The sequence below is a fragment of the Microbacterium sp. oral taxon 186 str. F0373 genome, from assembly GCF_000411455.1.
Classification (GTDB): domain Bacteria; phylum Actinomycetota; class Actinomycetes; order Actinomycetales; family Microbacteriaceae; genus Microbacterium.
In genome coordinates this window covers 1,975,052-2,087,444 of sequence record NZ_KE150457.1, presented here as the reverse complement: position 1 = coordinate 2,087,444, position 112,393 = coordinate 1,975,052, and the positions used below count along the sequence as shown (strand labels likewise).

The 112,393-nt window shown below is 70.3% G+C and carries 107 protein-coding genes and 2 tRNA genes (2 of these 109 cut by a window edge); 35 read left to right on the top strand and 74 right to left on the bottom strand.

Annotation, left to right across the window (positions count from 1 at the left end):
- A protein-coding gene (locus HMPREF1529_RS09755; protein WP_051120855.1) for a 4-hydroxy-3-methylbut-2-enyl diphosphate reductase crosses the window boundary here: on the bottom strand, window positions 1–1,007 show its 5' portion. It extends 19 nt beyond the left edge of the window; the window shows 1,007 of its 1,026 coding nt (coding positions 1–1,007); it begins with the start codon at window positions 1,005–1,007; the stop codon falls past the left edge of the window.
- 97 nt (window positions 1,008–1,104) lie between these two features.
- Here HMPREF1529_RS09755 and xseA point away from each other — a divergent pair, with 97 nt between their 5' ends.
- Genes xseA through HMPREF1529_RS09720 form a run of 7 tightly spaced genes read left to right on the top strand, consistent with a single transcriptional unit; the run spans window position 1,105 to window position 7,031 of the window.
- Complete coding sequence (xseA, locus tag HMPREF1529_RS09750; RefSeq protein ID WP_016464685.1) at window positions 1,105–2,388, top strand: exodeoxyribonuclease VII large subunit; 1,284 nt, start codon at window positions 1,105–1,107, stop codon at window positions 2,386–2,388.
- A 1-nt stretch (window position 2,389) separates the two neighbouring features.
- On the top strand, window positions 2,390–2,620 hold the full coding sequence (locus tag HMPREF1529_RS09745) for an exodeoxyribonuclease VII small subunit (RefSeq protein ID WP_005052590.1): 231 nt from the start codon (window positions 2,390–2,392) through the stop codon (window positions 2,618–2,620).
- On the top strand, window positions 2,620–3,246 hold the full coding sequence (locus tag HMPREF1529_RS09740; protein ID WP_005052588.1) for a DUF4245 family protein: 627 nt from the start codon (window positions 2,620–2,622) through the stop codon (window positions 3,244–3,246). Before HMPREF1529_RS09745 ends, HMPREF1529_RS09740 begins: the two co-directional genes overlap by 1 nt.
- Window positions 3,243–3,893, top strand: a complete 651-nt coding sequence (locus HMPREF1529_RS09735) for a carbonic anhydrase (RefSeq protein WP_005052586.1) — start codon at window positions 3,243–3,245, stop codon at window positions 3,891–3,893. The genes HMPREF1529_RS09740 and HMPREF1529_RS09735 overlap by 4 nt, the downstream gene beginning before the upstream one ends.
- Before the next feature lie 58 nt (window positions 3,894–3,951).
- Window positions 3,952–5,349, top strand: a complete 1,398-nt coding sequence (locus HMPREF1529_RS09730) for a class II fumarate hydratase (protein ID WP_005052583.1) — start codon at window positions 3,952–3,954, stop codon at window positions 5,347–5,349.
- A gap of 36 nt (window positions 5,350–5,385) precedes the next feature.
- Entirely contained in the window at window positions 5,386–6,378 is a 993-nt protein-coding gene (locus HMPREF1529_RS09725) for a sensor histidine kinase (protein WP_232212093.1), read from the top strand.
- Window positions 6,375–7,031, top strand: a complete 657-nt coding sequence (locus tag HMPREF1529_RS09720) for a response regulator transcription factor (protein ID WP_016464684.1) — start codon at window positions 6,375–6,377, stop codon at window positions 7,029–7,031. The genes HMPREF1529_RS09725 and HMPREF1529_RS09720 overlap by 4 nt, the downstream gene beginning before the upstream one ends.
- 37 nt (window positions 7,032–7,068) lie before the next feature.
- On the opposite strand, the gene HMPREF1529_RS09715 is transcribed toward HMPREF1529_RS09720, so the two are convergent.
- The 3 genes from HMPREF1529_RS09715 to HMPREF1529_RS09705 all read right to left on the bottom strand — a co-directional run bounded on the left by HMPREF1529_RS09715 (window position 7,069) and on the right by HMPREF1529_RS09705 (window position 10,667).
- Window positions 7,069–8,421 (bottom strand): PhoH family protein, encoded by a 1,353-nt coding sequence (locus tag HMPREF1529_RS09715; protein ID WP_016464683.1) that lies wholly within the window; start codon window positions 8,419–8,421, stop codon window positions 7,069–7,071.
- A gap of 164 nt (window positions 8,422–8,585) precedes the next feature.
- A complete protein-coding gene (locus HMPREF1529_RS09710; protein ID WP_016464682.1) occupies window positions 8,586–9,839 on the bottom strand; it encodes an aminotransferase class V-fold PLP-dependent enzyme in 1,254 nt (417 codons plus the stop codon).
- Between the two features lie 42 nt (window positions 9,840–9,881).
- Window positions 9,882–10,667: an isoprenyl transferase gene (locus HMPREF1529_RS09705; RefSeq protein ID WP_005052573.1), complete on the bottom strand. Its 786-nt coding sequence runs from the start codon at window positions 10,665–10,667 to the stop codon at window positions 9,882–9,884.
- Window positions 10,668–10,788: 121 nt separating this feature from the next.
- Between HMPREF1529_RS09705 and trhA the strand changes: the two genes are divergently transcribed.
- On the top strand, window positions 10,789–11,493 hold the full coding sequence (trhA, locus tag HMPREF1529_RS09700; RefSeq protein ID WP_005052570.1) for a PAQR family membrane homeostasis protein TrhA: 705 nt from the start codon (window positions 10,789–10,791) through the stop codon (window positions 11,491–11,493).
- 36 nt (window positions 11,494–11,529) lie between these two features.
- Here the strand turns inward: trhA and HMPREF1529_RS09695 are convergent, their stop codons facing one another.
- Window positions 11,530–11,844: a hypothetical protein gene (locus HMPREF1529_RS09695; protein WP_005052569.1), complete on the bottom strand. Its 315-nt coding sequence runs from the start codon at window positions 11,842–11,844 to the stop codon at window positions 11,530–11,532.
- A gap of 63 nt (window positions 11,845–11,907) precedes the next feature.
- Between HMPREF1529_RS09695 and HMPREF1529_RS09690 the strand changes: the two genes are divergently transcribed.
- A complete protein-coding gene (locus HMPREF1529_RS09690; protein WP_016464681.1) occupies window positions 11,908–12,315 on the top strand; it encodes a DUF4307 domain-containing protein in 408 nt (135 codons plus the stop codon).
- 105 nt (window positions 12,316–12,420) lie between these two features.
- Complete coding sequence (gene greA, locus HMPREF1529_RS09685; protein WP_005052563.1) at window positions 12,421–12,909, top strand: transcription elongation factor GreA; 489 nt, start codon at window positions 12,421–12,423, stop codon at window positions 12,907–12,909.
- Between the two features lie 14 nt (window positions 12,910–12,923).
- Here the strand turns inward: greA and ilvA are convergent, their stop codons facing one another.
- From ilvA to HMPREF1529_RS09655, 6 genes are all read right to left on the bottom strand, one after another.
- The gene (gene ilvA, locus HMPREF1529_RS09680) at window positions 12,924–14,150 is read right to left on the bottom strand and encodes a threonine ammonia-lyase (RefSeq protein WP_005052561.1); all 1,227 of its coding nucleotides are present in this window, start codon (window positions 14,148–14,150) and stop codon (window positions 12,924–12,926) included.
- Complete coding sequence (locus HMPREF1529_RS09675; protein ID WP_016464680.1) at window positions 14,147–15,346, bottom strand: AI-2E family transporter; 1,200 nt, start codon at window positions 15,344–15,346, stop codon at window positions 14,147–14,149. The genes ilvA and HMPREF1529_RS09675 overlap by 4 nt, the downstream gene beginning before the upstream one ends.
- A gap of 16 nt (window positions 15,347–15,362) precedes the next feature.
- On the bottom strand, window positions 15,363–16,250 hold the full coding sequence (locus tag HMPREF1529_RS09670) for a M48 family metalloprotease (RefSeq protein WP_005052557.1): 888 nt from the start codon (window positions 16,248–16,250) through the stop codon (window positions 15,363–15,365).
- A 13-nt stretch (window positions 16,251–16,263) separates the two neighbouring features.
- Window positions 16,264–16,830: a LemA family protein gene (locus tag HMPREF1529_RS09665; RefSeq protein ID WP_005052555.1), complete on the bottom strand. Its 567-nt coding sequence runs from the start codon at window positions 16,828–16,830 to the stop codon at window positions 16,264–16,266.
- Window positions 16,831–16,937: 107 nt separating this feature from the next.
- Window positions 16,938–18,251 (bottom strand): D-arabinono-1,4-lactone oxidase, encoded by a 1,314-nt coding sequence (locus tag HMPREF1529_RS09660; RefSeq protein ID WP_016464679.1) that lies wholly within the window; start codon window positions 18,249–18,251, stop codon window positions 16,938–16,940.
- Window positions 18,248–18,943, bottom strand: a complete 696-nt coding sequence (locus HMPREF1529_RS09655; RefSeq protein WP_442852576.1) for a hypothetical protein — start codon at window positions 18,941–18,943, stop codon at window positions 18,248–18,250. The genes HMPREF1529_RS09660 and HMPREF1529_RS09655 overlap by 4 nt, the downstream gene beginning before the upstream one ends.
- An 18-nt stretch (window positions 18,944–18,961) precedes the next feature.
- Between HMPREF1529_RS09655 and HMPREF1529_RS09650 the strand changes: the two genes are divergently transcribed.
- Complete coding sequence (locus HMPREF1529_RS09650) at window positions 18,962–20,209, top strand: IS256 family transposase (protein WP_016463647.1); 1,248 nt, start codon at window positions 18,962–18,964, stop codon at window positions 20,207–20,209.
- Window positions 20,210–20,240: 31 nt separating this feature from the next.
- Here the strand turns inward: HMPREF1529_RS09650 and HMPREF1529_RS09645 are convergent, their stop codons facing one another.
- The 12 genes from HMPREF1529_RS09645 to HMPREF1529_RS09590 all read right to left on the bottom strand — a co-directional run bounded on the left by HMPREF1529_RS09645 (window position 20,241) and on the right by HMPREF1529_RS09590 (window position 31,070).
- The gene (locus HMPREF1529_RS09645) at window positions 20,241–20,912 is read right to left on the bottom strand and encodes an alanine racemase (protein ID WP_016464677.1); all 672 of its coding nucleotides are present in this window, start codon (window positions 20,910–20,912) and stop codon (window positions 20,241–20,243) included.
- Window positions 20,913–21,019: 107 nt separating this feature from the next.
- A tRNA-Leu gene (locus HMPREF1529_RS09640) sits at window positions 21,020–21,092 on the bottom strand.
- A gap of 83 nt (window positions 21,093–21,175) precedes the next feature.
- Window positions 21,176–22,645 carry an NAD(P)/FAD-dependent oxidoreductase gene (locus HMPREF1529_RS09635; protein WP_016464676.1) on the bottom strand — a complete coding sequence of 490 codons (1,470 nt, stop codon included), beginning with the start codon at window positions 22,643–22,645 and terminating at the stop codon, window positions 21,176–21,178.
- A 20-nt stretch (window positions 22,646–22,665) separates the two neighbouring features.
- Window positions 22,666–24,078, bottom strand: coding sequence for a S8 family serine peptidase (locus HMPREF1529_RS09630; protein ID WP_051120832.1), 1,413 nt, complete (start codon window positions 24,076–24,078; stop codon window positions 22,666–22,668).
- Window positions 24,030–24,500: a DUF501 domain-containing protein gene (locus HMPREF1529_RS09625; RefSeq protein ID WP_016464674.1), complete on the bottom strand. Its 471-nt coding sequence runs from the start codon at window positions 24,498–24,500 to the stop codon at window positions 24,030–24,032. Before HMPREF1529_RS09625 ends, HMPREF1529_RS09630 begins: the two co-directional genes overlap by 49 nt.
- A gap of 86 nt (window positions 24,501–24,586) precedes the next feature.
- Entirely contained in the window at window positions 24,587–25,114 is a 528-nt protein-coding gene (locus HMPREF1529_RS09620; protein WP_005052540.1) for an FtsB family cell division protein, read from the bottom strand.
- Between the two features lie 72 nt (window positions 25,115–25,186).
- Window positions 25,187–26,467, bottom strand: coding sequence for a phosphopyruvate hydratase (gene eno, locus HMPREF1529_RS09615; protein ID WP_005052537.1), 1,281 nt, complete (start codon window positions 26,465–26,467; stop codon window positions 25,187–25,189).
- A 109-nt stretch (window positions 26,468–26,576) separates the two neighbouring features.
- Window positions 26,577–27,245 (bottom strand): O-methyltransferase, encoded by a 669-nt coding sequence (locus HMPREF1529_RS09610; RefSeq protein ID WP_016464673.1) that lies wholly within the window; start codon window positions 27,243–27,245, stop codon window positions 26,577–26,579.
- 31 nt (window positions 27,246–27,276) lie between these two features.
- Window positions 27,277–28,281 carry a DUF1648 domain-containing protein gene (locus HMPREF1529_RS09605; protein ID WP_016464672.1) on the bottom strand — a complete coding sequence of 335 codons (1,005 nt, stop codon included), beginning with the start codon at window positions 28,279–28,281 and terminating at the stop codon, window positions 27,277–27,279.
- A complete protein-coding gene (locus HMPREF1529_RS09600) occupies window positions 28,278–28,643 on the bottom strand; it encodes a GntR family transcriptional regulator (RefSeq protein ID WP_005052531.1) in 366 nt (121 codons plus the stop codon). Before HMPREF1529_RS09600 ends, HMPREF1529_RS09605 begins: the two co-directional genes overlap by 4 nt.
- A 71-nt stretch (window positions 28,644–28,714) precedes the next feature.
- Complete coding sequence (locus tag HMPREF1529_RS09595) at window positions 28,715–29,497, bottom strand: SGNH/GDSL hydrolase family protein (protein WP_005052529.1); 783 nt, start codon at window positions 29,495–29,497, stop codon at window positions 28,715–28,717.
- 130 nt (window positions 29,498–29,627) lie between these two features.
- Complete coding sequence (locus HMPREF1529_RS09590; protein WP_016464671.1) at window positions 29,628–31,070, bottom strand: MFS transporter; 1,443 nt, start codon at window positions 31,068–31,070, stop codon at window positions 29,628–29,630.
- Between the two features lie 113 nt (window positions 31,071–31,183).
- On the opposite strand from HMPREF1529_RS09590, the gene HMPREF1529_RS09585 reads away from it, so the two are divergent.
- Window positions 31,184–32,083, top strand: a complete 900-nt coding sequence (locus tag HMPREF1529_RS09585) for a helix-turn-helix transcriptional regulator (RefSeq protein ID WP_005052523.1) — start codon at window positions 31,184–31,186, stop codon at window positions 32,081–32,083.
- Here the strand turns inward: HMPREF1529_RS09585 and HMPREF1529_RS09580 are convergent.
- The 3 genes from HMPREF1529_RS09580 to HMPREF1529_RS09570 are packed head-to-tail and all read right to left on the bottom strand — an operon-like array spanning window position 32,044 to window position 35,205.
- Window positions 32,044–33,315, bottom strand: coding sequence for a histidine--tRNA ligase (locus HMPREF1529_RS09580; protein WP_016464670.1), 1,272 nt, complete (start codon window positions 33,313–33,315; stop codon window positions 32,044–32,046). The two genes, HMPREF1529_RS09585 and HMPREF1529_RS09580, sit on opposite strands and share 40 nt — an antisense overlap.
- A gap of 31 nt (window positions 33,316–33,346) precedes the next feature.
- Window positions 33,347–34,087, bottom strand: a complete 741-nt coding sequence (locus HMPREF1529_RS09575; RefSeq protein WP_016464669.1) for a MazG family protein — start codon at window positions 34,085–34,087, stop codon at window positions 33,347–33,349.
- Window positions 34,051–35,205 (bottom strand): Na+/H+ antiporter NhaA, encoded by a 1,155-nt coding sequence (locus HMPREF1529_RS09570; protein WP_016464668.1) that lies wholly within the window; start codon window positions 35,203–35,205, stop codon window positions 34,051–34,053. Before HMPREF1529_RS09570 ends, HMPREF1529_RS09575 begins: the two co-directional genes overlap by 37 nt.
- Before the next feature lie 180 nt (window positions 35,206–35,385).
- Here HMPREF1529_RS09570 and HMPREF1529_RS09565 point away from each other — a divergent pair, with 180 nt between their 5' ends.
- Window positions 35,386–38,058, top strand: a complete 2,673-nt coding sequence (locus tag HMPREF1529_RS09565) for a phosphoenolpyruvate carboxylase (RefSeq protein WP_016464667.1) — start codon at window positions 35,386–35,388, stop codon at window positions 38,056–38,058.
- A 30-nt stretch (window positions 38,059–38,088) separates the two neighbouring features.
- Here the strand turns inward: HMPREF1529_RS09565 and HMPREF1529_RS09560 are convergent, their stop codons facing one another.
- The gene (locus tag HMPREF1529_RS09560; RefSeq protein ID WP_005052510.1) at window positions 38,089–38,688 is read right to left on the bottom strand and encodes a gamma carbonic anhydrase family protein; all 600 of its coding nucleotides are present in this window, start codon (window positions 38,686–38,688) and stop codon (window positions 38,089–38,091) included.
- 115 nt (window positions 38,689–38,803) lie between these two features.
- Here HMPREF1529_RS09560 and HMPREF1529_RS09555 point away from each other — a divergent pair, with 115 nt between their 5' ends.
- Window positions 38,804–40,243, top strand: coding sequence for a basic amino acid/polyamine antiporter (locus tag HMPREF1529_RS09555; protein ID WP_016464666.1), 1,440 nt, complete (start codon window positions 38,804–38,806; stop codon window positions 40,241–40,243).
- A 34-nt stretch (window positions 40,244–40,277) separates the two neighbouring features.
- Here the strand turns inward: HMPREF1529_RS09555 and mfd are convergent, their stop codons facing one another.
- A complete protein-coding gene (mfd, locus tag HMPREF1529_RS09550; protein WP_036282865.1) occupies window positions 40,278–43,904 on the bottom strand; it encodes a transcription-repair coupling factor in 3,627 nt (1,208 codons plus the stop codon).
- A gap of 111 nt (window positions 43,905–44,015) precedes the next feature.
- Here mfd and HMPREF1529_RS09545 point away from each other — a divergent pair, with 111 nt between their 5' ends.
- The gene (locus HMPREF1529_RS09545) at window positions 44,016–44,570 is read left to right on the top strand and encodes a hypothetical protein (RefSeq protein ID WP_016464664.1); all 555 of its coding nucleotides are present in this window, start codon (window positions 44,016–44,018) and stop codon (window positions 44,568–44,570) included.
- Between the two features lie 39 nt (window positions 44,571–44,609).
- Here HMPREF1529_RS09545 and pth read toward each other — a convergent pair whose 3' ends face one another.
- The 7 genes from pth to HMPREF1529_RS09510 all read right to left on the bottom strand — a co-directional run bounded on the left by pth (window position 44,610) and on the right by HMPREF1529_RS09510 (window position 50,535).
- Entirely contained in the window at window positions 44,610–45,194 is a 585-nt protein-coding gene (gene pth / locus HMPREF1529_RS09540; protein ID WP_016464663.1) for an aminoacyl-tRNA hydrolase, read from the bottom strand.
- 82 nt (window positions 45,195–45,276) lie between these two features.
- Window positions 45,277–45,894, bottom strand: a complete 618-nt coding sequence (locus tag HMPREF1529_RS09535) for a 50S ribosomal protein L25/general stress protein Ctc (RefSeq protein WP_016464662.1) — start codon at window positions 45,892–45,894, stop codon at window positions 45,277–45,279.
- A 440-nt stretch (window positions 45,895–46,334) separates the two neighbouring features.
- Complete coding sequence (locus HMPREF1529_RS09530) at window positions 46,335–46,751, bottom strand: hypothetical protein (protein WP_016464661.1); 417 nt, start codon at window positions 46,749–46,751, stop codon at window positions 46,335–46,337.
- Between the two features lie 84 nt (window positions 46,752–46,835).
- Window positions 46,836–47,342, bottom strand: coding sequence for a gluconokinase (locus tag HMPREF1529_RS09525; RefSeq protein ID WP_005052493.1), 507 nt, complete (start codon window positions 47,340–47,342; stop codon window positions 46,836–46,838).
- Between the two features lie 2 nt (window positions 47,343–47,344).
- The gene (locus HMPREF1529_RS09520; protein ID WP_005052491.1) at window positions 47,345–48,373 is read right to left on the bottom strand and encodes a zinc-binding dehydrogenase; all 1,029 of its coding nucleotides are present in this window, start codon (window positions 48,371–48,373) and stop codon (window positions 47,345–47,347) included.
- Between the two features lie 16 nt (window positions 48,374–48,389).
- Window positions 48,390–49,157, bottom strand: a complete 768-nt coding sequence (locus tag HMPREF1529_RS09515) for an SDR family oxidoreductase (RefSeq protein ID WP_005052490.1) — start codon at window positions 49,155–49,157, stop codon at window positions 48,390–48,392.
- Window positions 49,150–50,535 carry a GntP family permease gene (locus HMPREF1529_RS09510; protein WP_016464660.1) on the bottom strand — a complete coding sequence of 462 codons (1,386 nt, stop codon included), beginning with the start codon at window positions 50,533–50,535 and terminating at the stop codon, window positions 49,150–49,152. Before HMPREF1529_RS09510 ends, HMPREF1529_RS09515 begins: the two co-directional genes overlap by 8 nt.
- 166 nt (window positions 50,536–50,701) lie before the next feature.
- Between HMPREF1529_RS09510 and HMPREF1529_RS09505 the strand changes: the two genes are divergently transcribed.
- The gene (locus tag HMPREF1529_RS09505) at window positions 50,702–51,406 is read left to right on the top strand and encodes a FadR/GntR family transcriptional regulator (protein ID WP_016464659.1); all 705 of its coding nucleotides are present in this window, start codon (window positions 50,702–50,704) and stop codon (window positions 51,404–51,406) included.
- Window positions 51,407–51,422: 16 nt separating this feature from the next.
- Here HMPREF1529_RS09505 and HMPREF1529_RS09500 read toward each other — a convergent pair whose 3' ends face one another.
- The 4 genes from HMPREF1529_RS09500 to HMPREF1529_RS09485 all read right to left on the bottom strand — a co-directional run bounded on the left by HMPREF1529_RS09500 (window position 51,423) and on the right by HMPREF1529_RS09485 (window position 55,633).
- The gene (locus tag HMPREF1529_RS09500; RefSeq protein ID WP_016464658.1) at window positions 51,423–52,157 is read right to left on the bottom strand and encodes a fumarylacetoacetate hydrolase family protein; all 735 of its coding nucleotides are present in this window, start codon (window positions 52,155–52,157) and stop codon (window positions 51,423–51,425) included.
- Between the two features lie 28 nt (window positions 52,158–52,185).
- Window positions 52,186–53,604, bottom strand: coding sequence for an MFS transporter (locus tag HMPREF1529_RS09495; protein WP_051120831.1), 1,419 nt, complete (start codon window positions 53,602–53,604; stop codon window positions 52,186–52,188).
- A gap of 132 nt (window positions 53,605–53,736) precedes the next feature.
- On the bottom strand, window positions 53,737–54,534 hold the full coding sequence (locus HMPREF1529_RS09490) for an IclR family transcriptional regulator (RefSeq protein WP_016464656.1): 798 nt from the start codon (window positions 54,532–54,534) through the stop codon (window positions 53,737–53,739).
- A gap of 37 nt (window positions 54,535–54,571) precedes the next feature.
- Complete coding sequence (locus HMPREF1529_RS09485; protein WP_016464655.1) at window positions 54,572–55,633, bottom strand: D-2-hydroxyacid dehydrogenase; 1,062 nt, start codon at window positions 55,631–55,633, stop codon at window positions 54,572–54,574.
- 101 nt (window positions 55,634–55,734) lie between these two features.
- Here HMPREF1529_RS09485 and HMPREF1529_RS09480 point away from each other — a divergent pair, with 101 nt between their 5' ends.
- Together HMPREF1529_RS09480 and gndA are read left to right on the top strand one after the other, a co-directional pair.
- Entirely contained in the window at window positions 55,735–56,664 is a 930-nt protein-coding gene (locus HMPREF1529_RS09480; protein ID WP_016464654.1) for an NAD(P)-dependent oxidoreductase, read from the top strand.
- A gap of 29 nt (window positions 56,665–56,693) precedes the next feature.
- Window positions 56,694–58,187, top strand: coding sequence for an NADP-dependent phosphogluconate dehydrogenase (gndA, locus tag HMPREF1529_RS09475; RefSeq protein WP_016464653.1), 1,494 nt, complete (start codon window positions 56,694–56,696; stop codon window positions 58,185–58,187).
- 64 nt (window positions 58,188–58,251) lie between these two features.
- On the opposite strand, the gene HMPREF1529_RS09470 is transcribed toward gndA, so the two are convergent.
- The 4 genes from HMPREF1529_RS09470 to HMPREF1529_RS16455 are packed head-to-tail and all read right to left on the bottom strand — an operon-like array spanning window position 58,252 to window position 61,378.
- Window positions 58,252–59,265, bottom strand: coding sequence for a magnesium and cobalt transport protein CorA (locus HMPREF1529_RS09470; RefSeq protein WP_016464652.1), 1,014 nt, complete (start codon window positions 59,263–59,265; stop codon window positions 58,252–58,254).
- A gap of 45 nt (window positions 59,266–59,310) precedes the next feature.
- Window positions 59,311–60,036: an ABC transporter ATP-binding protein gene (locus HMPREF1529_RS09465; protein WP_051120852.1), complete on the bottom strand. Its 726-nt coding sequence runs from the start codon at window positions 60,034–60,036 to the stop codon at window positions 59,311–59,313.
- A 50-nt stretch (window positions 60,037–60,086) separates the two neighbouring features.
- Window positions 60,087–61,034 carry an ABC transporter permease gene (locus HMPREF1529_RS09460; RefSeq protein WP_332248112.1) on the bottom strand — a complete coding sequence of 316 codons (948 nt, stop codon included), beginning with the start codon at window positions 61,032–61,034 and terminating at the stop codon, window positions 60,087–60,089.
- A complete protein-coding gene (locus HMPREF1529_RS16455) occupies window positions 60,977–61,378 on the bottom strand; it encodes a hypothetical protein (protein WP_016464649.1) in 402 nt (133 codons plus the stop codon). The genes HMPREF1529_RS09460 and HMPREF1529_RS16455 overlap by 58 nt, the downstream gene beginning before the upstream one ends.
- A 192-nt stretch (window positions 61,379–61,570) precedes the next feature.
- Between HMPREF1529_RS16455 and HMPREF1529_RS09455 the strand changes: the two genes are divergently transcribed.
- On the top strand, window positions 61,571–62,305 hold the full coding sequence (locus tag HMPREF1529_RS09455; RefSeq protein WP_016464648.1) for a response regulator transcription factor: 735 nt from the start codon (window positions 61,571–61,573) through the stop codon (window positions 62,303–62,305).
- Window positions 62,302–63,846, top strand: a complete 1,545-nt coding sequence (locus HMPREF1529_RS09450) for a sensor histidine kinase (RefSeq protein ID WP_036282863.1) — start codon at window positions 62,302–62,304, stop codon at window positions 63,844–63,846. Before HMPREF1529_RS09455 ends, HMPREF1529_RS09450 begins: the two co-directional genes overlap by 4 nt.
- Window positions 63,847–63,926: 80 nt before the next feature.
- On the opposite strand, the gene HMPREF1529_RS09445 is transcribed toward HMPREF1529_RS09450, so the two are convergent.
- The 10 genes from HMPREF1529_RS09445 to HMPREF1529_RS09410 form a co-directional block, all read right to left on the bottom strand.
- Window positions 63,927–65,477, bottom strand: a complete 1,551-nt coding sequence (locus HMPREF1529_RS09445; protein WP_016464646.1) for an FAD-dependent oxidoreductase — start codon at window positions 65,475–65,477, stop codon at window positions 63,927–63,929.
- Complete coding sequence (locus HMPREF1529_RS09440) at window positions 65,477–66,379, bottom strand: FAD:protein FMN transferase (RefSeq protein ID WP_016464645.1); 903 nt, start codon at window positions 66,377–66,379, stop codon at window positions 65,477–65,479. The genes HMPREF1529_RS09445 and HMPREF1529_RS09440 overlap by 1 nt, the downstream gene beginning before the upstream one ends.
- Window positions 66,376–66,876 (bottom strand): FMN-binding protein, encoded by a 501-nt coding sequence (locus HMPREF1529_RS09435; RefSeq protein WP_016464644.1) that lies wholly within the window; start codon window positions 66,874–66,876, stop codon window positions 66,376–66,378. Before HMPREF1529_RS09435 ends, HMPREF1529_RS09440 begins: the two co-directional genes overlap by 4 nt.
- A gap of 72 nt (window positions 66,877–66,948) precedes the next feature.
- Complete coding sequence (locus HMPREF1529_RS16490) at window positions 66,949–67,221, bottom strand: cation-transporting P-type ATPase (protein WP_084675234.1); 273 nt, start codon at window positions 67,219–67,221, stop codon at window positions 66,949–66,951.
- Window positions 67,222–67,316: 95 nt separating this feature from the next.
- The gene (locus HMPREF1529_RS09430) at window positions 67,317–68,351 is read right to left on the bottom strand and encodes a ribose-phosphate diphosphokinase (RefSeq protein ID WP_016464643.1); all 1,035 of its coding nucleotides are present in this window, start codon (window positions 68,349–68,351) and stop codon (window positions 67,317–67,319) included.
- Window positions 68,326–69,798, bottom strand: coding sequence for a bifunctional UDP-N-acetylglucosamine diphosphorylase/glucosamine-1-phosphate N-acetyltransferase GlmU (gene glmU / locus HMPREF1529_RS09425; protein ID WP_016464642.1), 1,473 nt, complete (start codon window positions 69,796–69,798; stop codon window positions 68,326–68,328). Before glmU ends, HMPREF1529_RS09430 begins: the two co-directional genes overlap by 26 nt.
- 1 nt (window position 69,799) lies before the next feature.
- A tRNA-Gln gene (locus tag HMPREF1529_RS09420) sits at window positions 69,800–69,871 on the bottom strand.
- A 73-nt stretch (window positions 69,872–69,944) separates the two neighbouring features.
- The gene (locus HMPREF1529_RS09415) at window positions 69,945–70,250 is read right to left on the bottom strand and encodes a metal-sensitive transcriptional regulator (protein ID WP_016464641.1); all 306 of its coding nucleotides are present in this window, start codon (window positions 70,248–70,250) and stop codon (window positions 69,945–69,947) included.
- Window positions 70,247–70,408 (bottom strand): hypothetical protein, encoded by a 162-nt coding sequence (locus HMPREF1529_RS16105; RefSeq protein ID WP_005052456.1) that lies wholly within the window; start codon window positions 70,406–70,408, stop codon window positions 70,247–70,249. The genes HMPREF1529_RS09415 and HMPREF1529_RS16105 overlap by 4 nt, the downstream gene beginning before the upstream one ends.
- Window positions 70,409–70,467: 59 nt before the next feature.
- Window positions 70,468–72,153, bottom strand: coding sequence for an FAD-dependent oxidoreductase (locus HMPREF1529_RS09410; RefSeq protein WP_016464640.1), 1,686 nt, complete (start codon window positions 72,151–72,153; stop codon window positions 70,468–70,470).
- Between the two features lie 88 nt (window positions 72,154–72,241).
- Between HMPREF1529_RS09410 and HMPREF1529_RS09405 the strand changes: the two genes are divergently transcribed.
- Window positions 72,242–72,739 (top strand): MarR family winged helix-turn-helix transcriptional regulator, encoded by a 498-nt coding sequence (locus HMPREF1529_RS09405; RefSeq protein WP_016464639.1) that lies wholly within the window; start codon window positions 72,242–72,244, stop codon window positions 72,737–72,739.
- An 8-nt stretch (window positions 72,740–72,747) separates the two neighbouring features.
- Here the strand turns inward: HMPREF1529_RS09405 and HMPREF1529_RS09400 are convergent, their stop codons facing one another.
- The 4 genes from HMPREF1529_RS09400 to HMPREF1529_RS09385 form a co-directional block, all read right to left on the bottom strand.
- On the bottom strand, window positions 72,748–74,544 hold the full coding sequence (locus HMPREF1529_RS09400) for an ABC-F family ATP-binding cassette domain-containing protein (protein ID WP_016464638.1): 1,797 nt from the start codon (window positions 74,542–74,544) through the stop codon (window positions 72,748–72,750).
- Between the two features lie 33 nt (window positions 74,545–74,577).
- Window positions 74,578–75,843, bottom strand: coding sequence for a GNAT family N-acetyltransferase (locus HMPREF1529_RS09395; protein WP_016464637.1), 1,266 nt, complete (start codon window positions 75,841–75,843; stop codon window positions 74,578–74,580).
- 109 nt (window positions 75,844–75,952) lie between these two features.
- Window positions 75,953–76,894: a 4-(cytidine 5'-diphospho)-2-C-methyl-D-erythritol kinase gene (locus tag HMPREF1529_RS09390; RefSeq protein ID WP_005052428.1), complete on the bottom strand. Its 942-nt coding sequence runs from the start codon at window positions 76,892–76,894 to the stop codon at window positions 75,953–75,955.
- Complete coding sequence (locus HMPREF1529_RS09385; protein ID WP_005052424.1) at window positions 76,891–77,955, bottom strand: aldo/keto reductase; 1,065 nt, start codon at window positions 77,953–77,955, stop codon at window positions 76,891–76,893. Before HMPREF1529_RS09385 ends, HMPREF1529_RS09390 begins: the two co-directional genes overlap by 4 nt.
- Before the next feature lie 111 nt (window positions 77,956–78,066).
- On the opposite strand from HMPREF1529_RS09385, the gene HMPREF1529_RS09380 reads away from it, so the two are divergent.
- A complete protein-coding gene (locus HMPREF1529_RS09380; protein ID WP_016464636.1) occupies window positions 78,067–79,665 on the top strand; it encodes a stealth conserved region 3 domain-containing protein in 1,599 nt (532 codons plus the stop codon).
- On the opposite strand, the gene HMPREF1529_RS09375 is transcribed toward HMPREF1529_RS09380, so the two are convergent.
- The 11 genes from HMPREF1529_RS09375 to hemE all read right to left on the bottom strand — a co-directional run bounded on the left by HMPREF1529_RS09375 (window position 79,601) and on the right by hemE (window position 90,692).
- A complete protein-coding gene (locus HMPREF1529_RS09375; RefSeq protein ID WP_005052418.1) occupies window positions 79,601–80,524 on the bottom strand; it encodes a phosphodiesterase in 924 nt (307 codons plus the stop codon). The genes HMPREF1529_RS09380 and HMPREF1529_RS09375 overlap by 65 nt on opposite strands.
- Before the next feature lie 111 nt (window positions 80,525–80,635).
- On the bottom strand, window positions 80,636–81,481 hold the full coding sequence (rsmA, locus tag HMPREF1529_RS09370; RefSeq protein WP_016464635.1) for a 16S rRNA (adenine(1518)-N(6)/adenine(1519)-N(6))-dimethyltransferase RsmA: 846 nt from the start codon (window positions 81,479–81,481) through the stop codon (window positions 80,636–80,638).
- 54 nt (window positions 81,482–81,535) lie between these two features.
- Entirely contained in the window at window positions 81,536–82,114 is a 579-nt protein-coding gene (locus HMPREF1529_RS09365; RefSeq protein WP_016464634.1) for a hypothetical protein, read from the bottom strand.
- Between the two features lie 67 nt (window positions 82,115–82,181).
- The gene (gene hemL, locus HMPREF1529_RS09360) at window positions 82,182–83,492 is read right to left on the bottom strand and encodes a glutamate-1-semialdehyde 2,1-aminomutase (RefSeq protein WP_016464633.1); all 1,311 of its coding nucleotides are present in this window, start codon (window positions 83,490–83,492) and stop codon (window positions 82,182–82,184) included.
- Entirely contained in the window at window positions 83,489–84,484 is a 996-nt protein-coding gene (hemB, locus tag HMPREF1529_RS09355; RefSeq protein ID WP_016464632.1) for a porphobilinogen synthase, read from the bottom strand. Before hemB ends, hemL begins: the two co-directional genes overlap by 4 nt.
- Window positions 84,481–85,263: a uroporphyrinogen-III synthase gene (locus HMPREF1529_RS09350; RefSeq protein ID WP_005052409.1), complete on the bottom strand. Its 783-nt coding sequence runs from the start codon at window positions 85,261–85,263 to the stop codon at window positions 84,481–84,483. The genes hemB and HMPREF1529_RS09350 overlap by 4 nt, the downstream gene beginning before the upstream one ends.
- On the bottom strand, window positions 85,260–86,231 hold the full coding sequence (hemC, locus tag HMPREF1529_RS09345) for a hydroxymethylbilane synthase (protein ID WP_016464631.1): 972 nt from the start codon (window positions 86,229–86,231) through the stop codon (window positions 85,260–85,262). Before hemC ends, HMPREF1529_RS09350 begins: the two co-directional genes overlap by 4 nt.
- Entirely contained in the window at window positions 86,228–87,472 is a 1,245-nt protein-coding gene (locus tag HMPREF1529_RS09340; RefSeq protein ID WP_005052405.1) for a ferrochelatase, read from the bottom strand. The genes hemC and HMPREF1529_RS09340 overlap by 4 nt, the downstream gene beginning before the upstream one ends.
- On the bottom strand, window positions 87,472–88,158 hold the full coding sequence (gene hemQ / locus HMPREF1529_RS09335; RefSeq protein ID WP_016464630.1) for a hydrogen peroxide-dependent heme synthase: 687 nt from the start codon (window positions 88,156–88,158) through the stop codon (window positions 87,472–87,474). The genes HMPREF1529_RS09340 and hemQ overlap by 1 nt, the downstream gene beginning before the upstream one ends.
- Before the next feature lie 9 nt (window positions 88,159–88,167).
- Entirely contained in the window at window positions 88,168–89,646 is a 1,479-nt protein-coding gene (locus HMPREF1529_RS09330; protein ID WP_232212092.1) for a protoporphyrinogen/coproporphyrinogen oxidase, read from the bottom strand.
- Window positions 89,616–90,692, bottom strand: coding sequence for a uroporphyrinogen decarboxylase (gene hemE, locus HMPREF1529_RS09325; protein ID WP_084675233.1), 1,077 nt, complete (start codon window positions 90,690–90,692; stop codon window positions 89,616–89,618). Before hemE ends, HMPREF1529_RS09330 begins: the two co-directional genes overlap by 31 nt.
- Before the next feature lie 148 nt (window positions 90,693–90,840).
- Here hemE and HMPREF1529_RS09320 point away from each other — a divergent pair, with 148 nt between their 5' ends.
- From HMPREF1529_RS09320 to HMPREF1529_RS09310, 3 genes are all read left to right on the top strand, one after another.
- Window positions 90,841–92,139 (top strand): glutamyl-tRNA reductase, encoded by a 1,299-nt coding sequence (locus HMPREF1529_RS09320; RefSeq protein WP_036282858.1) that lies wholly within the window; start codon window positions 90,841–90,843, stop codon window positions 92,137–92,139.
- Window positions 92,136–93,092, top strand: a complete 957-nt coding sequence (locus HMPREF1529_RS09315) for a LacI family DNA-binding transcriptional regulator (protein ID WP_005052394.1) — start codon at window positions 92,136–92,138, stop codon at window positions 93,090–93,092. The genes HMPREF1529_RS09320 and HMPREF1529_RS09315 overlap by 4 nt, the downstream gene beginning before the upstream one ends.
- 159 nt (window positions 93,093–93,251) lie before the next feature.
- Complete coding sequence (locus HMPREF1529_RS09310) at window positions 93,252–94,538, top strand: MFS transporter (protein ID WP_016464626.1); 1,287 nt, start codon at window positions 93,252–93,254, stop codon at window positions 94,536–94,538.
- A 29-nt stretch (window positions 94,539–94,567) separates the two neighbouring features.
- Here HMPREF1529_RS09310 and HMPREF1529_RS09305 read toward each other — a convergent pair whose 3' ends face one another.
- The 4 genes from HMPREF1529_RS09305 to HMPREF1529_RS09290 all read right to left on the bottom strand — a co-directional run bounded on the left by HMPREF1529_RS09305 (window position 94,568) and on the right by HMPREF1529_RS09290 (window position 98,903).
- Entirely contained in the window at window positions 94,568–95,266 is a 699-nt protein-coding gene (locus HMPREF1529_RS09305; RefSeq protein ID WP_016464625.1) for a hypothetical protein, read from the bottom strand.
- A gap of 60 nt (window positions 95,267–95,326) precedes the next feature.
- On the bottom strand, window positions 95,327–96,205 hold the full coding sequence (locus HMPREF1529_RS09300) for a TatD family hydrolase (protein WP_016464624.1): 879 nt from the start codon (window positions 96,203–96,205) through the stop codon (window positions 95,327–95,329).
- Window positions 96,206–96,252: 47 nt separating this feature from the next.
- Complete coding sequence (gene metG, locus HMPREF1529_RS09295) at window positions 96,253–97,815, bottom strand: methionine--tRNA ligase (protein ID WP_016464623.1); 1,563 nt, start codon at window positions 97,813–97,815, stop codon at window positions 96,253–96,255.
- A gap of 74 nt (window positions 97,816–97,889) precedes the next feature.
- Window positions 97,890–98,903: a LacI family DNA-binding transcriptional regulator gene (locus tag HMPREF1529_RS09290; protein WP_016464622.1), complete on the bottom strand. Its 1,014-nt coding sequence runs from the start codon at window positions 98,901–98,903 to the stop codon at window positions 97,890–97,892.
- 232 nt (window positions 98,904–99,135) lie between these two features.
- Here HMPREF1529_RS09290 and HMPREF1529_RS09285 point away from each other — a divergent pair, with 232 nt between their 5' ends.
- The 4 genes from HMPREF1529_RS09285 (at window position 99,136) to HMPREF1529_RS09270 (ending at window position 105,091) form a co-directional block, all read left to right on the top strand.
- Window positions 99,136–100,389 carry a sugar ABC transporter substrate-binding protein gene (locus HMPREF1529_RS09285; protein ID WP_016464621.1) on the top strand — a complete coding sequence of 418 codons (1,254 nt, stop codon included), beginning with the start codon at window positions 99,136–99,138 and terminating at the stop codon, window positions 100,387–100,389.
- Between the two features lie 73 nt (window positions 100,390–100,462).
- The gene (locus HMPREF1529_RS09280) at window positions 100,463–102,091 is read left to right on the top strand and encodes an ABC transporter permease subunit (RefSeq protein ID WP_016464620.1); all 1,629 of its coding nucleotides are present in this window, start codon (window positions 100,463–100,465) and stop codon (window positions 102,089–102,091) included.
- A 1-nt stretch (window position 102,092) separates the two neighbouring features.
- Window positions 102,093–103,025 (top strand): sugar ABC transporter permease, encoded by a 933-nt coding sequence (locus tag HMPREF1529_RS09275; RefSeq protein WP_005052373.1) that lies wholly within the window; start codon window positions 102,093–102,095, stop codon window positions 103,023–103,025.
- 113 nt (window positions 103,026–103,138) lie between these two features.
- On the top strand, window positions 103,139–105,091 hold the full coding sequence (locus HMPREF1529_RS09270; RefSeq protein WP_005052371.1) for a glycoside hydrolase family 13 protein: 1,953 nt from the start codon (window positions 103,139–103,141) through the stop codon (window positions 105,089–105,091).
- A gap of 7 nt (window positions 105,092–105,098) precedes the next feature.
- Here HMPREF1529_RS09270 and rsmI read toward each other — a convergent pair whose 3' ends face one another.
- On the bottom strand, window positions 105,099–105,914 hold the full coding sequence (gene rsmI / locus HMPREF1529_RS09265; protein ID WP_016464619.1) for a 16S rRNA (cytidine(1402)-2'-O)-methyltransferase: 816 nt from the start codon (window positions 105,912–105,914) through the stop codon (window positions 105,099–105,101).
- A gap of 23 nt (window positions 105,915–105,937) precedes the next feature.
- On the opposite strand from rsmI, the gene HMPREF1529_RS09260 reads away from it, so the two are divergent.
- Together HMPREF1529_RS09260 and HMPREF1529_RS09255 are read left to right on the top strand one after the other, a co-directional pair.
- A complete protein-coding gene (locus HMPREF1529_RS09260; protein ID WP_016464618.1) occupies window positions 105,938–107,536 on the top strand; it encodes a dolichyl-phosphate-mannose--protein mannosyltransferase in 1,599 nt (532 codons plus the stop codon).
- 46 nt (window positions 107,537–107,582) lie between these two features.
- A complete protein-coding gene (locus tag HMPREF1529_RS09255) occupies window positions 107,583–108,638 on the top strand; it encodes a CobW family GTP-binding protein (protein ID WP_016464617.1) in 1,056 nt (351 codons plus the stop codon).
- A 24-nt stretch (window positions 108,639–108,662) separates the two neighbouring features.
- On the opposite strand, the gene HMPREF1529_RS09250 is transcribed toward HMPREF1529_RS09255, so the two are convergent.
- A complete protein-coding gene (locus tag HMPREF1529_RS09250) occupies window positions 108,663–109,490 on the bottom strand; it encodes an aldo/keto reductase (RefSeq protein ID WP_198013033.1) in 828 nt (275 codons plus the stop codon).
- A 126-nt stretch (window positions 109,491–109,616) separates the two neighbouring features.
- Between HMPREF1529_RS09250 and HMPREF1529_RS09245 the strand changes: the two genes are divergently transcribed.
- The 4 genes from HMPREF1529_RS09245 to HMPREF1529_RS09230 form a co-directional block, all read left to right on the top strand.
- Window positions 109,617–110,045 carry a hypothetical protein gene (locus HMPREF1529_RS09245; protein ID WP_016464615.1) on the top strand — a complete coding sequence of 143 codons (429 nt, stop codon included), beginning with the start codon at window positions 109,617–109,619 and terminating at the stop codon, window positions 110,043–110,045.
- Window positions 110,045–111,658, top strand: coding sequence for an EI24 domain-containing protein (locus HMPREF1529_RS09240; protein WP_016464614.1), 1,614 nt, complete (start codon window positions 110,045–110,047; stop codon window positions 111,656–111,658). Before HMPREF1529_RS09245 ends, HMPREF1529_RS09240 begins: the two co-directional genes overlap by 1 nt.
- A gap of 122 nt (window positions 111,659–111,780) precedes the next feature.
- Window positions 111,781–112,122: a hypothetical protein gene (locus HMPREF1529_RS09235; RefSeq protein WP_231477220.1), complete on the top strand. Its 342-nt coding sequence runs from the start codon at window positions 111,781–111,783 to the stop codon at window positions 112,120–112,122.
- A protein-coding gene (locus HMPREF1529_RS09230) for a hypothetical protein (RefSeq protein WP_016464613.1) crosses the window boundary here: on the top strand, window positions 112,119–112,393 show its start. It continues 388 nt past the right edge of the window; only the first 275 of its 663 coding nucleotides appear in the window; its start codon is at window positions 112,119–112,121; its stop codon lies beyond the right edge, outside the window. The genes HMPREF1529_RS09235 and HMPREF1529_RS09230 overlap by 4 nt, the downstream gene beginning before the upstream one ends.

The following is a 112,393-nucleotide window of genomic DNA, read 5'->3' as shown; positions in this document are numbered from 1 at the left end:
CCCAGTGCACGGTCGTCCCGACGTCCACTCGCATCCTGGCGGAGCTCCTTGGGAAGGGAGAACATCAGATCCTCCTCCGCCGTGCGCACCTGCTCGACGTCGGCATAGCCGGCGCCCGCGAGGTCGGCCAGCACCTCTTGCACGAGCACCTCGGGCACCGAGGCGCCGCTGGTGACTCCCACCGTCTCGACGCCGTCGAGCCACTCCTGCTGGATCTCGTGGGCGTAGTCCACGCGGTAGGCCGCCTTCGCTCCGTACTCCAGCGCCACCTCGACGAGTCGGACCGAGTTGGAGGAGTTCGCCGAACCGACGACGATGACGAGGTCGGCATCCTTGGCGACCTTCTTGATGGCGACCTGGCGGTTCTGCGTGGCGTAGCAGATGTCGTCCGACGGCGGATCCTGCAGTTCGGGGAAGCGCTCGCGCAGGCGGCGGACCGTCTCCATGGTCTCGTCGACCGACAGCGTCGTCTGCGACAGCCAGACGACCTTCGCCGGATCCTTGACGACGACGCGGTCGGCTTCCTCGGGCGAGTTGACGACGGTGACGTGCTCGGGGGCCTCTCCTGCCGTTCCCTCGACCTCTTCATGGCCGTCGTGGCCGATGAGCAGGATCTCGAAGTCGTCGCGGGCGAAGCGCACCGCCTCGCGGTGCACCTTCGTCACGAGGGGACAGGTGGCGTCGATGGCCTGAAGGCCCCGATCGGATGCCGCGTTCACGACAGCCGGCGAGACGCCGTGCGCGCTGAAGACGACGTGGGCGCCTTCGGGCACTTCGTCGACCTCCTCGACGAAGACGGCCCCCTTCGCCTCGAGCTCGGTGACGACGTGGATGTTGTGCACGATCTGCTTGCGCACGTAGACGGGCGCGCCGTAGCGCTCCAGCGCCTTCTCGACCGCGATCACGGCGCGGTCGACGCCGGCGCAGTACCCTCGCGGCGAGGCGAGGAGGACCCGCTTGTGTCCGGGGACTGGGTTATCCTGAAGCCGTCCGCGCGGGCCTGGAATGTGGGGCGTCGGAAGACGGATGGCTGTGCTGCTCACCCCTTGATTCTAGGGAGAGCGGGCTGAGTGAGGGCCGCATGCGCGCGGCGGAAAGGCATCGATGGCATCGTTCGCGTCCGCTCCCGGGCACGTCCCTCCCCCCGATGCGGTCGCACCGCGAGAGTCGCGCGCGGACGCACCGACGTCGGTCTCGCGTCTGAACGAGACCATCCGCGGGTTCGTCTCGACGTGGGGATCCGTCTGGGTCGAGGGTGAGATCACCGCATGGAACCTTCGCGGCGGGCACGTCTTCGGGCGTTTGAAGGACGCGAACGGCGACGCGATGCTCTCGTTCCGTCTGTGGTCATCGACCCTGCAGCGCCTGCCCGACGACCTCAAGGTCGGCGACCTCGTGGTGGCGTGCGTGAAGAGCGACTTCTTCGTGAAGACCGGGGACTTCACCTTCACCGTCTCCGCGATGCGCCACACGGGCCTCGGCGATCAGCTCGAGCGGCTCGAGAAGCTCCGCGGGCAGCTCCGGGCGGAGGGGCTGTTCGACCCCGCCCGCAAGAAGCGCCTCCCCTTTCTCCCGCAGCTCGTCGGCCTCATCACCGGTGAGCGCAGCGACGCCGAGAAGGATGTTCACCGCAACGCCGAACTGCGCTGGCCGGGCGTCCGCTTCCGCACGATCCATGCCGCCGTCCAGGGCGAGCGCTGCGTTCCCGAAACGATCGCGGCGCTCACGGCGCTCGACGCCGACCCGGAGGTCGACGTGATCATCATCGCCCGCGGCGGCGGCGATCCGCAGACCCTGCTCGGCTTCAGCGATGAACGTCTCGTACGTGCGGTAGCGGCGGCATCCACCCCGGTCGTCTCCGCGATCGGCCACGAGAACGACCATCCCCTGCTCGACGACGTCGCGGACGTGCGGGCGTCGACACCGACGGATGCCGCCAAGCGGGTCGTTCCCGACGTCGCGGAGCAGCGCGCGCTCGTCAACCAGCTGCGCTCGCGCGCGCGCACCCGTCTGACGCAGCGGGTCGGGCACGATATCGCCCAGCTCGAACAGCTGCGCTCGCGTCCCGTGCTGCGCGCGCCCGAGTCGCTGCTCACACCGCGTGCGCACGAGCTCTGGACACTGGTCTCACGCGGCCGCGACCTCGTGAACCGGCGGATGGATGCCGCTGAACGCACCACCGCACAGCTGCGCGCGTCCCTGCGCGCCCTCTCCCCCGGTGCGACGCTCGAGCGTGGCTACGCCATCGCGCATCTGGAGGCCGGCGTCATCGTCCGCGACGCTCGTCAGGTACCGGCCGGCACCGCGGTGACAGTGACCGTCGCGGAGGGCTCATTCACCGCCCGCTCGGAGGGCCCGCTCGCAGAAGACGTCGGCGGGTCGGCCTAGAATGGACGCCATGACCAGCGACACGGCCACCGACGTCGCCGATCTGTCCTTCGAGCAGGCCCGGGACGAACTCGTCCGTGTCGTCGCCGAACTCGAGCAGGGCGCCCCGACCCTCGAGCAGTCGCTCGCCCTGTGGACCAGGGGCGAGGCTCTCGCCGCGCGGTGCGAGGAGTGGCTGCTCGGCGCGAAGCGACTTCTCGATGCCGCCCGCCCCGCGGACGCGGACTCGTGATGGCATCGGCTCCTCGCATCGTCGCGGAACTCGGCCGTCCCGAGACGCCCGCCGAGACCGCCGACCGCAAGGCGGCCGCGTCGCGGGCCTACCGCCAGAGCAAGACCTTCCGCAACCTGGTGGCTGCCCTCCTCGTCACGATGGCCGTCGTCGCCGTGGTCTACTTCGGCGTGCCCCGCGGTTCGCTTCCCGACCCCGAGGAAGCGGACGTGGCCGCAGCCGCGCAGAGTGCGTCGGCATCCATCGGCCATCCCCTCCTGGTTCCTGTCGTTCCCGAGAACTGGCGCGCCAACTCGGCGCGGCTGGAGGGCTCGATGTGGCGAGTCGTGTACGCGCCGCCAAGCGGATACGTGCGCGTGGCGCAGGGCGTCGGCGTCGACGCCGGATGGGCGACGAAGGTGCTGGGCGGTTTCGCCCCCTCCGGCACCGTCACCATCGACGGCATCACCTGGGACGAGTACACGATCCCCTCCGCCGCCCGCACCGACACGGTCTCGTACGCCATCTCGACGACGGCAGGCTCAGACACGGTGCTGATCTACGGAGCGACCGACGCGTCGACCGCCGCCGTCGCGGCGGCCGGGGTCACCGATCAGATTCTCACGATGCGCGAGGAGAAGAGATGAGCGCAACCGTCCGCCCCAGTCCCTCCCTGGTGTGGGAGGAGATGCTCGAGGGCAACGCCCGCTTCGTCGCGGGCGCGCCGCGGCATCCGCGACAGGACGTCGAACGGCGCAACGAGCTCGCCGCTGCCCAGACACCGCGCGCCGCGCTGTTCGGCTGCGCGGACTCCCGCCTGGCGGCGGAGATCATCTTCGACCAGGGACTCGGCGATCTGTTCGTCGTCCGCAACGCCGGCCAGGTCGCCTCCGACTCCGCCGTGGCCAGCCTGGAGTATGCGGTGGCGGCGCTGGATGTCTCGCTCATCATCGTGCTCGCGCACGACGCGTGCGGCGCCGTGCGCGCCGCGATCGACTCCACCGCGCTCGGCGCCCCCGAACTCCCCCCGCACATCTGGCGCCTGATCGCGCGGATCGTACCGGCGGCACGCACCGTGCTCCGGGGCGCCGGCGGCGAGGTCGACCCGCGGGAGCTGGACGCCGAAGACGTCGGACGGGAGCACCTCAAGAACACGGTCGACGACCTGCTCTCCTCGTCGCGGCTCATCGCCGACGCCGTCGCCGAGGGTCGACTGGGCATCGTCGGCGCGAACTACCGACTGAGCGAGGGCACGGCAGTGCCGCATGTCGCCGTAGGCCTCGACCGGGCCTGAGCCGGCTCCACCCCATCATCACAACCGCAAGCGCACAGGAAACGAGGACGTGACCGCAATGACCGAGACCACCGAGTACCGCATCGAACACGACACGATGGGCGAGGTGCGCGTGCCGAAGGACGCTCTCTACGCGGCGCAGACCCAGCGCGCCGTGGAGAACTTCCCGATCTCGGGCACCGGGCTGGAGTCGACGCAGATCGCTGCGCTCGCGCGCATCAAGAAGGCCGCAGCGCTGGCCAACAAACACCTCGGCACGCTCGACGGCGCGATCGCCGATGCGATCGCAGCGGCGGCCGACGACGTCATCACCGGTCGTTACGATGCCCACTTCCCCGTGGACACGTACCAGACGGGGTCAGGGACCTCGTCGAACATGAACATGAACGAGGTGCTCGCCTCGCTCGCGACGCAGAAGCTCGGCGCGCCGGTGCACCCGAACGACCACGTCAACGCGTCACAGTCGTCCAACGACGTCTTCCCGACCTCCGTCCACATCGCCGTCACGCAGGCGCTCATCGACGACCTCATCCCCGCGCTCGACCATCTCGCCGTCGCCCTCGAGGCGAAGGCGCTGCTGTGGAAGGACGCCGTCAAGTCGGGCCGCACGCACCTCATGGATGCGACCCCCGTCACGCTCGGGCAGGAGTTCGGCGGGTATGCACGTCAGATCCGCCTCGGCATCGAGCGGGTGCGTGCCGTGCTCCCCCGCGTAGGCGAGGTGCCGCTGGGCGGTACCGCTGTCGGAACCGGCATCAACACGCCGCTCGGCTTCCCTCAGAAGGTCATCGCACTGCTGGCCGAGGAGACCGAACTTCCGATCACCGAGGCGCAGGACCACTTCGAGGCGCAGGCGAACCGCGACGGGCTGGTCGAAGCATCCGGCGCCCTCCGCACGATCGCGGTCTCGCTGACCAAGATCAACAACGACCTGCGGTGGATGGGCTCGGGCCCCAACACGGGTCTCGGCGAGCTGCACATCCCCGACCTGCAGCCCGGATCGTCGATCATGCCCGGCAAAGTGAACCCCGTCGTCCCCGAGGCGACCCTGATGGTCTGCGCGCGCGTGATCGGCAACGACGCGACCGTGGCGTGGGCGGGTGCATCCGGCTCGTTCGAGCTCAACGTCGCCATCCCGGTGATGGGCACGGCCCTTCTCGAGTCGATCCGCCTGTTGTCGAACGCCATGCGTGTGCTGGCCGACAAGACGGTGGACGGCCTGGAGGCGAACCTCGAGCGCGCCGCCGCCTTCGCCGGCATGTCCCCGTCGATCGTCACCCCGCTCAACAAGCTCATCGGTTACGAGGCGGCCGCCAAGATCGCCAAGCACGCCGTCGCCAAGGGCATCACGGTACGCGAGGCCGTGATCGACCTCGGCTACCTCGAGAGGGGTGAGCTGACCGAGGAGCAACTCGACACGAAGCTCGACCTCCTGTCGATGACGCACCCCGGCTGATCGCCTGCGCCCGCTTGTCGGGTTCATAATCAGAGGGTGAATCGCGCCGTCCGCCCTGCCCGCGTGGGTCGGCGCGCACGCGGGCTCGGAGTCGTTCTCTCCGTGGTCGCGGCGGGCTTCGGGCTGACGGCGCTCGCGTTGCTCGCGGTGCACGCTGCGAGCGGTGCTGCGACCACCTGGGTGTCGGTGGTCGTGTTCGCCGCGGCCTCGGCGCTGACCCTTGCAGTGACGGCTCTGGTCGGCTGGCTGCTCCTTGATGAGCGACGCCATACGCCGGAGCTTCCGGACGGCGTGGAGAGCCCGGACGCTCTCTTCGACGCTCAGCGGCGGCTCCTGGACGATGTGCGACACGAGCTGAAGACCCCGATCACCATCGTGCGGGGACACTTGGAGCTCATGGATGCCGCCGACCCCTCCGACGTCGCCGCGACGCGTGCCCTCGGCATCGCCGAACTCGACCGGATGACGCGTCTGATCGGCGACATCGACCTGCTTGCCGCGGTCGAGAGCGACAGTTTCACGATGGGCGATGTCGATCTGGACATGCTGACCCGACGCGTCGCGGAGCTGGTCGCCGTCATCGCCGACCACGCCTGGGGGGTCGAACAGAGCGCGGCAGGGATCATCCACGGCGACCGTGATCGCCTCCTGCAGGCGTGGCTGCAACTGGCCGACAACGCGGCGAAGTACACCCCCGCCGGCTCGGCGATCGAGATCGGCAGCGCCGTGCATCCCTCCGGAGCTCAGCTGTGGGTGCGCGATCATGGCCCGGGAATCGCGCCCGCCGTGCGCCACCGCATCTTCCGTCGCTTCGACCGCGGTACGGGCAAGCGGTCGGTCGGCGGATCGGGCCTCGGCCTCGCCATCGTCGACGCGATCGCGAAGGCCCACGGCGGTCACTGCACCGTGGCCGACACGCCGGGTGGCGGTGCCACCTTCACCATCGAGATCCCCATCGGCACGCAGGCGACACTGCCCACACCGGTGCGTGCGGGGGATGTCGTCCAACAACGGGAGGCCTCCGGATGACTCGCATCCTCATCGTCGACGACGAGCCGCATATCGTGTCGATGGTCACGCGCGCGCTGTCGGCCGAAGGGTATGAGACGACCGCCTGCGAGGACGGCGCCGCCGGACTCGAACGCGCGTCGCGAGGCGACATTGACCTCGTGATCCTCGACGTCGGGCTGCCGGGCATGGACGGATTCGAGGTTCTCCGGCGCCTGCGCGGCGACGGGCAGTCCCTCCCGGTCATCATGCTGACGGCTCGCAGTTCGGCCCGCGACGCGGTGGACGGTCTGGATGCCGGGGCCAGCGACTACGTTCCGAAGCCGTTCTCCCTCGCTGAGCTGATGGCGCGCGTGCGCTCGCGTCTTCGGGAGCGCACGGGTGCCATCACGATGGTCCTCTCCCGCGGGGATGTGACGCTCGACCTGCTGGCGCGTCGCTGCACGGTGGCCGGTCACGACGTCGACCTCTCCGCGCGCGAGTTCGCACTTGCTGAGCAGTTCCTGCGGCACGCCGGTGAGGTTCTCACGCGTGAGACGCTGCTCAGCCGCATTTGGGGCCTCGACTTCGATCCGGGCTCGAACGTCGTGGACGTCTACGTGCGGTATCTGCGGGCAAAGCTCGGCGCCGTCCACATCGCGACTGTCCGCGGCGAGGGCTACCGCTGGGAGTAGACCTCGCCGCGGACGACGCGGGTACGGGCGGGCCGCGTCAGCTCAGCTCGCCCTGCTCCAGCAGATCGGTGACGAGCGCGGCGATGGCGGAACGCTCGGATCTCACGAGTGTCACGTGACCGAAGAGGCTGTGCCCCTTCAGCGTCTCGATCACGGAGGCGATGCCGTCGTGGCGGCCGACGCGGAGGTTGTCACGCTGGCCGACATCGTGGGTCAGCACGACGCGCGAGTTCTGTCCGATCCGACTGAGCACCGTGAGCAGCACGTTGCGTTCGAGCGACTGCGCCTCATCGACGATCACGAAAGCGTCGTGCAGAGAACGTCCGCGGATGTGCGTCAGCGGCAGCACCTCGAGCATCCCCCGCGCGACGACTTCCTCGAGGACGTTTCCGGAGACCACCGAGCCGAGGGTGTCGAAGACCGCCTGCCCCCACGGGTTCATCTTCTCGGACTGGTCGCCCGGCAGGTAGCCGAGCTCCTGGCCGCCGACGGCGAAGAGCGGGCGGAAGACGATGATCTTCTGCTGCTGGCGCTCGAGGACGGCGTCCAAGCCCGCGCAGAGCGCGAGGGCCGACTTCCCCGTTCCCGCGCGTCCGCCGAGAGAGACGATTCCGACTTCGGGATCCATGAGCAGGTCGATCGCGATGCGCTGCTCGGCGCTGCGGCCGTGCAGCCCGAACACGTCCCGGTCGCCGCGGACGAGACGGAATGCGCCGTCTCCGGTGACCCGGCCGAGAGCCGACCCCCGCTCGGAGTGGATCACGAGTCCCGTGTTCACCGGGAAGCCGTGCACCTCGTCGCTGGTCGCGACCTCCGCCTCGTAGAGGTCACTCATGTCGTCGCCGGAGATCGCGATGTCGGCGATGCCCGTCCACCCGCTGTCGACGGCCTGCTCCGCGAGATACTCCTCGGCGTGGATGCCGAGGGAGGCGGCCTTGACGCGCATCGGGAGGTCCTTGGAGACGACCGTGACCTGCTGACCGTCGGCAGCGAGGTGCATGGCGACGGAGAGGATCCGCGTGTCGTTGTCGCCGAGGCGCATGCCGGCGGGCAGAACGGAGGAGTCGGTGTTGGTCAGCTCGACACGCAGCGTTCCCCCCTCCCCGACCGGGACGGCGAAGTCCAGTCGACCGTGCTCGACACGCAGCTCGTCGAGGTGGCGCAGAGCCTGCCGGGCGAAGTAGCCGATCTCCGGGTCGTGCCGCTTGCCTTCGAGCTCCGTGATCACCACCACGGGGACGACGACGGAATGCTCCGCGAACCGGAAGAACGCGCGCGGATCGCTCAGGAGCACGGAGGTGTCGAGGACGTAGGTCCGCAGATCGGTGTCCGCGGCCCCCTCGACGCTCTCATCGATCCGGCGTTGCTGCAGTGAAGCCCGTGTGGTCACAACTCACTCCCGCCCCGGGTGGAGCACCCGGCAGTTTCGAGTCGACCGTGGCCACGAGTCGTGTGGAGGCCGACCCGACCGGGCGCCTTGCCCGATGTGATGACCGTACGGCCGGCGATGCTGGCGCGCCAGCCGCGACACGCCGCCGGTCGATGACGGGGACGTTAACGTGTGATGTCGTCGGCGGACGCAGCTTCGACGGCCTCCGCGGGGGGTGCGACGACCTCGAGCGAGATCGCCGCGTCATCCGCAGAACCGGGCTCGGACAGCGCGAGCGACGCGGGAGCGGGGTCGATGATGACGCGGCTGGCGGCGACCTCGGCCAGCGCGTCGCCGAGCAGGACGAAGCTGTCGGCGCCCGTTCCCACGTGCGGCGCGACCCGGATCGTGGTGCCGCGGGCGGTGACGGTGACGCCCTGATTGGCGAGGGCTGCGGCCAGCGGCGCCGCCTCGTGAGGTGCAGGCTGCAGCGTCACAATGCCCGCGTGCCGGTCGCGCGGGGTGAGGACGGGGACCCCGTAGCGATCGGCGAGCTCCATCACGGCCCGTGCGCGTGCGCGCAGCTCGGCGGCGATGGCGGGAATGCCCGCGTCGACCACTTCGCGCAACGCCGCCGCGAGGCGACCGGCAGCGAGGTGGTCGGCCGGGGCGACCTGGTATGCGGCCGCTGTCGGCAGCGGCGCCGGCACACCCACGCTGGTCGCGTCGCCCTGCATGCCGGAAATCCCTGACAGCACCGGCTCGATCCGTTCGCGCGCCCGATCGGAGAACCTCGCGAAGCCGGTGCCCCGACCGGCCCGAAGCCACTTGTATCCGTTGCCGCAGACGACATCGGCCGCATCCCAGTCGGCGTCGACGACGCCGAAGCCCTGAACGGCATCGACGATCAGCAGGCGGTCGCCGATCCGCTCACGAATCTCCCGCACGTCGGCGACAGCGCCCGTGCGGAAATCGACCAGGCTGACGGCGACGGCCGTGACATCGTCATCGAGCGCCTCCGCCACGGCATCCGCCGTGACGATCCCGGCGACGGGCTCGATCTCGCGAACCGAGAGCACACCGCGAGCGTCCTGCGCGCGGCGTGCCGTCACCCGCAGGGCGGGAAACTCCTGAGCCGAGACGATGACCGTGCCACGAAGCCCCTGCATCGCGTGCTGCAGTCCGTGGGTCGTCGACGGCTGCAACACGACCTCGTCGACGGCACATCCGAGCACCTGTGCGAGCAGCCCGCGCGCCTCGTCGGATCTCTCCGACACCAGATCGATGCCTGAACGGCGCCCGCTGCCGAGCATCTCCGCGTCGGCTAGGGTATCGGCTCGAACCGCCGGCGAGAGCGGTCCGAACGCCGCCCAGTCCAGATACCCCGCTGCGCTGTCGAAGGTATCGAGGTAGGACTGCAGGTCGTTCACGTCGCCCATTGTCCCACGCCGAGTCGTTCGGGGCGGATCGCGTGGCCCCCGTCAGCTGCCGTAGCGGCGATCGCGCGTAGCGTAGTCGCGGATCGCGCGGAGGAAGTCGACCTCGCGCAGGTCCGGCCCGAGCGCTTCGACGAAGTAGAACTCGGAATGCGCCGACTGCCAGAGCAGGAAGTCGCTGAGGCGCTGCTCGCCGGAGGTACGGATCACCAGATCGGGATCGGCCTGCCCTCCGGTGTACAGATGCTCTCCGATCTGCTCCGGAGTGAGGCTGGCCGCAAGCTCCTCGAGTGAACCGCCGCGCTCGTCATGCTGCGCGATGATGCTGCGAACGGCATCGACGATCTCGCTGCGCCCGCCGTAGCCGACCGCGAGGTTGACGTGCAGACCCGTGTTGCCGGCCGTCCGCTCCTCCGCCGTCCGCAGAACACGGGCGAGATCCGGCGGCAGCATCTCCGCCCGACCCACGTGCTGCACCCGCCAGCCGGGCTCGAGCGACAGCTCGTCGGCGAGCTCCGCGATGATCTCGATGAGATCGGCGAGCTCCTGCGAGTCGCGCTTGGTGAGGTTGTCGGTGGAGAGCAGGTAGAGAGAGACGACCCGGATGCCGAGATCGTCGCACCACCGCAGGAACTCGTGCATCTTCGCCGCCCCGGCACGGTGTCCGTGAGCGACGGTGGTGAAGCCCGCTTGACGGGCCCAGCGGCGGTTGCCGTCGATCATCATCGCGACGTGATGGGGAACCGTGTCGGGGGTCAACTCGCGACGCAGGCGCGAACTGTAGAGGCGATAGAGGAATCCACGCCCCTCGCCCGAACCGGTGGGTGTCACGTTCCTACGCTACCGCGCGGGCCGTACCCCACACCGCACACGCCGTATGTACAAAAGTCGGCATGAGGGTACGCGTAGGCTCAGTGCCGTGACCCGACACGCATCCGCCGAGGGCGCCGACATGCCCCAGCTCCCGCTCCTCGAAGCAGGCTCCGTCAGCGCGCAGGTCGAGCTGAAGCCCACGTGGCGCGGCTGGATCCATGCCGGAACGTTCCCCGTGGCCGTGGCCGCCGGGGTGCTGCTCATCGTCTTCGCCCACGGCGCTGCCGCGAAGTGGGCCGCGGCCGTGTTCATGCTGACCTCGCTCCTGCTGTTCGGCAACTCCGCGCTGTATCACCGGTTCACCTGGGGGCCGACGACCAAGGCGGTGCTCAAGCGCATCGACCATGCCAACATCCTGCTGCTGATCGCCGGCACCTACACGCCGATCGCCGTGCTGGCGCTGACGCCCGACAAAGGCGCGCTCCTGCTCGTGCTCGTCTGGTCGGGCGCGATCCTCGGCATCCTTTTCCGCGTCTTCTGGATCAACGCACCGCGCTGGCTCTACGTGGCGCTGTACCTGCTGCTCGGCTGGGCGGCGGTGATGTACCTCGGCGACCTCCTGCACGCGAACGTCGCGATGATGATCCTCGTCATCGTGGGCGGCCTGCTCTACACCGGCGGCGCCGTCGTCTACGCGCTGAAGAAGCCCAACCCCTGGCCGGGCCACTTCGGCTTCCACGAGATCTTCCACGTGTGCACCGTGCTGGCGTTTCTCTGCCACTGGACGGCGTGCCTGCTGATCGCGCTGCACCCGCTGACCCCGTCGCTCGGATCGGCAGGCTGAGCGCGGAGGAGGACGCCCCGGGCGCCCGCCGCAGCGTCAGCGCGAGGCGGGATCGATGTCCTGGTCGTCGGTCTCGCTCGCCTCGACGGCGGCGGCAGCCTGCTCGTGGGCGCGCGCCTCGGCATCCGCCTGCGTCGTCGCGTCGAGTTCTTCAGCGATCTCCGCACGGTAGCCGGCGCGACGGATGCGTCGCAGCATGTCGATGAGGAGGAAGATCACGGCGATGGCGACCACCGCGATGCCGACGAAGCCCACGAACCCCGGAGTGACCGCGTCAGGGTTGACGGTCATGGTGGGAGTCGGAATCGCCGGGTCGGCGATCCCCGACAGCGCGATCGTCAGTGCGTGCATCGTTCCTCTGTTCCGCGCGGAGCGCCTAGCCTGGAAGTCCAGCCTAGAACCTCGGGAAGTGTCATGACCGCGATGCGCACACAGCAGGAGCTCGACGACCGCTACGGCCGAGCACGCAGCGCGGGGCGCCGTCGCTGGACCTGGATCCTCGGGGGCGCGGTCGTTCTCGCCCTCATCGGCTACTTCGGATGGAACACCTACACACAGGCGGCGCAGTCCGTGGACATCGACGTCACCGGATTCGATCTCAGCGATGCTCCGCACAGCGTGACGGTCGATTTCCAGCTCACGCTGTCGCGCGGCAGCGCCGTCAGCTGCGTGGTCGAGGCCCAGGACGAGGAGCACGGCATCGTCGGATGGAAGGTCGTCTCCTACCCAGCCGACGACGCTCACAGCCGCACCTTCAGCGAGCGGGTGGCGACCACCGCGGCTGCGACGACCGGTTTGGTCCCCTCGTGCTGGATCCCGTAGGCTGATTCGACACATGCGCCCTGGCAGCTGCCGGGGCGTTTGGCATAGTGTCGGCGGCCGGTGCCGCGCACGCGCATCGACCGCCCCCATCGACAAGGAGACGACGTGGCTGAGAACACGGAGACCTTCCTCACGCAGGACGCCTACGACCGGCTCGCCGCCGAACTCGAGCACCTGTCGACGACGGGTCGCGAAGAGATCGCCAAGCGCATCGAGGCCGCCCGCGAAGAAGGCGACCTCAAGGAGAACGGCGGCTACCACGCCGCCAAGGACGAACAGGGTAAGCAGGAAGCACGGATCCGCACCCTGCAGGCGCTGCTGAAGGACGCCGTGGTCGGCGAGGCCCCGGAGTCCGACGGCACCGTGAAGGGCGGCACCGTCGTGACGGCGATCGTCGCCGGCGGCGAAGAGGTGTTCCTGCTCGGCAGCCGCGAGATCGCGGCGGGCTCCGAGCTCGACGTCTACAGCGAGGCCTCCCCGCTGGGCGCTGCGATCCTGGGTCTGGCGGAGGGCGAGAAGACCTCGTACACCGCGCCGAACGGTCGCGAGATCTCGGTGGAGATCGTCAAGGTCGAAACCTACAACGGCCAGTAGCGGCGCGCCCCGCGTCAGTCCTGTGCGACGCGGGGGCGGAAGCCTGCCTCCTCCAGAACGCTGATGACGTGGGCGCGGTGTTCTTCACCGCGGGTCTCGACACTGAGCTGCAGGATGACCTCGCTGATCTGCAGGCCCTGGCCGTGGCGCGTGTGGAGCGCCTCGATCACGTTCGCTCCGGCAATGGCGAGCAGTTCCGACACGCGCGCGAGCTGGCCCGGCCGGTCCGGCAGCGGGATCTGCAGCGTCATGTAGCGTCCGGATGCCGCCAGTCCATGCGCCACGACGCGTTGCAGCAGCAGCGGGTCGATGTTGCCTCCGGAGAGGATGACGGCCGTCGGGCCGCTCGCCGTGATCTTGCCGGCGAGGATCGCGGCCACCCCCACGGCGCCGGCGGGCTCGACGACCTGCTTCGCGCGCTCCAGCAGCACCAGCAGCGCCCGGGCGATATCGTCGTCGCTCACGGTGACGACCTCGTCGACGAGTTCGCTGATCACCGCGAACGGCGCATCACCGGGACGCGCGACGGCGATGCCGTCGGCGATGGTCGGCGTCGTGGCAACCGTCAGCGGCACGCCGGCAGCGAGGGAGGACGGGTACGCGGCGGAGTTCTCCGCCTGCACGCCGATGATCCGAACGCGTCTGCCCTCGAGGGCTGCCCGCGCCTTCACCGCGGCGGCGACCCCGGCGATCAGTCCGCCGCCGCCGATCCCGACGACGACGGTCTCCAGCTCGGGCACGCCGTCCCACAGTTCCAGACCCATCGTCCCCTGGCCGACGATGATGTCGCGGTGATCGTAGGGGTGGATCATCACGGCACCGGTGCGTTCGGCGAACTCCGCTGCGAGCCGCAGCGGCGTCTCGACGGTCGCCCCTTCCAGCACGACCTCGGCGCCATAGCCGCGGGTCGCGAGGAGCTTGGGGACCGGCACGCCCAGCGGCATGAAGATCGTGGCGGGGATGCCGAGCTTCTGCGCGGCCGAGGCGACGCCCTGGGCGTGGTTGCCGGCAGAGGCGGCCACCACGCCGCGTGCACGCTCTTGTGCGCTCAGACGCGACAGTCGGTAGGTCGCCCCTCGGATCTTGAACGAGCCCGTGCGCTGCAGGTTCTCGAGCTTCAGGTAGACGGGTGCACCGAGGACCTCGGTGAGGTGGTCGGAGACGTCGAAAGGCGTCTTCACGATGACGTCGCGCAGGACGGCGGCGGCGTCCTCGAACTCCGCCAGGGTCGGGAGGGTCACGCGGGCTTCTTCCTACTGCGGGGAACGGTGCTCCAGATGAGGTCGGCCCGATCGGGTGAGGCCGTGGAATCGTTCGAGCGACGTCCCAGATAGACGGCGACGACGTTGATGAAAGCCGCCAGCGGCACGGCGAAGAGCGCGCCGGGGATACCGGCGATCATCGCACCGCCGGCGACGACCAGAACGACCGCGAGCGGATGGACTTTGACGGCGGAGCCCATCAGCAGAGGCTGCAGCACGTGCCCCTCGAGCTGCTGGACGCCGAGGACGACCACCAGCATCCACAGCGCGATCCACGGCCCGTTGTAGACGAGGGCGAGGAACACCGCCAGCGCCCCGGTGACGACGGCACCGACGAACGGGACGAAGGCGCCTAGGAAGACGAGCACCCCGATCGGGATGGCCAGGGGAACGCCGAGCAGGAAGGCGCCGAGAGCGATGCCCGTCGCGTCGATCGTCGCCACGAGCAACTGCGTGCGCGCGTAGGTGACCACGGTGCGCCAGCCGGCGCGGCCGGCGCCGTCGACCTCGCTGCGCGCGCGCCGCGGGAACAGGCGCACGACCCAGCTCCAGATGCCGCCGCCGTCGGCGAGGGTGCACAGCAGGATGAACAGCGCGAGCACCGCGCCGGTGGCGACGTGCCCGACGGTGGATCCGACGGCCAGCGCGCCCGACCAGAGCACTTCCGCCTGCTGCTGCAGGTAGCCGCCGGCCTGGACGAGGAGATCGTCGATCTGCTGCGCCGTGAGGTGGAGCGGCCCGTCGATGAGGTATTGACGCAACTGGCCGATCGCTTCGGTGGTGCGAACCTGCACGCTCGACCACTCTCGAGTGATCTGCCAGATGGCCAGCCACAGCAACCCTGCGACCACCGCAACCGTGCCGAGCACCGACAGGACGATCGCCAGCCACCGCGGTACCCCACGCTCCAGCATCCAGGTGAAGGCCGGCCACAGCAGCGCGGTGACGAGAATCGCCACCATCAGCGGGATCACGAGGAGCTTCAGCTGGATGACGAGCCAGATCAGGATGCCCGCCGCGACGGCGATGACAACGAATCGCCAGGCATACGCCGTCGCGACCCTGAGTCCTCGAGGAAGCCCGCGGTCGATGTCGGAGGCGACCGTGCGCTCACGCAGAGTGTCGAGGAACGACCCGCGCGGCGCGGCGCCGGGTCTGTCGTCGGTGCCGCTCATCCCGCCAGTCTAGAACTCAGAACCGGCCACCCATCTCCTGGAGGCGGGCGATCCGATCCGGGATCGGCGGATGCGTCGCGAACATGCGCTCCACGGCACCGCGGCGCAGCGGGTCGCTGATCCAAAGGTGAGCCATCGAGGTGTTCGCCTTGGCGAGCGGCCGGCCGTACTCCCCCAGTTTGGCGAGGGCGGATGCCAGGCCGTCGGGGTCGCGCGTGGTGAGTGCACTGGTCGCGTCGGCGAGGTACTCGCGCTGGCGCGAGATGGCTGCCTGGACGACCGCTGCCAGCAGCGGCGCCACGATGGCGGCCACCAGGCCGAAGAGGAGGAAGAAGATCTGGGACTGGCTGTTTCCGCCGCGCCGGCCGCCCCCGAAGAAGGCCACGCGCAGCAGGATGTCCGCCACCAGCCCCACGGCGACCACGAGGCCGAACACGACGAGCGTGACGCGGATGTCGTAGTTGCGGATGTGCCCCAGTTCGTGACCGAGCACGCCCTCCAGTTCACGATCCGTCATGATTTCGAACAGGCCTGTCGTCACCGTGATCGCGGCACGCTCGGGCGTGCGTCCGGTCGCGAACGCGTTGGGCGCGGCATCCTCGACGACGTAGAGCCGCGGCATCGGGGTCCCCGTCGTCAGACACAGGTTCTCGACGATCCGGTAGTAGCGCGGAGCGTCCTCGCGCGTCACCTCCTGCGCGCCCGACAGCGCGAGGGCTTCGCGGTCGGCGACGAAGTACTGCACGGTCGCGTAGCCCGTGGCCCCGAGGAGCACGAACGCCGAGATCCACCAGTTGTTGCCCGCGAGCCATCCCGCCGCCAGGCCGATCAGTCCGAGGACGATGATGAAGCCGGCCAGGATCAGCCAGGTGTTGCGCTTGTTGCGGGCGATCGCGGAGTACATGCCGCGCGCCCGATCAGAACTGGATGCGCGGCGGCTCGGCGATGGCGGCGCCGTCGACGACCTCGAAGAACTCCCGCTCGTGGAAGCCGAGGTTGCGCGCGAACATGTTGTTCGGGAACACCTTGATCTTCGTGTTCAGCTCGCGCACGCCGCCGTTGTAGAAGCGACGGGACGCCTGGATCTTGTCTTCGGTGTCGACGATCGACTGCTGCAGCTGGAGGAAGTTCTGACTCGCCTGCAGCTGCGGATACGCCTCGGCGACCGCGAACAGCGACTTCAGCGCCTGCTGCATGTGGCCTTCGGCCACCCCGGCTTCGGCGGGTGAGCCGGCGGTGAGCGTCTCCGCGCGGGCGCGGGTGACGTTCTCGAAGACCGCCTTCTCGTGCGCCGCATACCCCTTGACCGTCTCGATGAGGTTGGGCAGCAGATCCGCGCGCCTCTTCAGCTGGACGGTGATGTCGCTCCACGCCTCGTCGACGCGCACACCGAGCGCGACCAACGAGTTGTACGTCGCCCAGAGATAGATTCCGGCGATCACCACCAGAGCGACGACGATCAGGACCGGGATCAGCCATTCCATACGACTCCCATCGACTGAGGATCATCCTATCGGCGGGAGGGGCTGCGTCATCCGCCGCGGCCAGCACTCCCAGCGGTTCCCCATCTGGGCAGGTGCGCGACAGATCCTCACCCGCCGAGGACGCGGTCGAGATAGGCGTTGCGGAACATGCGCGTGGGGTCGAGGCGGTCGCGCAGCGTCAGGAAGTCGTCGAAGCGCGGATAACGCTCGCGCAGAGCCGCCGCATCGAGCGTGTGCAGCTTTCCCCAGTGCGGTCGGCCGGCGTGGGCGCGCAGGATCTCCTCGACGGCGGCGAAGTAGGCACGGTGGTCGGCGCGCCAGTACCGGTGCACGGCGATGTACCCGCTGTCGCGCGCGTACGCCGTCGAGAGCCACCGGTCGTCGGCGGGCGCCACCCGCACCTCGATCGGAAACTCGATGCGCCAGCCCGACGCGTCCACGAGCTCGCGCACCTCACGAAACGCCGATGCCAGCTCTTCCAGCGGCACGGCATACTCCATCTCGCGGAAGCGCACGCTGCGCTGCGTGGTGAACACGCGATGCGACGCGTCGGAGAACCGCCGATCCCCCCACACCCGGGCGGACAGCCGATTGATCGCCGGCACGAGCGGCGGGGCGACCCGACCGGCGCTGCACACCAGTTGGTGCACACCGTTGCCCACGATCCGCTCATCGAGCATTCGCGACAGGGGCGACAGGGGGGAGGTCGGCGCTTCTGCCGGCATCCGGGTGTTCGTCTTCGTCAGGGCGACAGCGGTGTGCGGAAACCAGTAGAACTCGAAGTGGTCGACGCCGCGGACGCGCGCATCGAGGTCGTCCACGACGACGTCGAGAGGTTCGGGCTGTTCCTGTGCGCCGAGCGCGAACGCCGGCACGCATTGGAGCGTCACGTCGACGAGGATGCCGAGGGCGCCCAGACCGAGCGCGACGGCAGGAAGCAGGTCGGGCTCGTTCTCGTCGTCGACGGTGAGCAGCCCTCCATCCGCCGTGACGAGCGTGGCACCCACGACCTGGGTCGCCAGTCCCCCGTGACCGAGACCGGTGCCGTGGGTGCCGGTCGAGAGCGCTCCGGCGATGGATTGACGATCGATGTCGCCCAGGTTCGCCATCGCGAGGCCGTGAGGCGCGAGCAGCGCCGGAATGCGGTGCAGTCGCGTGCCGGCCAACAGGCGCACACGCCCGCGCTCGCGATCGACGGCGATCACGCCGCTCAGCTCGCTCAGATCCAGCAGGGTTCCCGGCGCCGCCGCGATCCCGGTGAAGCTGTGTCCGGCGCCGACCGCCTTGAGTGCGCGTCCGCGTGCGCCGGCGGAGCGCACGGAACGGCGCACTGCTTCGATCGTCGTGGGGTACTCCACCAGCTGCGGGCGCACGCTCTCGGTGCGCGCCCAGTTCTGCCATGTGCCGCCGGGTCGTGTCACAGGAAGCTCTTCCCTTCGCCGCGGTAGGTGGCGGCCTCGCCGACGAGGCTCTCGCCGAGGGTGAGGTGGTAGCGGTCGACCCGCTCGGACAGCTCGCCGCTCTTCGCGTGGCGGAACCAGACCCTGTCGCCCACGCGCAGGCGGCGCGCCGACTCACCCTGCAGGGGCGTCTGCACCTCCCCCGCGCCCTCCCGCCCGAGGGTCTTGAGCCCGGGCGGCCACACCGGACGGGGCTGGCGAGAAGCCACGGGGGGCCCGGAGGCGATCCATCCGCCACCTAGCACGACGGCGATGTCGTCGAGCGGCTTGCGGACGACCTCGAGCGCGAAGGCCGCAGCGGGCGCGGGCGTGAAAGCGCGGTAGCCGTCGAACAGGTGACCGGCCAGCAGCCCGCTGCCGGCCGTCGTCTCGGTGACGGCCGGGTCCGCTGCCGTGTACTCCAGCGAGCCGGTGCCGCCGCCGTTGACGAACTCCAGGTGCGTGATCTCACGCAGCCCCGCCACGATCGCTCCCCGCCGGGCGAGGAGCTCGTCCTGTGATTGGTGCTGCATCCAGCGGATGACACCGTCGCCCGAACCGGTGTGGTCGGGAGTAGTGCCCCTTAAGGTGGTGTAGCCCACGGTGGCCGGCTCGTCGTTCACGACGTAGGCGCGGTCACCGTGTGATCCTTCGAGGAAACTCTCACATCCCACTCGAAAGGCATCATCACGATGACCGCACTTCATATTGTCGACCCTGCGAGCGTGCTCGCTGAAGCCTTGACCGACGCGTCGCCGGATCTGATGCGCAGCCTGCTGCAGACCACGATCAACGCGCTCCTCTCCGCTGACGCGGATGCCGTCGTGGGCGCGGAATGGGGAAAGCCCAGTCCCGACCGGACCGCGCAACGCAACGGTTACCGGCACCGCGACCTCGACACCCGTGTCGGGACGATCGACGTAGCGATCCCGAAGCTCCGCCAGGGCACGTACTTCCCGGAATGGCTGCTTGAGCGCCGCAAGCGGGCCGAGACCGCGCTGATCACCGTCGTCGCGGATTGCTATCTCGCCGGCGTCTCGACCCGCCGGATGGACAAGCTCGTGAAGACCCTCGGGATCCATAGCTTGTCGAAGTCTCAGGTCTCACGGATGGCCGCAGACCTCGACGAGCACGTCGACCAGTTCCGGCACCGCCCCCTGGGTGACGCGGGGCCGTTCACGTTCGTCGCCGCCGACGCCCTCACGATGAAGGTCCGTGAGGGCGGGCGGGTGATCAACGCGGTCGTGCTCGTCGCGACCGGCGTCAACGGCGACGGGCACCGGGAAGTCCTCGGCCTCCGGGTCGCGACCAGCGAGACGGGGGCCGCCTGGAACTCGTTCTTCGCTGACCTGGTCGCCCGCGGTCTCGGCGGGGTCCGCCTCGTCACCAGCGACGCCCATGCCGGGCTCGTGGACGCGATCGCGGCGAACCTGCCCGGCGCGGTCTGGCAACGCTGCAGAACCCACTACGCAGCGAACCTGATGAGTGTCTGCCCGAAGAGCATGTGGCCGGCCGTTAAGGCGATGCTGCACTCCGTCTACGACCAACCCGACGCCGACGCCGTCAACGCGCAGTTCGACAGGCTCCTGGACTACGTCGAGGAGAAGCTCCCCGACGCGTTCGAGCACCTCGACAACGCCCGCGCGGACATCCTCGCGTTCACGGGGTTCCCCGACGGGCTCTGGCAGCAGATCTGGTCCAATAACCCCAACGAGCGGTTGAACAGGGAGATCCGCCGCCGCACCGACTCCGTGGGCATCTTCCCCAACCGCGACGCGATCATCCGCCTCGTCGGCGCCGTCCTCGCCGAGCAAACCGACGAATGGGTCGAAGGCCGCCGCTACCTTGGCCTCGAGATCCTCACCAAGAGCCGCCTCGCCCTCGTCCCCGACACCGGAAGCGAGGTGAACACCGACACCGTCCTCGAACTCAGCGCCTAACCGAAAACAACAGCAGAAGGATCACCGACCGCTACACCACGTACTGGGGCTTGACCTGGTCGGGTTGTCCCGCGATCTGCGCCTCATACATCATCAGACCGACGAGCTCGAAGCCGGGACGGGTGACGATGGAGCGCGCAAGCCGCACGACTTCCGCCGGTTCATGCACGGGCGAGCGTCGCACGCCGACGTGGCCCAGGACGGGTGCCCGCCACGAGGCATCCGCGTCGATCGCCACGCGGACGCGCGCGCGAGCAGACGGGGCGGCGACGGCATCCACCACGTCCAGCTGCGCAGGGTCGTCGATCATCAGGGTGACCCGACGCGCGAGGTCGTCGTCGCGCACGAGCCGCTCCAGCGCCGCCCGGTCGACGCTGGGATATCCGAGCACGATGTCGTCATGCTCGCGCGCGAGCCAGAGCGCCTCGGGAAGCGTGAAGGCGAGGATGCCGCGGTAGCCCCCGATCGCGAGGGTGGCGTCAAGGACCTCACGGACGCGGATCGACTTGCTGGCCACGCGGATCGGCACACCCGCGGAGCGGACCACGAGATCCATCGCGTTGAACCGGAGCGCATCGAGGTCGATGGCGGCGACGGGTCCGGACACTGCCGAGACCGCCGCCGATCTCGCCGCCCAGAACGCCGCAGGATCATTCCAGCCCGGGCCGGTGGCAGGGGGAAGGCTCAGGAGGTCCAGGCTCATCGGTTCGGGCTCCTTCGCTCGTGAGGGCACCAGCCTAGATGACACGGGGTGTCATCCGCAGTGGAACTCGGGGGATATTTCGGCCGGCTGACGCGCACCGGCGGGAGTACCCCCGGACGGACTCGAACCGACACTGAAGCGATTTTAAGTCGCCTGCCTCTGCCATTGGGCTACGGGGGCCCGCTACCAGGGTAGCGACGCCGCACGCACGAAACCCCCACACCGCCGGGGCGGGTGGGGGTTCATGACGTGCGAACCGCGGCTCAGCTGGCGGCGGTGGCCTTCTCCTCGACCTTGGGCTCGGCCGCACCGGTCTTCTCGGCGGCGACGGACTTCGGGTCGATCGCCGGTGCTGCCGGTGCTGCCGCCGGAGCCGCGGGGCGCGGACGGGAGGCGAACTCCTCGAACACGTAGCGCGGGTTCTGGACGGTCTGCAGCGACACGTTGTCGCGGCGGAGCCAGAAGTTGTGCCACCAGTCGCCGATCACGCGCCACTTGCGCTCCCACGAGGGCATGGCCAGACCGTGGTAGCCGCGGTGCGCGCACCACGCGATGAAGCCCTTGAGCGCGATGTTGCGCGACTGGAAGACGCCGTTGTACAGGCCGAGGCCCGCGACGGCGCCGAGGTTGTGGTGGATGTACTCGCGCGGCAGCTCGTCGCGCAGGACGGCGACGAGGTTCTTCGCGAGCAGCTTCGCCTGACGGACGGCGTGCTGCGCGTTGGGCACGCAGTAGCCGCCGACGCCCTTGCCGGTGAGGTCGGGGACGGCCGACACGTCGCCGGCAGCCCACGCGCCCTCGACGACCTCGTCCGCCGTTCCGACACGCAGGTCGGCACGGGTGCGGATGCGGCCGCGCTCCTCCACCGGCAGGTCGCTGCCCCGCACGACGGTGGGGTTGGCCATGACGCCGGCGGTCCAGATGATCAGATCGGTCGGGATGACCTCACCGGTGGAGAGCTCGACGTTGCCGTCGACCGCGCCGGTGACCTGGGTGTCGAGGTGCACGTTCGCACCCCGCTTCGCGAGGTCCTTGAGCACCCACTCGCTCGTCTTCAGCGACACTTCGGGCATGATGCGCCCCATCGCCTCGACGAGGTGGAAGTGCGTGTCCTCGAAGCGCAGCTGCGGGTATTCCTTGAGGAGCGAGGAAGCCAGAGCGCGCGTCTCGGCGAACACCTCGATGCCCGCGAACCCGCCACCGACGACCACGACGGTCAGAAGGCGGTCGCGCTCGGGACCGGCGGGCAGGTTGGCCGCACGGTCGAAGTTGGTGAGGATGCGGTCACGGACGGCGACGGCCTCCTCGATCGTCTTCAGGCCGATCGCGTTCTCGGCGATGCCGGGGATCGGGAAGGTGCGCGAGACGGCACCGGCGGTGACCACGATCTGGTCGTAGTTCTCCTGCCACGGCTCGCCTTCGGCCGGAGTGATCGTCGCGGTGCGCGTCGCGTGGTCGATTCCGGTCACCTTGGCGGTGACCACGCGCGTCTTCTTCAGGTGGCGGCGCAGGCCCACGATGACGTGACGAGCTTCGATCTCACCGGCCGCCACCTCGGGCAGGAAGGGCTGATACGTCATGTACGGCAGCGGGTCGACGATCGTGACCTCGGCCTCGCCCTTGCGCAGGTGCTTCTCGAGCTTCCATGCGGTGTAGAAGCCGGCGTAACCGCCGCCGACGATGAGGATCTTGGGCACGGCACGCGCGGCCGTACTGGTCTCTGTGTGAGTCACAGGTGGAAGCACTCCTTGAATCAACGGCTCGGAGTACGAGGTGCGCGCTCCGATCTGATGCGCCGGGCAGCAGCAGTGACACCGAGCGCGACCAGTATAGCCGTCAGGGTCACCCCCACGAGCGGCACGGTGCCGTAGAGGAGGGTATCGATGCTGGGCAGCAGCGGGGACCTTCGCTCGAGGGTCTCGGCCGCCGGCAGCTGGTCGATCGTGACCGGAGAGGACGTCGGTGTGGGCTGGGGGCCGGCGTCGGCGCGCCGATACAGCCGGATCCAGTCGGAGAGGCTTCCCATCGGGTTGCTGTCGACGCTCCCGACGGACGCGCTTACCGCGGCGTTGGCATCGATGAGACCGTAGCCGTACTTCTCGTCAGGAACTTTCGTGGCCGCTGCGGCCGGCCGCGCCGTCTTGATGATGCGGTTGATGACGTTGTCGGCATCCAGTTCTGGATGGGCCGAACGCACGAGCGCGGCGATGCCGGCCACGATCGGCGCGGCCCCGCTCGTGCCGTCCCAGACCACGAGCTGTCCATCGGCAGAGACGCCGAGAAGCTGCTCACTCGGTGCGGAGATACCGATCGTGATGCCCTGCGTCGAGGCCTGCTCGCTGGCGGTGCCCGCACGGTTGACGCCGCCGACCGTCAGCACCCCGGGGATGGTCGCGGGCGCACCCACCTCCTCGGTGCCGCTGCCCTTGTTTCCGGCTGCCACCACGACCACCACGTCGTGGTCGAACGCGTATTGGAAGGCGTCGTCCCAGGACGGATCCCAGGTGAGGGTGTTCGTCGTGAACGACAGGTTGATGATGTCGGCGCCGTGATCGACCGCCCACTTCATCGCATCGGCGACCTGCTGTACGAAGGGTACCGAGGATGCCGCGCCGAACCCGATCGACAGCGAGAGGAGATTCGCCTCCGGGGCGACGCCGATCATGCCGGTGTCGGCGCCCGTTCCGCGCGCGGCGGCAAGCGAGGCGACCCAGCTGCCGTGGTTCGCGTCGACGGCTCCCACCGGGGTGCGCCCGTCGGACGACCCGGCTCCGGAGAAGTCCGCTCCCCCGACGACGGCGCCGGAGAACTCGACCGGAGAACGGCCGATGCCCGTATCGATGACCGCGATCGTCACCCCCTTGCCACGGGTCGTCTGCCAGGCCTGACGAACGCCGTACGCGTCGAGCCAGTACTCCGCCGCGCGGGCGGGATCGCCCGTGCCCGGCGGAGGTGCCGTCGTCAGTGGCGCCGCTGCCGCCGTGAGAGCCGCCGGAGCGGGATCGCCCGCGCCCGCAGCGACGACAGGATGAGTACTCGCCGCGCCCGCCGCCAGCTGCCCGCCCAGCGCGATCAGCACGGCCGCGACGACGGCGACGACACGCCGCCGCCGAGCGCTCACACCGCGCTCCGCGGGTGGGCGCACGTGCAGCGCTCGGGCGACCATTCGGCGCGCGCGAGCGCGAGGTCGCCGATGGGGTTCACGCCGGCCCCGGCGGCCAACGCGTGCCCCGCCAGGGCATGCAGACACTTCACCCGCGTCGGCATCCCGCCCGCGGAGATGCCGGCGATCTCCGGCACGTCGCCGTAGACCGCTCGATCGGACAGGTACGCCTCGTGCGCCGCCAGATACGCGGCGGCGACGTCCTCATCGTCGGCAAGCAGGGCGGCCAGCTCGGGCATCACCTGGTTCGCCTCCAATGCCGACATCGCGGCCGTCGCCCCGGGATGCGTCAGGTAGTAGAACGTGGGAAACGGTGTGCCGTCGGGAAGCCGCGGTTCTGTGGCGACAACCGTCGGGTTGCCGCAGACGCACCGCGCGGCGATGCCGACGACGCCACGCATCGGACGCCCCAACTGGGACCGCATGGCCTCCAGGTCGGCGGCGGAAGCGGGGCTGAGAGGAGGATGCGGCACCCGTCAAGGGTACCGGGGCGCGCTGACCGACCGCTGGATCAGCCGGCGGGCGCGGCCGGGGGCACCGCCGCCGTCTGGGCCAGACCCGCCCCGGCGACCGAGCGCACCAGCTGCGCCATCCAGTCGGTGCGGGTCTCCTGCACCTGAGCGCTCACGGCGGCCTGCGTCGGGGGCATCGCGGTGGCGGGCAGATCGTTGTCGACGAGATAGACGACCTCGCCGGGTCGCACGTAATACAGTCGCTCCCGCGCCTGGGAGGTCACGTACGCGGGGTCGTTCCAACGGTCCTTCTGCTGCTGCAGGGTCGCCACATCCGCTTCGCTCACCTGAACCGAGTGCGCCAGCGCCGCGATCTGCTGACGCTGGCCGAGATACGTGCCGACCGTGGGCACCAGCGTGAAGACGGCCAGCACGACTAGGCCCAGCATGATCGCGGTGAAGGCCGAGAAGCGGATGCCGCCGGCCCAGGCGCGCACGTCCACACGGCCCGACCCCCGGCGTCCGCCCGACGTGCGGGACGCGGAAGAGGGAGCCGGCGCAGTGCGCACGGCTCCCTCTCTCGTCATGGGACCAGCCTACGTGGCACGCGGACGTGCGACGGAAGGCGCCCCGAATCGCTCAGCGAATCTCCAGCGGCCTCAGGCCTTGAAGCGCGGGAACGCGCCGCGACCGGCGAAGACCGCGGCGTCGCCGAGCTCCTCCTCGATGCGCAGCAGCTGGTTGTACTTCGCGACGCGCTCGCTGCGGGCGGGCGCGCCGGTCTTGATCTGACCCGCGTTGACCGCGACGGCCAGGTCGGCGATGGTCGTGTCCTCGGTCTCACCGGAGCGGTGCGACAGCATCGAGCGGTAGCCGTTCTGGGTGGCGAGCGAGATCGCGTCGAGCGTCTCGGACAGCGTGCCGATCTGGTTGACCTTCACGAGCAGAGCGTTCGCGACACCGAGGTCGATGCCCTTCTGCAGGCGCACCGGGTTGGTCACGAACAGGTCGTCACCGACGAGCTGGACCTTCGAGCCGATGGCATCGGTGAGGTGCTTCCAGGCCTCCCAGTCGTCCTCGGCGAGGGCGTCCTCGATCGTGACGACCGGGTAGTTGGCGACGAGGTCGGCGAAGTAGTCGGTCAGCTTCTCGGCCGACCAGGCCTTGCCCTCGACCGTGTACACGCCGTCCTTGTAGAACTCGGTCGCGGCGACATCCAGACCGACGGCGACGTCCTTGCCGGGCGTGAAGCCGGCCTTCTCGATCGCCTTGATGAGGAAGTCGAGGCCCTCGCGGTTGCTGGGCAGGTCGGGCGCGAAGCCGCCCTCGTCGCCGAGGCCGGTGTTGTAGCCGGCGGCCTTCAGCTCGCCCTTGAGGACGTGGTAGACCTCGGTGCCCCAGCGGAGGGACTCGCCGTAGGTCTCCGCACCGATGGGCGCGAGGAAGTACTCCTGGAAGTCGATGCCGTTGTCCGCGTGCTCGCCGCCGTTGATGACGTTGAACAGCGGCACGGGCAGGACGTGCGCGTTGGGTCCGCCGAGGTAGCGGAACAGCGGGAGGTCGGCGCTGTCGGCGGCGGCCTTCGCGACGGCCAGGGACACGCCCAGGATGGCGTTGGCGCCGCAGCGCGACTTGTTCTCCGTGCCGTCGGTGGCGATGAGGATCTCGTCGATGACGCGCTGCTCGCTCGCCTCGACGCCCTCGATGGCCGGGCCGAGCTCATCGATGACGGCGGTGACCGCCTTCAGGACGCCCTTCCCGCCGTACCGGCTCTTGTCGCCGTCGCGCAGCTCGTACGCCTCGAAGGCGCCGGTGGACGCGCCGGAGGGGACGGCCGCGCGCTGGACGATGCCATCGTCGAGCAGCACCTCCACTTCGACGGTCGGGTTGCCACGCGAATCCAGGATCTCGCGTGCGCCTACAGCCTCGATCAGTGCCACAGGGGACTCCTTGCTTGTGGAGGATGAATCTCGGAGCGTCACGGGTGTGTCTCGGCTCCGTCCACGAGTCTAGTGACCTGGATACCACCGCCACAGGCCTGGCACCGGATCAAACGACCAGGGCGAGCGCGATCCCGTCCCAGCCTTTGGCGTCCAGCGTCTGCAGCGCCGTCGCTGTGAACCGCGGATCGTCGCGCAGCATCTCCAACCCCGCGCGCACGCCGCGCACCTGCGGGCTCGGGTCCTCGGCATCCGCGACCCGGCCGTCCCGGACGACGTTGTCGACGACGACGAGAGTGCCGGGCCGCCCCAGACGCGCCGCCCAGTCCAGGTAGACGGTGTTCGACTCCTTGTCGGCATCGATGAAGACGAGGTCGAAAGGCTCGCCGCCGGCCAGCGACGGCAGCACATCCGCGCCGCGCCCGACGCGGATGTCGACGCGCTCGCCCACCCCGGCGCGGTCGATGCTCGCGCGAGCGACCTCGGCGTGGCGGGGCTCGGCCTCGATCGTCACGACCCGACCGTCGTCCGGGATGCCGCGAGCCAGCCAGATCGTCGAGTATCCCCCGAGCGTGCCGATCTCGAGCACGCGCCGCGCACCGCTGAGGCGTGCGAGCAGCCACAGCAGCTTGCCGCCCGTGGGCGCCACCTCGATCGCGGGCATGTCCGCGGCGCGCTGGGCGGCGACGGCCGCCTCGAGTGCGTCGTCGCGGCCGACGAGCGTGTCCACGAGATACCGGTCGACCTCATGGGCGGCGGACAGGGAGAGCGCGGTCATGACGACAGCCAACCGGGTTGGGCTCGCCGGGTCAACGACCTCGTGCGCGCTCGGTCTCGGCCGTGAGCAGCGCCGCCCCCGTCTCGGCGTCGTCGACAGTCACCGTGAACACGCTGCCGTTCGTCCGCCGCACGCGGATGGCGGGGCCCTTCTGCATCACGACCCCGAATCCGCCGCCGGGCGCCCACCGCAGTCCCCACCCGCCGAACTCCCCCATCGGCGACACCTCGACGACCTCGACATCCGCGATCTGCGCGACCGGGATGCGCACGCGCGGGAAGCCCATGACGGAGGTGACGGAGAGCCCCGTCGCGTCGACGCGCACGTGGAACATGCTGGAGGCCGCGATCGTCGCGGCCAGCAGCACGATGAGGACGACGAGGAGTGTCGAGGCCGTACCGCTGCCGCTGGCGGTCATGGTGATGGCCGCCACGACCACCAGGAGCAGGAGTGCGGCGGCGAGCACGATGACGCCGCCCCGGCTGAGGCGCACGCGGCGCAGCCACACCGCCCTCTCCCCCGCCGCCAGCGGCGGATCGATCGCCGCGGTCGCCCTGTCCGGCTCCGACCGTTCGTCGGGCTGGACGAGCCACGCCGCGATGCCCACGATGACGGCGAGGACTCCGGCCACGAGCAGCCACGGGAAGATGGACGGACCGTCGGCGGCATCGGTCAGACCGCTCTGGATCAGCACGGATGCCGTCGTGAGCGCGCTCAGGAAGACCGACATCGCGGGGGCCAGCGCTCCCATCAGACGGTAGGCCGGGCCGCGGTCGCCACGGCGCAGGCCGGCGAGCCCCAACCCTCCGATGATCAGCGGCATCCCCAGACCGACCACAACGGTCAGCAGCAGCGTCACCCACGCCGGGCCGAACCCGTCGGGCATCCCCGTCGCGCCCCAGTGGATGGCGATCGGATCCGGGAGCGCGGCGGCCGCAGCGAGCTGCAGCAGCACGCCGACGGCAGCAGCGACGACGGGTGTCGCCACCGCGACGAGGACGAAGCGGGAGACGGCGCGCGGTCGTGGCGTGGTCATGGTGACTCCTCGGGCTCGGACGTGTGGTGGATCAGGGCGGCGAGTGCCTGCCGGGACAGCCCGCGCTCGCGGGCGCGGGCGACGATGTCGGCGATGTCGGGCTGCAGCTCAGCCAGACGGTCCGCCGCCGCCGTCACGACGGCGCCGCGACCACGGTGCATCGAGACGAGCCCCTCGTCCCGCAGCTGCTGATAGGCGTGGAGCACCGTGTGCAGGTTGATGCCGAGGGCCGACGCCACCTCGCGGGCCGAGGGCAGGCGATCACCGGGGCGGAGGCGACGTGCGACGGCATCCGCCCGGACGGATGCCGCGATCTGTGCGAACAGCGGCACGTCGCTCGTCGCGTCGGTGCGGATCAGCATGTCGGCCTCCCGACAACAATTCTATGACAAATAGAACAGTTTGCGTAGGGAAGAGTCTCGACGGCCCCCGACTACCCCCGAGTGCGCACGCCCTGGGCGAGCGCCGCGACGATCTCCGGGAGCAGCGCATCCGCCGTGCGCCGGTAGCCGAGTGCGCTGGGGTGGAAGCGATCGACGCTGAACATGTCGTCGGGGTTCTCGATGAACATCGCACCGACAGCCCGGCGAAGTGAGACGACGCGGGCTCCGGCGCGGCGGGCCGCAGCGGCCTGCGCGTGGGCGAGCTGTCGCGAGGCCTGAGCCCCCAGCGCCCGCAGGGGCTGGGGCACGGGTCGCAACGCGCCCAGGTCTGGACAGGTGCCGACGACGACCGACGCACCCGTGTCGCCCAGGCGCCGCACGGCCGCCTCGAGGTCACCCGCCGCCTGCGAGACCGGGGTACGGTGCGTGACGTCGTTGCCTCCGACGATGATGACCGCGGCATCCGCCCGATAGTCCGGGGGAAGGCGATCGAGCTGGTCCGCGAGATCCTTCGACTCGGCACCCACCACCGCGACGGTGCGAAGGCGCACGGGTCGATGCAGGAAGTCGGCGAGGCCCTTGGACAGTCGCGCCCCCAGGACGTCTTTGGATCGCTGTGCGCCGAGGCCGGCCGCGATCGAGTCACCCAGAACGAGCAGTTCGAGCGGCGCGCCGGCGAGCTTCGGCCGCCACACGCGGTCGGCCTCCAACGCGCTCTCGCCGAGCGGCTTGCCGATGCGCAGCCGCGCAAGGGCGGCCTGACGCGTCAGCACGCTCCGCGCGGCGAACGCACCGGCCACGACCGCGCCGGCGAGCGCCGCGCTCGTCGCCACGCGCGGGCGGAGAGCACGCCGACGGTGCGAACGCGATGCCACGGACAGATCACACTCCCCCCGGGTGAACGACACGCTCCCGTCGGGTGGACGGAAGGTGACGGGCCGTGCCCTGCCACGGACGCCGGGCTCAGCGATGCCCGCGCCCGGCCGCTGCCGTGAGGACGAGCGCGACCGCGAGAACGCCGCAGGCGAGGACGGCGTCCAGCACGAAGCCCGCCACCACCTCCTCGCGCCCGCTCCACCCGGTCGCCGTCGTGACGGCCCCGATTGCGATGACGCCGAGCGAGAGCGCGAGCTGCTGGACGGTGCTGAACATGCCGCCCGACAGACCCGCCGCCTCGACGGGGACCTCCCGAACCACCGCCTGGGTCAGCGGCGAGAACACGAGCGCCTGCCCCGCGCCGAGCAGCACGAGCGCAGGCTGGGCCCACCAGATCAGCGACGGCCCCCACGCGATGAACGAAACGAGGAGGAACCCGACGAGGGCGACGAGTTGCAGCGCCACGCCCCAGACGAGAGTGCGCACGCCGAGCCGGCGTTGGATCGGCACGAGCGAGAGAGATACGACCGCGAACACGACCGCGAACGGCAGCAGGAGCAGCCCCGCCGTCAGGGAGTCGTACCCGAGGCCGGCCTCGACCGCGCGCGGGATGACGTAGAGCACCGCACCGTAGCCGGTGAAGAAGAGAGCGGCCGCGACCAGTCCGAGCTGCAGGGCGCGCAGTCGCAGGATGCTCGGCGGCAGCAGGGGAACGCGACCGGAGCGTTCGATGCGATCCTGGTGGACCCAGAGCGCGACGAGCGCCGCCGCCCCGGCAGCGAGGGCGACGAACGTCGGCCACGCCCATCCCGCCGACGGCCCGAAGGTGAGCGCGGAGGCGATCAGCAGAACGCCGGCACCGAGCTCCACCGTTCCGGCGACATCGATCGTCACCGCTTCGTGAGCGCGCGATCGCGGCGCGAGCGGGGCGAAGGCGATCGCCGCGAGGGCGGCAAGCGCGACGAGGACGTAGATCACCCGCCAGCCGGCGATACCCGCCACCGTCGTGCCCGCCAATGCACCGCCGAGCACCTGGCCGGCGGCGGCGCCGATGCCTCCGCTGGCGCCGAAGGCCGCGATGGCCCGCACGCGCGCTCCCCCGGTGGAGGTGGCTTGGATCGTCGCGAGGACCTGCGGGGTGCACAGGGAAGCTCCGACACCCTGCAGGACGCGTGCGGCGATGAGGACCTCGATCGTCGGGCTGGCCGCGCAGGCCACGGCTGACAGCAGGAACAGCCCCATTCCGAGGGCGAAGAGCAGGTGGCGTCCGAAGCGGTCGCCGAGGCGCCCGCCGAGGATGAGGAGCACCGCGAAGGGAATGCCATACCCCGCAACGACGAGCTCGAGCTCAACCTCTGACGCGGCGAACGCCTGGTGGAGCTGGGGCATCGTCACGGTGACCGCGTTGAAGGCGAAGGAACCCGCACCCGGACCGATGAGAAACCCGACGTAGCGCCACGTGGGCACCGCCGTCGGAAGGGTGTGCACGTGCCCTGCCGGCACGGTGGGAAGGGAGGCCGTCGTCGTCATAGCGCTCATCCTGCGGGCGGTGTCATCCTGGTACCAGGAGTGCGTTCATCCTGGTATCGACGCCACCCTGCTCCGCGCGCTCCCCGGCTGCGACGCGCAGTACGCTGGCGGACATGCGCACGGATCGCCGGGACGAGTTCGCCGCGTTCCTGCGCACCCGCCGAGAACGGCTGAGCCCGGCCGACGTCGGCCTTCCCGCGGGCACCCGGCGGCGCGTCGCCGGTCTTCGCCGCGAGGAGGTCGCCACCCTCGCCGGGGTGGGGCTCACCTGGTACACCTGGCTCGAGCAGGGCCGACCGATCGCCGCATCGGACCAGGTGCTCGGCGCGATCGCCCGGGCGCTGCGCATGACGGAGGACGAGCGGGACCATCTGTTCGCCTTGGCCGGCGCGACTCCTCCCGAACGGGACGAGCACGCCTGCGTGAGCGCGGCGCACCTCGATCTGCTGTCCAAGCTCATGCCGTATCCCGCCGCCGTGCAGACAGCTCGCTTCGACATCCGTGCGTACAACCGGTCGTACCGGTTTCTCTTCGCCGACCTGGACACGATCGCTCCCGAAGGCCGCAACTGCGCGGTCCGCATCTTCACCGATCCGGCCTGGCAACACGCGCACACCGACCTCGACAACGCCCAGCAGCGGATCGTGGCGCGCCTGCGCGCCGCCTACGGGCGCCACCACGATGAGCCGGGCTGGCAGCGCTTCATCGCCCAGCTCGAGGAGCAGTCCCCACCTTTCGCCGAGCTGTGGCGCCGCGGCGACGTGGCCACCGAGCACAACGCGGTGAAGCGCCTCGAGCATCCGCGCTGGGGAACACTCCAGCTGGCCATGACGAGTCTCTGGACGGGCGAGGCCGGCGGACAGCGGGTGGTCTGGTTCCGCCCGCAGGATGCGGCGACGGCGCGCCGCCTCGACGTGCTCGCCCGCTACGCCGCCGAAGAGCCGGTACTGTCCGGATCGACCCCCGCGCCGTCTCAGCCGAGCGGCTTGATCTCCAGCGCGTCCGGCGCCTGACCCGCCGCCACCGTGGCGAAGGACGTGTACCCGTCGGCGGCCGCGCGCTCCAGCAGCGCCTTCAGGTTCTTCGTGCGCTGCTCCACACGCACCCGCGCCCCCTCGGCGACGAGTGCGGCCTTGAGCGCGAGGAGCTCCCCCACCGGCACGTCGCGCTCGTGCACGAGGACGATGGCCGACATGCCCGCGTCGTCGGCATCCTCCAGGAGGTCGACGATGCGCTCGAAGCCGAGGGAGAACCCGACCGCCGGCACCTGCTGGCCCAGGAAGCGTCCGATCATCCCGTCGTAGCGACCGCCCCCGCCGAGCGAGTACGTGACGCTCGGGTGGGCGAGCTCGAAGATGGTGCCGGTGTAGTACCCCATCCCACGCACGAGGAACGGATCGAAAACGAGCGGCGCGCCCTGCGCGTCGTCCGCAGAGACCCCGCGGGCCGCCGACACCGCCGCGCCGATCGCCACGAGGTCGGCCACGATGTCTGCGGGCGCCCCCTCGGGCAGCGCCTTCAGGATCTGCCCCTCCCCGTACGGACGGTACTCACGCGTCTGCGGTCGACGCAGGAACGCGTCGAAGGCGTCGACGGCGTTCGGCGTGGCGCCCCGCTCACGCAGCTCGGCGGCGACGCCCTCGGCACCGATCTTGTCCAGCTTGTCGATGGTGATGAGCACGCCGGCACGCTCCTCCTCGGCGAAACCGAAGCTGCCGAGCATCCAGTCGAGCACGCGGCGGTCGTTGATGCGGATGCTGCCGCCGACCAGACCGAGCGCATCGAGCGCGTCGAGGCTCGCAACCAGAAGCTCCGCCTCGGCGCGGCCGGTGGCGTCACCGATGATGTCGATGTCGCACTGCACGAACTGGCGGTAGCGCCCCTTCTGCGGCCGCTCAGCTCGCCACACCGGCGCCATCTGAATGGAGCGGAAGACCGTCGGCAGCTCGGCGCGGTGCGTCGCGTAGAAGCGCGCCAGGGGCACGGTGAGGTCGTAACGCAGGCCCAGGTCGCTGAGCGCGGCCGCGTCATCGGCTGCGGCGCGAATCGCGTCCGCATCCAGTCCACGCTTGAGGACGTTGAAAGCGAGCTTCTCATTGTCGCCGCCGATGCCCGCGTGGAGCCGGTCGTAGTCCTCCATCACCGGGGTCTCGATCTCATCGAACCCGTGCGCGCGGTAGCGCTCACGGATGACGGCGAGCACGCGCTCGCGACGGGTCTTGTCGGCGGGGAGGAAGTCGCGCATTCCGCGCGGCGGGTTCACGGATGCCACGCGATCATTCTTCCAGGTCGTCGGATGCCGACGAGGCCTCGACGGCCCTCACCTCGTCCTCCAGGCCTCGGATCCTGACCCGAAGCGCCCGCTCGGCATCCCACCCACGCTCCTGCGCGAGCGACACGAGCCCGAGCAGCGCCTCCCCCAGCTCCTCCTCGCTCTGGGCGCCCACGGGCCCCCGGTCCTGCCCACCGGGCGTGCGAGACGACGACAACGGGAGCGCGGCGGCGCGGCCCAGCAGCTTCTGCGCCAGCGCGAGGGAGGGCATGTGGGCCGAGACCCCGTCGAGCACGGATCGCCGGTCGCGCTTTTCGGCGGACTTCGCGGCATTCCAGTGGACGAGCACCTCTTCGGGAGTGGTGGCGACGGCATCCCCGAACACGTGCGGATGCCGCCGGATCATCTTGTCGGCAAGCGCGTCGGCGACGTCGTCGATGTCGAACGGATCCTCCGTCGCGTCCGCGGCCACCGCGGCGTGGAACAGCACTTGCCAGAGCAGATCGCCGAGCTCTTCGCGAAGGTCCGCGCGCGTTCCCGCCTCGACCGCGTCGATCAGTTCGGCCGACTCTTCCACGAGGTACGGCACGAGATCCTCATGCGTGATGCGCGCCGACCAGACACATCGCTCCCGTACCGCCGCCATGACGTCGGCGGCGCGTCGGAGGGCGTCGGTGCGGGGGGCGATCGGCGCAGGATCGATCGGACTCAGACGGTCGCCGTGTTCCGGCGTCGATGATGCCATGCCCGCCACGATACGAGGATCCCGGCGATCACGAGCGAGATCGCCGATCCGGCGAGCACGCCGAGAGTGGCCTGATCGCGGATGTCGGGAGCCCCGGAGAACGCCAGCTCGCTGAGCAGCAGCGACACGGTGAAGCCGATACCGCCGAGGGCGCCCGCCGCGACGAGGTCGCCGCCGGCGAGCCGGTCGGTCTTCGGAACCCGCAGGAGGTGCTGCGCCAGGGCACCCGCCACGGCGATGCCGATGATCTTGCCGACGGGCAGGGCGACCAGAACGCCCCAGAAGGCCGGCGAGAGCTCTCCGGCAGACACAGCGGGAATCGCGACGAGGGCTGCGCACAGCGCGAACAGCGGCAGCACGATCGCGTTGACCCACGGTTCGATGGCGTGACGAGCCCGCAAGGCGGGCTGCTGGGCCATCGTCAGCCCGAGGACGACCCCGGCGATGGTCGCATGCACGCCCGACTCGTGCACCGCGTACCAGGTGCCGATCGCGCTCACGATGAGCCCGACGATGGCGACCGGCCGGGCACGGGTGTCGAGGAGCCGACTGCAGGTGGCGAACACGACGACGAACACCAGCGCGAGCAGCATCATGGCGAAGTCGACATCCGCCGTGAACAGCACCGCGATGAAGACGATGCCCACGATGTCATCGAGGATGGCCAGCGCGAGGAGGAAGATGCGGACACCGGAGGGCAGACCGCGGCCGAAGACGGCGAGCACCCCCAGCGCGAAGGCGATGTCGGTGGCTGTGGGAATCGGCCATCCGGCACCGGTCGCCTGTCCGCCCGCGATGAGCAGATACAGCGCCACGGGTACGAGCACGCCACCGGCTGCCGCGATCGCAGGCAGGACCGCGCGTCGCGGGGACGCCAGCTGACCGCTCGTCAGCTCGAACTGCAGTTCGACCGCGGCGACGAAGAAGAAGACGGCGAGCAGGCCGTCGGAGATCCAGTGGCGCACGGACAGATCGATGACACCCGGAATGCCGATGTGCACGTCGTCGGCGACGGCGAAGGCGATCGGCGCGGCCGCACTATTGGCCAGCACCAGGCCGATCGAGGCGGCGACGAGAAGCAGAACGGCGGGAAAGCGGGCAGATCGCAACAAGGACACGGTCACTCCGGAGGGTCGACGAACGGGACTTGCCGACCAGGCTTCCCGGCACACCGTCCGACGACGCGCAGAGCATACGGAGCCGTCGCGTCGCAGTCGGGGTGTCATAAAACGTCGTCACCCCGCCCTGTCAGCCTACCCCGTGACAAATGTGAAACACCGTGCCATTACCGTGGTCTCATGCGCGAACTCACCCGAACCGAAGCGATCGACCTCGTCGGCCGCGATGAGGCCGAGAACGAACTGCCGGAGCGCCTGCGCGCCGACGTGCGGATGCTCGGGGCTCTGCTCGGTCGTGTCCTGCGCGAAAGCGGCTCCCCCGGGCTCTACGAGGACGTCGAGCGACTGCGCCTGGCCACCATCGCCGCATACAGCGATGAGTCAGCGGAGGCCTTCGAGCGGGCGGCGCAGATCGCCGAGTCCTTCTCCGTGGAGCGCGCCGACGAGGTCGCCCGTGCGTTCACGGTCTACTTCCATCTCGTCAACCTCGCCGAAGAACACCAGCGTGTGCGTGTCCTGCGCGAGCGCGACGGGCGCCCTGAGCGAGAGGACGCGGCCGACTCGGTGGCCGCGGCCTTCGTGCGCCTGGCGGCGGAGGTCGGCGACGACACCGCCCTCGCCCGTCTGCAGGCGATGCGCTTTCACCCCGTGTTCACGGCTCATCCCACCGAGGCGCGCCGTCGCGCGGTGTCCACCAGCATCCGACGTCTGGTGACTCTGCTCACCGAGCGCGATGCCTCGCTCGACGGCGGCGCGGACGAGCGGCGTGCGGAGCGGCGCATGCTGGAGGAGATCGACACGCTCTGGCGCACGGCGCCGCTGCGGGCGGAGAAGCCGACGCCGGTCGACGAGGTGCGTGCCATCATGGCAGTCTTCGACGAGACTCTCTACACGGCCGTCCCTCACGTCTACCGGCGCGTCGACGATGCGCTGCAGGGACCCGCTGCCGGCGGCCGGGCACCCGTCATCCGTCCCTTCGTCCGCCTCGGCACGTGGGTGGGCGGCGACCGCGACGGCAACCCGTTCGTGACCGCCGCCGTCACGAAGAAGGCCGCGTCGATCGGTGCGGAGCACATCCTGCTGGGCCTGGAGCGCTCCGCCGTGCGGATCGCCAAGACGCTCACGCTGTCCGAGGACACGACCCCGCCCACCGCGGAGCTGCTCGGCCTGCTGCAGCGTCTGGCGGACGCCGACGAGGACGGTGCGGCGGATGCCGCCAAGCGCGCCAAGGTCGAGCCGCACAAGCGCACGATGCTGCTGATCGCCCGTCGGATCACCGCCACACGCAAGCGCGACGCCGATCTCGCGTATCGCGACCCCGACGCGCTGCTGGCCGATCTGCGCACCGTGCAGCAGTCCCTCGTCGATGCGGGTGCCCCACGCCAGGCGTACGGACACCTCCAGCAGCTGCTGTGGCAGGTGGAGACGTTCGGCTTCCACCTCGCCGAGCTCGAGGTGCGTCAGCACTCCGCCGTCCACGCCAAGGTGCTCGCCGAAGCTGCCAGCGGTGAGCCGCTGAGCACGCAGGCGGAGGAGGTCCTCGAGGTCTTCCGCACGATCGCGCAGATCCAGAACCGCTACGGACCGCGCGCCGCCGGCCGCTACATCGTCTCGTTCACGCAGTCCGCCGCCGACCTCGCCGCCGTGCACGAGCTCGCGCGCCTGGCGGTCGGGCCCGGGGGCACCGTTCCGGTCCTGGACGTGATTCCGCTGTTCGAGACCTTCGCCGATCTGCAGGCCGCGCCCGGCATCATGGCCGAGATCGTCGATCACCCGCAGTTCGCCGCACGACTGGAAGCCACCGACCGGCGCCTCGAGGTCATGCTCGGATACTCGGATTCCTCGAAGGACGTCGGCCCCGTCGCCGCCAACCTCGCGCTCTACGAGGCACAGGCGAAGATCGCCGCGTGGGCCAAGGAGTCCGGCATCCACCTCACCCTCTTCCACGGACGCGGCGGCGCGCTCGGTCGCGGCGGCGGACCGGCCAATTCGGCCATCCTGGCGCAGCCTCCGCACTCGGTCGACGGACGGTTCAAGCTCACCGAGCAGGGCGAGGTGATCTTCGCGCGCTACGGCGACCCCAACATCGCGATGCGTCACATCGACCAGGTCGCCGCCGCCGTCCTGCTCGCTTCGGCTCCGTCGATCGAAAAGCGCAATAGCGCCGCGGCCGAGCGCTACGCCGAGGTCGCGGCGACGATGGATGCCGCTTCGCGTACGCGGTTCTTCTCGCTGGTCAAGGCCGACGGATTCGCGTCGTGGTTCGCGACCGTGACGCCGATGGAGGAGATCGGTCTGCTGGCGCTGGGCTCACGTCCCGCTCGACGCGGCCTGTCGGTCGAGTCCCTCGAAGACCTTCGCGCCATTCCCTGGGTCTTCGCATGGTCGCAGGCCCGCATCAACCTGGCCGGTTGGTTCGGTCTGGGCTCCGCGCTGGAGGCCGTCGGAGATGTCGACCTGCTGCGTCGGGCGTACGCCGAGTGGCCGCTGTTTCGCACCGTCATCGACAACGTCGGCATGAGCCTCGCGAAGGCCGACGGTCGCATCGCGCGCCGCTACCTCGACCTCGGTGACCGCGCGGATCTGGCCGACCTCGTCGTGGAGGAGCTGCAGCTCACCGGCGACTGGGTCGTCCGCATCGTCGGGGGTGACGAGCTCCTGTCGAACAAGCCCGTCCTGCAGCGCGCCGTCAAGATGCGCAGCCCGTACGTCGATGCGCTCTCGCTGCTCCAGCTGCGTGCCCTGCGGACGCTCCGCACGGGCGAGCACGACGAGGCCGACCTCCCGCAGTGGCAACGCCTGCTGCTGCTGAGCGTCTCCGGCGTTTCGGCCGGACTGCAGAACACGGGGTGATCGCACCCCGATGACGACCGCCGCGGGGGCTCAGTCCACGCGGCGGTCTTCGGCGTGGCGCGCGAGCGCCGCGCCATAGCGCTCGGTGAGCTGGACCATGAGATCGGGCGTCTCGCGATCCAGACCGAACACGAACCCGGGGAAGTCCAGATCCTTCTGCAGCGCCCAGATCTCCTCGTGACGATCGGGCGAGAGCATCTGAGCGGGATCGCCCACGGCGACCCATCCGATCGGCACCACGGCATCGGGCGGCACGACCGTGCGCAGGTGCACGATCGCACCGATGCGCACCTCGGCGCGATCGCCGATGCGGGCGCCGTTGAAGACGCGGACCCCGGTGGCGAGGAAGACCTCGTCGCCCACCGTCGCACCCGAGATGCTCGCGGTGGGCCCGACGAGGACGTGCGAGCCGACGTGCACGGGATGCGCGGCGCTCGCCCGGAGAAGGGCGTTCTCCATCACGATGACGTGCGCCCCGAGCGTGATCGGCCCACCCTCGGCCGTCAGCACCGCGCCGTGCAGGATCTGGCATCCGGCGCCGATCTCGACGTCCCCCGAGATCACCGCGGTCGGCGCGATCACCGCGTCGGGATGGATGCGGGGGCGCACCCCGAGGTGTTCGAACTGCATGATCGTCCTCCCGCCCTCACCCTAGGACGCCCGAGGGGCGACGTCGAGGCCCGACGCACCGCCGTTAGGGTGTTACAGGCCGCACCGACCGTGTCCGCGGCCGGAGAGTTCCGCTGTGTCAGATTCCGTCGTCGCCCGGTCCGCGCCCGCACCCGCGACCGTCTCGACCCTCACCCTGTCGACGTTCGTCGTCGGCTCGATGGTGGGCGCGGGTGTCTTCTCGCTTCCCGGCACGTTCTCGGCGCAGACCGGCGTCGTCGGCTCCCTCGTCGCGTGGGCCGTGGCGGGCACGGGGATGTTCATGCTGGCGCTCGTCTTCCAGCGCCTCGCCGCCCGGCGCCCTGAGCTGGATGCCGGGGTCTACTCCTACGCGCGCGCCGGTTTCGGGCGCTATCTGGGGTTCCTCTCCGCGTTCGGCTACTGGGCGAGCGCGTGCGCGGGCAATGTCTTCTACTGGGTGTTCATCATGTCGACGGTGGGCGCGGTCGTCCCCGCCGTCGCCGGGGGCGACACGCCCGTGGCCGTCGCGGTCTCGTCGGCCGGCCTCTGGGTGTTCTTCCTCCTCGTGCGCCGCGGCACGCGCGAGGCCGCCGCCGTGAACCGCATCGTGAGCGTCGCCAAGGTGCTGCCGATCGTCGCGTTCGTCTTCCTCTGCCTGTTCGCGTTCGACCCCGCCGTCTTCGCAGCGAACATCTCCGGCCCCTCCGACCTGCCGCTGTACGACCAGGTGCGCGGGACCCTCCTCGTGACGGTGTTCGCCTTCATCGGGGTGGAGGGCGCCAGCGCCTACTCCCGGCATGCCCGCCGTCGGCGCGATGTGGGACGGGCGACGGTGCTGGGATTCGTCAGCGTCCTGGCGATCTTCCTGTCGGTCACGATCGTGTCGTTCGGCATCCTGCCGCGCGAGCGCATCGCGGCGCTTGCGCAGCCCTCCATGGCCGGGGTGCTGGCCGAGGTCGTCGGGCCGTGGGGAGCCGGGTTCGTCGGTGTCTCCCTGATCGTCGCGGTGCTCGGGGCGTACCTCTCCTGGACGCTGATGGCGGCGGAGGTCCTGCTCGTCGCCGCACGCGACGGCGACCTGCCCCCGGTGTTCGCCCGCACCAACGACCGAGACGTCCCCGTCGGCGCGCTCACGATGTCCACGCTGCTCGTGCAGGTGCTCCTGATCGTGGTGCTCTTCTCGACGAACGCGTTCGACGTCGCCCTCAGCCTGACGAGCGCGTTCGCGCTCATCCCCTACGTGCTGACGGCGGGCTACGGCCTGTGCGTCGCGCTCGCCGATGTCCGGTCGGCGCCGTCACTGCGCGTCGCCGGCGCGGTTGTGGTCGCCGTCTGCGCCACGGGGTACACGATCTTCCTCCTGTCAGCGGCGGGCGGCCAGTACCTGCTGCTCGCGACGCTCGTGCTCGTCCCCGGGACCCTGCTGTTCGCCCTCGCCCGACGTCGGAACGGCGAGCGCGTGTTCACCCCGTGGGAGGTGGTCGTCTTCGCCGTCGCGGGCGCGGCGGCGATCGCCACGGCCGTGTTGCTGGCGCTCGGGACGATCACCGTCTGAGCGCGGGCCACCGGCGGATGGCCGGAGAGCGCGCTCAGGCTTCGACGGCCTCCGCGACCGGGAGCGGGTAGAGCTGGTCGATGAGCTGAGCGACCCAGGCGATGAGATCGCCGTCTCCGAGCGGCTCCCCCGCCGCGGTCGGCAGCGGAACGACCATCGCCTCGCCCCCCGCGAGCACCTTCGACTTCGGATAGAGCCGCTGCAGCCGCACGCGCAGAGAATCGGATGCCGGTGCCGGCACGACCCGCAGGTTCGGCCCCATCGCGACGACGTCGCTGAGGCCCGCGACAGCGGCGCGGCGGCGCAGGCGCGCGATGGCGACGAGCCCGTCGACTTCGCGCGGCGGCGTGCCGTAGCGGTCTGTGAGCTCCTCGATCACGAGGTCGATCGGGTCGGTGGAGGACCCGGCATCCCCGCCGCGCGTGCGCGCATCGGGCGAGGCCGCTGCGGAGAGCTTCTGGTAGGCCTCCAGACGCAGCCGCTCACTGTCGATGTAGCTCTCGGGCAGGCGCGCGTCGATCGGCAGCTCCAGGCGCAGCTCGGTCGGCCCGTCCACCTCGTCGCCGCGGAACGTCGCGACCGCTTCGCCGATCATGCGCAGGTAGAGGTCGAAGCCGACGCCGGCGATGTGGCCGGCCTGCTCGGCGCCCAGGAGATTTCCGGCACCGCGCAGCTCGAGGTCCTTCAGGGCGACCTGCATACCGCTGCCGAGGTCGTTGTTGACGGCGATGGTCTCCAGGCGATCGGCGGCGGTTTCCGACAGCGGCTTCATCTCGTCGTAGAGGAAGTAGGCGTAGGCGCGCTCCCGCCCGCGACCGACACGCCCGCGCAGCTGGTGGAGCTGGCTGAGGCCGTACTTGTCGGCACGGTCGATGATGATCGTGTTGGCGTTGGAGATGTCCAGGCCGGTCTCGATGATGGTCGTCGACACCAGCACGTCGAAGCGCCGTTCCCAGAAGCCGTCCACGACCTCCTCGAGCGCATGCTCGCCCATCTGACCGTGGGCGACGGCGACCCGCGCCTCGGGCACCAGCTCGGCAAGCTGGGCGGCGACGCGTTGAATCGACTGCACGCGGTTGTGGACGTAGAAGATCTGACCCTCGCGCAGGAGCTCCCGACGGATCGCCGCGGCGATCTGCTTGTCGCTGCGCGGACCGACGTAGGAGAGGATCGGATGCCGGTCCTCGGGCGGCGTCTGCAGCGTCGACATCTCGCGGATGCCGGTGACGGCCATCTCGAGTGTTCGCGGGATCGGGGTCGCGCTCATCGCGAGGATGTCGACATTCGTCTTGAGCTTCTTCAGCGCATCCTTGTGCTCGACGCCGAACCGCTGCTCCTCGTCGATGATCATGAGTCCGAGATCTTTGAAGGCGACCTTCTCGGTGAGGATGCGGTGGGTCCCGATGACCATGTCGACGCTGCCCTCCAGAAGGCCCGCGACGATCTCGCGCGCTTCCTTGTCGGACTGGAACCGCGAAAGCGGACGCACCTTCACGGGAAAGCCTGCGAACCGCTCGGTGAACGTGTCGAGGTGCTGTTTGACCAGAAGCGTCGTGGGCACGAGCATGGCGACCTGCTTGCCGTCCTGAATCGCCTTGAAGGCGGCACGCACCGCGACCTCGGTCTTGCCGAAGCCGACATCGCCCGAGAGCAGGCGGTCCATCGGGATCGGCCGCTCCATGTCGGCCTTGATCTCCTCGATGGTCTGCAGCTGGTCGGGAGTCTCGGCGAAGGGGAACGCCTCTTCCAGCTCACGCTGCCACGGCGTGTCCGGACCGAACGCGTAGCCCTTGGCGGCCATGCGCGCGGAGTAGAGCTTGACGAGTTCGACGGCGATGTCGCGGACGGCCTTTCGTGCCTTGCCCTTGGCCGCGGCCCAGTCGCTGCCGCCCATCTTCGACAGTGTGGGCGCTTCGCCGCCGACGTACTTGCTCAGCAGATCGAGCTGGTCGGTGGGGACGAAGAGCTTGTCGCCGGGGTGCCCGCGCTTGGAGGGGGCGTACTCGAGCACGAGGTACTCGCGTGTGGTCTTGACCGCGTTGCGGCCGCCGCTGGAGACCTCGCGCTGCACGAGCTCGACGAAGCGGCCGATGCCGTGGGTGGCGTGCACGACGATGTCGCCCGCCTTCAGCTGCAGCGGGTCGACGACGTTGCGGCGACGGGAGGCGAGCTTCTTCACGACCCGGCTGTCGGCGCCGATCGTGCGGCCGTAGAACTCCGCCTCGGTGAGCACGGCCAGTCGCGCCTCGGGCTGCTCGAAGCCGCTCTCCAACGCTCCGACGACCGTGACGGCGACGCCCGGTTCCGGAGCATCGTGGAGCTCGTCGACGCTGCGTGCGGCGATGCCCCGCTCGGCGAGCACGTCGCGGGCGCGATCGACCAGTCCGACACCCGAGGCGGCGACCACGACACGCCACCCCTCGGCGAGCAGCTGTGCGACGTGCGCGGTCGCGCCGTCGACGTTGCCCTGGAATGACGGCACCGCCGATCCGGGCACGCGGACGACATCGCTGCGCGGCGCGGAGGCCAGGCCGGCGAGGTCGGCCGCGGCATCCGCCTCACCCGAGTCGAAGCCGCTGAGGGTCCACCACACGCCGGAGCGGGCCGATGCCGCCGCTTGCAGCTCGGGCAGGGTGAGGAAGTCTCCGGAGCCCAGGTCGATCGGGGTGTCGGCGCCGGCGACGGCGGCGCTCCACGCCGCCTCGAGGAACTCGCGGTTGGTCTCGCCCAGGGTCATGGCGCGGCCGACGGCACGCTCCGGATCGACGAGTGCGACCGCCGCACCGGACGGCAGGTAGTCGGTGAGTGGCACCACCGCGTCGGCGAGCACGGGCAGGAGGGATTCCATCCCCTCCACGGGGATCCCCTCGCTCATCTTCTCCAGCATGCTTCGCAGACCGGGGAAGCGCTCGCGCAGCGCCGCCGCGCGCTCGCGGACCGCGGGCGTCAACAGCAGCTCGCGGCTGGGCAGGAGAGTGATGTCTGTCATCTCTCCGGGCAGAGAGCGCTGGTCGGCGACGGAGAACGCGCGGATCTGATCGATCTCGTCGCCGAAGAACTCGACCCGATACGGGTGGTCGGCCGCCGGCGGGAAGACGTCGAGGATGCCGCCGCGAACGGCGAACTCGCCGCGGCGGGAGACCATGTCGACCCGGTGGTAGGCAAGATCCACGAGACGGTGCGTGACGCCATCGAGGTCGTATCCGCGTCCGCCCACCGACAGCGCGATGACACCCGCATCGGTCAGTCCGGCCGCGAGGGGCTGAAGGGCGCTGCGCACGGAGGCGGTCACGACAAGCGGGCGTCGTCCGTCCCAGCTCGCGACGGCGCGCAGCAGAGCCAGACGGCGTCCGACCGTCTCGGGCGAGGGGCTCAGCCGCTCGTGCGGAAGCGTCTCCCAGGCGGGAAAGTGCAGCACCTCGGCATCCGGGATGACGTCGGACAACGCCGCCCCGAGCGCCTCCGCCCGGCGGCCTGTGGGAGCCACGGCCAACAGCACGCCCGGCAGACCCGCGGCGCGCCGACGATCCAGCAGCGCGGCCAGCAGCGGTGCGTCCAGCCCCGGAATCATCGAGAAATCGGCGTCTGACAGCGCGGACTCGACGGATTCGCGGACCACGTCCGCCTGAAGGAGGGCGCGAACGATCCCGGAAACTGTCACCGAACGAGTCTACGGCGCCCCACCGACACGCGCTTCGCCCGCCGGCCCCGCGTGAGGGGTGCGCGACGATGAGGCTCCTGCTCTCACCGGGGTTGTCCCTAGGATGAGCTGGTGAGCGAGAACCCGCAGCACGCCCCCGTACCGCCCGCCGTGGCGGGAGCGCCGGGACCGGGCGCCTGGCACGCCGGCGGCTACGTCCAGTCCGTGCCAGGTGCTCCTCCGGTCTATCTGCCGCCGTCCGCGACGACGCCCCCGCCCGCCCCCTCGAAGGCTCTGGGCACGATCGCGTTGATCGCCGCCGTCTGCGCCGTCGCTGTGGCGTCGGCGCTCAGCGCGACCACGAGCTTCGCCGCCGCGACGGGCGCCGTCGCCCGCGCTGACCTGACATCCACCCGGTCCCTCGAACATCTCTCGGACGATCAGACCCTCGCCCTGCTGAGTCCCGTGCGCGGTCTCGTGCTGTGGGCCGAGATCGGGTTCTGGGCGGGAACCGCCCTCGGTGTCTGGGCCCTGATACAGGGAATCGTCGCGATCGCGAGCCGTCGGGGACGGGGGCAGGGCGTCGGCGCCGTCATCGTCGCGGCGACGGGGCCGATCGTCTACGCCGTCGCGGTCACGCTCGCCGTTCTCGCCGGCGTGGTCGCGGCAATCCCGACGTACTCCTGACCCCTCCGCACGCGTCGGCAGGCGGAACCGTCCGCGACCTCAGGCGCGCGGCGCGTGATGCTTCTGCTGCGCCGCGAGCAACCCCTCCCCGACGAGCAGCTCGACCGCATCGGCAGCGTCCGAGATCAGCAGCGCCAGCGAGGTCCGCTCGGTCGATGAGAACGGATCGAGAACCCAGTCCGCAGGATCCTGCCGTCCCGGGGGGCGGCCGATACCCACCCGCACGCGCGGGAAGTCCGGGGTGCCGAGGGCCTTGGCGACATCGCGGATGCCGTTGTGGCCGCCGTGGCCGCCGCCGGTCTTGAGCTTGATGGTGTCGAACGGGATGTCGAGCTCGTCGTGGACGAGCACGATGCGTTCGGCGGGCACGTCGTAGAAACGCGCGAGCTGCGACACGGGCCCGCCCGACACGTTCATGTAGGAGTTGGGGGTCGCCAGCACGAGCTTCGCACCCCCCGGACGCAACCAGCTCTCCGCGACACGCGCGTTCGCCTTGTGCGCACGCAACGTCTCCCCCCGCCGTGACGCGAGCTCGCCGATCACCATCTGCCCCACGTTGTGACGCGTGTTCTCGTAACGGACACCGGGGTTGCCCAGGCCCACCACCAGCCACGTTTCGGCCATGCTCACATCCTCACCGGTCGATCCACGACGAAGCCCGCCCCACCAGTATCGGCGGCGACGGGCTTCGTTCATGATGCGTCGATTACTCGGCAGCTTCTTCCGACTGCTCCTCGGCGACGGCCTCGTCGGCCGCCTCGATCTCAGCGGCCTCGGCCGTGGCCGGCGCGGAGATCGCGACGATGAGGGTCTCGCGGTCGGTGACCAGCACCGCACCGCGCGGCAGCTTCAGGTCGGCGGCCGTGATGTGCGTGCCCTCCTCGAGTCCGTCGACGTCGACCTCGACGTTCTCGGGGATGTGCGTGGCCTCGACCTCGAGCGACACGGTCGTGTTGTCGAGGTTGACGATCGTGCCGGCGAAGGGCTCGCCGACGACGACGACGGGAACGTCGACCTGAACCTTCTCGCCCTTCTTCACGACGAGCAGGTCGATGTGCTCGATGATCTGCTGCACGGGGTCCTTCTGCACGTCCTTGACCAGCGTGAGCTGCTGTGCGCCGGCGATCTCCAGCTCGAGCACGACGTTGGCGCGACGCACGAGCAGCGCGACCTGGTGGCCGGGCAGCGCGACGTGCACCGGGTCGGTGCCGTGGCCGTAGATGACGGCGGGGATCTTGCCCGCGGCGCGCAGGCGGCGGGCGAAGCCCTTGCCGAAGTTCTCGCGAAGCTCGGCGATGACCTTGGTGTCGGTCTCGGTCGACATGATGGATTCTCCTTGCGGGCATCTCGCCCTGGTCTGGGTCTGGGTCTCGACTCGAACGTGGTCACGTGAGGAGAGCCCGCCCGGACTGTGCGTCCGAACCGCGTGGGCCCGCATCACCGCGTCGATCACGGATGCCGATGCGCGAACGCGCGGCATCCCTCGCCGAGGGAGGAGATCAGTCTACCAGCGACGCCGCTACGATGGAGACGGTGCCCGAACGGGCGCGCTCGCGCGGCCGAGGCCCCGCTCACTCGTCTCTCACTCCGGAGGAACCCATGGACTACGGCTGGATGTCGCACGCACTCCTGTGGATCATCGGCCTGATGTCGGTGGGATCGGCCGTCGCCGTCGTCGGAGCACTCTTCACGCTCGGCCGCTCCGGCTACCGCAAGGACTGATCCGCTCCCGCCGCGGCCGGCATCCGCGACGCGGCGTCGAGATCACCGCGCCGTGAGCAGATCGGCGATCCGATCCACGACGACCTGCAGATCGGCCCCCGTGGCAACGCGGAAGCCTGCCTCGTCCTCAGTCAAAGGCTCGCCGACACTGTCTCGGCCGACGAGTTCGACGAACACGACGTCGCGCACACGCGCGCGAACGGCGTCTCTGGCCACGCGCGTGAGGGGACCGGTCGTCACGACGACGGCGGCCGCCTCCACGAGCACGAGACGAAGCGCGTCCAGCCAGATCTCGGCGTCCGACGGAATCGGCATCGACTCACCGCGCCGGCGCCGGCGCCGCGGGGGCGGTCGCAACTCGTCGCCGTCGATGTAGCGGGCGCGCAGTCGGGCGGCGAGCGCTGCTCCGGTGAGCTCGACCGCGGCATCCGACGAACCCATCAGCACGACCCGCGCCATCTTCACCTCCGCTGCCCCGTCGGGACCGACCGCTCGAACCCGCGATGCGAGCGTACCTCGCCTGCGCGTCGCCGCCCGCGTCCGCTATCGCCGGTCGGCCCGGTCGAGAGCGGTGCGCGCGCGAGCGGCGACCTCGATGATGCCCCCGATGTTCTCGACGGCGACCCCGTCCTCGTCCGCACCGAGGTGCTCGAGCGTCGCCAGCTGGGACTCCAGGAGGGCCACCGGCATGAAGTGCTGCCGCGAGCGCATCCGGCGGTCGAGCTCTTCGCGCGACACGACGAGCTCGACGAAGCGGGCATCGGGCGCGGCCGTGCGGATGCGATCGCGATAGCGACGCGCGAGAGCGGAACAGGCCATGACCAGTCCGGGCGACGAGGCCAGGCGCTGCCCGACGACGTCGAGCCAGGGACGGCGGTCGTCGTCATCGAGCGGCACGCCCGACTCCATTTTGGCGACGTTCTGCGCGGGGTGCAGGTCGTCGGCATCCACGAAGTCGACGCCGAAGTCGACGGCCAGCGCGGCCCCGACGGCGGTCTTGCCCGAGCCGCTCGGACCCATCACGACGATGCGCGGTGCACGGGAGGCCATGCTCACTGCCCTGCCTCTCGCGCGGACGCCATGGCTACGATCACCTTGGCGCTGGATGCCGAGTCGCGAGCGGTCTCGAACGCCGCCTCGGCATTCGAGGGCGCGAACTCGTGCGTGATGACGCTCTCTACGCCGGGCTGCGCATCCAGCAGAGCGATCGCCTCTTCCATCTCGTCGAGAAAACGGAAGGCACCGGTGAGCGTCACCTCCTTGGCGACCACGGGGGCAAGGTTGATCGGACGGGGCTCGTTCGGCAGCATCCCGATCTGCACGACGACGCCGCGCCGACGCACAGCGCAGACGGCAGTGTTGACCGCGGCCGCCGCGCCCGAGCACTCGAGCACCACATCGTAGGCCTCCACGGGAACATCGTCGCTGCCGGCACGCCAGGTGCGATCGGCCCCCAGTGCGGCGGCGCGATCGAGCGCTTCGGGCAGCAGGTCGCTGACGTCGACGACGGCCGCGCCACGCGCACGGGCAGCGACCACGGCGAGCAGTCCGATCGGCCCGGCCCCGCACACCAGCACGCGGGCCCCCTGGAGATCACCGGCGCGACCGACGCCGTGCAGCGCCACCGCGAGCGGCTCCGCCAGCGTCGCACGCCGCACCGGGAGGGTGTCCGGCAGGACGCGCACCATCGCCGCGTCGACCACGAGGTCGTCGACCATCGCCCCCTGCGTGTGCGGGGTGGTCGAGGCGCTGCCGAGGTATGAGCCGCCGGGCCACAGGTGCGGCGCCTGTGCGATGCCGGGCAGGGACGTTCCGAAACGTGCCGGGTGCACCGTGACGGGCGTGCCGGGCGGCCAGGTTCCCGAGGGATCGTGCTCGACCCAGCCGGCGAGTTCGTGGCCGGGAACCAGAGGTTCGGTCACCACGAACGCTCCGTTCGCCCCGTCGAAGTAGTAGTGCAGGTCAGAGCCGCAGATGCCGACGTAACCGACCCGCAGGCGCACCTGTCCGGGAGCGCACGGCGGCACGCGGACTTCCTCGACCGTCACGTCCTGGCGTCCTCTGATCACGACCGCATCCATGGGTTGCTCCTCTCGATCACACGACCGCGGTCATGCCGCCGTCGACGAACAGATTCTGTCCGCTCACGAAGTCGCTCGCCGCCGAGGCGAGGAAGGTCAAGGGTCCGCGCAGTTCCTCGACACGGCCCCAGCGGCCCGCCGGGGTGCGCTGGGCGACCCAGGCGGTGAAGTCCTCGTCGGCGACCAGCGCCGCATTCATCTCCGTGGCGAAGTAGCCCGGCGACAGGGTGTTCACCTGGATGCCGTGGCGTGCCAGATCGGCGGCCATTCCTCGCGACAGCTGCGCGATGCCGCCCTTGCTCGCGGAGTACGGCGCGATCGTCTGTCGCGCCAGGGCCGACTGCACCGACGCGATGTTGATGATCTTTCCCGAGCCGCGCGCGATCATCCCCGGCGCGATGAAGCGGGACACGTAGAACGCGCTGGAGAGGTTCGTGGCGATGACGTCGTCCCAGTCGGTGACGGAGAACTCGGCGAACGGCGCCCGACGCTGGATACCGGCGTTGTTGACGAGGATGTCGGGAACACCGACGCGCGCGATGAGCTCTGTGATCGCGGCGTCGACGGCCGCGGCATCCGTCACGTCGAAGACGACCGTCTCGGGAAGGCTTCCCGTCTGCGCGGCCAGCAGGGCGGCGCTTTCCGCCACGCCCTCGCTGCTGCGGCCGTGGACGATCACGCGCGCTCCGGCCTCGGCGAGCCCCGTCGCAAGGCTCTGTCCGAGCCCGCGCGAGGATCCCGTGACGAGGGCTGTGCGTCCGCTGAGGTCGAACAGATCAGACAAGGGACACCGCCCCGAAGATGACGAGCACGAAGGCGAAGCCCACGACCGACTCGAGTGCCTGCTGCACCGTCCACGTCTTCAGCGTGGTCTTCACGTCCATGCCCATGAGCCGACCGACGAGCCAGAAGCCCGAGTCGTTGACATGACCGGCGAACACGGAGCCTGCGGCGGTGGCCAGAACGACGCATGCCACCTGCAGGGGGCTGAAGTCGGCGGCGAGGACCGCGGGCGAGACCAGGCCCGCCGCCGTGACCAGCGCGACCGTTGCCGATCCCTGGGCCACGCGCAGCACGACGGCGATGAGGTAGGCGGCGAAGATCACGGGGATGCCGAGGGAGGAGAGCGAGTCCGAAAGCGCCGAGCCGATGCCCGAGGCCCGCAGCACGCCGCCGAACATGCCGCCCGCGCCCGTGATGAGCACGACCGAGCAGATCGGCCCGAGGGCGGAGTCGACGATCTTCTCGAGTGCGGTCCCGTGCACGCCGCGGCGGGTGCCGAGCACGAACAGCGCGATGAGCACGGAGATGAGCAGAGCGATCTGGCTCGTGCCGATCAGACGCAGCGCCTGCACCCAGACGAGCGAGCCCTCGACGACGCCGGCTGACACCAGTGCCGAGATCCCGGTATTGAGCAGGATCAGCACGAGCGGGATGGCGAGCACGCCGATGACCGTGCCGGCCTTGGGCGGGTTGACCGGGTCGACGTCGCGGCCGCCGAAGAGGTCGACGATCGCCAGAGGAATGCGCTTGTCCGTGAACTTCGCCCACAGGTAGCCCGTGAGGTACCAGGTGGGCAGCGCCACGACGAGTCCGATGACGAGCACGAGACCGAGGTTCGCCCCGTACGTCTCGCTCGCGGTGATAGGCCCGGGGTGCGGCGGCACGAAGACGTGCATCACCGAGAATGCGGCGGCGGCACTGATGCCGTACAGGAGCATGTGCTTGCCGCCGATGCGCCGTCCGACGGCGAAGATCACCGGGAGCATCACGATCAGACCGGCGTCGAAGAACATCGGGAAGCCCATGATGAGCGACGCAACGCCGAGCGCGAAGGCTGCCCGCTTCTCACCGAAGACGGACACCATCTTCTCGGCCAGCACACGAGCGCCGCCCGAGGTTTCCACGAGCGCCCCCAGCATCGCCCCGAGCCCGACCAGCAGGGCGACGGCGCCGACGGTGCCGCTGAAGCTGTCGATGAGGACCTTGCCGACACCGTCGATCGGGATGCCGGTCGCCAGCGCCGTCAGCAGAGAGACGAGCACGAGCACGAGGAAGGCGTGCATCCGCGCCCAGATGATGAGGATCAGGATGAGCGCGATGGCGCCGGCTGCGATGAGCAGCAGAGGGACGGCGCCGAGCGTCTGCGTCCAATCTTGCATGGGAGCTTCTCCGATGAATCGTCCATGTGCCGGGGTCGTTCCCGGCCGCGGGACCACCGTTTCACAAAAGTAGTACTTATCGCAAGCGAATAGTCGTACTTTTCTCGCGCGTACCCGGCGGGAGGCGCCGCCTCCCGGTAGCGTGTCCCGTGACAGAAGGACGCCGATGCCCACCACCGCCCCGACCGCGTCGCACGCGCACATCGTCGAGACCCTCGGCCTCCGGATCGCCGGCGGCACGCTCGCACCCGGGGCCGGAATGACGGTCGCCGCACTCGAGCAGGAGTTCTCCGCCTCTCGCACCGTCGTGCGCGAAGCGGTGCGCGTGCTCGAAGCCCACGGCCTGCTCCGGTCTCGACGCCGGGTGGGACTCGTCGTGCGCCCGCGCGAAGAGTGGGACAGCCTCGACGCCACCGTCATCGAGTGGAGCCTGGACGGTCCGCGTCGCCACGACGTGCTCCGAGAGCTGACCGAGCTGCGCGCCGCCGTGGAACCCGTCGCGGCGCGCCTGGCGGCCGAGCGGGCCGACGACACCGCACGCGAGCTCCTGCTGACGTGGGCCACGCGGCTGAACGAGCTCGGCGCACAGGGGCTCGGCGACTCCGAGGAGTACCTCGAGGCGGATATCGCCTACCACTCGCTTCTGCTGCGCGCCGGCGGCAATCCCCTCTTCGGCAAGCTGAGCGAGCCGATCGCCGAGATCCTCCGCGGTCGGGCGGTGCGCGGCCTCACGCCGAGCCTGCCGCGCGTGGGCACACTGGAAGCGCACGTCGCGACCGCGCAGGCGATCGTCGAGCGCGACGGCGCGGGCGCCGAGGCCTCGGCACGCGAGCACCTGACGCTCGTGTCCGGCGAAGTCGCCCACCTCTGAGGCGCGGGCAGCATCATCAGGATGTGGGCGTGGTCAGCCTCACATCACCGACGATCACCTCGACGCGCTGACCCGGCTCGATCGGAGCGGCGCTGAACGGCGCTCCGGTCATGACGACGTCGCCCGGGCCGAGCGTCGTCCACGACGCGACGTAGGCCAGACACTCGCGAATGGAGACGGGCAGGGCCCCGGCATCCGTCTGCGCCACGACCGCACCGTCGATCTCGAGGCGCAGGGCGACGTGGTCGATGTCGGCCCGCGTATCGATCCACGGCCCGAGCGGCGTGTAGCCGACCCCCGACTTCGATTCGAAGTTGCGGACGTCGATCGCCGCTCGATCGGGACTGGAGAGATCGTTGACCGCGGTCACGCCGCGCACGAACCGGTCGGCCGTCGCCGCCGTCAGAGCCGTGCAGTCGCGACCGATCACGACGGCGATCTCCCCCTCGGCCACGCTCCGGCCGGCATCGCGGCGCAACCGCACGCAGCGCCCCGACGGGACGATCGTGCGCGGACTCTTCAACCACGCCTGCACCGGAGCGGGATGACCGGGCCCGTTCTGCGCGATCCCGACGAGCACCAGAGGAGCCGCCGGGGCGATCATCTCGGCATCGGGGCGGGGCGCTGCGACGTCACGCGGATGCGCTCCGATAGCGTCGCGGTCATCGGGGAACGAGATCGGCACGGGCCCCTCGGGACTCCACCGCACATCCACGCTCTTGCCGTCGATCAGCGCCCTCCCGATCAGCACGACGGCGCTCCTGCTCCGATGCGGCGCATCACCAGCGCACGGTCCGGATGGTCACCGTCGTCGACGCCACGCCCTCGCCGGCCTCGTCGCGCGACACCTTCACCGCGTCATCGGTGCGCGTGAGGTCTCGCCGGAGGGTCTCCGGCACAAGGAAGGTGGCCGCCGTCGTGATCAGCGCGAGCGTGGCCATGTAGATGCCGAGCAGCACCCAGTTGCCGCCGCTCACGGCGATGAGGTAGGCCCCGAGCACACCAGCCAGCCCACCCGCCAGCACCGCCGACAGCTCGCGTGCCATGGCCACCCCGAGGTAGCGATGGCGGTTGCCGAACATCTCGGGGAGCATCGCGCACTGCGGTCCGAGCATCACGTTCACCCCGAACCCGATGCCGATCGCGATCACCGCGATGGCGATCGCGTAGTCGCCGAGCGTCAACAGCCACCACGCCGGGAAGGAGTACAGCAGCAGGAACAGCGCGCCCATCCGGTAGACCGTGCGGCGACCCCAGCGGTCCGACAGGGCCCCCGACAGCGGCACCGTGAAGATGCCCAGCAGGGAGCCGAGCGTGACGCCCCACGTGAGCAGGCTCTTGTCGGCGCCCGAGCCCGCGACGGCGACGAAGAAGGTCAGCGCGAGCGTGTTCAGCATGTAGGAGCCGCCGTTCTCGGCCATGCGCAGACCGATGCCGACGATGACGCCCGGCAGTCCGTGACCGAAGATCTCGCGAATCGGACGGTCGCTGACCTGCTCGTGCTTTTCGAGCTCGACGAACGTCGGGGTCTCGCGCAGGCGCATGCGGATGAACAGCGCGACCAGGATGAGCGCGAAGGAGCAGAGGAACGGAACGCGCCATCCCCACGAGAGCAGCTGATCCTCCGGCAGGAGCGTGATCAGGCTGAAGACCACGGCGGCGAGGAGCGTGCCCGCCTGGATGCCGATGAACGGCAGTGCGGAGAAGAAGCCGCGTCGGCGCACGGGGGCGTACTCCGCCATCAGCACCGTGGCGCCCGCCTGCTCGGCTCCGGCGCCGAAGCCCTGCAGCAGGCGCATGAGCACCAGCAGCGCGGGTGCCCAGAGCCCGATCTGGGCGTAGGTAGGCAGCAGCCCGATCGCGGTGGACGCGCCACCCATGAGGAGGATCGTGATGACGAGCACCCACTTGCGGCCGAGACGGTCGCCGAGCACCCCGAAGAACAATCCGCCGAACGGGCGAGCCACGAAGCCCACGCCGAACGTGGCGAAGGCCGCGACGGTCGCCATCGCCGGATCGTCCTGCGAGAAGAACAGCACATTGAAGATGAGCGCCGTCGACAGCCCATACAGCGCGAAGTCGAAGTACTCCAGAGCGCTGCCGATGCTGGAGGCCAGAGTGGCCCGTCGCAGGTTCGCCGCGTATCCGGGGTCGTCCGAGGTGGTGTCCACCGGGGTTCGAAGGTCTGTCACTGCCATCTCCTTTGATCGGCACGGCACGGCCGCGTGTGCGATCAGAGTATCAACCCAGTGAACGATGTTCAATATGTTGGATTCAGGTGTTCCGAACCCGCTGCGACACCTCACGCCGGCGGCGATCGGTCGCGACACTCACCTCCGACGGGCGGCCGCGCTGAACGGATTCGTGAGCTGGCGCGCAGCGTCGTTGAGCGCGGCCGCCACCTCCGCGATCCGGCGCTCGTCCGCCTCACCCGCAGGCAGTCCCACGCCGATGGCGAGCTGCGGGTCGCCCGGCGCCCACCCTTCCAGCGGCACGGCCACCCCGACGATGCCGGGCCACGATTCCTCGGCATCCAGCGCCCAGCCGCGCTCGCGCACGTCCGCGAGGCGCCGCAGCAGCCCGCTGAGCTCACGACCGACCGGGTCAGCGGCGGACGACGAGGCGGCATCGGCACCCACGAGCGCGGTGACCTCGGCATCCGAGAGCGTGGACAGCATGGCCCGCCCGGTCGCGCTCAGCGCCGCCGGAAGGCGGGAGCCGAGCGGCGTGCCGATCCGCACCGCGCGCGAGCCCTCGTGCCGGGCGATGTAGAGCGCGTCGGCCCCGTCGAGGATCGCCACCTGCACGAGCTCGGCCACGAGGACCGGTGACGCGTCACAGACACCGTAGAACTCGCGCACCTGATTGAACTGCGCGGCGAAGGCTCCGCCGAGCTCGGCGGTTCGCAGGCCCAGGCGATAGCCCTGCGCACCCCGCTCGATCATGCGCGCCGCCTCCAGCGCCAGGCACAGGTTCGCGGTCGAGGACTTGGCCAGGCCCAGTCCTCCCGCGATCTCGGTCAGCGTGAGCGGGCGCCCCGCGTCCGCGAGGAGTTCGAGCAGGCGGATGCCGCGGGTGACGGCGGGAGCGGGGTCGCGTGCCGCGCGGTCGTCGAGGTCGTCGGTCATGGTCCTCCTTCACGACGCACACCGCCGCGCGTCGATGTCAGTAGAACTCGACCGTATCGACAACGGCGTGCAACGCGGCACCATCGAGCAGACGCGTCGCGTCGGCGGCGAACCGACGCGCGATCCGCTCCTCCTCCCGACTGTCGAGGGCCGCCGTATGCGGGCTCACCAGGACGCGGGGGTGCGACCACAACGGCGAGTCCTGCGCGAGCGGCTCCGCCTCGAAGACGTCGAGGGCGGCGAAAGAGACCGTGCCGTCCTCCAGCGCCTCCAGCAGCGCCGCCTCATCGATGACGCTGCCGCGTCCGACGCTGGCCAGGATCAGACCCGGACGCGCCGCCGACAGGAGGGCGGCGTCGATGAGATGGTGGGTCTGCGTCGTGCCCGGCAGCGTCACCACGACGGCATCCACCTGAGAGATCGCCGACGCGAGCTCCTCCAGCGGAACGAGGCGGTCCACGCCCTCCACCGACTCCCCCGAACGGGTCGTGCCCCACACCGTCGCGCCGAGGGCGGCGAAGCGCCGCGCACAGGCCGACCCGATGCCGCCGAGCCCGACGATCAGCACCGTCATCTCATCGATCTGGCGCATCTGCCATCGCAGTGGCCACGTGTGGGAGTCCTGGTCGGCGCGCAGACGCGGCAGGTCCTTCGCACCGGCGAGCACGCCGAACACCGCGAACTCGGCGAGCGCTCCCCCGTGGACGCCGGCGGTGGTCGAGAAGACGATGCGCCGCAGCGCCTCGGGCGCAAGCGCCGCTTCCCGCACCTGCGCGCCGCCACCGGCCGCCGTGGTCATGACCCACCGCAGCCGCGGATTGGCCGCGACCGTGCGTGCGAGCGCCGCCGGATCGACATCCGGGATGCCGAACAAGGCGTCGGCCGAGTCGACCAGGTCGTCGAAGCGGCGCTGCTGGGCGGGCGTGCGCCGGAACGCGGGGTCGCCGGACCAGTCGGCGGCGCCGCGCATGGGCGGAAGCAGCTCGGGCTCCCGAACCATGTGGACGCGCGGCTCCAGCTGCTCGATCAGTCGGCACAGGTCCTCCCGCAGCGGTACGGCGGCGACGGCGCGCAGTGTGCGGACGGCGTGATCCGACATTCGTTTCCCTTCATCGGGTGGACGTGGTCGGCGGCCACTCTATCGCAGGTTCATTTTACTGAACACTGTCCATCCTGTTGGACTTTGTCTACAGTGTCGTCATGACATCGTCTCTCACAGCGGAGGACGTCCGCCTCGGAATGATCGGCACCGGCGCCATGGGCACGCCGATGGCACATCGTCTCATCCGCGCCCGCGGGCGGCTGGCGATCTGGTCGCGCGCACCGCGGCCCGATCTCGTCGACGTCGGCGCGCGCGCCGCGGGCACGCCCCGCGAGCTCGCCGCGCAGAGCGACGCCGTTCTCGTCATGCTGCCCGACCTCCCCGACCTCGAGAAACTCCTCGACGGCGACGACGGCCTGCTCGCCGGCGCCGGAGACCTGCTCCTGCTGATCGGTTCGACCTCTTCGCCGACCGGCGTGCGCGCGATCGCCGAACGACTCCACCGGCAGAGCGGGGGCCGTGTGCGGGTCGTGGACTGCCCGGTCTCGGGAGGCGTCGACGGCGCGAGCGCCGGCACACTGTCGATCATGCTCGGCGGGACGGATGCCGACGCCGCCCTGGCCGCACAGATCCTCTCCCCCTGTGGCACGCCCGTCCACCTCGGCCCCCTGGGCGCCGGCGAGGTCGCGAAGGCCTGTAACCAGCTCGTCGTCGCCGCGACCATCGTCGCTCTCGGAGAGGCGACAGAACTCGCCGCGCGATCGGGGCTCGATCTCGACGCGCTGTGGTCGCTGCTGGCGGGCGGCTACGCGGGGTCGAACCTGTTGGCAAGCCGCAAGGACCGCCTTGTCGCCGGTGACGACAGCCCCTCGGGAGCCGCCGCCTACATGGTGAAGGATCTGGGCTTCGCCGCCGACGTCGCGGCATCCACACACACCGCGACCGCCCTGCTGCCCGCCTTGCGCGCTCTCTTCGACGAGCTCGTGGACGCGGGCCTCGGCGACCGCGACATCTCGGTCACGCGTCGCCTGACCGCGCGTCGTCATCCGACGCCTGTCGCACCCGGGGCGGACTACGCTGAGACGTGAATCCCCGACCGACCCCTGAGGAGTTCGACGTGCCCGAACAGACCGCTGCCGAGACCACCACGCCCGTGTCGCCCACGGCCAACATCGGAGTCGTCGGACTCGCGGTCATGGGCTCGAACCTCGCCCGCAACCTGGCGTCGCGTGAGGGCAACACCGTCGCGGTGTACAACCGTTCGCACTCCAAGACCGACGAGCTCGTGGCCGAGCACCCCGAGGCCGGCTTCGTCCCCGCTTTCTCCTACGAGGAGTTTGCCGCCAGCCTGCAGAAGCCGCGCACGGCACTCATCATGGTCAAGGCCGGCGGCCCCACCGATGCCGTCATCGACGAGCTCATGAACGTCTTCGAGCCCGGCGACATCATCATCGACGGCGGCAACGCACTGTTCACCGACACGATCCGTCGCGAGAAGGCCGTGCGCGAGCGCGGGTTCAACTTCGTGGGAATGGGTGTCTCCGGCGGCGAGGAGGGCGCGCTCCTCGGCCCGTCGCTCATGCCCGGCGGACCCGACGAGGCGTGGGTCACCCTCGGTCCGATCCTGCGCTCGATCGCGGCGGTCGCCGAAGGCGAGCCCTGCGTGACCCACATCGGCCACGACGGGGCCGGCCACTTCGTGAAGATGGTGCACAACGGCATCGAGTACGCCGACATGCAGCTCATCGCGGAGGCCTACGACCTCATCCGCCGCGCCACGGGCACGTCGCCCGCCGAGATCGCCGACGTCTTCGCCGAGTGGAACACGGGCGAGCTGGAGAGCTACCTGATCGAGATCACCGCCGAGGTGCTCCGCCAGGTCGACGCCGAGACCGGCGCCCCGCTGGTGGACGTCATCCTCGACCAGGCCGGCGCGAAGGGCACCGGCGGCTGGACCGTGCAGACCGCGATCGACCTGGGAGTTCCCGTCTCGGGCATCGCCGAGGCGGTGTTCGCGCGATCGCTGTCGAGCCACCCCGAGCAGCGTTCCATCTCCGGCGCACTGCCGGGTCCCGACGACTCGACCGGCGAGCACCTCACCGGCGCCGACGCGGACGCCTTCATCGAGCAGGTGCGGCTGGCCCTCTACGCGTCGAAGATCGTCGCGTACTCGCAGGGATTCGACGAGATCCGCGCCGGCGCCGCGCACTACGACTGGTCGATCGACCTCGGCGCGGTCAGCAAGATCTGGCGCGCCGGCTGCATCATCCGCGCCCAGTTCCTCAACCGGATCGCCGACGCGTACGAAGCCGAGCCGGACCTTGCCGTTCTGCTCACCGCGCCGTACTTCGTCGACGCGCTGACGCGCGCGCAGGACGCGTGGCGCAACATCGTCGCGCTGGCTGCCGCCGCCGGCATCCCCGCTCCCGCCTTCTCGTCGTCGCTGGCCTACTACGACGGGCTGCGCGCCCGCCGCCTTCCCGCCGCCCTCATTCAGGGCCAGCGCGACTTCTTCGGTGCGCACACCTACAAGCGCATCGACAAGGACGGCACCTTCCACACGCTGTGGTCGGGTGACCGCACCGAGGTGGAGGCCGAAGACACCCACTGACCGCCCGCGGCGCGGCTGAGCGGGGGCGTTTCGACCCGCCCTGCTCAGCCGCGAGTCGAAAGGCCTAGATCCAGTCCTTCTTCTTGAAGACCAGATACAGCCCCGTGCTGACGGCCGCCATGAGCGCGATGGCGAAGGGATACCCCCACGGCCATGACAGTTCGGGCATGTCGTGGAAGTTCATACCGTAGATGCCGGCGACGAGCGTCGGCGCGAAGCCGATGGCGGCCCAGGACGAGATCTTCTTGACCTGATCGTTCTGCTCGATGCTCGTGCGCGTCATCTCGCTCATCTGGTCGTTGCGTCGCTGGTCGACGATCGTCGCGTGGATCGTCAGCGCATTGTCGAGGGTTTCGCGAAACGCCGCCACTCGCGCGTCGATGTAGCGGGCACGATCGGCGATCTCCCGATATCCGGGGGCCTCACCACTCGGCATCCGTGTACTCACGTAGTGCTCCAGGCGGTCCATCATCGCCGGCAGCGGCGCCGTCGCGTGCCGCAGGTCGATGACCTCGCGCTGCAGGGCGAAGATCCGCCGGGAGACGCCCTCGTCCTCCCCGAACAGTTCCTCCTCGATCTCGTCGATGTCGTGCTCGATCTCGTCCATGACGGACCGGTACCCGCGCGTGACGTACTCGAACGTTCCCCAGAGCACGCCCAGGGGCCCTCGAGCCGCGATGTCGGGATGCTCGTCGAGCAGCGCCCGGATCCGATCGATGTCGACCGCGCCGTCGCCGGAGATGACGACGAAGAAGTCGGGGCCGACGAAGAGGTCGACTTCGCGGCACTGCACCGTCTCGGTCGGCTCGTCGTACTGGGAGGGCTGGACGACGACGAACAGGTGATCGCCGAAGCGCTCGAGCTTCGACCGCTGATGAGTGCGCAGCGCCGTCGCGACGCCGAGCCGTTCCAGCTGCAGCACGTCGGCGAGCGCACTCACCTCGTCAGCACTCGGGGCACTCAGGCCGACCCAGAGCATCCCGCCCCGGCGGCGCGCCTCGGCGAGCGCATCGGCCGGAGCGGCGTCGGTGGGGTGAGCGATGCCGCCGTCGTAGACGACGCATTGGGGCTGAGCCATGAGAGCAACCCTAGGCCCGCCGGGCGGCCCCGCTCCTCACCGCTCTCATGCCGTGATGTCGGTGACGGCGCCCTTGTCGAGCCGCAGCCGGCGACGGGCGCGGCGCGCGACGGCCGAGTCATGGGTGACGACGACGAGGGTCAGCCCCTCGGCGGAGAGACGTTCGAGCACCACGAGGATCTCGTCGCGCATCGACTCATCCAGATTCCCGGTCGGCTCATCCGCCAGCAGCACGCGCGGGCGCTTGGCGATGGCCCGCGCGATCGCCACCCGCTGCTGCTGCCCGCCGGAGAGCTCCCCCGGACGGTGGCTGCCGCGATCGGAGAGGCCGACGTGCGCGAGCGCCTCCTCGACACGGGTGTGACGGTCGGCACTGTCCAGACGCAGCGGTTCCAACCCCATGGCGACGTTCTCCGCCGCGGTGAGCGTGGGAATGAGATTGAAGGCCTGGAACACGAAGCCGATCTCGTGCGCGCGCACCTTCTGCAGGTCCGTCGCGGATGCCGCCGCGAGGTCGGTGTCGCCGAGCAGCACCGTTCCGCTGGTCGGGACGTCGAGCGCGCCGAGCATCTGAAGCAGGGTCGACTTGCCCCCACCCGTGGGACCCTGGATCGTCGCGAACTCTCCTGCCTCGATCTGCAGGTCGACCCCCGTCAAGGCCTTCACCTCCCTGCCCTTCTGACGGTAGGTCTTCGTCACGGACGTCAAGCGATAGGCCGCTCCCGCCGCGGTCGGCGCAGGGGTAGCGATGGTGTCATCGATCACGGTCATGTCGGTCATTCCTTCGAGATGGTGGATGTCGGTGGGGGCGGCCGGGGTGCTCACGAGACCGCCCGTAGTGCTTCTGCGGGGCTGAGACGGGCGGCACGCCAGCCACCGAACACGCCGGCGATCAGTCCGCCGAGGACGGCGAGCACGAGAGCGAGCCCGACGATCCAGAGCGACAGCGGCGCGTGCAGGGCGATCTCGGTTGTCGTCTGCGCCAGCTGACCGCCGAACCCGCTTCCCCCACCGCGACCACCCCCGCCCGGACCTCGGCCGGCGGTCGCGCCCGCGGAGGCCGACACCGTGGGGGCGATGATGCTGATGATCAGCGCGCCGATGAGGCCGAGCGCCACGCCGATGACACCGCCGATGAGGGCCTGGACCACGGACTCCCCCGCCACCTGGCCGACCACACGCGCGTTGGACCACCCGATGGCCTTCAGCGTGCCCAGCTCACGGGTGCGTCGGGAGATACCCGAGATCGTGAACAGGACCGCGAGAGCGACGGCCACCACGAGGACGATGATCGACAGCCACGTGCCCAGGTTCGTGATCAGCGAGCTCGCGCTGGCGAGCGAGCCCGAGACGGTCGAGGCAAGATCCGACTGCGAGCTGACGGTCGCCGTGGGGAGGGCGGCCTTGAGCGCGGACTGGATCGCGGCGATGCGATCGCTCGAGCTGACCTGCACGTACACCGTGGACACGACGTCGCCCGCGCCGGAGAGCTTCTGTGCGACATCGAGCGGAATGTAGACGTTGGCGGCGGTGTCGGCCGACGAGGACGAGGACGCGACGATCCCGACGATCTGGAACGGCGTCCCCGCCACATCGATGGTGCCGTCCACGGCGAGAGAGGCACTGGCCGCGTAGGTCGCGTCGACCACGGCGACATCCGTACCCGCGTCAGAAGAGGTGAGCGCGCGTCCGCCGCTGACGGTGGCAGCCGTCAACGGCCCCGCGGCGGTGGCGCCCGGGTCGACGCCGAGCACGCTGAAGGAATCCACGCCGAAGGCACCGACGCGTCCAGCGTGCTGCGACCGAACCCGGTGACCAGGCGCGACTGGTTGAGGGTGGTCGTCCCGTCCGCGCCGGTCTGGCCGCCGCCGCCTTCGAAGTTGAAGCGACCACCGCGCGTGTTCGAGCCGGGCTGGGCCTGCGCGCCGGTGACGGTGAGGTCGGTGCCGACGCCGTATACCGAGGCCAGGGCCTCCGACTGGGCGTCGCGCACGCCCGCGGACAGCGCGTTGACCATGATGACCAGCGCGACCGCGACGGCCAGGCCGATCGCCACGATCGTGGTCTGCTTCTTGCGGCCGGACAGCTCACGGCGCAGATACGTCCAATACATCGCGTCTCCTTCTGGCGAGGGAGCCCGGGTGCTCGGTGCGCCGACGCGACGAACGTACGAGCCGTTTCGATGCGCGATCGAAGGGCGACTGAGGAAGTGGCTATGAGCCACTCGGCAGAGCCTGCTGCAATCCACAGCGGGCTCATAGCGCGACGCATAGGTTCTTCACAGTACCGGCAGCACAATGGAGCCATGACCGCTCTCGCCGCCTCCCCTGTCCTGCACCGCCCAGACGGGTCGGCGCTTCGCGTCCTCGTCGTCGACGACGAGCAGATGCTCACGGACCTGCTCTCGATGGCGCTGCGCATGGAGGGCTGGGAGGTCCGCACGGCGGGGTCGGGATTCGACGCGCTCGCGCAGGCGCGCGAGTTCGATCCCGACGCCATGGTGCTCGACATCATGATGCCCGACCTCGACGGCATGTCGGTGCTGCAGCGACTGCGTCACGCCGGCAACGATGTGCCGGTGCTCTTCCTCACGGCGAAGGATGCCGTCGCCGACCGCGTCGCGGGCCTCACCGCCGGCGGCGACGACTACGTCACCAAACCGTTCAGCCTGGAAGAGGTCGTCGCGCGTCTGCGCGGTCTGATGCGCCGCGCCGGCACCGCGACAGCGGGCGGCGCCGACCCCGTCCTGCGCGTCGGTGAGCTGACACTGAACGAGGACTCCCATGAGGTCATGCGCGGCGACACCGAGATCGAGCTGACGGCGACGGAGTTCGAGCTGTTGCGCTTCCTCATGCGCAACCAGCGTCGCGTCGTGTCGAAGGCCCAGATCCTGGACCGCGTCTGGAACTACGACTTCGGCGGGCGCTCCTCGGTGGTCGAGCTGTACATCTCCTACCTGAGGAAGAAGATCGACGCGGGCCGTGACCCGCTCATCCACACGGTGCGCGGCGTGGGCTACATGATCAAAGCTCCGCAGTGAGCGCAGCGCCTGCGCCGAAGAAGGTCCGACGGCGACCGCAATGGAGCCTGCAGACGCGACTGATCGCGGCCGTCGTCGGCATGGTCACGCTGATTCTGGCGATGATCGGCGTCGCCACCAGCGCGCTGCTCGGCAACATCCTGTCCGGCCAGCTCGACACACAGGTGCGCGATGCGGCAGCCAGTGTCAGCGCGCAACTGCTCTCGCAGAAGGTGGACTTCGGCACCGTGCAGTCCGCGTACACCGTGCTGCAGGATGCGCGCGTGCGAACTCCCGGAGTGCTGCTGATCGTGAGGTCGGCGAGCGGCTTTGACGGGGCGTACCTCGACGGCAACAGCGTGAAGTCGCTGACGGACGCACAGGTGCTCGAGATCGCCAACGCATTCGACTCCGGTCCCTCCGCGACGGGGACGGTGGACGACATCGGCACCTACCGGCTGTTCACCACCGGCGCCGGTCCCTACGCGATCGCGGTCGGGCTGCCGGTGTCGACCGTGAACACGACCATTGCGCAGATCCTGACGACCGTCGCCCTCGTCACCACCGGAGGGCTGCTGCTGCTGGCGGCCGTCATCGCCGTGGTGATCCGCTATTCCCTTCGGCCGCTTCGGGCCGTCGCCGCCACGGCGACACGCGTCGCTGCGCAGCCGCTGGACTCGGGCGACGTCACCATCTCCGAGCGCGTCCCGGCATCCGAAGCCGATGCGAGCGATGAGATCGGGCGTGTCGGTGCGGCACTGAACACTCTGCTCGACCACATCGACGTGTCACTGGCCGCCCGGCAACGCAACGAGGAACGCATGCGCTCGTTCGTGGCCGACGCCAGCCACGAGCTGCGCACTCCCCTGGCGGCGATCCGCGGCTACTCCGAGCTTTCCCTGCGGTCGCTGCGAACCGTGAACGCCGCCGGCGACGCGGCCACACCGGCCCAGGTCGCGATCAGCGCCGAGCAGTCGGAGCAGAGCCTGGAGCGCATCCAGTCCGCCTCCCTGCGGATGACGGCGCTCGTCGAAGACCTGCTGCTGCTGGCTCGACTCGACGAGGGCAAGGAACTCGTGTACGGCGCCGTCGACCTCACGCGAGTGGTCGTCGACAGTGTCGCCGACGCACAGGTCGCCGGCTCGGGACACGAATGGCAGCTGGATGCCGCCGAAGAACCGGTCGTCGTCGCCGGAGATGCGATGCGTCTGCATCAGGTCGTGGCGAACCTGCTCACCAACGCCCGCGTGCACACGCCGGCAGGAACGACGGTCACCGCGAGCGTCGCCGTCGAGGAGGGCGACGCCGTCGTGCGCGTCACCGACAACGGTCCCGGCATCGATCCGGTGGTCGCCGGCGAGCTGTTCGAGAGGTTTGCGCGCGGCGACGCCTCCCGCGCACGCCAGACCGGAGGTACCGGCCTGGGCCTGTCGATCGCGAAGGCGATCGTCACCGCGCACCACGGCACGATCTCCGTCAACAGCGAACCGGGACACACCGAGTTCGAGGTACGACTGCCGGCGCGCCCGGCGGCCCCGCACGCGGCCGACGCGCCGGCCTGACCCGGGCTGCGCGCGACCGGGGCCGAGACCGCCCCGACGACCGGGCGCACGCGGCCCCCGCACCACGGGTGCGGTGCCGATCAGTAACCCGAGAAGGCGTCCGTCGTGAGTGTCCGAGCCTTCTCGAGGGCGGGGGCGAGATCCGCGATGAGACGCGGCGGACCCGACACGTAGGCATGCCGCGACGCGAGATCGGGCACCATCTGCAGCAGTCCCGCGGCATCCAGACGGACGCCCTGCGCCCACGTCCAGTGCCCGGGAAGCGTGTCTGGCTCGGTGCGAGTGAAGACGATCACCGGAATGCGGGCGTGTTCGAGCTCGTCGCGAAACGCGAGCTCTTCGGCATCCGCGGCGACGTAGACGAACACCACGTCACGCTGCTCCCCCGACAGGCGCAGGTGGCGCAGCTGCGAGACGAAGGGCGTGACGCCGATGCCGGCGGCGACCATGAGCACCGGCGCCGACGCGCGCGCCGGCAGGACGAAGTCGCCCCACACGCCGGTCACCGCGAGCTGCTGGCCCGGCTCGACGAGCGCGAGCGCCTTCTTGTAGCTGGACTGCGATCCTTCGCGCAGCGCGATGCGCACCTCCGGCAGCTCCTCCGGGGCCGAGACGATGCTGAACTCCCGGCGCGTGCCACGCGCATCGGGGCGGGGGTGCGGCACCTCGAGCTCGAGATACTGCCCCGCGATGAAACGGAAGCGCCGTTCCGCCCGGAACGACAGCTCGCACACGGTGGGCGTGAGGGCGACACGTTCCTGGAAGGTGAGGCGCACCGCCGTACGTAGGGCGAAGACGAAGGCGATGAGGTTGCCGACCAGCAGCGCGCGCTCCTGACCGAGACTGACGTCGCCGACGTCGACGGGCCAGCCGGCGAGGACGCCGACCACCGCCGCGACCGCGAACTGCTGCCACCGGCGCGGGGGCAGCGTCAGCGGCTCGGAGAGCATGAAAGCGCCGAGGAACAGGAACGGCGACGACCAGAGGATGTTCCAGAACACCGTCCCCGCATCGAGTGCGAGCCCCGCCTGCTGGTACTGCAGCGTGGTGCGCACGAAGGCGACCGCCACCGCGACGACGAGGAAGAGCGCGATGATGCGCACCTTCTCGGTGCGAACGAGCACGACGAGGCCGAGCAGGATGACGGGTCCGGCGAGCAAGGGGGAACCCACCCACCATGCGGACGAGCCCAGGTCCGGCAGCCACACGCTCAACACCGTGAGCACCGTCGCGCCGACCGCAGCGGGATTGAAGATGTGGCGTCCCTGCCAGACCAGCAGGTACTTGGATGCCGAGGCTACGAGTCCCGCGACGGCGATGCCCACGAGCGCCGCCGGCTCCACCGTAGAGCGCAGGACGAACAGCAGGATCAGCACGGTGACGAGCGACGACTCCCACCGCCAGTCCTTGCCGAGCACGCGGTGCGCGATCGCATCGGTCGCGGCACAGACCAACGCGAGCACGAGGAGGGTAACCAGCAGCTCCCACGGCGAGGGTCCGACCGCTCCCGCGAAGGACAGCACGAGAGCGATCGCGGCCAGGACGACGAGCGCGAGAACGACCAGGCGGTACATCGATACGCGACCGAGCAGCGCCAGGGCGCGACTCCATGCCGCGGTGAGTGAGCTCATCACAGGAACAACTGTGCCTTACTGTCGGGCGACCACTCCACGCGGCCGTCGGTGATCATACGCACCCACGCCGCGGCGTGAGCGTCGGCGAACGCGGGTCCGCCGTCGAAGAAGAGCGCGGTGGCGGCGGCATCGGCGGTCATGGCATCGGCAGCGACCACCCACGTCGCGGCGATCATGCGCACCGGCTCTCCGGTGCGCGCGTCCAGCACGTGATGCAGTCCCCCGCCGTCCGCGGCCGGCCAGGCGCGGCGCTGGATCGCGGACGCGCAGAGCGCGGCATCCGTCACCCGCCACACCCCGATCGCGCGCGTCGGGTCGAAGGGGTGCTCGAGTGCGATCGTCTCGCTGCCGCGCAGAGCGATGTCGCCGCCGGCGTCGACCGTCACCGCACCCTCCACGTGCGCCGCGACGCGACGCAGCACGCGGTCGGCGAGGCGCCCTTTGCCGAGCGCTCCGACATCGATCGTCGCCGGCGTGCGCAGGGTGAGCCGATCGCCGCCCCATGTCAGCAGCTGCGACCATCCCGCCGGAGCGGCTTGCGCGCCGTGGTCCACGAGCCCGTACTGGGCGTCGTAGCCACGGCGCGCGAGCGCGTCGCCGATGAGCGGGTTGACGGCTTCGGCCGTGGCCTCGCTCAGCGCGAGGAACAGATCCAGCATCGGCGCCGCATCGACGGGCGCCGGGATGGATCCTGCCGCCGTCGCGAGCGCGGCGATCTCGGCATCGGGCCGAAATCGCGACCACGCGCGGTCGAACGCGTCGATCAGAACACCGACCTCGGAGCGCACCGTGGCGGACAACTCCACGGCCGTGTCGATGCGCCAGCGCGTGCCGATCGCCTCGAACTCCCAGCGGAAAGCGGGGGGCGTGGACGAGTCGGGCGCGTCGGGCGCGGTCACGCCTTCGCTTCGGTCTTGATCTCTTCGATCGCCTTGTTGAATCCACCGCTGGTCAGCGACGAACCGGCGACGCGCGACACCGAGATGTCCTCGATCTTCTTGCCGACGACCTCGGAGCTGATTCCGCCGATGAACTGGCTCTGATACTGCTTCGACTCGCTCTTGGTCGGATTTCCGCTGACCTGCACGTCGGTGATGACATCGCCGGCGAGCGTGACCGTCACCGAGATGGTCTCGACCGACTCGGGGGTCGCGTACGAACCGTCGGCCGAGTAGGTGCCGTCCTTGTACACGCTGCCGGCGGCGGCGGCCCCGGTGCTGCCGGTGGCAGGAGCCGAGGACGCCGTCGAGGGGGTGGACTCGTCGGCAGGGGCGGTCGACGGCGACGCGGTGCTCGTCGTGGTGGCCGAGCAGCCCGCGAGGGCGATCATTCCGAACACCGAGGCGGCAGCAGCGCCGGTGCGGACGGAACGGGGTACGGCGGTGGTGCGGATCATGATGGTCCTCCTTCTGTCGTGCCCTGCCGCTTCAGATGCGGGGGGGGACGCATCGCGATGGCGCTTTCCACGCTAGCGGCGCGCTCGGACGAGACCCCTGCGTTTTCCTATGCATTCGCATTGAGAACCGGGCGGCTGCGCAGCGCCTTGAACACCTCTACCGCGAGGAACACGGCGCTTCGGCTCAGGCAGAAGGTTGGGCCCGGTGACAGCATGTCGGGCTCGCGCGTCGTCCGCCGTCAGGCCGTCCTCTCCGACGCGAAGCAGGCGGCGAACCTCCGCGACGTCAGCGGCGTGCGGGGCGGCAACGGTGAGTTCGACGTCGGCAGCAGCGTGGGCGCTCATACCGCGATCCGAGGAGGCGCGCTTCGCCGCCGCGGGTGCGATCGCCAGGATGACGTCCGGCGACGCTCACGCCGCCGCGACCGGGGGCGGCGGGCTCAGGCGGCGCCGTCGAACATGCTCGTGACGGAGCCGTCCTCGAAGACCTCTTTGATCGCGCGCGCGAGCAGCGGAGCGATGGGAAGGATCGTGAGCCCCGGGAAGCGCTTCTCGGACGGCAGAGGGATCGTGTCGGTGACGACGACCTCGTCGATCGCGGCATCCTGCAGACGCTCGGTGGCCGGCGCGCTGAACACCGCGTGCGTCGCCGCGACGATGACCCGCTCGGCGCCGTTGGCCTTCAGCGCCTGAGCCGCCTTCACGATCGTGCCGCCGGTGTCGATCATGTCGTCGACGAGGAGGCACACGCGGCCATCGACGTGCCCCACGATCTCGTTGACGGTCACCTGGTTCGCGACGTTCGGGTCGCGGCGCTTGTGGATGATCGCGAGGGGCGCCCCGAGCGAGTCGGACCACTGGTCGGCGACACGCACGCGACCGGTGTCGGGCGAGACGACCGTGAGCTTGGCACGGTCTTCGACCGACAGGCTCTTCTGGAAGTAGTCGAGCAGCACGGGCTTGGCGAACAGGTGATCGACGGGACCGTCGAAGAACCCCTGGATCTGAGCGGCGTGCAGGTCGACGCTCATGACGCGGTCGGCGCCGGCCGTCTTCAGCAGATCGGCGACGAGGCGAGCGCTGATCGGCTCGCGGCCGCGCCCCTTCTTGTCCTGCCGCGAATACGGGTAGTACGGAGCCACGACGGTGATGCGCTTCGCGGAGGCGCGCTTGGCGGCATCCAGCATGATCAGCAGCTCCATGAGCCACTCGTTCACCGGGGGCCCGAAGGACTGGATGATGAACGCGTCGCAGCCGCGGATCGACACCTCGAAGCGGGTCAGGATCTCGCCGGACGCGAAGGTGCGGTGCTCGGTGGGCACCAGCTCGGTGCCGAGCGCCTGGGCGACGTCATGCGACAGGGTCGGATGCGAGCTGCCGCTGGCGACGACCAGACGCTTCTTGGTCTTGGCGACGAGTCCGGGGGCGATCCCGCGCTCGACGTCCAGGTCAACCGTGTGCTTCTTGCGCGCCATGGTCCGCTTCCTGTGCAGTGCGGGAACGTGCGGCAGCCGCGGCCGCGGCCGTTCCCGGTCGGTGGTTCTCGACCCACCCCTCGACGTTGCGCTGGGGGGCAACGCTCAAGGCGAGAGCTCCGGGCGGGACGTCCTTCCGGATCACCGCACCGGCACCGGTCTTGGCGCCATCTCCGATCCTAACGGGCGCGACGAAGACGTTGTGCGAGCCGGAGTGCACCTCGTCACCGATCTCGGTGCGATGCTTGGCGATGTCGTCGTAGTTCGCGGTGATCGCGCCGGCGCCGAGGTTGACGCCACGTCCGATCGTCGTGTCGCCGATGTAGGACAGGTGGGGAACCTTGCTGCCTGCGCCGATGGTGGAGTTCTTCGTCTCCACGAACGTTCCGATCTTGCCTCCGTCGGCCAGCACGGTACCCGGCCGCAGATAGGCGAACGGTCCGACCGAGGCGCCCGCCCCGATGACGGCGAGAGTCGCATCAGTGCGGCGGACGACGGCGTTCTCGCCCACCTCGCAGTCCTCCAGCGTCGTGTCGGGTCCGATCGTGGCGCCGGCAGCCACGGCGGTGGCGCGCAGGATGTGAGTGTTGGGCAACACCGTCACGTCGGGCGCGAGGGTCGCGGTGACATCGATCCAGGTCGTCGCCGGATCCTGAATCGTGACGCCGTCGAGTTGCCACCGGCGCACGGTGCGCGCGTTGAGCAGGCGCCCGGCCTCGGCGAGCTGCGCGCGATCGTTGACGCCGAGCGTCAGCGAGACGTCGGAGACGACGGATGCCGTGACGGCGAGCCCCGCGGTGCGGGCCAGGCCCACGACGTCGGTCAGATACTTCTCGCCCTGCGCGTTCTGGGTGCCCACACGCGCCAGCTGCGAACGCAACATCTCCGCCTGGAAGACGTAGACGCCCGCGTTGATCTCGGTGATCGCCGCTTCCGCGGCCGTGGCGTCCTTCTGCTCGACGATGCGCTCCACGCCGCCGTTGGTGGCGCGCACGACACGGCCGTAGCCGGTCGCGTCGTCGAGCACGGCCGACAGCAGTGTGATCGCAGCCCGGGACGAGCGGTGGTCTCGGATGAGGGCGCTCAGCGTCTCGGCATCGAGCAGGGGGACGTCACCGGAAAGCACCAGCACGTCGCCGTCGAAATCGGGGACGGCGTCCAGGGCGACTTCGACGGCGCGACCCGTGCCCGGGATCTCGTCCTGGTCGACCACGACGACCTCGGGCGAGATACCGGTCACCGCATCGGCGACGAGATCCCTTTCGTGCCGGACGACGACGAGAACGTGGGCGGGCGACAGGTCGCGCGCCGTGTCGAGAACGTGCCCGACGAGGGGGCGGCCCCCGATGCGGTGCAGCACCTTCGGCAGCGACGAGCGCATCCGCGTACCCTGCCCCGCGGCGAGGATCACGACGGCGAGGGACGCATCCAACCTGTTCTCTGTCATGCTCCGCCGCCAGGATTCGAACCTGAACCTCACAGCTCCAAAGGCTGTCGTGCTGCCGTTACACTACGGCGGACCGCACCCCACGAGACGGCGGGTGTGCCGCTCCAGTCTGCCAGTCCCGACCCCGGATGACCGCATCGCCGTGCTCAGGCGAGCATGAGGAAGAGCTTCTCCAGCTCGTCGGCGGTGACGCCGTCTTCCGCGGCTGCACCCTCCGGATCGGACAGACACTCCCGCAGCGCCGTGGACACGATGGCGAAGCCGGCGCGGTCCAGCGCGCTGGAGACGGCAGCCAACTGCGTCACGACGTCGCGACAGGGCTTTCCCTCCTCAACGGCGGCGATGACCGCATCGAGCTGGCCCCGCGCACGGCGCAGACGGTTGGCGATCTTGCGCTGCGCGGCGCCGTCGTGCGCCGTCGCCGCGTCGGATGCGGACACGTTCGTCGTCACCGCCCGAACACGCGGGCGAGGAAGCCGCCGCCGGCTGCCTGCTCGTGGCCGGGGCAGCGCTGGGATGCCGGCACGTTCTTCATCACCTGGTCGACGTGCTGGCCGCAGCCGGCCCACGTCGTCTTGCCGCAGGTTCGGCAGGTCACTGCTGAGCACATGGGAGTTCTCCTGTTCGTTGTTCGTCGGTCGTGCCAGGGAGGGGAAGAGTCCGCGCGCCTCAGACGCGTGTGCGGTCGGAGACGAGCACGGCATCCGCCCGCTCGCCGAGCACGGCGCGCAGCGTCAGCATGCCGCCGGAGAGGGATGCCGAGTCGAAGCCGGCCTGGGCGAGCACGCGGTGCGCGATCGCGGAGCGCACACCCGACTGGCACATGACCCGCACGGGCCGCCCGGCGGCAGCCTCCCGCACCTCGTCGAGCCGGCCGCGCAGCGCGGTGTGCGGTATGGCGAGCACGCCGGGAAGGTGCCCGGTGGACAGTTCTGCGGGTGTACGCACGTCGAGGATCAGCGCGGTCTCGGCGACGGAATCGAGGTCCTGCGCGTACCAGAGCCGCAGGGCGCCGGTGCGGACGTTCTCGCCGACCATCCCGACCATGTTGACGGGGTCCTTCGCAGACCCGTACGGAGGTGCGTACGCCAGGTCGAGGTCGATCAGCTCATCCACCGCCCAGCCCGCACGGATGGCCGTCGCGAGCACGTCGATCCTCTTGTCGACCCCGTCGGCGCCGACGGCCTGCGCTCCCAGCAGCAGGCCGTCACTCCGACGGATGTGGACGACCAGATGGATCTGCGAGGCGCCGGGAAAGTAGCCGGCGTGCTGGCCCGGATGAAGGTGCAGCGTGTCCGCGTCGATCCCGGCTGCGACGAGCGCGGCGCGGTTCGCGCCGGTCATCGCCACCGTCTGCGCACCGACACGGACGATCGCCGTCCCGACGGGGCGCGGAAGCGGACGAGCGTGCTCCGGACGGAGAATCGCGTCGGCGACGAGCCGTCCGGCGCGGTTGGCGGGTCCGGCGAGCGCGACGGGACGCACGGCCCCGGTGACGGCGTCGACGGATGCCGTCGCATCGCCGACCGCGTAGACGTCGGGCAGCGAGGTACGTCCGTGCTCGTCGATGATCATGGCCCCCCGGACGCATGCGACGCCCGCGGCCTCGAAGACCGCCGTGTCGGGACGAACACCCACCGAGAGCACGACGATGTCGGCGTCCAGGCGGGTGCCGTCGTCGAGGACGACGACGTCGCCGTCCTCACCGGATTCGACCGCGGTGGCCGCGGTGCCGGCGCGCACCTCGATGCCGAGCGTCCGCAGTTCCGCGGTCACGAGGGCGGCCAGCTCGTCCTCGAGCGGGGGCAGTACGTGCGGCGCGAACTCGACGACGGTGGTGTGCAGCCCGCGCTGGGCGAGCGCTTCGGCGGCCTCGATGCCGATGAAGCCCGCTCCGAGCACGACGGCACGGCGCGCACCGGCCTGGACGCGATCACGCAACGCGACCGCGTCCTCGACGCTGCGCAGCGTCCGCACCCGCGGCGAGTCCAGTCCGGTGATGGGCGGCGTCGCCGCGGCGGCGCCCGGAGCCAGCACGAGGGCGTCGTAGTGCAGGGTGTCGACACCGTCTGCGCTCATCACGGTCACGGTCTTGGCCGCGGCATCCACCGCCGTCACCTCGTGACCGGGGCGCACGTCGAGCGCGAGAGACGCTTTCAGCGAGGCCGGGGTCTGCACGAGCAGAGCGGATTCATCGGCGATCTCTCCGCCGACGTAGTAGGGCAGGCCGCAGTTCGCGAACGAGACGTGCGCGCCCCGCTCGAGGACGATGATCTCGGCCGCCTCATCGAGCCTGCGCGCACGCGCGGCACAGCTCATGCCTCCGGCCACTCCCCCGACGATCACGATGCGCATCTGTTCTCCTTCTCGAACGCGTGCTCATACGATACCCCCTGGGGTATTTTGACGCAACTCCGAGCGCCGCCGTGACGATAATGGAGGCATGTCCACCGAGCACGACGAAGTCGACCGCATCGTCGGCGCGTGGGGCGCCCAGCGGCCGGATCTCGACTTCTCGCCGCTGGAGGTGCTCTCGCGGGTGGATCGCCTGTCGCGTCATCTCGACCGGGCGCGACGCGAGGCGTTTCGTCGCAGCGACCTCGAACCCTGGGAGTGGGACGTGCTGTCGGCACTGCGACGGGCCGGCGAGCCCTACCAGCTCAGTCCCAAGCAGCTGCTGCAGCAGACGCTGGTCTCCAGCGGCACGATGACGAACCGCATCGATCGCCTCGTCGGACGCCGCCTGGTGCGCCGCGAGGCCGATCCCGGTGACGGACGCAGCGTTCTGGTGACGATCACCGACGAGGGCAAGACCCGCGTGGATGCCGCGATCACACGCCTCGTCGACGCCGAAGCCCTGCTGCTCAGCGTGCTGTCACGCTCCGATCGCGAGCGACTCGCGGGCCTGCTGCGAAAGCTGTCGCTGGGCTTCGACTCCTGACAGCCGGCTCAGCCGATGAGCTCGGAGAGCTCGAACCAGCGCTCCTCCAGCGCAGCGATCTCTGCCTCGAGCTCGCCGATCGCGCGCATCTTCTCGCCCAGCCCCGCATAGTCGGACTGGTCGTGGTCGGCAAGGGCGGTGCGGGCGGCATCCACCTGGGCCGTCAGTTTCTGGATCCGCCGCTCCGCCGCCGCCAGCTCCTTCTGCGCCGCGCGGAGGTCGGCACCGGCCAACGCCGGACCACTGTCACCCTCCGACGTCGCCGCGACCGGCGCCGCCGGCTGATCGCGCTGGGCGGCGCGGAGCCTCAGGTACTCGTCGATTCCTCCCGGCAGGTGCCGTAGGCGCCCGCTCATCACGGCGTACTGCTGATCGGTGACCCGCTCGAGGAAGTAGCGGTCGTGGCTGACCACCAGGAGCGTCCCCGCCCACGAGTCGAGGAGGTCCTCGATCGCGGCCAGCATGTCGGTGTCGAGATCGTTGGTCGGCTCATCGAGGATCAGCACGTTGGGCTGATCGAGCAGGATCAGCAGCAGCTGCAGCCGACGCTGCTGACCACCGGACAGATCCTTCACGGGCGTCGACAGCTGCGCCGAGCTGAAGCCCATGCGCTCCAGCAGCTGGCCCGGCGTGAGTTCGGCCGCCTTGGAGCCCGTCCCGATCGTGTAGCTCGTGCGCAGGCCCGAGATGACCACGCGCACCGGATCGTCCAGGTATTGGTCGAGCTCGTCCATCCGCTGCGTGAGCGTCGCGACCTTCACGGTCTTTCCGCGCTTGACCCGACCGTGGGTGGGCTCGACCGTGCCGGCGATGAGACCGAGGAGCGTGGACTTGCCGGCGCCGTTGACGCCGAGGATGCCGGTGCGCTCCCCCGGCGCGATGCGCCACTCGACGTCCTGCAGCACCAGTCGATCGCCGTAAGTCACGCCGGCGTCGAGCAGGTCGACGACGTCCTTGCCCAACCGGGACACGGCGAGCGACTGCAACTGCACCTTGTCGCGGATCTCGGGGACGTCAGCGATGAGTTCATTGGCCGCCTCGATGCGGAACCGCGGCTTGCTGGTGCGCGCCGGCGCGCCGCGGCGCAGCCACGCGAGCTCTTTGCGAGCGAGGTTCTGTCGACGCTGCTCGATCACGGCCGACTGGCGGTCGCGCTCGACGCGCTGCAGCACGTAGGCCGCGTAGCCGCCCTCGAACGGCTCGACGATGCGGTCGTGCACCTCCCACGTCTTGGTGCAGACCTCGTCCAGGAACCACCGATCGTGGGTGACGACCAGGAGCGCACCCTGGGATGCCGACCAGCGCCGCGTGAGGTGCGCGGCGAGCCAGGCCACCGCTTCGACATCGAGGTGGTTCGTGGGCTCGTCGAGCGCCAGCACGTCCCAGTCTCCGACGAGCAGTCGCGCGAGCGCCACGCGCCGGCGCTGCCCGCCCGAGAGACCGACCACGGGGCCGTCCCAGTCGAGGTCGCCGACCAGGCCGGAGATCACGTCGCGGACGCCGGCATCGCCCGCCCAGTCGTGCTCGGCGCGGTCGCCGACGACGCTCTGGGCGATCGTGAGGGCGTCGTCGAGCGTGTCGCCCTGATCGAGCACGCCCACGCGCACCCCGCCGCGCACGGTGACGCGACCGGCATCCGGCTCCAGACGCCCCGCGAGCATCGCCATCAGACTCGACTTGCCGTCGCCGTTGCGGCCGACGATGCCGATGCGATCCCCCTCGTCGACGCCGAGAGAGACGCCGTCGAAGACGACCTTCGTGGGGAATTCCAGGTGGAGGCCCTCAGCCCCGAGCAGATGCGCCATATCCGCTCCAGGCTACGCGAGAGGTCCCGGCGCTCAGTACCAGAAGCTCAGCCGCGGCGGCACCGTGGAGGCGAACAGCCGTGCGAGCGCGGGGGCGTCGTCGGCGACCAGACGGCCCGCGCGCGCCAGCGTCACGGGCGACACGCCGCCCAGCAGCAGCGCGGACAGCTCGGCCACCCCGAGCGTGACCGTCGGCACGCCGACCGGCGGCTCGTCGACCAGCTCCACCGCGGCGGTGCCGTCGGCATCCGTCGTCAGCAGGAACACCCCGGAGGCGATGCCCAGCGGATCGGCGACGTCGAGCACGACCGTGTCGGCGACGTCGTAGGTGCGCGCCGACAGGGCGGCCGGTACATCGAGGATCCGCGTGTAGTGGTGGTCGCGCACGGTGACGGTCGCGGCCCGCTGGTCGGCGATCATCCACCACAGCGGCTCGTCGACCGACAGTTCGCCGGCGCGCACCGTGGCGATGAGGTCCATCGTCAGCAGGAAGCGCCACAGCCCCGCGTACGCCTCGTCGGTCGCCGCGACCAGCAACAGGACATCGACAGTGGACGCCGCGAAGTCGTGCTCGTTCTCCGTGACCTTGTACAGGGCGACGCCGTCGACGTCTCCCGTTGCGGAGCGGTACTGGACTGCCCGCAGCTCCTCGGCCTTCTCGACGTCGGGTCGGGTGCCGAAGAAGCGGTCCCAGTGCCCACCGGGCATGTCGATCTCACCCGGCGTCTGCGCGCGCACGCGCTCGTGCAGCGCCGCAGCGATCTCACGCCCCTGCGCGCGAGTGACGAAGTCGATGCGTCCCGGCGCGTCGGGGCCCACCCACCGCGCCCGACGGGCGTCGATCGTCCACTGCGCGGCGAGCGCGGCCGGCGCGAAGCCGAAACGGCCGTAGATCGTCGACTCGCTCACGGTGAGGATCGCGACGGGAAGCCCGCGCTCCACGGCGGTACGCAGCTCCCCCGTCATCACCGAGCGCAGGATGCCGCGGCGGCGATGGGTGGGGGCGACGGTCACCGAGCTGATCGCACAGGCCGCAACGGTCCCTCCGGGAAGGGTCAGCTCGGCCGCCCACGAGGCGAAGGTCGCCACCGGCACGTCCGGCTGGGGCGCGGTCTCATCGAACACGCCGATCTTGCGCCGGTACGCCGTGTGCGCGAAGAACGCATCACGCTGCACGTCGGTGCGCTCACCGCCCAGGAAGCCGCGGGAGACGGCCTCCAACCAGGGGTCGGTCTCGGTGCGCAGCGCATCGTCGACCCGACGCACGACGAGCCCGCGGCCGGCGAGATCGTCTGTCATGGTGCGGTCCAGCGACGCATCGTGGTGAGGGTGGCGATCGGACACGCGGTCTCCGTTCGTGAGGACGCTCTTCGGTCGGTGTCTGCCCGATGCGGCAGACACGCAATGGTCAGGAGGTGATCACGCGCGCGCCGGGGACGGGTCCGTGCACGTGCAGCACACGCGATCCCGGCGCCGCCGAAGCGGCGAGTTCGGACGCCAGCGCCGACGCCCCGCGCTCATCGGCGGCGAGGAAGGCGACGGTCGGCCCGGACCCCGAGACGAGCCCTGCCAGCGCACCCGCGCGGTGACCTGCGCGCAGCGTCTCGGCCAGCGACGGCCGCAGCGAGAGGGCGGCGTCCTGCAGGTCGTTGCGGACGGCCGCGGCGAGTGCGGCGGGATCGCCCGCACGCAGCGCCTGCATCACGACGGGGTCGGCGGCGGGGACACCGTGGGCCGGCGCGATGTCGGGCAGCTCTCTCAACCGGTCCAGTTCCCGGTACACCGCGGGGGTCGACAGTCCGTCCTCACTCGTCACGAGCACCCAGTCGAAGCGGCCCCGTGCCAGCGCCGGAGCGAGCTCGTCGCCGCGCCCCGTGCCGATGGCCGTCCCCCCGAGCACCGCGAACGGCACGTCCGCGCCCAGGGGCGCCGCGAGTTCTTGCAGTTCGAGGGTCGTGAGAGCTCCGCCGAGCAGCTCGTTGACGGCCACGAGAGCCGCCGCGGCATCCGCCGAGCCTCCGCCCATGCCACCGGCGACGGGTACGCCCTTGTGAATGTCGAGGTGGATGCCGCCGCGCCACCCCAGCCGCTCCGCGACGCGCCGCGCGGCGCGCACGGCGAGGTTGGACTCGTCGAGGGGTACACCCGACACGTCCAGATCGCCGGTCACCGTGAGCGTGAAGTCGTCCGCGACCCGCGCCCACACGTCTTCGTACGCGGACACCGCCTGATACACCGAGGCCACGTCGTGGTAGCCGTCGGGCTGGACGTCACCGACGTCGAAGGCGATGTTGATCTTGCCGGGCGCACGCACGTGCACCCGGCGACCGGCCGCCGCAGCGGTCGTCACGAAGCGTCCGCCCACACCTCGCCGATACCGGCGGAGATGACGTCGATGCGCTCGAGCTCTTCCGCGTCGAAGGCGGGACCGTCCACGGCCGCGAGGTTCTCATCGAGCTGCTGCGGGCGCGAAGCGCCGATGAGCGCCGAGGCCACCACGCCGTCGCGCAGCACCCACTGCAGCGCGAGCTGCGCGAGGCTCTGTCCGCGCTCACGGGCGATCACGTTCAGCGCGCGCAGGCCCTCCAGCGCCGTATCGGTCAGACGGCGCCCGGGCAGCGACGAGCGCTCCTGCGACCGGGCCGAGGTGCCGTCGCCGAGATAGCGATCGGTGAGCAGGCCCTGCGCGAGCGGCACGAAGGCGATCGCCCCCATCCCCTCCTCCCGGAGCACGCCGGTCAGGCCGTCTTCGATCCATCGCCCGAGGATCGAGTAGGACGGCTGATGGATGATCAGCGGTGTGCCGAGCTCACGCGCCACCGCGGCCGCCTTTGCCGTCTGCTCGGGCTCGTACGACGAGATGCCGACGTAGAGCGCCTTGCCCTGACGCACGAGGGTGTCCAGCGCCGCGACCGTCTCCTCGATCGGGGTGACCGGATCGAAGCGGTGCGAGTAGAAGATGTCGACGTAGTCGAGCGACATGCGCGTCAGCGACTGCTCGGCGCTGGCGAGCAGGTACTTGCGCGATCCCCACTGGCCGTAGGGCCCGTCCCACATGTCGTACCCGGCCTTCGACGAGATGATCAGCTCGTCCCGGTAGGGCCGGAAGTCCTCTCGCATCATGCGCCCGAAGTTCGTCTCGGCGCTGCCGTAGGGCGGGCCGTAGTTGTTCGCGAGATCGAAATGGGTGATCCCGCGGTCGAAGGCGTGGCGCAGCAGCGCGCGCTGGTTGTCGAACGGCACGTTGTCGCCGAAGTTCCACCACAGCCCCAGCGAGATCGCCGGAAGATACAGCCCGCTCGAGCCCACCTGACGAAACGCGGAGGCGGAGTAGCGGTCGGATGCCGCGGCGTACGGACGGTGCAGGTCGCCGCCGCGCGAGGCGGGGAAACGCTCGGAGGTGTCGGTCACCCGTCCAGGCTATCGACCGCGACCGCTCACCGGGCCTGTCGCTCCCGAAACGCGCGGGAAACGCCGGCAACGTACGCTGAGGCTCTCCGACGATGAAGGGCGGTCCGCGTAATGGCAGCACTGGAGGCACTCTCGCCGCACCCGCATCCCTGGTCGAGCCTGCTGGCCCGCGACGACCTGCGCTGGGTGGACGGCATCCTCCACATCGTCCACGACGACCTCACGCCCGAGATGGCCCGCATCGCGGACATCGGACTCGTCGCCGACGCCCTGGTCGCCGCCGGCATCGATCCGCTGCTCGCCCAAGACGACCACGGCGCCGTGGTGATCGTGGTCGATGCCGCGGAGGGACGCGCGGCCCTGCGCGCCCTCGCCGCCACCGGAGCGCAGGAGCCCCTGTACGCGAAGACGCCGGGCGGTCCCGCCCGCCTCGCCGTCGATCTGCCCCTCCCTGACGCCGACGCCGTGTGGGCTCTGCGGCTGTTTCGCCCGCGGATCACGCAGAGCGGATCACTGCGCTACGGCAGCGCGCAGGGGGTGCGTCTGGAGACGTGGCGGACGGCCGGCGAGCTGGTCCACACGCCACGACCGAACGCGCTCACGCGGCGGGTCTTCCCGGCATCCGACCTCGTTCCCACGACGGTCTGGCGCTATGGCAGGTCGTGGCGCACCGTGGTGGGCATGTTCGACGCACGCCCCCACCAGGTCAGCGTCGACATCGACATGGTCTTCTCCTGGGTCGACGGATCGGCCAGCGAGTTCCAGCGACAGCGCGCCGCGCAGCAGGAGGAGTACGTCGTCGGCAAGGGCGACGACGGGCCCGCCCGCTACCGTCACGTCGACGAGCTGCGGTATGCGCTGCGCAGCGTCCACATGTACGCACCCTGGGTGCGACGCATCTTCATCGCCACCGACTCGCCGCATCCCGCCTGGCTGGCGGAGCACCCGCGGGTAACGGTCGTGCGCAGCGAGGAGTTCTTCGCCGACCCGTCCGTGCTCCCCACGCACAACTCCCACGCCGTCGAGGCGCAACTGCACCGCATCGACGGGCTGGCCGAGCACTTCCTCTACTCGAACGACGACATGTTCTTCGGCCGCCCCGTGACGGCCGAGATGTTCTTCACCGCGGGCGGTCTCACCAAGTTCGTCGAGTGCGACGTCCGCATCGGGGCCGGTCCCACGCGCACGGAACGATCCGGCCACGACAACGCGCTGCGCGTCAATCGAGAGCTCCTGCGGGAGCGCTTCGGGCGGGTGATCCTGCGCGACCTCGAGCACTGCGCGGCCCCGATGCGGCGAAGCGTGGCCGCGGAGGTGGAGCGCGAGTTCGCCGACGACATCGCGCGCACGGCGGCATCCCGCTTCCGCAGCGCGACCGACGTCTCGGTGACCAACAGCCTCTATCACTACTACGCGCTGATGACCGGACGCGCGATCGCGACGAACGAGCCGCGCGTGCAGTACGTGCAGACCACGATGGCCTCGTCACTGAAGAAGATGCGCCGTTTGGAGCAGCGCCGCGACGCCGACATGTTCTGCCTGAACGACGGCGGCGAGACGGAGGTGCCGGAGGAGCTGCGCGTGCGGATGCTCCGCGAGACGCTCGAGCGGATGTTCCCGGTGCGTGCCCCGTGGGAGACGCCGGTCAGTGCAGCACGGACACCGGGCGTGTCGGCGGCGCCGACGGCCGCTGCACGCCGACGCCGGTGATCCCCGCGTCCGCGAGGAGTCGCTGAGCCGCCTCGGGGTCGGTGTACTCCATGACGCGCGATACGTCGACCGGGACCACGGAGTGGACGACGGTGTCGTCGTACACGTGGACGAGGTTGTAGGACTGCGCGCCGTCCTGCGGACGGGTGCCGCCGACCGGCACGGTGAGATCCTGTGCGTAGCAGGTCGAAGAGGCGACCGAGACGGGGATGCCGGCAAACGTCGCGAACGTCGAGTAGTGGAGATGCCCGGCGATGATCGCGCGGACGTCGGTGCCGCGCACCACACGGGCGAGCCGGGCTTGGTCGCGCAGCTCCACGCTCGCCGCGAGCGCGAGCACGCTCGGCACGGGCGGGTGATGCATGGCGAGGATCGTGCCCAGCGGCGCGGGAGTGGCGAGCACCGCGGCGAGCCAGGCCAGCTGCGCGTCGCTGATCTCGCCGTAATGATGCCCCGGCACGGAGGTGTCCAGCGTGACGATGCGCAGGCCGTCGAACTCGTCGACGCGATCGACGGGGCGAAGGTCCGCATCCTCGTCGCCCCACAGCTCGCTGCGGAACGCGGCGCGATCGTCGTGGTTTCCCATCACCCACACCACAGGCGCCTCGAGGCGTGCGGCCACGGGTTCCACCATCGCGCGCAGCATCGCATAGGCGGCACGTTCGCCGAGGTCGACGAGGTCACCCGTCACCACGATCGCGTCGGGACGCACGCCCGACGCTTCGATTCCGGCCAACGCACGAGCGAGGTGTTCTTCCCCCGAGACGCGGTCCCAGATGCGCGAGCCGGCCGCGCGCAGATGGGTGTCGCTGAGATGGAGCAGGACCCGTTCGGGAGCAGGATGCTCGGCCATACGCATGGGCGCAATGTTACAAGCATGTTTCGTGACGGCGTGGTGAACATTGCGCGTCGTGTCGCCGATCGAGCGACGGCGGGCCCGCGGCGACGACGCCGGCGTGCCTTCCGATGCCTACCGGGGAGCGCGGGCGATGGCGACGAAGTCCGCGATCGTGAGCTGCTCACCGCGCGCCGTCGGGTCGACACCCGCCGACTCCAACACCACCGAGGCCGCGCTCGATGAGCCACCGAGTATCGGCGCCAGCGCCTGCCGCAGCATCTTGCGGCGCTGCTGGAACGCGGCATCCACCACCTGGAACGTCGCGCGACGCAGAGCCTCGTCGCCGCGCGGCTCGGGGTCACGACGGAACCCGACGAGCACGCTGTCGACGTTGGGCACCGGCCAGAAGACCTGCCGAGAGACGGTGCCGGGCAGCCGCCACGGGCCGTACCAAGCGGCCTTGACGCTGGGCGCCCCGTAGACCTTGGATCCCGGCGGAGCGGCGAGCCGCTCCCCCACCTCCGCCTGCACCATCACGACACCGCGCTCAAGGCCCGGAAAGGTCTCCATGAAGTGGAGCAGCACCGGCACGCTGACGTTGTACGGCAGGTTGGCGACGAGCACGTTCGGATCACCCGGAAGCGCGGTGACGCGAAGGGCGTCGGCATCCACGACCGTCAGCGCACCGTCGGCGACGCCGTGCGACGCGGCCGTGGCCGGCAGACGCTCGGCGAGGCGATGATCGATCTCGACGGCGGTGACCGCAGCGCCGGTCTCGAGGATCGCGAGCGTGAGCGACCCCAGCCCGGGACCCACCTCGACGACCCGGTCGGCGGCCGTCACCTCCGCGACGTGCACGATCTTTCGCACGGTGTTGGCATCGACGACGAAGTTCTGACCGAGCTTCTTCGTCGGTGTCACGTCGAGGTCGGCGGCGAGCGCGCGGATCTCGGCGGCTCCGAGCAGGGTCACGGGCATGCGCTCCAGCCTATCCGGCGGAGCCTGCACCACGATCGGCAGTGCGCTCGTCGCCTAGGGCACCCAGTAGCCGACGGCACACAGCAGACGCGTCTCGTCGTCGGCATCCGCGGGCGGTGCGATGGCGGGAGGGAACACGCCCCACTGGCGCCACTCGTCTGCGAACGCCACGACGTGTTCCTCGAGACCGGCGATCAGCTCGGGTGACAGATGGAACGGGATGCCGAGATGCTTCGCGATCTGCCACGCCTGGAATGCCCGGTACGTGGCCAGGTGCGCGAGCCCTTCGACGGCCGGGTAGTCGCCGTAGCTGAACCGGAACGTGTCGGCGTAGCCGCCGGCGCGGACGGCGGCGGTCGCGGCATCGTTGCGCGCGTCGTAGGCGCCGATCGGATCGTCGCCCAGCAGATCGACGCCGCGCAGGTCGTCGCCGTCGACCGCCGCGCGTCCGCGCAGGACGTCGGGAACCCACGCCTCGTCGTACGTGTGCGCCTGCAGGATGTCGCGGACCGTGGGGTTCGCCATGGAGGTCCACTCGGCAGGTGCCGACCGGGTGTGATCGGCCGGATCGATCCGGTCGATCACGTCGCGCAGGGCCGCGTCGGAACGCAGAAACAGCTCGTCGGTGTTCATGCGCCGACGCTAGCCCGGGCCACCGACATCGCTGCGCGCACGACGCCGGCATCCACCTGGCGCGCGATCAGGCGGATGCCGCGGCGCGGGCGGCCGCGGGCAGGGCGTCGACGATCTGCGCCACCGCGGCATCGTCGTGGGCGGCGGTGAGGAACCACGCCTCGAACGCCGACGGCGGGAGCGACACACCCGCGTCCAGCATCGCGTGGAAGAACCGGCCGTAGGCGGCGGTGTCCTGCTGCTGCGCCGTCGCGTAGTCCGACACCCCGCCGACCACCTCGGCGCCGAAGAAGACGCTGAAGAGGGTTCCCGCCCGCTGCAGCACGTGGGGCACCCTGGCCGCGGTCAGCGCCGCCGTCGCCGCATCGGCGACCGCGTCGGCCGCCGCTGCCAGCCGGGCGTAAGCGGATGCATCGGCCAGGCGCAGCGTCGCGAGCCCCGCGGCGACCGCGACGGGGTTTCCGCTCAGCGTGCCGGCCTGGTAGACCGGCCCCAGCGGGGCGAGCATGTCCATGACATCGGCGCGGCCGCCGACCGCGGCGACCGGCAGCCCGCCGCCGATGACCTTGCCGAAGGTGACGAGGTCGGGGACGACCGTCTCACCCGCATCCGCGAGCACCTGGGCGTAGCCGCCCGGGGCGGCGCGGAAGCCGGTGAGCACCTCGTCGCTGATCAGCAGGGCGCCCTCGCGGCGGCAGAGATCGGCGACGAACGTCGAGAATCCGGATGCCGGGGCGACCACACCCATGTTCGCCGCCGCCGCCTCGGTGATCACGGCGGCGATGCGGCCGGAATGGGTTGCGAAGACCTCCTCCAGCGCGGCGCGATCGTTGTACGGGACGACCAACGTCTGCGCCGCGACGGCCTCCGGCACGCCGGCAGAGCCCGGCAGTGCGAAGGTCGCCAGCCCCGACCCGGCGGCGGCCAGCAGACCGTCGGAGTGACCGTGGTAGTGGCCCGCGAACTTGATGAGGAGGTCGCGGCCGGTGGCGCCGCGCGCCAGGCGGATGGCGGTCATGGTCGCCTCGGTGCCCGTGGAGACCAGCCGCGCCTTCTGCACGGCCGGCACCCGTCGCACGATCTCCTCGACGAGCTCCGCCTCGGCCGGGGTCGGCGCTCCGAACGACAGTCCGCGCGCGGCGGCGGCCTGGACGGCGGCGACGACCTGCGGATGGGCGTGGCCGAGCAGCGCCGGGCCCCAGCTGGCGACGAGGTCGACGTAGCGGCGACCCTCGGCATCCGTCACATACGCGCCCGCGGCCTCGACGAGGAAGCGCGGCGTGCCGCCGACGGAGCCGTACGCGCGCACGGGCGAATCCACGCCACCGGGGATGACCGCGCGGGCACGGGTGAACAGGGCGTCGTTGGTGTCGGTCATGCGAGTGCGCGTCCCTCTCGGAGCCAGCCGGCGACCTCGATCGCCCAATACGTCAGAATCGCCTCGGCGCCGGCGCGGCGGATGCCGAGGATGCTCTCCCCGATCGCACGCTCACGGTCGATGACACCGGCGGCGGCGGCGTGCTCGATCATCGCGTACTCCCCCGACACCTGGTAGGCCCAGACCGGCGCGGACGACACGGCGGCGACCTCGGCGAGCACATCGAGATACGGGCCCGCGGGCTTGACCATGACGATGTCGGCGCCCTCGTCGATGTCGGCGAGGGCCTCCTGCACGCCCTCGCGGCCGTTGGCGGCGTCGAGCTGGTAGGTGCGACGGTCGCCGGTGAGGGTCGACTCGACGGCGTCGCGGAACGGACCGTAGAACGCCGAGGCGTACTTGGCGGAGTAGGCGAGGATCACGACGTCGCTGCGCCCCGCGGCATCCAGCGCCGCTCGGCACGCGGCGACCTGGCCGTCCATCATGCCCGACAGACCGAGGATGTCGGCGCCGGCCTCGGCCTGGGCGAGCGCCATCCGCGCGTACACCTCGAGGGTCGCGTCGTTGTCGACCGACCCGTCGGCGGCGAGCACACCGCAGTGGCCGTGGTCGGTGAACTCGTCGAGGCAGAGGTCCGCCTGCACCGTCAAACGTCCCTTCGCCGCCGCGGCCCCCACAGCGATCGCGCGATTGAGGATGCCGTCGGGGTCGGTCGCGCCGCTGCCGACGGCGTCGCGCACGGCGGGAACGCCGAACAGCATGATGCCGCCGATGCCGGCGGCGGCAGCCTCCTCGACGACAGCCGCGAGGCGGGCGAGGGGGTATTGGTGTACCCCGGGCATGCTCGCGATCGGCTGCGCCTCGGCGATGTCCTCCTTTACGAACACCGGCAGGACGAGCCGGCGCGGGCTCAGGTCGGTCTCGGCGACGAGGCGTCGCAGGGCCGGGCTCTGGCGCAGGCGGCGCAGGCGGCGGACGGGGAACGCGGTCATCGGGTGACCTCCTGGAGTCGGGGAAGGGTGTCGAGCTCGGCGATGAGGGCGTCGATGCTCTGTGTGCGCGCGGTGTGACCGACGACGAAGCCGAGGCGCTCCGCGTCGCGGGTGGTGCCCGGACCGATCGAGGCGACGAGGGTGGATGCCGGCAGCGCCCCGACCTGTCGGCGCAGCTCGCGTCCGACGCTCAGCGAGGTCAGCAGCACGATCGCGAAGCGGCCGGCGGCGAGATCGGCGGCCACGTCGGCGGCGAGATCGATGCCGACCGTGCGGTAGCCGATGCACACGTCGACGGCGAAGCCGCGAAGTTCCAGCTCATCGCTGACGACAGCTCCGGCGAGATCGGAGCGAACCACGAGGCAGCGCCCGGTCGAGGACGCCGTGTGCGCCGCGCACCACTGCGCGATCATCGCGTGGGCCGACGAGCGCCCCAGCGGGATGAAGTCGACGTTCGCACCCAGCTCGGTGACGGCGCGCGCCGTGGCCTGACCGACCGCCGCGACCCGCAACGACGTCGGCAACGCGCGTCCGCTCGCCGACAGGAACAGCGCGAGCTGCTCGACGCTGGCGGCGCTCGTGACGAACAGCCACTCGTAGTCACCGTCGGCGAGCCGGCCGAAGGCGGCGTCGCGCGCGGCCGTGTCGCGGGGTGGGGCGGTGCGGATCAGGGGCGCGATCACCGGTTCGGCGCCCCGACGCGTCAGCTCACCCGCGACGTGCTCGCCCCACGCGCCGCCGCGCGGCACGAGCACCCGCGCGCCGGCGAGTGCGGTCACCGCGGGTCTCCCGCGGGTCGCGGACCGAGCTCGGCGAGCTCGGCGGCCCCGGCATCCATCAGCGCGGTGACGACGACACCGGCCTGCGCTGCGCGCCCGGCCGCCGTCGCCAGTTCGGCGGGGTCGGCGGAGTGCGCGACCCGGACGGTGCGGGCGCCGTCGAGGGCGTAGACCTCCGCGATCAGCGTGACGGCGTCCGGCGCGCGCCGGGCGGAGATGCCGACCGGCGCGGCGCACCCGGCCTCCAGCAGCCGCAGTACGGCGCGCTCCCAGAGTGCGGTGATCTCGGCATCCGCATCGGTAATGGCGGCGATCTCGGCGGCGACCGGGGAATCCGCGCGCACCTCGACCGCGAGAGCTCCCTGGCCGGCAGAGGTGGGCCAGCTGTCGGCGTCGAAGCGGTCGGTGATCCGGTCGGTGCGGCCGATGCGGGTCAGACCCGCCTCGGCGAGCACGATCGCGTCGTACTCCCCCTCGTCGACCTTGCGCAGTCGCGTGTCGACGTTGCCGCGGATGCCGCGCACCTGCAGGTCGGGGCGGCGACGCAGGAGCTGGGCGACCCGGCGCGGCGACCCGCTGCCGACGACGGCGCCGTGCGGCAGCGCCTCGAGCGTGAGGCCATCGCGCGCGCACAGCACGTCAGCCACGGGAGCCCGCGGCGGGACGGCTCCGATCGCGAGGCCCGCGACGTCGGCCGTGGGAAGGTCCTTCATCGAGTGCACGACGAGATCGCACTCGTCACGCAGCAGCGCTTCACGCAGCGCCGCGACGAACACGCCGGTCCCGCCGAGCTGCGCGAGGGGCCCGGTGAGCACGTCGCCCGCGGTCGTGATCGGCACGAGCTCCACCGGGCGCCCGGTCACGGCCCGCAGCGCCTCGGCGACGTGACCCGACTGGGTCGTGGCGAGCAGACTCGCGCGCGTGCCGAGTCGCAGGGGCCCCATACCAGAGGTGTCGGTCGCCGTCACGGCGCAATCCCGGCGAGCGCGGGCTGGAAGCCGAGGCGCTTGTTCTCGCAGCATCCGGGGCGGCACACGTCGTACCAGGGACCGAGGTCGGTCTCGTGCGGTCGATCGGCGGCCGCGGTGCCGTCCAGGCGCTCGACCATGAGGTCGACCAGGCCCGAGACGTACGCCGGGTGCGTACCCGGAGTGGGCGTGCGGATCGCCGTGAGCCCGAGCTCGCCGGCCGTCTCCATCGCCTCGGTGTCGAGGTCCCAGAGCACCTCCATGTGGTCGCTGACGAAGCCGAGCGGCACGATGAGCACGGCCTTGCGACCGCGGTCAGGCAGCTCGGCCATCGCGTCGTTGATGTCGGGCTCGAGCCACGGCACCTGCGGCGGGCCCGAGCGGCTCTGGAAGACGAGCTGCCAGGCGCACGAGGTGCCCAGGCGCGCCATGATCGTCTCGGCGACCGCGGTGTGCTGTGCCACGTACGCGCCGCCGGCGCCGAAGCCGCGCTCGGGCGGACCGGAACGGTCGGCGTCGCTGTTGGGGATCGAGTGGGTCGAGAACAGGATCTCGATCTCGTCGTCGACGAACCCGTCGGCGTGCAGGCGCGCGAGGCCGTCGGCGACGCCCTCGGCGAAGGGCGTGACGAAACCCGGGTGGTCGAAGAACTGGCGCACCTTGTCGATCTCGACCTCCCCGGACAGCCCGGTGGCCTCGACGGCGTCGGCGAGATCTTCGCGATACTGGCGGCACGACGAGTACGAACTGTAGGCGCTCGTCGCGATCGCGAGCAGGCGCGTGTGCCCGGCGTCGTGGGCGTCCTGCAGGGCGTCGGCGACGTAGGGCATCCAGTTGCGGTTTCCCCAGTACACGGGCAGGTCGATCCCTCGGGCGGCGAGCTCGGCATCCAGTGCCGCCTTCAGCTCCCGGTTGTGCTCGTTGATGGGCGAGATCCCGCCGAAGTGGCGGTAGTGGTGCGCCACCTCTTCGAGACGCTCGTCGGGGATGCCGCGGCCGGCCGTGACGTTGCGCAGGAACGGGATCACGTCGTCCTGACCCTCGGGGCCGCCGAAGCCGAGCAGCAGCACGCCATCGTAGGCGACGGGGACGCTCGCGTGTGGCTCGCCGGCGCATGTCGCCGCCGTGGCGGCCGGTACGCGGCATCCGTCGCCGCAGACGGGAGCGGCGCTCGCACGGGGCGGCTTCGGGCGGAAGGCGGGATGCGCGGACGCGCTGCTCGGGGCGATGTTCTCGGCCATCAGCTCAGCACCTCCGCCAGCTCGTCGAGCTCCAGGCGCCGTCCCGTGTAGAACGGGACCTCCTCGCGCACGTGGCGCCGGGCGTCCGTGGCGCGCAGATCGCGCATCATGTCGACGAGGTGGATGGGATCGTCGCTCTCCAGCGGCAGCAGCCACTCGTAGTCGCTGAGGCCGAAGGTCGAGACGGTGTTGGCGACGACCTCGGTGAAGCGGGCCCCCTTGCGGCCGTGCTCCATCAGCATCGCGGCACGCTCGTCCTCGGGAAGCAGGTACCACTCGTAGCTGCGGACGAACGGGTAGAGGCACAGCCAGCCTCTCGCGTGCTCGCCGCGAAGATAGCCGGGCACGTGGCGCTTGTTGAACTCGGCTTCGCGGTGCACGCCCATCGCCGTCCAGACGGCCGTGTGGGACTGGAGCACGGCGGTGCGGCGCAGGGTGCGCAGCGCCTTCTGGAGAGCGGCCGGGTCGTCGACCCCGCCGGGCGCGGTGTGCAGCCAGATCATGAGGTCGGCCTCGGCGCGCATACCCGTGACGTCGTAGAGGCCGCGCACGGTGACGCCGCCGGCTGTGACCGCGTCGACGGCGGCGGACAGCTCGGCGATCGCGGCGGCGTCGGGCGCCACCCGCGGACGGGGTCCGGCCAGGACGGCGAAGAGGGTGTATCCGAGCGGGATCTGTTCGGTCATGCGGTGCTCCTAGGAAACCGGGTGGGTGTGGAGGGAGGAGGACGGGAGGGATGCCGCGAGCGCGCGGTCGAGCCGGCCGGCGAGGTCGCGGGCGTGCGGGATGACGGAGGCGAGGCCGGTACCGGCGGCGGCGGCCCCGGCGACGTGGACGCCCGCCGGAAGGTCGTCGGGAACACGGGCGCCCGCGACGGCATCCGTCCACTCCTGCACGACCAGGTCGACGACATCGGCCGCGGCCACGTCGATGCCGGTGAGGATCGAGACCTCGCGGGCGACGTCGGCCGCAGTGCTGAGCCCGCCGGCGGCGGCGTCGCGCGCCGAGAGGCGCACCAGGTGGATGCCGTCGGGTGTGGCGGCGCGCGCCCAGTCCCACTTGGCGGTGATGTGCGTGAGGGCCTTGGCCGCCGTGGGCAGCGCGGCGTCGACGATGACGCCCGAACCGATCGGCTCGGCGGCGAGCCCCGGGTGCGCGATCGCGGCAGCGACGAGGTAGACCCCCGCCGGAGTCTGTGCCGGCTCGTCGCTGCGCTCACCCCCGGTCGCCGAGCGCGCCGAGCGCGCCGAAACGTCGTGCCCCGCCAGCAGCCGCGCAACTTCCTTGGGCCCCGTCGCGATCACGACCTGACGCGCCGACAGGGATCCGCTCGTCGTCTCGACGGTGACCGTCGCGGCATCCGAGCGCACAGCGTGCACCGCGACACCGGTGCGGATCTTCGCACCGTGGGCCTCCGCGGCCTCCGCGAGTGCCGCGGGAAGCCGCCACATTCCGCCGGCGATGCCGCCGACGGCGGCGCCGGCGCGCTGCCCGGTCGCGATCGCATCCGCGGCCTCGAGAAGCGAGCCGCGGGAAACGACCTCGCGCCACATCCCGGGGTGCAGCTGGGAGAGCCGCGCGTCGGCCGCGGGTCGCGAGTAGACGCTCCGGCAGAGCGTGTCGACGAGCCGATCGGCGACACGCTCACCGAGGCGCTCGGCCACCAGGTCGTACAGCGACGGCTCGGCGTCGGCGGTGAGAGGCACCCGTCGCTCGTCGCGCGCGCGGGCGGCGCCGTCGGCGCCGATGATCGCGACGACATCGTCGGCCTCGGGGTCGGCGGGGATGCCGAGAACGGTCCGCCGCGGCAGGCGAGCGCGGCGCACGCCGTCGTCCGTGGCGACGGCGAGCCAGGCTCCCTGGGGGCGCGGCGCGACCAGCTCGAGCGGGAGCTCGGCATCCGCGACGAGAGCGGCCACCGCATCGGTACGCGTCGCGAACGACTCCGCCCCGAGATCGATGTCCACCCCGGCGAGCGTCCCACGCCTGAGCAGCCCGCCGACCTCCGCCGCCGCGTCGATCACGACCACGTCGCGCCCGGCGCGGGCGAGATCGTGTGCCACGACCAGCCCGCCCACACCGGCGCCAACGACGATGACGTCGGCACCGACAGCGCTCACGGGTGCGACGTCGCCGGAGGCGATCACCGCGCCGACTCCTCCGTGGCGCGCCACTCGTGCACGGTGCGCACGAGGTCGGTGAGCACGGTGGGGTCGGTGTTCATGGGCACTCCGTGGCCGAGGTTGAAGACGTGCGCCCGCGCCGCGCGTCCGGACTCGAGAGCGGCGTGCGCGGCCCGGCGGCGCACGTCCTCGGGGGCGAACAGGAGTGCGGGGTCGAGATTGCCCTGCACGGTGACGTCGCGGCCGATGCGGGCCACGGCGTCGTCGAGATCGACGCGGTAGTCGACGCCGAGGGCGTCCACACCGATCGACGCCATGTCGGCGAGGATCTCACCGGTGCCGACGCCGAAGTGGATGAGAGGTACGTCGAGGCCCTCACTGCGCAGGGCGCGAACGGGCTCCAGCGCAGCCGCGGATGCCGGGAGCACCGCGCGCCGGTAGTCGGTGGGCGCGAGCGCTCCGGCCCAGGAGTCGAACAGCTGCGCTGCGCTGGCGCCGGCCCGCACCTGCAGAGCGAGGAAGCGTCCGGTCACCTCGGCGAGCCAGGCCGTGAGATCGGCCCAGGCGGCGGGGTCGGAGTGGATGAGGCTGCGGGCGCCGAGGTGGTCCTTCGACGGGCCGCCTTCCACGAGGTAGGCGGCGAGGGTGAACGGTGCCCCCGCGAAACCGATGAGCGGCAACGGCTCGCCGCGGCGCTCACCCTCCTCCGCCAGCATCGCGACGGTGCGCTGTACGGCGTCGACGACGGCCTCGCCGCGCTCCTCCACGAGCGCCGGGTCGGTGCGCACGAGCTGTGAGATCTCCGCCGCCGTCCGCACCGGGTTGCGGAAGACGGGACCCCGGCCGGCGGCGATCTCGACCTCCACCCCGACGAGGTGCAACGGCACGATGATGTCGCTGAAGAACACCGCGGCATCCACCCCGTGTCGACGCACCGGCTGCATGGTGATCTCGCTGGCCAGCTCCGGGCTCAGGCACGCGTCCAGCATCGTGCCGGTGGCGCGCAGCGCCCGGTACTCGGGCAGGGAGCGTCCGGCCTGACGCATGAACCAGACGGGGGTGATCTCCGGACGATCGCCGCGGAGGGCGCGGACCAGACGTGAGGCGGAGGTGCCGTGCGCGGTCAGAGGATGAGCGGCGGCGGTGGCAGAGGTGATGATGATGCTCCCCGTGGGACGGACTCAAGTGGGCGTTAATCGTTATACTAACCTCGTTCCCTTCCGTTCGATTCACGACTGGACCCGCGTGCTCGTCTGCCTCTCCGCCCATCAGCGCACCACCCCTCTCGAGGCGTTGGAGCGACTGTCGGTGGTCGGAGACGCGGTCGCGACCGACCTCACGGCCGCGCACGAGAGCATCCGCGGAGCCGTCGTCCTGGCGACCTGCAACCGGTTCGAGGCGTACTTCGATCTCGCCGACGGTCCCGACGACGCGTCGCCGCTGCCGGCGATGGATGCCGCGATGGAGCGCCTCGCCGAGCTGTCGGCGCTGCCCTTCCGCGACGTCCGCGAGACCGTCGAGTTCGCGCACGGCAACCACGTGGCGCAGCACCTGTTCTCGGTGGCGTCGGGGCTCGATTCCGTCGCCGTCGGCGAGGACGAGATCGCCGGGCAGGTGCGGCGCGCGCTCGATGCCGCACGCCGGGAAGGCGTGACCACCGCTCCCCTCGAGCACCTGTTCCAGCGCGCCACCGAGACGTCCCGCGCGGTCAAGAACTCGACGAAGCTCGGCGAGTCGGGGCGCTCCCTGGTGCGCCTTGCGGTCGAGCTCGCCGGATCGCGCATCGGGTCGTGGGAGGAGGCGCGGGTCCTCCTCGTCGGCACCGGGCGCTACGCCGCGGCATCCCTGGCGGCGCTGCGCGACGTCGGCGCCGTCGACATCCGCGTGCACTCGCGATCGGGACGCGACCGCTTCGCGAAGCGCGAGCACCTGACGACCGTCTCGGCCGACGCGTTCGCCGCCGAGGCCGCCCGCGCAGACGTCATCGTGACCTGCACGACGACCACCGACACTTTCGCCCTCGATCTGGAGGGTCACGGCGCTGCCCGGTCCGGGGTGTCGACGCCGCAGCTGATCATCGACCTCGGGATGCCGCGCAACGTAGACCCGGGACTGCGCTCGCTCCCCGACATCGAGCTGCTCGACCTCGACACCATCCGCGTCCACGCACCGATCGACGAGTTCGCCACGATCGGCGAGGCCCGCCTCATCGTGCAGACCGCCGCTCAGCGTCACGCGATGGCGCGCCGCGTGCACGAGGTGGCGCCCGCGGTCGTCCAGATGCGCACCCACGTGCAGGCGGTGCTCGACCGCGAGATCGAGCGGGCGCGCTCACGCGGCGCGGGAGCCGAGACCGAAGCCGCTCTCCGCCACTTCTCCGGTGCACTGCTGCACGGTCTGATCTCGCAGGGCCACACCCTCGCCGCCTCCGGGTCGGGCGCGGGATGGACGAGCGCCGTCGAGACGGTCTTCCCCGCCGCCGCCGGCACCCCGCACGTGACCGCCGCCGGCCGGAGTCAGGACAGCGACGGCGGACGCGGATGACCCGCGTCACGCTCCGCGACGTCGCCGCGCGGGCGGGGGTGTCGACGGCGGCGATCAGCCAGGCCCTCAATGGTCGCGGCAACCTCAGCGCGGAGACGCGCGAGCGCATCAAGGCGGTGGCCGCTGAGCTCGGCTACGCCCCGAACAAGCATGCGAGCGCACTGCGCAGCGGCCGGACGATGTCGATCGGCTTCGTGATGGCGGCCAACTCGCTGCAGGACGGTCGGCGGGCGCTGCAGCGGGCACGCCAGCTCGACGCGCTGGTGCAGGCCGGAGCCGAGCGCGGATTCACCGTGACCGTGCTGCCCGACAGCCGTCCCGACCTGCTGTCGGGCGCCCAGATCGACGCGCTCTACTTTCCGGATCCGGCCGACGACCGCACGATCCTGCGCGATGCGGTGGCCGCCGGCATCCCCGTCGCGGCGAACGACCTCACCGTCCCCGGCGGCGTGCTGACGATCCGCACCGGTTACGCCGCGGCCGTCCGCGCCGGACTCGCCCACCTCACGGAGGCCGGAGCGCAGCGCATCGGCTTCCTCGTGGACGAGAGCGAGGTGCCGCGCGACCAGCTCGGCGAGAGCGCCTACCTCGCCTGGAGCGCCGTCAACGGCCGCACGCCGCTCGTGGCGCGGGTGGATGCCGGGCGCCGACGGCTCGTGCCCGCCCTGCACGAACTGCTGGACACCGACGTAGACGCCGTCTTCGCCTACTGCGAGGAAGGGCCCGAGATCTATCTGCATCTCGAGCAGATCGACACCGTCATGCCCCGCGATCTGCAACTGCTGGTGCTGTGCACGATCGACTGCGAGATGAACGCCCGCCTGGGAATCACCCACCTGTGCCTGCACCCGGAGAAGGCGCCCGAGGTGATGTTCGCCGCGCTCGATGCCGGCGAGGCGCCGCGCGCGATCGAGCTGCCGTTCGAGCTGGTCCGCGGCTCGACCACCCGCTGAGCCTCGGGTCCGGCTGGGGTCGCGGCGCAGCGCCGTGCGCAACTCCTCCACAATCGCGGACACGGCCCGCGCCACGCCCGATTTTCCGGGCATCCGCCTCCGGCCCACCGTGATCCAGGAGGAGTCAGGTACGTCGGAGGCCGCCCTTACGATGTCAGGATGCCCACGCTCGGAACCCGTCGCTCCCTCGGTGAGATCGTCGCGCCGCGCCGGCTCGGACATGACTTCCGGTGGCTCCTGGCGTCGTCGTGGACGAGCAACGTCGGCGATGGCATCGCACTGTCGGCATCCCCGCTGCTCATCGCGTCACTGACCTCGTCGCCGCTGCTGGTCGCCGCCGGAGCGATGATGCAGTTCCTGCCGTGGCTGCTGTTCGGACTGCTCGCCGGGGCGGTGGCCGACCACCACGACCGCCGACGCTTGGTCATGGTCGCCAATGCCTTGCGCGGCGTCGTCGTGGCGGGCCTCGTCGTGTTCCTCCTGACCGGGCACGCCACGGTGTGGCTCGTGCTGATCGCGGCGTTCTTGTACGGCACGGCGGAGGTGTTCGCCGACTCGGCGGGCAGCACCCTCCTGCCGATGCTCGTGCGCCCCGCAGACCTCGGGATCGGCAACGCACGGATGCAGGCCGGATACCTGGTGGCCAATCAGCTGGCCGGTCCGCCGCTCGGAGCGTTCCTGTTCGCCGCCGGGACGTTTTGGCCGTTCCTCGCACAGATTCTGTGCGTCTCGCTGGCCGTCGTGCTCATCTCGCGCATCGCACGCACACCGGTCCCCGACCGCGGTCAGATTGATGCCGAGCGCCCCGCACAGCCGATCCGCGAGGGGCTCCGTTGGTTGCGCGCGCATCCTCCCGTGCGCACCCTCGTCGTGATCATCCTCGTCTTCAACGTCACGTGGGCGGCGCCGTGGGGCATCCTCGTCCTCTACGCCACCGACCATCTCGGCATGGGGCCCGTCGGGTACGGTGCGCTGACGACGGCCTCCGCCCTCGGCGGGCTGGTCGCGATCGGCTGCTTCGGCTGGCTCGAGAAGCATGTGTCGTTCGCGACGCTGATGCGGGTCTGCCTCTCGCTGGAGGTCGTCATGCACCTGGCGTTCGCTCTCACGACGGTGCCCGTGATCGCGTTCGTGATCATGTTCGGCTTCGGTCTCTACGCCTTCGTCTGGGGAACGATCTCGACGACGGTGCGGCAGAGACTCGTGCCACTCGGACTGCAGGGACGCATCGCCTCGGTGAACATGGTCGGCGTCTTCGGCGGTCTCGTGATCGGCCAGGCGCTGGGCGGGGTGATCGCGCAGACCTGGGGACTGACGGCGCCCTGGTGGTTCGCGTTCGGAGGCTCGGCGTTGACGCTCATCCTCGTCTGGCGCTCGATCTCATCGATCGCCGCGGCGAAGCCGGTGCTGGCAGAGACGGACGACGGTTCCGAGGATCCGCGGTAACGGCGCATGATCGTCCGCGCGTGCCGATCTCATCGTTGGAGGGTCGTGATCTCCAGGTGGAGAAACGGCAGGCTGTCCCGAGGCAGCACGATCGTGCAGACGACACTCTCGTCGGCACGGAAGCCGCACGCGTAGACGAACGGGTCGGTGTCGATCTGCAGGCCGGAACAGTCCCGGCCGTCGACGGTGAGCGACGCCCGGGCCACGACCGTCGGCGTCGCGCGCCAGCGGCCGGCATCCGGAAAACTCGTGGGAACCGCGGGCAGACCCAGCTCTTCGCGGTAGACGTTGCGCAGCACGTCATTGGTGTGATCGACGAGCAACGGGGCGAGCGCGTGCCTCTCCGGGTCGGGCGACGCCTGCCACGCCGTGCGGACGGCACTCCACAGCATCGGGTACCGGAAGAGCTGGACCTGCTCGACGAGCCAGGCCGGTCGTCCCCACGGGGGTTCCTCGTCGATGGCGCGCCGTGTCTGCTCGTCGAGTTCGATCTCATTGCGCGGATCGGAGCGATCCTCGGGGTACCGCCACAGTGTGTAGGAGAACTCCACCGTCAGCTCTTCGTGACCTGCCCACCCCGAACTCTCCGTGAAGCCGGTGATCGGCAGACGAGTGAGGGCGGGTTGCGGGAGCAATTGGAAGACCGGGAACGAGACGGCGCGCAGTCGCGCCTCCGAGCCGACACTCGGATCGGGCGCGTCTTCCGGGAGAACCCCGCCGAACTCCATATCCCCAGTGTGACGGACGGCGGGCGATGCCGGGGGCGAGACTCAGCCGATCGGCGCCCGTCAGTCTTCGAACGACCCATAGACCTCGCGCGTGTTGGCCGCCAACTGCGCGCACAACTCGTCGAGCGGCATCCGCAGTTCCTCGGCCATGAAGCGCACCGTCAGCGGGATGAGGTACGGCGCGTTCGGCCGACCACGCAGCGGCGTGGGCGTCAGGAACGGCGCATCCGTCTCGACGAGAATCCGCGCGCGCGGCGTCACCGCCAGGGCGTCGCGGAGGTTCTGCGCGTTCTTGAACGTGATGTTGCCCGCGAAGCTCAGCCAGTAGCCGCGATCGGCGGCGATGCGTGCCATGTCGGGGTCGCCGGAGAAGCAGTGGAACACCGTCCGCTCCGGCGCTCCCACCCGCTCCAGCGTCTCGAGCACGGCGTCATGTGCGTCACGGTCGTGGATCTGCATCGCGATGCCGTGCTTCTTCGCCAGCGCGATGTGCGCCTCGAAGCTCTCGAACTGCGCGGGACGGCCCGCCTCGTCGGTGCGGAAGAAGTCCAGCCCCGTCTCACCGATCGCCCGCACGCGCGGCTGCGCGGCGAGCTCGTCGATCACGGCGATCGCCTCGGCGAGCATGCCCCGCTCGGCATACGCGGGTGCTTCGTTGGGATGGATCGCCACCGCCGCGAGCACGCGGGGGTGGGATGCCGCGGCCCACGCCGACCACCGGCTCGACTCGATGTCGCCGCCGGCCTGCACGGCACCGATCACGTTCACCGCGGCCGCGCGCCGCATCTGCTCATCGAGCGGGAGACCCTCGCCGTCTTCGATCTCGAGATGCGTGTGGTTGTCGTACACGGCCACGGGCAGCGGCGCCGGCGCCGGCGGGTAGGAAGCGTCCCGAGCGCTCTTCTCGCGCACGCGCACGTACGTCGACGGATCGGTCATGACGTTCCTCCTCCTCGCTTCGCTCGTCGCTCAACGACCGGGACGCGTCACTGTTCGATCCGGGGGAACAGCGGCTGGAGGCCGTTGACGCTCGTGCCGGGGACGAGCACCCCCCACGCGCCCGCCTCGCGCAGCGGCTGATCCTGCAGACGCCCCGCGTGCCCGAGCGCGACCCACAGCTTCTCGGTGGCGATCGGCATCACGGGACTCAGCAGCACCGCGAGCGCACGCAGACCCTCCGCGGCCGTGTACAGCACCGTCCCGAGGCGCGCGCGCTGGGCGTCGTCCTTCGCCAGCGCCCACGGCGCGTTCTCGGTGATGTAGCCGTTGAGCGCGTCGACGATGGTCCAGATCGCGGCGATCGCCTCGTCCGGTCGGAAGCGCTCGATCGCCGCGTCGGCGGCGGTCGCGGCATCCGCCACGATCTTCTGGATGCCGAGGTCGCCCTCCGTGTACGCGGCGGGCGGCGGCACGATGCCCTCGAAGTACTTCTCGATCATCGCCGTCGTGCGCGACGCGAGGTTTCCGAACCCGTTCGCGAGCTCGGCCTGGTAGCGCGCCGAGAGGTCCTCCCACGAGAACGAGCCGTCCTGACCGAACGCGATCGCCGAGAGGAAGTAGAAGCGGTAGGCGTCCGAACCGAACACGTCGGTGATCTCGGTCGGGGCGATACCGGTCAGCTTCGACTTCGACATCTTCTCCCCGCCGACGAGCAGCCAGCCGTGTGCGAACACACCGCGCGGCACATCGAGCCCGGCCGCCATCAGCATCGCGGGCCAGATCACCGCGTGGAAGCGGAGGATGTCCTTGCCGACGACGTGGAATGCCGGCCACCGTCGCTCGAACTGCACGGGATCGGTGCCGTAACCCACCGCGGTCGCGTAGTTCAGCAGCGCGTCGACCCACACGTAGATGACGTGCCACGGATCCCAGGGAACGGTGATGCCCCAGTCGAACGCCGAGCGCGAGATCGACAGATCCTTCAGTCCCGAGCGCACGAAGGAGACGACCTCGTTGCGCGCCGACTCCGGACGCACGAAGTCGGGCTCGGTCTTGTAGAGCTCGAGCAGGCGGTCCTGGAACTCGCTGAGCTTGAAGAAGTAGTTCTTCTCCTGCAGCAGCTCCAGCGGCTTCGAGTGGATCGCGCAGACCTTGAGCCCCTCGAAGGCACCCGTGCCGTCGACGATCTCGGCTTCGGGTTTGAACTCCTCACAGCCCACGCAGTACAGAGCCTCGTACTCGCCGGCGTAGATGTAGCCGCGGTCGTAGAGCGCCTTCACGAATTGCTGCACGCGCTCCTCGTGGCGCGGCTGCGTCGTGCGGATGAAGTCGTCGTTGGCGACGTCGAGGGTCGTCAGCAGCGGGAACCACGACTCGGTGACGAGCTTGTCGACCCACTCCTGCGGGGTCACACCGTTCGCGGCCGCAGCGCGGAGCATCTTCTGTCCGTGCTCGTCGGTACCCGTGAGCATCCACGTGTCATCGCCCGCCTGGCGGTGCCAGCGCGCGAGCGTGTCGACGGCGACCGTCGTGTACCCGTGCCCGATGTGCGGCAGATCGCTCGGGTAGTAGATCGGCGTCGTGATGTAGAAAGACTGACCAGATGTCACCCGACGAGTCTAGTTCGGGCCGGGCCGCCGGCTCCCGCGTGTGACGACGAGCCGTCGGTGCGTCGGCGAGGTTCTCAGGCGCTTTCGCGAACGACGAGCGTGGTGGGCAGCACCACGGCATCCGGATGGCCGCCGGCGATCGCATCCAGCACCATCTCGACCATCGTGGCGCTGATCTGGGCCCACGGCTGGCGGATCGTGGTCAGCGGCGGCGTGTGCGCCGCCGCAAGCCCCGAGTCGTCGAAGCCGGCCAGCGCGACGTCCTGAGGAATGCGTCGCCCCTGCGCGGCGAGCGTCTGGGCGGCACCGACGGCGAGCAGGTCGCTCGCCGCGAACACCGCATCGACGTCGGGCGCGCGCTCGAGAAGTCGAGCCATCGCCTCCGCGCCGGCCTCACGGGTGAAAGGCACCACTTCGACGAGGTCCCCGTCGAAGCGGTCGCCGAGTTCGTCGCGAAAGCCGTCGAGGCGGAAGCGGCCGCTGGGGGTGTCGAGCGGTCCGGTGATCAGCGCGATGCGGCGGTGCCCGCCATCCATGAGATGCCGCGTCATGGTGCGTGCCGAGCCGACCTCGTCGATGGCGACGTGCGCAACGGTGCGCCCTTCCCACAGCGGGATGCCCGAGCACACGGTCGGCACGCCCGCGTTCACCAGCGAGCCGAGCAGATCGTCGGATTCGTGAGAGGAGACGAGCAGAACGCCGTCGACGTGACCGGCGCGCACGTATCGGGCCGCGTTGGCCTGTTCGCGCTCGGTGTCGGCGATGAGGAGCACGAGCGTCATCCCGCGCTCGGAGACCGCATCGGTCGCCCCTCGCAGCAGCAGCGCCATGTTCGGATCCGACAGCAGGACGTGCTGGGACTCGGTGAGCAGGAACGCGAGCGAGCCGGTCTTTCCGGTCGCGAGGCTGCGCGCAGCCTGATTGGTCGTGTAGCCCGTGGAGACGATCGCGGCATCGACGGCGGCGCGGGCTTCGGGCGACACCCAGTGCCCTCCGTTGAGCACGCGCGAGACCGTTCCGTACGAGACGCCGGCCGCGGCGGCGACGTCGCGGATGGTCGGCTTCTTCGGCACATCGCTGGGTGTCACGAGAGCCGACTCTACCGGTGTCTACAACGAATCCGGCCACAACAGCACCCTTCACTGTAACCGATCACAGTCCAATGACTGTAATCGGTCACAGTTCCATAACGAACCCGTGATCGCGCGCTTTTCGACCGCACAATGGAGGCGTTCGCACCCGGTGCGACATCACGACAGGGCGGCGGAGCAGCCGAGCTACGGCCCCTCTCCCCCTGTGATCCCAGAGAGAGGCACACCGATGAAGGTGAAGAAGAAGGGCGCCGTCGCCCTCGGACTGCTCGTGGCGTCCGGCATCCTGGCGCTCGCCGGCTGCTCCGGCAGTACGACCGCACAACCGACGACCAGCGGCGACGCACAGGCCGCCACCAGCGGCGAGCTGACCGTGTGGGTCGACGCCGACCGTGCTCGAGCGCTCGAGGATGTGGCGAAGAAGTTCGAGCAGGAGAAGGGCGTCAAGGTCAACCTCGTCGTCAAGGACTACGGCAAGATCCGCGACGAGTTCACCGCACAGGTGCCTACGGGCAAGGGACCCGACATCACGATCGGCGGGCACGATTGGATCGGCGCGTTCGTCAAGGACGGAATCGTGGCGCCGGTCGAACTGGGCGACAAGGCAGCCGACTTCGAGAAGGTCGCCATCGAGGCGGTCACCTACGACGGCAAGACCTACGGCCTTCCGTACGCCATCGAGAACATCGCCGTGCTGCGCAACACCGCGCTGGCCGACTCCACCCCGGCCACCTACGACGAGATGATCACGAAGGGCCGCGCCGCCGGCACGGAGTACCCGTTCGTCGTGGGCCTGGACCCGCAGGCGTCCGACCCGTACCACCTGTACCCGTTCCAGACGTCCTTCGGCACCTCGGTCTTCGGACGCAACGCCGATGGTTCGTACGACGCGAGCAAGCTGACGATCGGCGACGAGGGCGGGCAGAAGTTCGCCGCGTGGCTCACCGCGCAGGGAGACACCGGCACCAAGGTGCTGAACCTCAACCTCTCCGGCGACCTGGCCAAGGAAGCCTTCAACGCCGGCAAGTCGCCGTACTTCCTCACCGGCCCGTGGAACGTCGCCGACGCCCAGAAGGCCGGCATCGACGTCGCGGTCGACGCGATTCCGACGGCGGGCGGCGGTGACGCACAGCCCTTCGCCGGCGTGCAGACGTTCTTCGTGAGCGCGAAGAGCGCCAACGCGCTGATCGCGAACGAGTTCCTCGTGAACTACATCGCCACCGCCGACGTGCAGACGGCTCTCTTCAAGGCCGGCGGGCGTCCCCCGGCACTGACCGCCGCGTTCGACGCCGCCAAGTCCGACCCGATCGTCGCCGGCTTCGCCAAGGTCGGCGCGAACGCGGTGCCGATGCCGTCGATCCCGCAGATGGGCTCGGTGTGGGACGACTGGGGCAAGACGGAGGCCGCCCTGATCAAGGGCGGCGGCGACCCCGCCGCCCAGTGGACCCAGATGGCCGACTCGATCGCCGCCAAGCTCGGTTGACCCCGTGCGGAGGGGTGGGCTCACGCTCGCCCCTCCGCACCCCGATCCCCACACGTTCCGACAGGAGTCGAAGATGACTGGCCGCACGATCGCCGCGCCGCCCACGCGCGCGCCCGAAGACCGCGCCGCGGCACGGCGCCGCCGACGCGCCGAGGCCTGGGCGGAAGCCGCAGGCGCCGGGTGGAAGGTCTGGCTGGTCAAGATCGTGTGCCTGGGTGTCATCGACGCGATGGCCGTCTATGCGATCCTCGTCCTGCTGACCAAGGACAGCGTCGTCATCACAGCGGTCGTTGCCCTCGGCATCCTCGCGATCAACGTCGTCTATCTGAAGCCCGGCCTTCTGCCGGCCAAGTACCTGACGCCGGGCCTGGTCTTCCTCTTCGTCTTCCAGATCTTCGTGGTCCTGTATTGCATCTACATCGCGTTCACGAACTACGGGTCGGGACACGTGTCGACGAAGGACGACGCCGTCAACGCGCTGCTGATCCAGAACCAGCAGCGCGTCGGGGACTCGGCCGCCTACCCGGTGTCGGTCCTGGAGAAGGACGGCGCCCTCTTCTTCCTCGTGACCACTCCCGACGGGACCGCCGAGATCGGCAGCGCCGACCGGCCGCTCGAGGCGGCATCGGATGCCGAGTTCACGGGCGGCCGCGCGGCGGCGCTTCCCGGGTACACCACCTTGAACTTCGCTCAGCTCGTGGCCAACCAGGCGACGATCTCGTCGATGGCGGTGCCGTTCTCCACCGATCCCAACGACGGCACGCTCCAAACCCGCGACGGCTCGACGGCCTACCAGTACGTCTCCACGCTCGTGTGGGATGCCGCCGCAGGCACCATGACGAACACGCAGACGGGCGTCGTCTACACGGACAACGGCAACGGCTCCTTCGCCTCCGCAGATGGGCAGACCCTCGCCACGGGATGGCAGGTCTGGGTCGGCGTCGACAACTTCGTCCGGGCGTTCTCCACCGAGTCGATCCGTGGGCCCTTCCTCGCCGTGCTCATCTGGACGTTCGTGTTCGCCATCCTCTCGGTGGCGACGACCTTCGCGCTCGGCCTGTTCCTCGCGATCGTGTTCAACGATCCGCGGATGAAGAGCAAGAAGTACTACCGGGTCATCATGATCCTGCCCTACGCCTTCCCTGCGTTCCTGTCGGCGCTGGTCTGGCAGGGAATGTTCAACCAGGACTTCGGCTTCATCAACCAGTCCATCCTCGGAGGTGCGTCGATCCCCTGGCTGCAGGATCCCCTGCTGGCGAAGGTGTCGATTCTCGTCGTGAACCTCTGGCTCGGCTTCCCCTACATGTTCCTCGTCACGACGGGCGCCATCCAGGCGATCCCCGACGACATCCAGGAGGCGGGGCGTGTCGACGGCGCCGGTGCGTGGCAGATCTTCCGCCACATCAAGTTCCCGCTGCTGCTGGTGTCGGTGGCGCCGCTGCTGATCTCCTCGTTCGCGTTCAACTTCAACAACTTCAATCTGATCTACATGCTCACCGGCGGCGGTCCGCGCTTCGCCGACGCGTCGATCAACGTCGGCGCGAGCGACATTCTGATCTCGATGGTCTACAAGGTGGCCTTCGTGGGAGCCGAACGCGACTACGGCCTCGCCAGCGCGTTCTCGATCATCATCTTCGTGCTGGTGGCGGTCATCTCCTACCTCAGCTTCCGCCAGACCAAGGTGCTCGAGGAGCTGAACTGACATGACCACTGCTGAGACCCTCCCCGTCACCGGTACGGCAGCGACCCCGCCGAGCCCGACCGTCGTCCACGAGACGCGTCGCCCCTTCGGCAGGTGGTTCCGCGAGACCGGCTGGCGTCACCTCGTCGGCATCGCGATGCTCGTCTTCTCGGCGTTCCCGCTCGTCTACGTGCTCTCCGCCTCACTCAACCCGGGCGGGACGCTGCTGACGGCCAACAGCCTGTTCGCCACGTTCGACATCGGCAGTTACATCGCCCTGTTCCAAGACCCGCTGCGCCCGTACGGCAACTGGTTCGTCAACTCGGTGTTCATCGGGCTGACGACGTCGTTCTTCACCGTCGTCCTGTGCGCGCTCGCCGCCTACGCCTTCTCGCGCATGCGCTTCACCGGCCGCCGTTTCGGACTGCTGACGCTGCTGCTCGTGCAGATGTTCCCTCAGCTGCTCGCCGTGGTGGCGATCTTCCTGCTGATGTCGGCGATCGGCGACATCTTCCCGGCACTGGGTCTGAACTCCCAGATCGGGTTGATCATGGTCTATCTCGGCGGCGCGCTGGGCGTGAACACGTTCCTCATGTACGGCTTCTTCAACACCGTGCCGGCCTCGATCGACGAGGCCGCGAAGATCGACGGCGCCGGACACGCACGCATCTTCTTCACCATCATCCTGCGCCTGGTCGCCCCCGTGCTGGCTGTGATCGGCCTGCTGTCGTTCATCGGCACCATGAACGACTTCCTCATCGCGTCCGTCGTCCTCGTCGATCCCGACAAGCAGACGCTGGCGGTGGGGCTGTACCAGTTCGTCTCGCAGGAGACGGCGCGCAACTGGAGCGTGTTCGCCGCCGGCGCCGTGCTCGCGGCGATCCTGCCGATGGCACTGTTCCTGGGCCTCCAGCGTTTCATCGTCGGCGGCCTCACGGCCGGCTCGGTCAAGTAGCGCACGACCCGACCCGGGCCGCACACCACACAATCAGAGGGCTCTGCCACGGATGTCCGTGCAACCACGTCGCACCAGTGCCGACGTGTTGTCGGCGTTCCACGGAGGTTCCCATGATCGATCCCACCTGCCCGCACCACGACGGCTCGCCGCTGTACGTCTCGCACCCCGATCCGGCTCTCGGCGACGAGGTGACCGTCCGCCTCCGCGTGCCCCGCGCCTACGGCGGAGTCGACCGGGTCGTGGTGCGCAGCAACCCCGACCACGAGCCGGCGTGGGTGGAGGCCGAGTGCGACGGCGAACGGGACGGGTGGCAATGGTGGTCGGCGCGGATCGTCGTCGCCAACCCGCGCCACGGCTACCGCTTCCATCTCGTCCGCAGCGACGCAACGGTACAGATCCTCAACCAGGGCGGGCTCAGCGACGTCGACGTCCTCGACGCCCAGGACTTCGCCCTCGTCGCCGGCAACCCGCCGCCGCCGTGGATGGCCGACACCGTGCTGTACCAGATCTTCCCCGATCGTTTCGCGCGATCGGATGCCGCAGCCGACCGCCCGCTTCCGGAGTGGGCGATCCCCGCAGCCTGGGATGACCCGCTGGATCCCTCCCACCCGGGGCGCAGCCGGCAGCTCTACGGCGGAGACCTCGACGGCGTCGTGGACCGGCTGGACCACCTCGTCGATCTGGGTGTGAACGCGCTGTACCACACGCCGATCTTCCCCGCGGAGTCGAATCACCGATACGACGCCGCCAGCTTCGATCACGTCGATGCACTCCTCGGCGGCGACGAGGCCTACCGACGTCTCATCGAGGCAGCGCACGCGCGCGGCATCCGCGTGATCGGCGATCTCACCACCAACCATTCCGGCGTCGCTCATGAGTGGTTCCGCAACGCGTACGGCCGGCCCGACGCGGCGGAAGCCGACTTCTACTACTTCCACGATGCGGCCCACACCACCTACGAGACGTGGCTGGATGCGGCGACGCTGCCGAAGTTCGACTGGAACAGCGCCGAACTGCGGCGTCGGTTCATCGAGGGACCCGACTCCGTCGTCGCGCGCTGGCTCGCGGAGCCGTACGGGATCGACGGGTGGCGCATCGACGTCGCCAATATGACCGGCCGTCTCGGTGCCGAAGACCTCAATGCCGTCGTGCGCCAAACGGTGCGCCGGACGATGATCGAGGTCTCGTCCGACACGCTCCTGCTCGCCGAGTCGACGAACGATGCCGCCAGCGACCTGCAGGGAGATGCCTGGCACGGCGGCATGACCTACCCGGCGTTCACGCGCGGCGTGTGGTCGTGGCTCGCGGAGCCCCGACGCATCCCTCACCGCGGCTTCGACGGCCGCGTCAGCGATGAGATGTGGTTCTTCGGACTGCCCACCGGGATGCCGCGGTACACCGCGCAGCAGTTCGTGCGCCAGCTCCGGCTCTTCACCAGTCAGATTCCGTGGCGTGTGCAGCGCGGGACGATGTCGGCCCTCGACACCCACGACACCGCCCGGTTCGCCACCTACGCCGCGGAGGAGATGATCCCGCTCGCCGTCGGTCTGTCGATGACGCTGCCCGGCATCCCCGTCGTCTACGCCGGCGACGAGTTCGGACTCGAGGCCGTGGACGGTGAGATGAGCCGCACCCCTCTCCCCTGGGACCGCGTCGGCGAACCCGAGATCGCCGCCCGCATCGGCCTCTACCGTGAGCTCATCGGCCTTCGCCGCGCGCACGCGGCGCTCTCGACCGGCGGCCTGCGATGGTTGCACGCCGACGACGATGCGATCGTGTTCATCCGCGAGAACGCGGACGAGGCGGTGCTGGTCCTCGCCGCTCGTACCGACGTCGAGATCCGTCTTGACATGGCCCTGGTCGGCGCGGCGACGGCGGCAACCTCGCGCTATGCGGCAGGAACGGTCGAACTTCTCGCCGACGACGGCGCGGTGCGCCTGCACGGCAGAGGAGCGAGCTTCGCCGTCTGGACGCTGCCGGGCGTCACCGCTCCGCCCGCGCGTGCGGAGCGGTCCGTCGCAACGCCGGAGGCCTTCGCGCAGTTGGGCGGTCCCGCCGTCTGAGCGGGCATCACCGCGAGGCGAGCACCGCCTGATAGAGATCGCGGCTGGACAGGCCGGTCGCTGCCGCAACCTCGGCGCTCGCATCCTTCAGGCGGATGCCGTCGGCCACGAGGGCCTGCACCTGCGCGACGGCATCCTCGGCCGACACCTCTCGGGCCGGCGCGCCGCCGACCACGACGACGATCTCCCCGCGGACCCCGGCCTGCGCCCACTCGGCGAGAGCCGCCAGGCCGTCGCGGACGACCTCCTCGTGCAGCTTCGTGAGTTCCCGGCAGACGGCCGCGGGCCGGTCGGCGCCGAAGGCGGCGACCATGGCGTGGAGGGTCTCGGCCAGACGCGAGGGCGCTTCGAAGAAGACCATCGTGCGCGGCTCGCTCGCCACGAGCGCGAGAGCGCGCGCACGATCTCCGGCCTTGCGCGGCAGGAACCCTTCGAAGGTGAAGCGATCGGTCGGCAACCCGGCGACGGCCAGTGCGGTGACCACGGCGCTGGGTCCCGGCAGAGCGGTGACGGCGACGCCCTGCGCGATGGCCTCGGCGACGAGACCGTACCCGGGGTCGCTGACCGTGGGCATGCCCGCATCGCTCAGCACGAGGAGGTCCTCCTCCCGCGCGCGGGCGACGAGCTCGGCCGCACGCTGCTTCTCGTTGTGGTCGTGCAGCGCGACCAGACGAGGCCGGTTGGCGATGCCGAGCGCCTGGAGCAGTCGCTGGGTCGTGCGGGTGTCCTCGGCGGCGATGACGGTGGCCTGCTCGAGAGCAGCGACCAACCGCGCCGAGGCGTCGCCCAGATTTCCGATCGGAGTCGCGCCGAGGATGATCACCGCTTCAGCTTAGGCTGGTGGCCGTGTCGACCACCGCCGAGCCGATCCCGCCGCTGCTGTCGCCCGTGCGCCGGTCGGTCTACGACCGTTGGCGCGAGCGCGTCGCGGCCGAGCCGCGACTCCAGCGGCTGTACGGATGGCTCGCTCCCCTGCTGGTGACGCTGCTCGCCGGCATCCTGCGCTTCTGGAATCTCGGGCATCCGCACGTGCTGGTCTTCGACGAGACCTACTACGTGAAGGACGCCTGGAGTCAGTGGAATCTCGGTTATGCGGCGAGCTGGCCCGACGGCGCCGATGCGCGATTCGCGGCGGGTGAGCCGAACATCTTCACGACCGATCCGAGCTTCGTCGTCCATCCCCCGCTCGGGAAGTACCTCATCGGATTCGGCATGTGGCTGTTCGGACCCGACAGCTCCTTCGGGTGGCGCGCGATGGCGGCACTGTTCGGCACGGCCCTCGTGCTGCTGCTCTTCCTCGTCGCTAAGACGCTGACGAACTCGACGGTGTTCGCGACCGTGGCCTCGTTCCTGCTCGCGATCGACGGCCTCGGCATCGTCATGAGCCGCGTCGGCCTGCTCGACGTGTTCCTGGCCTTCTTCATTCTGCTGGCCTTCTGGTTCGCTCTTCTCGACCGTCGACGCCATCTGGACCGCCTCGCCGCTGCGATCGTCGCCCGCCGGGTCGACGACGCCCCCCTCGCCTGGGGAGCCGTGCTCTGGAACCGACCGTGGGTCATTGCGGCCGGCGCCGCCGCGGGTGCGGCGACGGCGGTGAAGTGGTCGGGGGTATGGGTCCTCGCGGCCATCGGGCTCTACCTGGTCGTCACCGATGCACTCGAACGTCGACGACTCGGCGTCACCTTCTGGCCGATGGATGCCGTGCGGCAGGGGCTCGCCTCCTTCGTGCTGCTCGTGCCGGTCGCTTTCGTCGTGTACCTCGGGTCGTGGGCCGGATGGCTGTTCAGTGACGGCGGCTACGACCGCAAGGTCGCCGAGATCAGCCCCGCCACGGGGTTCTTCTCCTGGGTGCCGCTTCCCCTGCAGAGTCTGTGGAAGTACCACGAGACCATCTACGCCTCGATGGCGGGCATGTCCTCCCCGCACAGCTACTCCAGTGCGGCGTGGGCGTGGCCGTTCCTCTGGCGTCCGACGTCCATGTACGCGTTCTCCAGCCCTGACGGCAAGAACGGCTGCAGCGGCGACAACGGCTGCCTGCAGGTGCTGTACAGCATGCCGAACCCCCTGCTGTGGTACGCCTCGGTCATCGCCGCGCTGTACCTGGTCTACCGCTTCGCCGTCGCTCGCGATTGGCGCCACGCGGTGGTGCTGGTCGGCATCGCAGCCACCTGGCTGCCGTGGCTGATGTACCCCGAGCGCACGGTGTTCCAGTTCTACACGATCGTGATCTGGCCGTTCCTGTTGCTGGCGCTCACGTTCGCACTGCGAGAGATCACCGGAGCGGCGCACGCGCTGCACGAGCGTCGGCTGGCCGGGCAGCGGGTCGTGATCGTCTTCCTCGTCGCGGCGGTCGTGCTGTCGGCGTTCTGGTACCCGCTGTGGTCTGCGACGCAGGTGCCCTACGACTTCTACCGCCTGCACAACTGGATGCAAGGGTGGGTCTAGCACCCTATCGAGAACGATTCTCGATAGGGTGTGTGCGGGAGGACGGATGCCGCACACACGCGAACCCGCCGGCACCGCGGCAGGCCGCGTTCCCGTCGTCGCCGTGACAGGCCACCTCGGCGCGGGGAAGACGAGCCTCGTCAACCACCTGCTGCGCACGCCCGGCGCTCGCCTCGGCGTTGTCGTGAACGACTTCGGCGCCCTCAACGTGGATGCCGCCCTCGTGACCGGTCAGGTCGATGAGGCGGCCGCGATCTCCGGTGGCTGCGTCTGCTGCCTGCCGGACGCGGGCGGACTCGACGATGCGCTGGGCCGGCTGGCCCATCCGCGGCTGCGCCTGGACGCCATCGTCGTGGAGGCCAGCGGCGTCGCAGAGCCCGCCGCGCTCGCCCGGTTGATCCGCTTCAGCGGCGTCGCCCGCGTGCGCCCGGGCGGCGTGGTGGACGTGATCGACGCCCTGAACCACTTCACGACGATCGACTCTGGCGACGATGTGCCTGCGCGCTACGCGACCGCGTCGCTCGTCGTGATCGGTAAGACCGATCTGCTGCCGGCATCCGAGCGGGCATCGACGATCGCGCGGATCGCCGGGCGTGTGCGCTCACGCAATCCCCGCGCACACCTGGCCACGGCGCGCGCCGGAGCGATCGACGCGGCCCTCGTGTTCGACGTGGCCGACCAGAACGACCCGATCGACGAGCTGCCGCTCGCGCGCATCACTCGCGAGGCCCACCACGGCCCCGGCCACCACGCGCATGAGCACGCACGCTCCGCCTCCGTGCCGCTGCGCGCGCCGGTGTCGCCGTCGGCGCTCGTCGATCTGCTCGAGCACCCGCCCCGCGGGGCGTATCGCCTCAAGGGGCGGGTGCGTGTGCAGGGCACCGGCCGCGATCACGGCTATCTCGTCGACGTCGTCGGCTGGTCGATCCACGTGTCTGCACTGCCGTCACCGCCCGAGATCGGTGAACTCGTCGCCATCGGCGTCGACCTCGACGCGACCGAGGCCGAAACCGCGCTGCACGCGCTCGCCTCAGCCTCCGCCGCGCGCGCAGACGTCGCGGGGAGACGGCGCCTGGAGCGCTACCGCCGGCTCAGCGAGTGAGCGCGGCGCACGGGTGCCCGTGGGTCAGTTGACCTCGTCGGGGTGCGCGGAGACACGCCCCCCGCGCTCGAGCGCGGTGATCGCCGACTGCTCGTCGGCGCTCAGCTCGAAGTCGAACAGGTCGAGGTTCTCTCGGATGCGCTCGGGGTTGTTCGACTTCGGGAAGATGATGTGCCCCTGCTGGATGTGCCAGCGGAGCACCACCTGCGCCGGCGTCTTGCCGTGGGCCGCCGCGGCGGCGGCTACGGGCGCCTCGTCGAAGAGCGGGTACTTGCCCTGTCCGAGCGGACCCCATGCCTCGATCAGGATGCCGTGCTCCTTCGCGAACGAGGTGACGTCCGGCTGCTGGTAGGCCGGGTGCAGTTCGATCTGATCGACGGCCGGCGTGACGCCGGTTGCGGCGATGATCTCGGACAGGTGCGACGGCAGGTGGTTGGAGACACCGATGCTGCGGGCTTTGCCGGCCTCGCGGATCTGCACCATCTTCTCCCACGCATTCACGTAGTTGCCGTTGGCCGGCGCGGGCCAATGCACGAGGTACAGGTCGACGGCGTCCAGGCCCAGCTTCGCGAGACTCTCGTCGATCGCCGCGAAGGGCTCGTCTCCGGCCTGGCGGTCGTTCCAGAGCTTCGTCGTGATGAACAGCTCGTCCCGCGCGATGCCGCTGGCGGCGATGGCACGTCCGACGCCTTCCTCGTTGCCGTAGATGGCCGCGGTGTCGATGTGGCGGTAGCCGGCTTCGAGGGCGTCACTGACGATGCGCTCGGTCTGCGCGGGATCGACCTTGAAGACGCCGAAGCCGAGCTGCGGGATGGTGTGTCCGTCGTTGAGGGTGAGGAGGGGGATCGTCATGTCTCCAGCGTAGGCGCGCGCGCCGACACCGAGGGTGGATGCCGCGGCATCCACCGGCATGGGTTGTTCTGCCCATCGCGCGCCGTCGGAGGGTTCGCTTAGGTTGTCAGGCAGGGAGGCGGACACTTGAGCGACCTGAAGATCGATGTCGGTGAGGTGCTGGCGAGCGCGTCGGGCGCCGAGCGGATCGCGGGCGACTTCTCGGCATCCGAGCGCATCGCCGACGAGACGGCCGGCTACACGGGGCACGACGGCTTGGCCGGTAAAGTGCGCGACTTCGCCGACAAGTGGGACATCGCCCGCGGAAAGCTGGAGGACAACCTGACCTTCATCGCGGACTACCTCCGCGCCGTCGTCGACACGTTCGAGGACCTCGACACCGACCTCGCCTCCTCGCTGAGGCAGGCGGCGAAGGGCGATCGCGCCGCCGCGAACGACCTTGACTCCGAGATCGACAAGAGCACGGTGCCGCCGGTATCCGCTCCGACCCCGAGTCCCAGTCCGAGCCCATCGCCCGGGCCCGCCCCGACCCCGCCGGCGACGGGAGACAACTGATGGCGCTCCCCGGAAAGCCCGAGGCCCTCGCCGAGCGGGCATCGACGTACGTCTCGTCGGCGAGCCGTATCGAACGCGCCGCCGACGACCTGCGTGCGCTCGCGTACGCCAGCACGGCCCGCTCGCTCGATGCGATCCGCGAGCGCAGCGGACAGGTGGCCGGCGATCTCAGCGCCGCGTATGGACGCTACGCGGGCACGGCGAACGCGCTCGTGGAGTACGCGGCCGCCCTGCGTGAGGCCCACCGCAAGGCCGACGACGCCGACGCGAGCGAGGCCTACGCCGAGCGACACGCCGGCAGCGCCGACACGCAGGTGTCCGCGTACGACCGTCAGCTCCGCATCCTCGAGCAGTCGACGGCCCCCGCCGGAAACATCGAAGCGGCCGAGCGTCAGCTCGCCGAGGCGCGTGCTGCCGCCCGCCGCTACGACGACGCCGCGTCGGCGGCACGCGAGGCTCACGAGCAGGCGCGCCGCGACATGGAGGCCGCGGCCCAGCGTGCAATGTCGCTCATCGACAGTGCGATCGACGCCACCAACGAGAGCTGGCTCGATCGCGTCGGCAACTTCTTCGAGGGCCTCGGCTCGTTCTTCGCCGACCTGGCGACGTGGGTCGGCGACTTCCTTCAGGATCTGTGGGACGAGCTCCAGCGGCTCGTCTCGACCGTGCTCGCCCTGGTGGGCACGGTCCTGATCCTCGCCCTCGTGTACGCGCTGCTGTCGCTCATCCCCGTGATCGGCCCGCTGATCGCTGCGCTGGTGGTCGGCCTCCTGGCGGGGTTCCTGCTCGCGAGCATCCTGTCGGACGTGCTCAAGCCCACCCCCCAGGTGAGCGAGTACGACCGCACCCGGCGGGAGAAGCGCGACGCGCGGGGCGAGCCCACCGATCTCGCCCACGCCATCAAGGATGCCGGCTACGTCGACTCCCTCGGCCACTACACCGCCGACAGCGCCGACAAGACCGTCATCAAGGTCACCAGGGTGGTCGACGCCGACGGCGTCGTACGGTGGCGTGTCGCACTGCCGAGCACTCAGGAGTGGCTCTCGCGGTTAAACGGCGACCAGGGCGCGGTCAACGACCTCGACAGCAACCTCGCCCTCATGCTCACGCCCTCCCTGCGCTCGCAGTACGAGCGCGCGGTGCTGGAGGCGATGCAGCAGGCAGGTGTCGGACCGGACGATCCGGTGATGCTCGTCGGCTTCAGCCAAGGCGGGATCATGGCGGGCCACCTCGCGGCCTACAACTCCGACTACAACTGGGATGCGGTCGTGGTCGCCGGCGCGCCGATCGACAGCATGCCCATCCCGTCCTCGACGACCGTCGTCTCGGTGCAGCACGACGGCGACCTGGTGCCGCGACTCGACTCGGTGATCTCCCTCGGCCGCGGCGGATATGCGCAGCAGCGGCCGAACTGGACCACCATCAACAGCCCGTCTCCCCTGGCGTTTCAGGGAGTCGGCGGCATCCACAACGCCGCCGCCTACAACTCGACGCTGCAGAGCCAGATCGATCGGGTGCCGCCCGCCACGCAGGACGACCTCAACGCGTACTTCATCGGCGACGACGACACGTACGGTTATGACACGACCTACTACTCCTGGCAGGAGAAATGATGCTCGGATCGTCTCGACTCGTCATCGCGGCCGCCGCTGCGGTGTTGGCCGTGACCGCACTCACCGCGTGCACCGGAGGCGGCGGGCCCGCCGCGTCCAGCGCATCACAGGAAGGAACCGACGTGGATCTGCAGAGCGTCTACTCCGCCATCTCGGCGGCCGACCCGGGGGTGGAGGACCCGCTGGGTACCGTGAGCACCTCCGGCATGGCGAAGACCCTGTCGGTGAGCGTGCTGGTCGCCGCCGATGAGCCGGTCACGACCGACCGCCTCGTGGCGATCTTCGTCGCGATCCGCGACACCACGTCGGCGAGCATCGAGACCGTGACCGTGATCGCGCGCGATGCCGCCGACGAGGAGAAGATCGTCGACCTCTCCACGGCGGTCGCGGGGCTCCCGAGCGACGTGACGGCGCTGTACGACGGCGGCGTCACCCTCGCCCGCGTAGACCTCGAGAAGCTGTGAGCCCGGACGCCGCCCCGGAGCTCGTGTTCCGCCTCATCGGCACCTGGTGGCCGGTGGCGCTGGACAGCGACGAGAACGCGCGGGCCTCGGCCACCGATATCGCACGCGGCACGCTCGGCACCGCCGACCAGAACGCGACACCGCGTCGCCGGATGCGCGACGACCTCGTCGATGCGGCGCGCGCCGCCCGTGACGCCCAGGGTCGGCTCCTCCTGCTCCAGACCGAACTGTCTCCGAACGAGCCGATGTCGGCGATGCTGACGCTGTTCGA

What these genes read in the sequence shown, in the direction of transcription:
- HMPREF1529_RS09490 (WP_016464656.1), bottom strand. Translation starts at nt 54,534, where the DNA reads ATGACCGACGACCTCGACGACCGCGCGGCACGCGACCCCGCTCCCGCC.
- pth (WP_016464663.1), bottom strand. Translation starts at nt 45,194, where the DNA reads ATGGCCGAAACGTGGCTGGTGGTGGGCCTGGGCAACCCCGGTGTCCGT.
- HMPREF1529_RS09495 (WP_051120831.1), bottom strand. Translation starts at nt 53,604, where the DNA reads ATGGCAGTGACAGACCTTCGAACCCCGGTGGACACCACCTCGGACGAC.
- HMPREF1529_RS09690 (WP_016464681.1), top strand. Translation starts at nt 11,908, where the DNA reads ATGACCGCGATGCGCACACAGCAGGAGCTCGACGACCGCTACGGCCGA.
- HMPREF1529_RS09565 (WP_016464667.1), top strand. Translation starts at nt 35,386, where the DNA reads ATGCGCGAACTCACCCGAACCGAAGCGATCGACCTCGTCGGCCGCGAT.
- HMPREF1529_RS09580 (WP_016464670.1), bottom strand. Translation starts at nt 33,315, where the DNA reads ATGCGCGACTTCCTCCCCGCCGACAAGACCCGTCGCGAGCGCGTGCTC.
- HMPREF1529_RS09305 (WP_016464625.1), bottom strand. Translation starts at nt 95,266, where the DNA reads ATGGAGTTCGGCGGGGTTCTCCCGGAAGACGCGCCCGATCCGAGTGTC.
- HMPREF1529_RS16490 (WP_084675234.1), bottom strand. Translation starts at nt 67,221, where the DNA reads ATGAGCGCCCACGCTGCTGCCGACGTCGAACTCACCGTTGCCGCCCCG.
- HMPREF1529_RS09275 (WP_005052373.1), top strand. Translation starts at nt 102,093, where the DNA reads ATGACCACTGCTGAGACCCTCCCCGTCACCGGTACGGCAGCGACCCCG.
- HMPREF1529_RS09590 (WP_016464671.1), bottom strand. Translation starts at nt 31,070, where the DNA reads ATGACGACGACGGCCTCCCTTCCCACCGTGCCGGCAGGGCACGTGCAC.
- HMPREF1529_RS09505 (WP_016464659.1), top strand. Translation starts at nt 50,702, where the DNA reads ATGCCCACCACCGCCCCGACCGCGTCGCACGCGCACATCGTCGAGACC.
- HMPREF1529_RS09410 (WP_016464640.1), bottom strand. Translation starts at nt 72,153, where the DNA reads ATGCGCATCGTGATCGTCGGGGGAGTGGCCGGAGGCATGAGCTGTGCC.
- hemB (WP_016464632.1), bottom strand. Translation starts at nt 84,484, where the DNA reads ATGACCGCGTTCCCCGTCCGCCGCCTGCGCCGCCTGCGCCAGAGCCCG.
- HMPREF1529_RS09365 (WP_016464634.1), bottom strand. Translation starts at nt 82,114, where the DNA reads ATGAACACCGACGAGCTGTTTCTGCGTTCCGACGCGGCCCTGCGCGAC.
- HMPREF1529_RS09525 (WP_005052493.1), bottom strand. Translation starts at nt 47,342, where the DNA reads ATGGCCTCCCGTGCACCGCGCATCGTCGTGATGGGTCCGAGCGGCTCG.
- HMPREF1529_RS09455 (WP_016464648.1), top strand. Translation starts at nt 61,571, where the DNA reads ATGACCGCTCTCGCCGCCTCCCCTGTCCTGCACCGCCCAGACGGGTCG.
- HMPREF1529_RS09240 (WP_016464614.1), top strand. Translation starts at nt 110,045, where the DNA reads ATGGCGCTCCCCGGAAAGCCCGAGGCCCTCGCCGAGCGGGCATCGACG.
- HMPREF1529_RS09470 (WP_016464652.1), bottom strand. Translation starts at nt 59,265, where the DNA reads ATGGCTCAGCCCCAATGCGTCGTCTACGACGGCGGCATCGCTCACCCC.
- HMPREF1529_RS09380 (WP_016464636.1), top strand. Translation starts at nt 78,067, where the DNA reads ATGGCAGCACTGGAGGCACTCTCGCCGCACCCGCATCCCTGGTCGAGC.
- rsmA (WP_016464635.1), bottom strand. Translation starts at nt 81,481, where the DNA reads ATGCCCGTGACCCTGCTCGGAGCCGCCGAGATCCGCGCGCTCGCCGCC.
- HMPREF1529_RS09400 (WP_016464638.1), bottom strand. Translation starts at nt 74,544, where the DNA reads ATGGCGCATCTGCTCGGGGCTGAGGGCCTCCACCTGGAATTCCCCACG.
- trhA (WP_005052570.1), top strand. Translation starts at nt 10,789, where the DNA reads ATGCCCCAGCTCCCGCTCCTCGAAGCAGGCTCCGTCAGCGCGCAGGTC.
- HMPREF1529_RS16105 (WP_005052456.1), bottom strand. Translation starts at nt 70,408, where the DNA reads ATGTGCTCAGCAGTGACCTGCCGAACCTGCGGCAAGACGACGTGGGCC.
- HMPREF1529_RS09575 (WP_016464669.1), bottom strand. Translation starts at nt 34,087, where the DNA reads ATGGCATCATCGACGCCGGAACACGGCGACCGTCTGAGTCCGATCGAT.
- HMPREF1529_RS09395 (WP_016464637.1), bottom strand. Translation starts at nt 75,843, where the DNA reads ATGACAGACGATCTCGCCGGCCGCGGGCTCGTCGTGCGTCGGGTCGAC.
- HMPREF1529_RS09530 (WP_016464661.1), bottom strand. Translation starts at nt 46,751, where the DNA reads ATGGCGCGGGTCGTGCTGATGGGTTCGTCGGATGCCGCGGTCGAGCTC.
- HMPREF1529_RS09340 (WP_005052405.1), bottom strand. Translation starts at nt 87,472, where the DNA reads ATGGCCGAGAACATCGCCCCGAGCAGCGCGTCCGCGCATCCCGCCTTC.
- HMPREF1529_RS09620 (WP_005052540.1), bottom strand. Translation starts at nt 25,114, where the DNA reads ATGACGAGAGAGGGAGCCGTGCGCACTGCGCCGGCTCCCTCTTCCGCG.
- HMPREF1529_RS09430 (WP_016464643.1), bottom strand. Translation starts at nt 68,351, where the DNA reads ATGGCGCGCAAGAAGCACACGGTTGACCTGGACGTCGAGCGCGGGATC.
- HMPREF1529_RS09650 (WP_016463647.1), top strand. Translation starts at nt 18,962, where the DNA reads ATGACCGCACTTCATATTGTCGACCCTGCGAGCGTGCTCGCTGAAGCC.
- HMPREF1529_RS09300 (WP_016464624.1), bottom strand. Translation starts at nt 96,205, where the DNA reads ATGACCGATCCGTCGACGTACGTGCGCGTGCGCGAGAAGAGCGCTCGG.
- HMPREF1529_RS09480 (WP_016464654.1), top strand. Translation starts at nt 55,735, where the DNA reads ATGACATCGTCTCTCACAGCGGAGGACGTCCGCCTCGGAATGATCGGC.
- HMPREF1529_RS09405 (WP_016464639.1), top strand. Translation starts at nt 72,242, where the DNA reads ATGTCCACCGAGCACGACGAAGTCGACCGCATCGTCGGCGCGTGGGGC.
- HMPREF1529_RS09560 (WP_005052510.1), bottom strand. Translation starts at nt 38,688, where the DNA reads ATGCAGTTCGAACACCTCGGGGTGCGCCCCCGCATCCATCCCGACGCG.
- HMPREF1529_RS09280 (WP_016464620.1), top strand. Translation starts at nt 100,463, where the DNA reads ATGACTGGCCGCACGATCGCCGCGCCGCCCACGCGCGCGCCCGAAGAC.
- HMPREF1529_RS09520 (WP_005052491.1), bottom strand. Translation starts at nt 48,373, where the DNA reads ATGGATGCGGTCGTGATCAGAGGACGCCAGGACGTGACGGTCGAGGAA.
- HMPREF1529_RS09675 (WP_016464680.1), bottom strand. Translation starts at nt 15,346, where the DNA reads ATGAGCGGCACCGACGACAGACCCGGCGCCGCGCCGCGCGGGTCGTTC.
- HMPREF1529_RS09695 (WP_005052569.1), bottom strand. Translation starts at nt 11,844, where the DNA reads ATGCACGCACTGACGATCGCGCTGTCGGGGATCGCCGACCCGGCGATT.
- HMPREF1529_RS09730 (WP_005052583.1), top strand. Translation starts at nt 3,952, where the DNA reads ATGACCGAGACCACCGAGTACCGCATCGAACACGACACGATGGGCGAG.
- HMPREF1529_RS09485 (WP_016464655.1), bottom strand. Translation starts at nt 55,633, where the DNA reads ATGTCGGATCACGCCGTCCGCACACTGCGCGCCGTCGCCGCCGTACCG.
- HMPREF1529_RS09625 (WP_016464674.1), bottom strand. Translation starts at nt 24,500, where the DNA reads ATGCGGTCCCAGTTGGGGCGTCCGATGCGTGGCGTCGTCGGCATCGCC.
- HMPREF1529_RS09610 (WP_016464673.1), bottom strand. Translation starts at nt 27,245, where the DNA reads ATGACCGCGCTCTCCCTGTCCGCCGCCCATGAGGTCGACCGGTATCTC.
- HMPREF1529_RS09535 (WP_016464662.1), bottom strand. Translation starts at nt 45,894, where the DNA reads ATGTCGACCGAGACCGACACCAAGGTCATCGCCGAGCTTCGCGAGAAC.
- HMPREF1529_RS09465 (WP_051120852.1), bottom strand. Translation starts at nt 60,036, where the DNA reads ATGACCGTGATCGATGACACCATCGCTACCCCTGCGCCGACCGCGGCG.
- HMPREF1529_RS09645 (WP_016464677.1), bottom strand. Translation starts at nt 20,912, where the DNA reads ATGAGCCTGGACCTCCTGAGCCTTCCCCCTGCCACCGGCCCGGGCTGG.
- HMPREF1529_RS09720 (WP_016464684.1), top strand. Translation starts at nt 6,375, where the DNA reads ATGACTCGCATCCTCATCGTCGACGACGAGCCGCATATCGTGTCGATG.
- xseA (WP_016464685.1), top strand. Translation starts at nt 1,105, where the DNA reads ATGGCATCGTTCGCGTCCGCTCCCGGGCACGTCCCTCCCCCCGATGCG.
- HMPREF1529_RS09445 (WP_016464646.1), bottom strand. Translation starts at nt 65,477, where the DNA reads ATGAGCTCACTCACCGCGGCATGGAGTCGCGCCCTGGCGCTGCTCGGT.
- hemQ (WP_016464630.1), bottom strand. Translation starts at nt 88,158, where the DNA reads ATGACCGAACAGATCCCGCTCGGATACACCCTCTTCGCCGTCCTGGCC.
- HMPREF1529_RS09665 (WP_005052555.1), bottom strand. Translation starts at nt 16,830, where the DNA reads ATGGAATGGCTGATCCCGGTCCTGATCGTCGTCGCTCTGGTGGTGATC.
- HMPREF1529_RS09510 (WP_016464660.1), bottom strand. Translation starts at nt 50,535, where the DNA reads ATGCAAGATTGGACGCAGACGCTCGGCGCCGTCCCTCTGCTGCTCATC.
- HMPREF1529_RS09255 (WP_016464617.1), top strand. Translation starts at nt 107,583, where the DNA reads ATGCCGCACACACGCGAACCCGCCGGCACCGCGGCAGGCCGCGTTCCC.
- HMPREF1529_RS09270 (WP_005052371.1), top strand. Translation starts at nt 103,139, where the DNA reads ATGATCGATCCCACCTGCCCGCACCACGACGGCTCGCCGCTGTACGTC.
- HMPREF1529_RS09250 (WP_198013033.1), bottom strand. Translation starts at nt 109,490, where the DNA reads ATGACGATCCCCCTCCTCACCCTCAACGACGGACACACCATCCCGCAG.
- HMPREF1529_RS09285 (WP_016464621.1), top strand. Translation starts at nt 99,136, where the DNA reads ATGAAGGTGAAGAAGAAGGGCGCCGTCGCCCTCGGACTGCTCGTGGCG.
- HMPREF1529_RS09735 (WP_005052586.1), top strand. Translation starts at nt 3,243, where the DNA reads ATGAGCGCAACCGTCCGCCCCAGTCCCTCCCTGGTGTGGGAGGAGATG.
- HMPREF1529_RS09375 (WP_005052418.1), bottom strand. Translation starts at nt 80,524, where the DNA reads ATGCGTATGGCCGAGCATCCTGCTCCCGAACGGGTCCTGCTCCATCTC.
- HMPREF1529_RS09630 (WP_051120832.1), bottom strand. Translation starts at nt 24,078, where the DNA reads ATGGTCGCCCGAGCGCTGCACGTGCGCCCACCCGCGGAGCGCGGTGTG.
- HMPREF1529_RS09670 (WP_005052557.1), bottom strand. Translation starts at nt 16,250, where the DNA reads ATGTACTCCGCGATCGCCCGCAACAAGCGCAACACCTGGCTGATCCTG.
- HMPREF1529_RS09310 (WP_016464626.1), top strand. Translation starts at nt 93,252, where the DNA reads ATGCCCACGCTCGGAACCCGTCGCTCCCTCGGTGAGATCGTCGCGCCG.
- hemL (WP_016464633.1), bottom strand. Translation starts at nt 83,492, where the DNA reads ATGACCGACACCAACGACGCCCTGTTCACCCGTGCCCGCGCGGTCATC.
- HMPREF1529_RS09585 (WP_005052523.1), top strand. Translation starts at nt 31,184, where the DNA reads ATGCGCACGGATCGCCGGGACGAGTTCGCCGCGTTCCTGCGCACCCGC.
- HMPREF1529_RS09605 (WP_016464672.1), bottom strand. Translation starts at nt 28,281, where the DNA reads ATGACCACGCCACGACCGCGCGCCGTCTCCCGCTTCGTCCTCGTCGCG.
- HMPREF1529_RS09740 (WP_005052588.1), top strand. Translation starts at nt 2,620, where the DNA reads ATGGCATCGGCTCCTCGCATCGTCGCGGAACTCGGCCGTCCCGAGACG.
- HMPREF1529_RS09710 (WP_016464682.1), bottom strand. Translation starts at nt 9,839, where the DNA reads ATGGGCGACGTGAACGACCTGCAGTCCTACCTCGATACCTTCGACAGC.
- HMPREF1529_RS09600 (WP_005052531.1), bottom strand. Translation starts at nt 28,643, where the DNA reads ATGCTGATCCGCACCGACGCGACGAGCGACGTGCCGCTGTTCGCACAG.
- glmU (WP_016464642.1), bottom strand. Translation starts at nt 69,798, where the DNA reads ATGACAGAGAACAGGTTGGATGCGTCCCTCGCCGTCGTGATCCTCGCC.
- HMPREF1529_RS09435 (WP_016464644.1), bottom strand. Translation starts at nt 66,876, where the DNA reads ATGATCCGCACCACCGCCGTACCCCGTTCCGTCCGCACCGGCGCTGCT.
- HMPREF1529_RS09745 (WP_005052590.1), top strand. Translation starts at nt 2,390, where the DNA reads ATGGACGCCATGACCAGCGACACGGCCACCGACGTCGCCGATCTGTCC.
- HMPREF1529_RS16455 (WP_016464649.1), bottom strand. Translation starts at nt 61,378, where the DNA reads ATGTATTGGACGTATCTGCGCCGTGAGCTGTCCGGCCGCAAGAAGCAG.
- HMPREF1529_RS09315 (WP_005052394.1), top strand. Translation starts at nt 92,136, where the DNA reads ATGACCCGCGTCACGCTCCGCGACGTCGCCGCGCGGGCGGGGGTGTCG.